Consider the following 92,531-nt stretch of genomic DNA (forward strand, 5'->3'; position numbering starts at 1 on the left):
GACAAGACCGGCAACTGGAACCTGCCTTTCACGGTTTCCATGATCCTGATGGGCGTTGGCATTGTGCTGTCGTTCACCATGCGGCCGGATCGGGTGCTGGACGACGCTGCTCCGGACGCTAAAGGAAAGGAAGGCGCAGAGGCGGCGAGGAAATTTGTCTAGAGGTGCGCTCGTGCCGGACGCTGTTATTTTTTCTCCAGGAGACAATGTGGCTGAACCATCCATCTTGATCGAACGCGAGGGGTTCATCGCGACGGTTGTCATCGACCGGCCGGCGAAGCTCAACGCGATGACCAAAACGCTGTGGCAGTCGCTCGGCGAGACTATTGATGTGCTCTCCGCCGATGACTCCATCCGCTGCATCATCCTGCGCGGCGCCGGAGAGAAGGCCTTCTCTCCGGGCAACGACATAGCCGAGTTTCAGACCGATCGCGCCGACGTGGAACAAGCCCGCGCTTATGGGGCAATCATGCATCGCACGCTGTCGTCGCTCAATGCATGCAGGCATCCGATTGTCGCAATGATTCATGGTATTTGCGTGGGCGGCGGCCTTGAGATTGCAGCCATGTGCGACCTGCGCATTTGCGGAGAATCCAGCCGCTTTGGCGTGCCGATCAAGAACCTCGGCCTGGTGATGGCGCATGCGGAACTCGATGCGCTCGTACAACTCGCGGGCCCCGCCGTCGCGCTCGAAATCTTGCTGGAAGGGCGCATTTTCGGGGCGCAGGAGGCATTTGCCAAAGGGCTGGTTACACGCGTCGTGGCGGACGATCAGGTCATCGCCGAAACGCTTGCTACGGCCCGCCGGATTGCTGACGGCGCGCCTTTGGTCGCACGCTGGCATAAGCAGTTCGTCAAGCGCGCGCTGAACCCGGCGCCGCTCACACCCGAGGAACGCGACGAAGGTTTCGCCTGCTTCGGTACGGAAGACTTTCGTACCGGCTATCAAGCCTTCCTCGACAAGGTCAAACCGGAATTCAAGGGGCGTTGAAATGCTCGAAACGGAAACACATGGCAAGGGCCCGCTTGCCGGGATGCGCGTCATCGAACTGGCTCACATCATGTCCGGCCCCATCTGCGGAATGATGCTCGCCGACATGGGTGCCGATGTCATCAAGGTCGAGAAGATTCCCGGCGGCGACGATTGCCGCCGGTTCGCGCCCATCCTGGAAGGCGGAGAGTCGGCATCGTTCATGATCGTAAACCGCAATAAACGCGGTATGGCCATCAACCTCAAGACCGACGGTGGCCGTGAAGTGCTGCGCAAGATGCTGGCTACAGCCGACGTGGTCACCGAGAACTACCGTCGCGGCACAATGGAAAAACTCGGCATGGGTTACGACGCGCTCAAAGCGGAGAATCCCGGCCTGATCTATTGCGCGATCTCGGGTTTCGGCCGCAGCGGACCCATGGCCGACAAGGGCGGCTTCGACCTGATCGCGCAGGGCATGAGCGGTCTCATGAGCATGACCGGCGAACCCGGCCAGGCGCCCATCAAGGCAGGCTCGCCGGTGACCGATATCAACGCGGGCATTCTCGCCGCGCTCGGAATCTGCGCGGCCTATGCGGGCAAGCAAAAGACCGGGCTGGGCCAGATGGTCGACACCTCGCTTTTCGAAGCGGGCCTGCAGCAGATGTACTGGGCCTTCGCCAACTACTTCGCCGACGGCACGGTGTTGCCCAAGGCAGGCTCGGCCAATCCGACCAGCGCGCCGTATCAGGCATTCCGGACCCGCGACGGCTGGGTGAATATTGGCGCGGCGAATCAGAGCAACTACGAACGGCTGGTCGGCGCGCTGGATATTCCAGGTCTCGCTGGCGATGAGCGATTCAGGACCAACGCGGGGCGCTTGAAACATCGGGGAGCGCTGGTCGAGATGCTGACCGCGCGTCTCATTGAGCGAACGACGAACGAATGGCTTGCCGCATTCGATGCAATCGGGCTGCCGTCGGGGCCAGTGCTTGGGGTGCCCGAAGCGGTGGCGCACGAACAAGCGCTGGCGCGCGGAATGATTGTCGAGACGACGCATCCGGTAGCGGGGCGCCTGCGCGGCCTGGGCTTGCCGATCCACTTTTCTGACGGGCTTGCCCAATCGCCCATGCCCGCACCGCTACTGGGTCAACATACAGCGGAGGTGCTGAGGGAATACGGTTTCTCCGATGAACGTATTCACGCGCTAAAAGAAGAGGGCGCCATTATTGCCAGCGATGTAACGGCCTAAGCGAATGCTCCGAAGTCCGGCAAAGCCAAATCGGCCAAGACCGGACTTCATCAACTTCACCCATAGTGCCAGGCACATTCCCGTTAAAGAGGAATGTCTTAAGCCGTCAGCAAGGTGATCTAATCCGTCACGACCCGAAAATGCCGCGTCGTATTTGATCAAGAGCGTGAGCAAAAGCATCATCTGATCCCCGGTCATCCGGTGATAAGCTACGCGGTGTCCAGACAGGTCGGTTCTCGTATCGTTCACGGCTACGACCACCCGCTTTATCCCAGGACACTTGCGCGGGGACGCCGCGTTGCCTTCGACTCGTGATCACTATGCCCGCAACGATTGCCCAAAGCAGAGCGGTGCCGCTACGCAGCATCACGCAAATTCTCGCCGCCATGTTTTGCTTTGCCGTGGTCGATGCGCTGGCTAAGTCGGTGAGCCTGAAATACCCCGCTAACGAGATCACGTTCTTTAGAATGATCTTCGGCCTGTTGCCCGCATTTGCGATGTGCCTGCAAGGCAAACCCTTGAGCGAGCGGCTAAGGACTTTGGACTTTCGGGCGCAGACGCTGCGTGCGATTACTTTGCTATGTGCACTCGGCTTGTTCTTTGCCGGCTTGCCTTATGTGCCGCTGAGCGAAGTGGTTGCTATTGTTTATTCGGAGACCATCTTCGTGATCGTGCTGGCACCCTTGGTTCTCAAGGAAACGCTAAGACGCCGTGATGCGGGCGCGGCTGCGATCGGGTTTATGGGCGTGCTGCTGGTTGTGCGTCCAAGCAGCGACCAGACGAGTTGGCTCGGCCCGGTGCTTCTTGTCGCAAGCGCGGTGTTCGGAGCGTTATCGATTTTGCAGATCAAGCGAATCCGCGCATCGAATGATTCGAGTGTCACCGTGCTTTACTTCACCGCGATCGGCGCACTGGTCAGCGGGCTCTCGCTCTTTTTCGTATGGCAAACGCCGACATCGGATTTTCTGGCCTTGATGGGTTTGCTCGGTATCTTGGCCGGCACGGGGCAACTGTTGTTGACCATGGCGTTCCGGCAAGCCGATGCAAGCAAACTCGCACCGTACAACTACACGAGCATTGTATGGGCGGCGATCTTTGGGTATCTGGTCTGGGGTGAGACGGTCGGTTTGCTCTCGCTGCTGGGCATCTTGTTGATTGTGGGCAGTTCAATACTGGTGGCGATCAGGAGCAAGCAGGCCGACGGCCCGCTGGTCTGATCAAGCTTATTCAATCGACAACCTCAGCGCAAACGCCAGCAACGCGGCCGAGAACGTCCAACGCTGCAAGACCTGGGCGCGCGGATGACTGCGCAGCCAGCGCGACAACCGCACGGCCGAAAACGCCAGCGTCATGTCGAACACCGCGCCAATCACAACCAGCACCACACCCAGTTCAAGAACTTGCGACCAGACCGCGCCCGCGTCGGGGTGCACGAATTGCGGCAGCAGGACCGAACAGAACAGCAGCGCTTTGGGATTGAGCAGACTGCTCAGCACGCCCTTCGACAGGGAGGCGCGCAGCGGCGGACGCGCCTGCGACGTCACGTTGTTGCCATCGAGACCGAACGCCGGCGAGCGGAAAATCTGGATCGCCACGTAGGCGAGATAAAGCGCTCCGGCAATACGTACGCCTTCATAGAGCCACGGCGCGCTGCGCAGCAGAGCCGCAACGCCCAGAGCAGACAACGTGACGTGCAGGCTACGGGCGATTGCAAGACCGGTAGCGGTCGAAAGTCCATGCTTCAGGCCATGCGATGAACTTGTCTGCAGGATGAGCGCCATGTCCGGGCCGGGGAGCGCATAAACGACCGCGAGGGCTCCGATAAAGACGAGCAGCAATTGCAGCGAGACCATGACCAACCTCCAATTTCGAAGGCTTGATGGTGCCGCGAACCGCTGAGCATTTTCTGGCGTAGTTGTGTTTGTTTTGGGGCTTGCTTAGCGGAAAACGCCAAGGCGCGGGAATCTCCGCCAGCGTGGGTCATTGCGCCGGCAGCTAAGTCGTCAATGGACCGCGTTTTCGCGAAGGGATGGTCATGGCGGCAACTCCGGCGACCACGCACACCAGGCCCAACCATGCCGACGGCGCCAGAGTTTCACCCAGGAACCCCACGCCTATGGCGACCCCGATAGGCACTCGCAAATAGGCTTGCGCGGTGGTCCCGACGGGCCCCAGGGTCTGCACCAGCCGGAAATAAATCAGGAACGCCAATGCGGTTGAAAAGACCGAGAGCGCAATCAACGCCAGCAGCGAATGGTTCGACGGATGCAGGGTCCAGGGCCTGTCAACGAACACACTGACAGGAACGAGCAGCACGGCCCCGACGAGTAGCGACCCAGCAGCGGGCGCGGCCGCGGGCAATCCTTTGAACGAACGTCCATAGAGCGCCGCGCCTGCGTAGCAGACTGTTGCAGCAACAATAGCCAACTGAGCCAGCAGTTGATTCCCGAGCCCATGGAATGCGGTCGTACCCACGACGAGGCATATTCCAACCAGCCCTGCCGTGACGCCGAACAGCTTCCGGGGCGTGACCGATTCATGGCAAGTGATGAGCCAGGTCCCGAGAAAGGCGAGAACAGGCGAAGCGGAATTCAGAATGGTGGCGAGTCCCGCTTCCACCGAGCGTTCAGCCCACGCTATCAGCGTGAAAGGCACGACGCTATTCAGCATTGCCTGCACGAAAAACCGCCGCCAGACCGCGGGGTCACGGGGCATCGAAATCCCCTGGAAGATCATCCAACCCAGCAGAATCGATCCCGCGATCAACGTCCGCGCTGCAATCAGCGTGATGGGAGGAATGGTCGCAACACCAATCCTGATCAATGCGTAAGACGCGCCCCACAGCGTTGAAAGTATCAGGAGGAGCATCAGATCAACAAAGGCGTCTGGTTCTCTCGGAAGGGTTGTTTTCATCGGTCGCCGTCGTGGGTCGGAGCAGGGAATTTGCGCGGCAGGAAGATGAGCGGCGTGCCCGGATTATGGCCGGGTGCACCGGCGTACGTTTCAGCCCGAACTGAACGATGGAATACGCGGTCCCTCGCCGTTTGCCCTGGAGAGCGGGTCTCAAGTCGATCTGTTTGATGGGATCTGAGGCGCGTTAGCGTTAGCATCAACTGTCATGTCTGGAATATCTTCAGGACTTCTATAAATTGGCAGCCCGAGTTCTTCTGCCAGGCGGACATCGGCATCGGCGCCCTGGGACGCGCCGTCAATTCGATACACCGCATGGCATTGCCGTATCAGGAGATTCGCGACCGGGTACAAGAACGTTTCGCTGATCGGATCTCCCACCGCTTTGGAGCCTGCCGCGGCCGCTAGCGGAAGCGCGACCCACTCGCCAATCATCGGCATATGCCCGAGCCGGTAGACCTGCAGTGCAGCCTCTTCAAGCCGATGAAGATTGGCGGCAATCAACGCGGCATCCCCATTGGTGCCGCTGCGGTACGGTCCCGCGACGAGTATCAGTTGAGGTCTCACGGCACACTCCTTTCGAGCACATGGTTCAAAGCGGCGAACTGCAGCAGCATGATGGTTTTCGCATCGACGATCTCGCCGCGACGCACGGCACCCAGCGCGTCGTCCAGCGTTAATTCGAGCACTTCAAGATCCTCGCCCTCGGCCGCAAGGCCGCCGCCGTGTCCCACACGCGTCGAAGCATCGTACTCGGCGATGAAGAAATGCAGCTTCTCCGTGACCGAACCGGGGCTCATGTACGCTTCAAATACCTTCTGCACGTTATTCACGCGATACCCCGTTTCCTCCTCCGCTTCGGCGCGGATTCGCTCCTCCGGCGAGGCGTTGTCGAGCAGCCCTCCAGCCGCCTCGATCATCATGCCGTCGTGGCCGTTGACGAATGCAGGCAACCTGAATTGCCGCGTCAGTACCACGGTCCGCCGGTCGCGATTGAACAGCAGGATCGTTGCACCATTGCCCCGGTCGTAGGTCTCGCGGCTTTGACGCTGCCACACCCCGTCCCGGCGCAGGAAATCGAACGTTGTCTTCTTCAGCACGTACCAGTCGTCGGACAGAACCGTCGTGTCGATAATGCGAACCCTGTCTTTTGTAGCCACCATTTCGTCAGCTCCATATCGCGCAAAAGGAGCAGCCATGGTATCGTGCATATTCGTGCAATATCAAGATATTTCGTGCAAACACCATGCTGACCTCTCAACGCAAGAAAGCCATTCTCAAGACCCTGGCGCGCGACGGGCAAGTGCTCGCCAAGCAACTCAGCGAGACCTTCGGGGTATCCGAGGACACAGTGCGGCGCGACTTGCGCGAGCTGGCCGGCGAGGGATTGCTGCAGCGTGTTCACGGCGGCGCGCTGCCCGCTTCCACGGCCGTGGCGCCGTTCGCCGAGCGAAGCGGCCTGGAGTCGTCGGCCAAGCGCGCGATTGCCACAGCGGCGGCCGCCATGATCGAAACCGGGCAGGTCGTGATCATTGACGGCGGCACAACTTCCGCCGAACTCATCCGCCAGCTTCCGCACGATTTATCCGCAACGGTGGTGACGCATAGCCCGAGTGTTGCCGTCGGGCTGGTCGATCATCCGTTGATCGAGGTGATCGTGATCGGCGGACGGCTGTTCAAGCATTCGATCGTGACAGTTGGAGCCGCGGCCGTTGAAGCGATGTCGCATATCCAGGCCGACATCTATTTCATGGGCGTGACCGGCGTGCATCCGACCGCGGGCCTGAGCACCGGAAATTTCGAGGAGGCGTTCGTCAAGCGAGCCCTTGCGGCTCGCGCAGCGGAAACGGTTGTGCTGGCTTCATCGGATAAGATCAACGCGGCTTCGCAGTACTTGATCGGTGAAATCTCGCTGGCTCAGACCATCATTGTCGAGCAGGCAACAGAGCTTGCGCTGACCAAGCCGCTGGAGGATGCGGGCATTACGATAGTCCGCGCTTAGTTAAACACAAGCGCGGTCACCCCTGAACCGACGCCACGGGGTCGATGCATGAGATGCTATTTTTCAGGGCTTGCACGAAAGGCCGGTCTTGTCGCATTGATCGTCCTCACTCATTCCATGGCCATGGCGCGGCAGCCAACGAATATAAGCGGCGATTACGCGGGAGACCTGGCTGGGCTTCCCATCAAGCTGCATTTGACCGACAGTCCTGACGGGACACTTGGCGGGACGATGGATAGTCCGAACCAGGGCGCGGCGGGGGATCCCTTGTGCCGACTTTCATCGCGACGGCGACTCGCTAATATCCGCCAAAGGCTTGAGGGCAAGCCCGCCATTTCGCTAGGCAGCTTGCGTTAACCCAGTGGCCGCTAACGGCTAGAACTGCCCGCTTGCGAGCATGGCGTCCAGGCACGCAAGCGGGCCGCCCACGACAATACGGGCGGTGCACGCCAGCATGAGATTCATGTTCAAGCCGAAGTCCTCGACCAGAAAGCCGTTTGCGCAATACGCGGCAGATTCGTCCTTCTTTACCGATACACGCTCGAGCAGCGAGCGGTCATCGTCGATATACGCCCATACCGGCCTGCCGAGCGCGGCGGCAAAACCGACTTCGAACGCGGTTCCGCTGTCCGGCTCGCCGGCCCCGCGAAAGTCGTTCAGGTTGGCGAGGACGACATCGGCTGAACGAATGGCGTCCATGTTCGCGCGGCAAATCCATTGCGCTTTGGCGCGCGGCTCGAGTTCGTCGGGAACCTGTCCGTCCAGCGGATAGAGGCCGATCAATCCGCGCGCCTGGCAGAGCGCTTTCAGATGCTGGCCGTGACTTAGCGCGTCGCTGCGGAAGACGTCGAAGCCTGCGAGGTAGACGCGCGGAGTGGCAGCTGCACGCTCGATGGGTAGAGGGGCGGGTGCAAAATGCCCCTCGCGCACTTTGCGTCGAACCCGGTTCAGTTGCTTATGAACCGACGCCACCAGTTTCCCGGTACGCGTCGCGATTTCCTCGACGCTCAAGCCCTGGTCGACTAGTTCGATTAAAGTCAGTTGCTTCTTGGTTGGGCCGCGCATTGCTCTCCTCAATTACCGCTTCCGGCAGACATTCCCCGACAGGGGCGTAAGTAGAATAGCGAACGCGGGTCAAGTCAAGAACCCCGTTGTACGCGCCCAAAATCTGGAATACGACAGTGCCGCGAAAGGGCACGAGCTCCACATAATCCGCTTTCGGTTGACGCCTTCCAGCGGGAAGCGCGGACGAGATCCGACGTGCTGCGGTATCCGCCGCGCGTGCCAAGTATAAAGATTATTGAATTGGCACCGGTAACCTTTGACATCCGCTTTTGAGTGCGCAGACCTGTAAGCTTTATGACGGACAAGCGGCTAGTCGAACAGCCGGTTTGAGACACCTGACTAGAACCGGCGTTCGAGCGCGCCATCTTTCTCATGTCCGGTGCCCGGCTCATTGGGTGCTCGCTCAATAGTAGCGATTTTAAGTCACACACATGCCATAAGCGCGTGCACAACGATGCTTCAAATTTCTCGTCCCCGCACATCGAACGCAGGACTGCGGCGGCTATACAACGGTCGCTACTCTTAAATCGCTCATCGCGGGCTTGGCACTCCGTCACCACGCGCTCGTGATCGCTGCCGCGGTCGATTAGCGAAAGCGCCCGTGGGCGGCTGACAGCGGCGTATCACGGCTTAAACCCTTTGCCGGACCCCATGCATCCCATGCAGTGAGTGCATCTAAACGATAACAACAATGCACTGGAATTATCGGGGGCTTAACGTCAAATTGCGGACGCAAGCACGGTCTATCGACAAGCCTTTGCGTGGAGATGCGGAGGGCTGTCGATCCGGGCGCTGGCCGTCAATCCGCAGAAAGCGGGATCCAGGAAGGGGAGACAGTATGAGGAAGTTGAGCAAGTGGCGTTATGCCTTGCTGCCGGTCGCGCTGGCTTGTCAGCAAGCGCATGCGCAATCGAGTGTCACGTTGTATGGCGTTGTCGATGAAAGCATCCGCTACATGACGAATGCAAACAAAGCGGGTGATTCAAGCGTGGCGCTTGGCAATGGCGGTTTGACACAAAGCCGCTGGGGCCTGAAGGGCGTTGAGAATCTGGGCGGCGGCTGGTCGACCGTCTTCAAGCTCGAAAATCGATTCGACATCAACAACGGCCAAAGCGATCCCACGTTGCCGTATTTCAACGAGGCACAGGTCGGACTGCGTTCAAGCACGTATGGCCAGGTCATCATAGGTCGTCAGTACAACGTGATGATTGAAGCGGTCACGGTTGGCGGATACGGAAGCAATCCATGGGTTCCGTACGACTTCAGCTTCCAGCCCGAGGTGACCATGACCGGCGGGATCTGGACCAGCAATCAGGTCCAGTACCAGTTCAAGGCCCACGACCTCATGGTCTCGGCGGGCTATGCGTTCGGCGGTGTTGCCGGCCACATGTCGTATGGCAGCGAGATGGGCCTGGCCGCCGCCTACGCGCCTGTAGGAGGTCCGGTCTCGCTGGGCGCGGCCTATAAGGAATCGAAAGACTCGGTCAACGGCAGCGATTCGAAGTCATGGACCTTCGGAGGATCGTACACGTGGGACAAGACGCGATTTGCGCTGGGGTACATCGTTGACCAGAACGCCGCCGGTTTCTCGAATTTCGCTAACGGGCCGTTCACGGCGGCCGCCCTGACGGCGCTCAAGTACACCGACTTTTCAAAGCGTCGCATGATCATGGGCGGTGTTACGCAGCAGGTGGGCAATGCGTGGCACTTTGCGGCGAATGTCTGGCGTACGCTGCAGGATGGCAAGACCCAGTCGAAGGACGGGTCGGCATGGCAGTATCAGCTAGTGGCCGACTACAACTTGTCCAAGCGTACTGACGTCTACCTGGAAGCGGATTACTCGCAATACCGGGGCGACCTGATCGGCGCGCAATTGCAGGGTGTCAACGGCGTCGGGCTGGCTCAGAAGGGTACGCAAGTGGGCGCGATGGCAGGTTTGCGTCACCAGTTCTAGCAGTACCGCTGGCCGGATCAAAAACGGCGGCGCGCGGCACCTGGCCGTGAACTGCACTTCAAAAGCCGGACACCGATCCAGACTTTGGGGTGCAGTTCAAAATTGAGGGGGTGGCCGCCTGCATCCTGCCCTCCGGCATGCAAAAGCCACGCTCGTGAAAGTGCTTGATACCGTCCGGAATACGCTCCGGAAACACACTCCAATCCCGCGGTTTTTCACTTTGATATCGTTGCGCAGCGCCTCGCGCCGTTCAGCTGCTATGGCCGCGAGCAGCGCTCGTCCCCTTTCAGCGCGCACATTCCCGTGACTTGAGCCGAGTATAGAATACCGGCTTATTCGGCTAAAGCGCTTGGATGAGCGCCAACGCCGTGAGCAAACATGACACGGCAGCCGCGCATAAAATGCAACGATCCATGGATACGAAAGTAGCGCCGTTCAGCTTGCCCCGCTGGCGATTCACGACCTGGTTATGCTATTCCGGGCCCGACGTACCCGACGACATCCGGGTCGCGCTGATCGGAAGCCTGTTCGGCACACTGCCTATTTTTGCCGGTGGCGTCCTTAATACCATCGCTGTCTCGGTTGCGATTGCCCTTCGCGATCCCTCGCCGGCATTTATCGCGTGGGTGGTGATCGAAGTCGTGCTGTGCAGCGCGCGCCTGATCCTGCTGGTCGCGGCGCATCGTGCAGCGAGGCGCGGACAGCCGACCTTCACCGATATCTATCTGCTCCTCGGCGTTCTTTGGGGCGCCAGCGTGGGTTACGGTGCATTTATCAGCATCCTGAGCACGGACTGGGTCGCCGCCACGCTGTCCTGCCTGTCCGCGGCCGCAATGGTGGGCGGCATCTGCTTCCGGAATTTCGGCGCGCCCCGGCTGGTCGGGATCATGATCCTGCTGTCCCTTGGCCCCTGTTGTATTGCAGCGGCCATGTCCAAAGAGCTCATCCTGAGCCTGACGCTGCTTCAGATTCCGTTCTACCTCATCGCAATGAGCATTGCCGCATTCCGCCTGAACGGACTGCTTGTCTCGACCATGAAAGCGGAACGGGAGAATGATCATCGCGCGCGCCACGACGCGCTGACCAGCCTGCCGAATCGCGCCGGGCTGATTCATGCGTCCCAGACCCGATACAAGACAGCATCGGAGAGCGCTGTAAAAACCGCTGTTCTCTATATTGACCTGGACGGCTTCAAACCCGTTAACGACCAGTACGGCCACGAGGCGGGAGACCTGTTGCTGGTGATGATCGGCGGGCGTCTCAATGCATTGAAGGGACCGGACGATATGGTGTTTCGAATTGGTGGTGACGAATTCGTGGTCACGTTCAGCACGCTGAACCATGAGGAAGCGGCTGCATTCGCGGATCGCCTGATCAGCGAAATGTCGGCATCGTTTGCGCTGACCGCGCATGTCTCGGTCAATGTGGGGGCGAGTATTGGCGTGGCATTGATTCCGGATCACGGCGCCGACGTGCTGACGGCGCTCAATGCCGCCGACAAGGCGCTCAACGTTGCGAAGGCAATGGGCAAGTCGCGCTGGAGCCTGGCGTCGTAATGCGGCGTCAAGCCTTCGCTCAGGTATTGGTCAAGGCACCTGTCTCAGTACAGACAAATCGAGCCGGCCTACCCGGACCGTCGTATTCCCCTTGTAACCGATGTTCAAAGTAAGCTACTTAATACTTAGGCATCCTTGCTTCAACCTATCTTTCTGTTGCCGCCGCCGATTCATAATCGACACCCTGGATTTATGTCCAACCGCAATCTATAACACCGTTCATCGTGCTGGTTAAGGCATCGTGCTTAAGGTTGGGCAAGGTGTGGAAAACGCCGGGCCATGTCCGTCCCTATGATGATTCTCCCTGCTTCATGACCTGTGAATCCTGACGCAGGGGGAAACCCCCGGTCATTCAAACCGAATCGCTTTAATAGACCGGCATGCGTTGTTGTCGACGCTGCCGCTGCGTTAAGGCATTGCGAGGCTGACCGTCCCGCGCCATCTTTTTACCCCAAGGAGGAATTCATGGACACGCCCATGGAAGTTGTGAAGCGGGCTTATCAGGCGTTCGGGCGCAACGACATCGAGGCCGTCCTCGAGTGCATCGCGCCGACGGTCGACTGGCGAGTCGTAGGCCCCGCCTCGCTACCTTTTCCCACGCAATGCAATACCCGCCAGGAAGTCGGGCAGTTCTTCAAAGCGGTGGCTGCGGATGGGGAGATCACGGTATTTGAACCCCGGGAGTTTATCGACGCGAACGAGCATATTGTCGTTCTGGGGTTTGTCCGGGTGATACTCAGCAAAACCGGCAAGCCATTCGAGTCGGAGTGGGTTCACGTCTGCACGGTCAAGGACGGCTTGTTGACGCGCTGGATCGAGTTCTTCGATACGGCGGCGCGCTTGACCGCATAACGGCGCCATTGATTCAGGCGAGGGTGCGGCCTGCGTTAGCGTGGTGCCGCACCGCGGATGATCCGACCCGCTCTACATGCTCACCGCTTCTTCGTGGCGGATTCTGCCGGCCCGTTGTCCGGCGCACTGCGCTAATACCGTCAATCATCGATGAATCGCAGAGCCGCTAGCCGATGGCGTTCATTCCGTCGGACCTGCGCTCGTTTTCGCCAACCGGCTTCGATCCACCGTTCAGCCACGTCATCTCCACGTGCAGGAGTTCCGACAAGCGACGGCAGTCGGCGGTGCGCGGCAGCGTGATACCGGCTCGCCACAGCGTGACATCCCCTTCGGTTACCCCCAGTGATTTCGCCACGCGCCCGGATGAAAGCCCGGAGCGCTTGATGGTCATGTCAAGCCGGGCAGCAAACGCGCGGCCGACTCGTTGGCTATCGGGGGTGTCACTGACGTGATGGTCGGAAAGGGAAGCTGTGTTCATGAATGTCGCAAGACCTGGTAGGCGGTTACGGTGGTCGAACGGGGCACTGTACGCGACGAAAGAGTCGCGTTGGTGACATTACATACCGCTCGTGAAAGCCTATGTGTCTGCGAGCGTACATAAGACGAAAGGCACGGGAAATGCTAGCCGCGCTTATGCTTTTTCAATGACGTTTTGATGGCAATCGAACATTAAATGGATGTTTGGGGACCTTCGCAGCTTCGATGGCACTTCTCGGCAGACAGCCGGTCGAACCTGCCGGCGATGGGCGCAGCGCGTGCATCGCCTCGCACACATCGATCGATTGCTGCAAGGAGGATGAATGCCGACGAAAGCGAAGTCGAATACGAAGGGTGGCCGCGAGAAGGCAAGCCGAAAACCGTCGGCCACGCGCCGCGGGGCCGCAGAAGGAAAGCACGGCGGCAAAGCGCATTCGCCGGGCGTGGCCAGCAAGAAAAACCCGCTCGGGTCCCGCGTGCTCGCGCAGCCGGTTTTTGCGCAGCCACAGGCAACCCCCGATCCAACTGTATTCCGCGTTCCCCATCCCTCCGACAACGCGGTGTACAAGGAGATCGACAAGCTCAATGCAGAACACAAGCTGTTCCCGTTGCCATTTCCTGCGCCGCGCGGCGGGGTCGAACCAACGCTGACGCTAGCCGACGTGATCGGCGGCAACGCGAATGCCGCCGACCGGATCAACGCCGCGGGCCAGATCGTCTTTCATGCAACGGGCGACTGCGGCAACACGAGCGGTCCGGCCACGCAGAACCAGGTGGCGGACAAGATGACAGCCGACTTTGTGGAGACCGCCGCGAACGAAGTGCCGCAGTTCGCGTTGCTGCTCGGCGACGTGGTCTACAACTTCGGCGAGGGTAAGTACTACTACGACCAGTTCTACGAACCATATCGCGACTACCCGGCGCCGATCCTCGCTTGTGCGGGCAACCACGACGGCATGGTTTCGCCGGAAGCTCACGCCAAGAGCCTGGCCGCCTTCCTGCGCAATTTCTGTTCCGAAAAAGTCGTGGTGACGCCGGAAGCGGGCGGGTTGTCGCGTACCGCTCAGATCCAGCCGGGTGTGTTTTTCACGTTGGAAGCACCGTTCGTTCGAGTGCTGGTGCTGTACAGCAATACGCTGGAGGATCCGGGCGTGATCGCGGATTCGCATATAGGCAAAAGCCAGCTTCAGTTCCTCGATGCCGCGCTCAAGCGGATCAGGTCGGAGAACTATCAGGGCGCGTTGATCATTGCCGATCACCATCCTCCCTACACCGTCGCGGCGCATGGATGGAGCGTCGAGTTGCTGGCGCAGATCGACAAGGTTTGCGCTGCGAACGGGATCTGGCCGCACGCATTCCTGTCGGGGCACGCGCATAACTATCAGCGCTTCACGCGCACGCGCAGCGCCGACGGTACGCATATTCCGTATCTGGTGTGCGGCAACGGCGGCCACGGCCTCGCGAAGCTCACAAAACATGGCGACCCTACGTTGCGCGCGCCGCAGGTCATCCAGGCCGGCAGCAGTTCGACAGATCAGGTCGTCCTGGAAAGTTACGACGATACCCACTACGGTTATCTGCGCATCGTGGTGACGCAAGCGCAGCTTCGCATTGAGTACCACGCAACATCGGCCGGGAGTTCCGCGAAGTCGCCCAGCGACTACGTCACGGTCGATCTCGCCACCCGCCAGATCGCACACTTTTCGGCGCCCGATCTCGGCCGTCCCGCGGCAGCGGTGGCGGCGCGCGCAAGGTTCGAGCAAGCGCCGCAGGAGTAAGGTGAACGACGGAAGCAGGATTACGCAGGGGCAGCGGCTGCTGCCGGTTTTAATACAAGGTTTTACTACGAGGAGGATGCATGGCAGTGAACTACGGGGTGCTCAAGGGCACCGTGACCGGTCATCTTCGCAACGCTGATGACGACCACTATCAAATCCTGGTCCACGCAGGAACGACTATTTTCCGGATTGCATCGAACGTGAAGTCGTCGGCGCCGCACGCGCCTTCAACGGTTCTGTTCGAAGAGCGGGACACGTTGCCTGAGACCTTGACGAGCGGTCTCGCCGCATTGACGCCTGGTTTCACCAAGCTGCCTTCTACCCCGGGTGGTCTCGCGATTGACTATGTGCGCAGCGGCCTTGTCGATACGAAGGCGATGACACCCGTTCCCGCCGACGCGCCCGGCTCGACCAACGACCTGAAAGACAAACTGGAAAGCGCGGTCGTGGCGGCGATGGCCATGGAAGGGTCGCTCATTTACGCGTTTGGATCGAGATGGGGTCCTGAAGAAAACAAACCGGACCAGTATTTCAAATTCGTGCCGGGCAATGGCGTTCACGACATCCATATGAACCAGGGCAACGGCGCACCGTACGAGCAGGATAACGGCGTGTATCAGGACGGGGCGCTGATGATCGCGTATGCGGACAACACATGGCGCGCATTTTTCTTTGCGTTCCAGTCGCAGACCTTCGATACTGACGATCAAGGCGATCCCATAGCGGGAGGTTGAACGCGAGCGATGGAGCATGGAAGGCCATCGCGGTTCGATGGCCTTCGGAACTAGCGTTAAACCTTCTTCAAATAGCAGGCTTTCAGCATGAAGCTGCCGGCGTCCATCTTGCAGTCGACCTCGTGGTCGCCGCCGACCAGCCGGATGCTCTTCACCTTCGAGCCCACCTTCAGCGTGATCGACGAGCCCTTTACCTTCAGGTCCTTGATCAGCACCACGGAGTCGCCGTTCGCCAGCACGTTGCCATTGGCATCTTTCACGACGGCATTCGTTTCGTCGTCGGCGGGCGCGGCTTCTGATGCCGGCCATTCATGACCGCAATCCGCGCAAATGATGCGATCGGCGTCCGCGTAGGTATTTTCCATCGCGCATAGTGGGCAGGCTGGGAATGGTGACATGGTTCCTTCAAATAATCGTAACAGTCGAGGAGGCGTGAGCGCGCTCCGGCGGCCGGGATTATACGGGGCGGCCTGATGCCCTTGTTAAACCAGATCCGCTCCATGTGAACCATCGCGCGCGACACACGCCGGACCCAGATCGCCGATTCCCTGGCATCCCAGCAAGCGCAGCGAAATCAGCATCTCCTCCATCATCAGCGCGAGCACTTCGCTGGCCCCGGCGGCTCCCCGAGAAGCCAGGCCATACAGCGGCGCCCGCCCGAGCAACACGCCGCGCGCGCCTAGCGCGACGGCCTTCAGCGTCGCTGCCGCGCCGCACGCCGCCATCGATAAAGACTTCCGTCTTGCCACGTACTGCATCCACTATTCCAGGCAGCAGCTCCAACGGCGCAAACGTGCTCCCCAACTGCCGGCCGCCATGATTCGATATCACCACGCCATCCGCGCCATGCGCGACGGCCAGCAGCGCGTCCTGCACCCCCATGACGCCCTTGACGATCACCTTGCCGCTCCAGTGCCGCCGTATCCACTCCAGATCGGTCCAGCCCAGCGTCAGGTCCATCTGCCGGCTCAGCATGGCAGCATGACGCGACAGATCCGCATGCTCGCCTACGCTCTTCGCAATGTTCTTCAATTGCGGGGAACCGGCGCGCGCCATCTGCCAGGTCCAACGCGGATGCGTCAGGCAATCGGCGAGAAGCCTGGGCGACAGTCGCAACGGCAAGCGGAAACCATTGCGCGTGTCGTGATCGCGCTTGCCGTGCACGGGGACATCGACAGTGAGAACCAGCGTCGAATAACCCGCGGCGCTTGCGCGCCGCATCAAGTCCTCGGCAATGCCGCGATCCTGTTGCACATAGAGTTGCATCCACAGGTCGCCTTGCGGCGCGGCGGCGCGCACGTCTTCCAGCAGCGACGTCGATGCTGTCGACAGCACGAACGGCAAGTTCGCGCGGCTCGCGGCTTGCGCGAGCAGTTCGTCGGCGCGTGGCCAGAAGAGCCCGTTCAGTCCCGTCGGTCCCACGATCAGCGGCGCGGCTGCTTCGCGTCCAAAAAAATGCATGGCGCTTGAACAGCGCGACACATCCGTGAGCACGCGCGGTTTGAACAGCCACTGCCCGTACGCGCCGCTATTGCGCCGCAATGCGTCCCCGTCTTCGGCGCCGCCATCCAGGTAGTCAAACGCAAGCCGCGGCAGGCGCCGCCGTGCAGCGATCCGGTATTCAGCGACAGAGGCAAGCATCAATGCTCCACGAAGTGGCAATCGGTCATAAATCCGCGATTCGATTGCACTACAATTGAGGTAATCACAATCCGATATTTTCAAAGCCCACACAAGCATGTCAAAAAGCGCCGCTGGCACGCCGGAAAAGCCCGACGAGAAAGCTCTTCAGCGCTCGTCGCTGTTCGTCGGATCGACTGAAAAAGCCTTCCAGGTGATGCACGCCTTCGACGGCCCGAGCCGTCACATGACACTCGTCGATATCGCGCGCGCGTCCGGCCTCGACCGCAGCGCGACACAGCGCCTTGTGCACACGCTTGAAGTGCTCGGCTACCTTTACCGCGTGCCCGAAACGCGCAACTACGGCCTGACCACGAAGGTGCTGCAGTTTTCGTATAACTACGTGCGGGCCAACGAACTCATCGACAAAGCTTCTCCGTATCTGCTCGACATCAGTCGGCGGCTGGGCGAAACGACCAACTTGCTGGAACTCGATGGCCACGAGATCGTGTTCGTTGCGCGCTTCCCGGGGCAGCATCTGGTGAACATCGACATTGTTGTCGGCGCTCGTTTGCCGGCCATGTTCACCGCTGCGGGCATAGCAATCCTTTCGCGTCTGTCGGACGAGCGTGGGCGCGAAATCCTGGCGCAAACGCGACTTGAGCCGCTGACGCACCACACCGAAACCAATCCCGACAAACTGCTTGAACGCGTGCGCAAGGTCGCGCGCCGGGGTTACGCGGTGATCGAGAACGAGACGGTGCTCGGCGATATCTCGGTCGCCGCACCGGTCACGGATCACGGCGGCATGGCCGTAGCGGCGATCAACATTTCGGTGCCCACTTCACGGTGGTCGATCGAGCGTGTTGAAGCTGAACTTGCGCAGCACGTGCAAGTCGCCGCGACCTCGATCTCGAAGGCGCGGCTCTCGACTTACAAGCGTTGAGGGTTTAGCAACGCTTCAAAGCCCGCGTTCGAACAAGTCGAGCTGCTTCTCCAGTTCCACACGCAAGCGTGCCGACAGCCCCGGCTCCGCCTGAACCAGGGGCGCCAGCATGGCGGGCGCGTGAACATCGATCAGGTCCATCACGGACTTCATCGGACCGGGATTGGTCTCGGCGAACGCCATGTTCATCAGCGGAATGAGCGAGCGATGCAAGGTCAGCGCTTCCTGCGTCTTCCCCTCTGAAGCCAGTTGATAGATCTTTCGCCACGCGCTCGGCAGTAACGTTGCCGTCACCACGATCCCACCGCGCGCACCAGCCGCCACGTGCAACGGGAACAACGTGTCCTCGCCGCTCAGCACAGCGAACGATTCGTCCACGCCAGCAACGGTGCGCAGGAAATGCCACATGTCCGTGTTGCACGCCTTCATGCCAATGATCCGCTCATGCTTCGACAACTCGTGCAGCACTTCGGGCGCGATCGCAATCCGCGTGCGATACGGGATTTCATAGATGAGAATAGGCAGCGGCGATTCATCGGCGTAACGCATGAAGTAATCGCGAATGCCGCCCTGCGTCGGGTTCGTGTAGTAGGGCGTCAGCACGAGCAGGCCATCGGCGCCCGCCGCTGCGAAGTCCTTTCCCGCTTGCATCGCATCGTGATACCCGGGGTCGAGCACGCCCGCGACAACGGGGATCTTGCCCGCTGCCTGCTCCGCCGTGATCTCGGCCATGCGGATGCGCTCGGCGCGCGAGAGCGCGCCATATTCACCGGTGCCGCCAAGCGGCACGACCCCGTCCACGCCCTGCTTCAGCAGATAGCGCATGAGCGCCCGGGCGGCGTCGGCGTTGATGGTGTCGTCGGGATTGACGGGAGTCGGAATGGCCGGGAAGACGCCACGCAGTTGGTGTGCTGAAAGCATGAGTTAGTCCTGGAAAACAAGGTTATTCAAGAAGCGAGGCTGCGTCGGCGCAGTCGGTCCGCCACCCAGATCAAAGCTGCAATAAAGACGAACAGGCATGTGGAAACGGCGGCAATGACCGGTGAAATCTGCATCGTGATTTCGTCCCAGAACTGCTTGGGCAAGGTCGTGCTCAATCCGCCGGACGAGAACAGCGCGATGGTCAGTTCATCGAACGAGGTAGCGAAAGCGAACAGGAACGACGACATCAACCCGGCGCCGAGAATAGGGAACGTGACGCGGCGCAGCGTGGCCCACGGGCGCGCGCCCATGCTGTGCGCGGCGAGATCGAGTCGCGTGTCGTAGTTGCGCAGCACGGCCATCATGGTGATCACCACGTAAGGCACGGCCACTACGGTGTGACCGAGCACGAGGCCGAACGACGATCCGATCAGGCCGATCTTCGCGAAGAAATAGAACACCCCTACGGCGATGATCATGCGCGGCACCACGATTGGCGCGAGGATGAAAGCGAGCATGGCCGCCTTGCCTTTCATGCCGCCGCGGACCAGCAGGAACGCCGCGGGCGTGCCGATCAACATCGAGAGAATGCCGGTGCCGATACCCACCAGCATGGAGCGCGTGATGGCCTGCATCCACAAAGGCGAATCAGTGATCTGCCGATACCACTGCAACGAGAAGCCATGCGGGGGCCAAGCAAGACCGGACGCGGAATCGAACGAGAGCGGTATCATCAGGAACGCAGGCGCGCTCAGGAACACAAGCAGCAGGATCACGATCACGCGCAACGTCAGGGTCTCGCCTTTGGCAGCGCGCTTGCTGCGTTTGGGGAGGATGCTGATCACTGCATCGGTCGCGTTGCCCAGCGCGGTCAGAATCACGTCGCCGAGCTTTCGGCTCCAGCCGCCGCCGTGCTTCGGGCCACGTGCCGCCGAACTGCCGCCGGCCATGGTGGAGAGGCCAACCATGCGGTCATAGATCAGGAACACGAGCAGCACGACCGCCAGCAGCAGCACCGAGATGGCTCCCGCGAAACCCCAGTTCAACGCCTGCATCACCTGGTCGATGATCAGTTGCGTGATCATGGTCTGATGGCGTCCGCCGAGCAGCGTGGGCGTGATGAAGAAGCCGATAGCCGTGACAAACACCATCAGCGCGCCGGCGGCGACGCCCGGCAGCGACAGCGGAAAATACACCTTCCAGAACACCGTGCCCGGACGCGCGCCGAGCGTGGCGGCAGCGCTTGGCAAGCGGCGGTCGATGTTCTCCATCACCGAGAGCATGGTCAGCACTGCGAGCGGCATCAGCGCGTGGACCATGCCCACGATCACGGCGGAAAAGTTATAGAGAAGACTCAACGGCCGGTCGATGATGCCAAGTCCCAGCAGCACCTGGTTGATCACGCCGTTGCGCCCGAGCAGCACGACCCACGCGAACGTGCGCACGAGAAAGCTGGTCCAGAAGGAGAGCAGCACCCAGAACAGCAGGCGGTTCTTGCGTTCGCGCGTCAACGAGGAAATCAGGTAAGCGATCGGATACCCGGTGAGCACGGAGAAGAAGGTCGTCCATAACGATACCTTCAGCGTGATCAGCAACACATCCACGTACACGGACGACGCAAAGAGCCGCTTGTATTCAACCAGCGTAAAGCCGCTGTCGTTATGCACGCTCAGCAGCAACAACTGGCCGACGGGGTACACGAGCATGACCAGCAGCAACACGATGATCGGCGCGCTCATCGCGCCGGGCCGCAGCCATGCGCGCCATCGGGCAGGCCGTGGCGGCGGCGCGTCGGGATGCATTTGCTCAGCGGTGAGGGCGGAACGATTCATCTCTCACCCCGCAATAGCGACAGCGTCCGCGGTCAGCCACGAAAGCCCGAGCGTCTGCCCGATCTCGTACTGGCGGCCGAGCCGGTTGGTGGGAAAGGCCGCAACGAGCGGCGGGGCATCGCTGATATGCGACTGCAGATAAAGCTTCGTCATGCTGCCCGTGACCATGATGTCGGTGAGCTTCGCCGACAACGTGCCGCCGTTGATCGACGCAGCCGGCGGTCCATCGTGGATCTGCAGGTTCTGCGGACGCAGCATCAGCTTCACCGGCTTGCCGTCGCGGATCACGGAGTCATACGCCATCGCGTTGACGTTCGCACCACCCTGCACGCTGATCTGTACCTGATCGCCGCTGCGTCCTGTGACGACCGCATCGAGCAGGTTCGATTCGCCGAGGAAGTCCGCGACAAACACGCTCTTCGGGCGGAAATACAGATCCGCCGGCGTGCCGAGCTGCGCAATCGACCCGGCGTTCATCAGGCAGATGCGGTCGGACATGGTCATCGCTTCTTCCTGGTCGTGCGTGACGTAGACAATCGTCGTGCCCAGGTCCCGATGAATCCGCTTGATTTCCAGTTGCATCTGGTCGCGCAATTTCTTGTCCAGCGCGCCAAGCGGTTCGTCCATCAGGATGATCGACGGCCGGTAGACCATGCAGCGCGCGAGTGCGATGCGCTGCTGCTGACCACCCGACAATTCACGCGGATAACGTCCCGCCACGTGCGGCAGATGCACCATCTCCAGCGCCTGCATGACCTTGTCGCGTGTCGCCTTGGCGTCTGTCTTGCGCATCTGCAGCGGGAACGCAATGTTCTCGGCGACGGTCATGTGCGGGAACAGCGCGTAGTTCTGGAACACCATGCCGATGTCCCGCTCATACGGCGCGCCGTACGTCACGTCGACACCATTGATCCGCACCTGGCCATCGTCCGGTTGCGCGAGCCCCGCGATCAGGCTGAGCAGCGTCGTCTTGCCCGAGCCGCTGGGTCCGAGCAGGGTCAGGAATTCGCCCTGGGCGACATCGAGATCGGTCGGCGCGAGGGCGACAAAGTCGCCATAACGCTTGCAGAGTCCCGCGATTTGAAGGTTCGAGGCAGGCATGGAATCGGCATCCGTGGCGGTGAAAACACAAAAGAAGCGATGAAAACAGCGCTCAGGTCAGGATCCAGCTATTGAACTTCTCGAGCGCGACGCTTTGGTTTTCCTGCCAGAACTTCGCATCGATATGCAGGCCGTTCTTCATGTTCTCCGGGAACGTCGGGCAGTTCTTCGCAATCTCCGGCTTGATGTAGTTAAACGCTTCGGGCTGCGTGACACCAGCCGGGAAATACTCGACCAGCGAGGCCTGACGTTTCGGATCGGAGGCAAACTTGATGAACTCGCGGCAGGCGGCGCCATTCGGCGTGCCCTTGAGAATCGACCAGTTGTCGACACCCCAGATGTTCTGGTTCCAGACGATCGCCACTGGGGCGCCATTAGCAATAGCCGATTGCGCCCGCGATACCCACGTGCTGATCATGTCCACTTCACCGGAGCCCAGCATCTGTTCGACTTGCGAGCCCGTGGTCCACCATACGTCGATGTGCTTGGAAATCTTGTCGAGACTGGCAATGCCCTTGTCGAAATTGACCGGATAGACCTGCGAGGGCGGCGCGCCTGCGGCCATCGTCGCTTCTTCGAAGGTGTCGAAGGGATACTTGCGCAGCCCGCGACGGCCTGGGTAGTCCTTGACGTTCCACATATCGGCCCATGAATTGGGGGCCTTGCGGCCCTTGAAGGCGTCGGTGCGATACGCGAGCACGGTCGTATAGATGTTGGTGGCAACACCGTACGGCGACATGTATTGCGACGGGATCTTCGCAATCACCGGGTCGGCCTCAAGCCCGTGCTTCTCCAGGTATTCCTTGGCGCCGCCCGTCAACAGCAGGATGGCCGGCTGGCTGATCTTGGCCATGTCCCACGTGTAGCTGCCGGTCTCGACCATGCTCTTGATCTGCGCGGTCGGCTCGGCGTTGGCCTGCACGCCGATCACTTCAATGCCGGTCTTCTCCGTGAACGGCTTGTAGAAAACGGCGCCGTACGCCTTGGTGTAGATGCCGCCATCGTCACGAATGACGATCCGTTTGTTCGCCGCGCGCGACGGCGTCCAGACGAACGGGAACGCCACGGCGGCAGCGCCGGCAACAGCAGTCTTGATGACCGTGCGGCGGCCGGGTTGTTCAAGCACTTGAATCTCATCGCGTACGGACTGCTTTTTCATGTCGGCTCCAAGGGTGTGGATAGAAACAGAAACGCTAGTGACGAATGCCCGGGCTTCTTCTTGGCCCGGATCAGGCAATCGGGAATTCAGCGCGAACTCACGGCAGCAATCGTCCCGGATTGAACAGGTTGTCCGGATCGAGCGCGCGCTTCACCGCGCGCATCAAGCCGAGTTCGGCCGCGGATTTGTAGTGCGCCATTTCCGCCAGCCCGGTTTGGCCGACGCCGTGCTCCGCGCTGAACGTGCCGTGCAATTCATGCGCGACGTCGTTCACGCAGCGGCGCATGGTGTTGGCCATCGCGGAGCGATCGGCAAGCTGGCGCCAGTCCTCGAACGGGAAAAAGGGGATGAAATGCACGTTGCCGTCGCCAAGGTGGCCGACCACGACGAGGTCGAGCCCGGGAACAATGGCATGCACCGCCTGCGTGGCGCGCTCAATGAACAGCGGCACCGCCGATACCGGCACGGCACAGTCGGTCGTCAGGCCCACGCCGCCTTTCTTGTTGGCTTCGGACACGCTATGGCGAATTTCCCAAAGGGCGGCGCGCTGGGTCTCGTTGCTGGCGAGGACGGCGTCGTGGATCAACCCGGCTTCGGCGGCATGTTCAAGCGTTTGCTGCAGCAACGCAGCCATTTCCTCGCCGCCGTGGGTGTCTGCGAGTTCGACCAGCACGTGCCATTCATGCAGTTCCGAGAGCGGATTGCGGCGGCCGGGAATATGTTCGATGACGAGTTCGAGCTGGCGGCGGTTGATCATCTCGAAGGCGTTGAGCCGCGATCCGCACGCGGCCTGGAACAGCCCGAGGATAGTCAGCGCGGCCGCGGGATCGACGGGGGCGAACCACGCGAGCGCGTGTTGCGCCGGCAGGGGATGCAGCTTCAGCGTAGCCGCCGTGATGATGCCGAGCGTGCCTTCCGTCCCGATGAACAGATGCTTCAGGTCGAGCCCCGTATTGTCCTTGCGCAAGGTGCGCAGGCCGTTCCAGATGGTGCCGTCGGCGAGCACGACCTCGAGTCCCAGCACGTTGTCGCGCGTGTTGCCGTAGCGCAGGACGGCGGTGCCGCCCGCATTCGTCGATAAATTCCCGCCGATCTGGCACGAACCCTCCGCGCCCAGGCTCACCGCGTACAGGCGGTGTTCGGCCGCGGCTGCGTCCTGGATGGTTTTCAGCACGCAGCCGGCTTCGACTTCCATCGAGCCATTGGCGGCATCCATATGACGAACGCGCCGCATGCGCGTCAGATTGACGATGACCGGCGGCACACCCGTGTTCGCCGGCACCGCGCCCGCGCACAGGCTGGTGTTGCCGCCTTGCGGCAGGACCGGTACGCCGTACGCCGCGCAGAGGCGCACGACGGCCGATACCTGCGAGGTGTTCGAGGGCTGGACGAGCGCTGTCGCCGGACCCTTGTAGCGGCCTCGCCAGTCTTCCGTGAAAGGCGCGAGGCCGGATTCGGCTGTCAAAACCGCGTCGGCTCCGAGTTCCGCTTCCAGGGCTGCGATCAACGCCGTGACGTTTTTCATGTCGAATTCCTCGATAGGCACGGGCGGCCACCCGGATCAGCAGATCATCCAAAGCGCCGCGTCTGGAAAAGAGAATAGGGAGAAAAAAATCGCATTGAAATGCGTTTGATCGCAATACGATTAAAGTAGGCGTTATCGCCAATAAGGTAGTAAGCGGGGGTTGGTCGAGCTGGCCGGGAAAAATGTGCTACCTGAAAAAATCGCCCCAGCAGAGCCAAAGTCGTCGAAAATCGTCCGGTCAATGAGCAAAGGCATTAATCGGGGTCGGATTAATGCCGCATTTTTCAGGCTCGATGAGATGTCTCAAGTGGCTTTTGCAGCCTTGATTCGGGCTGATTCGTCCGCAAATGAGTGCTTGTCCGAGCTAAATGTTGTAGTTTTGCTGCGCTCGGCTACTAGATACGCCTGATATTGGCGTTTACCTCACTAGTCGCAACCAAGTTGCTATAAACTGTACGACCCGCGCGAATACTGCGCTCGTTAGCGCGCCCCGCCTCCAAACTGATTCAGTTTTGCTCGAATCAACGCATCGAAGTTGCTGAATAGCTGAACCCGAGGTGATGATCCCGTCGGTCGTCACGGTAGTGCTCGTGTCTAACCGCTTGTGCACTGGTTTGTTATTACAGAGCAAAGCTGTCGAGGAAATGTATGACAAGTTTTGATCCAACCGAATCTACCGCCGGCAACGGCGTTCCTGCAAAAAAATCGAAAGCCCGCCGTGGGTCTGCGGACAAGTTGTCGCGGCCAATAGACGAAAGCGTCTGCTCGCCCGAGCAGGCCGATGAGCGTCAACGCCAGATGCGCGCGTTGATTCAACTGGGAAAACAGCAAGGGTTCCTGACCCACGCAGAGATCAACGATCACCTGCCGGGTAACTTTGCTCAGACGTCGGCTATCGAAACCATTGTCAGCACCTTCCGCGACATGGGCGTGGCCGTCTACGAAGAAGCGCCGGACTCCGAGACGCTGCTGCTGAACGATTCCGCTCCCGCTGCGGTATCGGACGAGCAATCGGACGAAGAAGCGGAAGTCACGCTGGCGACCGTCGACTCGGAATTTGGCCGGACGACCGATCCCGTGCGTATGTATATGCGCGAAATGGGCAGCACCGAACTGCTGACCCGTGCGGGCGAGATCGAGATCGCGAAGCGCATTGAAGACGGCCTCGGCGAGATGATCAAGGCGGCGTTCACGTGCCCGTCGACCGTGATCACGCTGCTTACGACCGTGGACAAGATTGTCGCGGGCGAGTTGCGCATCGACGAGCTGGTCGACGGCTTCAAGGACAACACGCTGGACGAAGACGCCGTTGTAGCAGATTCCGACGACGCCGAAATCGACGAGGCTGAGCTCGCGTCGGAAAGCGACGACGAAGACGGCGAGAGCGAAGACGAGCAAGCCACGCGTGCGAACGCAACGCGGCTCAAGCATTTGCTGCGTGACTGCTTGCCCATTTTCGCGAATGTGCGCGACCATTTCGACGCATTCCACACGGCTTATATCGCAGACGATTCGCGCACCGGCGACTGGCCGAGCGTGCAGGAGCATATCCGGCAAGAACTGGCGACGATCCGCTTTACGGCTCGTACCATCGACCGCTTGTGCGCCGAGGTCCACGAGCAGGTCGAACAGGTTCGCGCTATCGAGCGTCGTATCCTGAAGATCGCCGTCGACGTGGCGGGCATGCCGCGTGAGAAGTTCGTGGAAGTGTTCCCGGGCCACGAGACGGATCTGGAGTGGACCACGCGTCATGCGGCGACCTCGAGCGCTTATGGCAAGGCGCTGGAACGTAGCCTGCCGGCAATTCAGGCCGAACAGGAGAAGCTGATCCAGATCGAGTCGAACCTGATGTTGCCGCTGTTGCAACTGAAGGCGCTGAACAAGCAGATGACGTCCGCCGAGCACAAGATGCGTCAGGCGAAGCGCGAAATGACGGAAGCGAACCTGCGTCTGGTGATCTCGATCGCGAAGAAGTACGTGAATCGCGGCATGCATTTCCTGGATCTGATCCAGGAAGGCAACATCGGCTTGATGAAGGCCGTGGACAAGTTCGAATATCGCCGTGGCTGGAAGTTTTCGACGTACGCCACGTGGTGGGTCCGTCAGGCTGTGACGCGTTCGCTCGCTGATCAGGGCCGGACCATTCGCGTGCCGGTTCACATGATCGAGACGATCAACAAGCTGAACCGCGTGTCGCGGGAGATCTTGCAGCAGACGGGGCAGGAAGCGCATCCGTCGGTGCTGGCGGTTCGCCTCGATTTGTCGGAAGAGAAGGTTCGCAGCATCCTGAAGATCGCGCGGCAGCCGGTTTCGCTCGAAACGCCTTTGGGCGAAGACGGCGACACGACGCTGGGCGACATGGTCGAAGATTCGAACACGGAATCCCCGGCCGACGCCGCCATGCACGCCGACATGCGTCTGGCGATCAAGGACGCGCTGGACTCCTTGTCACCGCGTGAGGCGAAGGTGCTGCGCATGCGCTTTGGTATCGACACCGTGTCGGACCATACGCTGGAAGAAGTCGGCAAGCAGTTCGATGTGACGCGCGAGCGGATTCGCCAGATTGAAAGCAAGGCGATGCGCAAGCTTGTGCATCCCAGCCGGTCGGAGAAGTTGCGCTCGTTCCTGGCACATTAAGACTTGCTGAGTGGCTTGCCGTAAGCACAAACGCCGTTGAACCCGAGAGGGTCCAACGGCGTTTTTTATGGGGATCCACCGTTTGTCGCGACGCTTGCCCTCTCCCGGTGCGCATTGTTACGCGCGTGGCGATCCCGCACCGGCGGCCTTGCTTTTGTAGAACCCCGGCAGTACCAGCGCGTCCGGACTTCTGGCAAGATGCACCCCCTGCTGCACGGCGGCGCTGAACTGAAACGATGTGCTCCACAAACGGACGCGAGTCCTGAAGAAATCCGCCCACTGGAATTCTGCAAACGGTTCCGGCGTTTTAATATAGCCACCGGCGTTGCGCACAAACGCTGCCAGGCTTCGGTACGGGTCGTCTATCAGCCCCGAGACATTAGGCGGAATCGCGGCAATGCCATGCAGGATGCCGTGCTCGTCATAGGGATGCACCCAGCGCCGGTTCGCCATTTCCAGCCAGAAGGCATCGCCTTTCAGCTTCGACAGGTCCGCCATGACCTCAACGTAAGCATAATTAATCTGGGCGTCGAACAGCGCCCGTGCAAGGTGATGATGATCGGTCGCGAAGTGAGTTCCATCCCGGCCCAACACGGCCGGAATAGGCAGGGCCTTGAGCGCCTGCTTCAATGCTTCCGCGGACAGGGACGCGAAGTGTTTGCGTTTCTCATCGACTTCCAGCATTCCGGCGGTCATCTGCGTCGGATGGATCTGCTGCAATTCCAGCCTGACTAGTTTTTTCATGGTGTGTCCGCAGGGTCTTGAGGCAGGGTCTTTAATAAGCGGCAAGCGTACCCGACGAAGCGCAAGCCAACAAGTTTGCGCGGCGCGTGCGTGCTGGCCAATTCTGGTCCGGGTCACATTATTCAAACGCGCGTGCTTCGCATTTTGGCTTTTACATGACTCACCGTCATTTTTCGCGGTTATGGTTATGGGGTTGTAATAAGAATGTTGAAGCGCGCTTGGTGTAAATGCTGAGGTCCGTGCCGATGAAACCGGTTAGCCTGTGGGCGATCCCGGATAGCGGTGATGATTAACAAAACGAGCGAAAGGCATATGTCAGCATCTGTCGCAAATACTTCGACCAAAGTTGAACAAGCTGCACCTGTTTTAATGCTCGGCGCTGTAGGCGTTGTTTTTGGCGATATCGGCACAAGTCCGCTTTACACCCTTAGAGAATGTCTCAAGGCCGCGGGTGGAGTCAGTCAGCCTAATGTGTTCGGCATCGTGTCGCTGATCCTGTGGTCAATCCTGCTTGTCGTCACGCTCAAGTACGTCAGCTTCGTGATGCGGGCCGGCAATGACGGCGAAGGCGGTATTCTCGCGCTGACGGCACTCGCATCGGGTGTCGCACCCGAGCGCTTGCGCAACGTCCTGCTGACGCTCGGTGTGTTCGGCGCCGCCATGTTCTACGGCGACTCCATGATTACGCCGGCCATTTCCGTCATTTCGGCGGTTGAAGGCGTGACACTGGTCGACACCCAGCTCACTGCCTGGATCGTGCCCATTTCGGTGGTTATCCTAACGGTTTTATTCGCCATCCAGAAGCATGGTACGAGTGTGGTGGGGAAGGTCTTCGGGCCGGTCATGGTGGTCTGGTTCGTGACATTGGCCGCACTGGGGTTGCTGCACATCGTCGAGCACCCGCTCATTCTCGAGGCGGCGTCGCCCACTTTCGCGATATCGTTCCTGGCGCATAACCCGGGCACCGCGTTTATTGTGCTGGGTTCGGTTTTTCTCGCGCTGACCGGCGGTGAAGCCCTGTATGCGGACATGGGCCACTTCGGTAAAAAGCCGATTCGTCTGGCGTGGATGTTCCTCGTCTGGCCGAGCCTGGTCATGAACTATTTCGGCCAGGGCGCGCTCGTCATGATGCATCCTGGCACGCTCAAGCAACCGTTTTTTGAGTCGGCTCCGGGCTGGGGACTTGTCCCGCTCGTCATCCTGGCGACGGCGGCAACCATCATTGCGTCGCAAGCGGTGATCTCGGGCGCGTTCTCCATGACGAAGCAAGCCGTGCAACTGGGTTTCCTGCCGCGCATTCCGATTGTTCATACGTCGACGCATGAGATCGGGCAGGTCTATGTGCCGTTTATCAACCTCACGTTGTATGCGGCTGTCGTGTTCCTGGTGGTGTACTTCAAATCATCTGATAACCTCGCGTCCGCGTACGGCATTGCGGTGGCTTCCACCATGCTGCTTACCACGCTGCTGATGTATTTCATCACGCATTGCCTCTGGCACTGGAAGCCGCTGACAACGGCGCTTGTCATTGGACCGCTCGCGGTTGTCGACGCGGTGTTTGTATCGAGTAACGTCAGCAAGGTGCTCGACGGCGGCTGGTTTCCGCTGCTCGCCGGCGCTACGTTATTTACCGTCATGACGACGTGGCACAAGGGACGCGAAACGCTGATCGACCGGATGAAATCGGAGAACCTGCCGCTCAAGGACATCATTCATTCGCTGTGCCGGAGCAGCCACCCGCCTTCGCGTGTTGAAGGCACGGCGGTATTTCCGGGCGGCGTGGCCGGCATGACCCCGACGGCGTTCATGCACAACCTCAAGCACAACCGCGTGCTGCACAAGACGAATATTTTTCTCGCCGGGACGACCTCTAACGTGCCCCATGTCAGGGACGCCGACAAGGCCGTGGTCGAGGATCTTGGCGATGGTTGTTATGCGGTCAGGGTGCGTCACGGCTTCATGGAGATTCCCGACGTGCCGGTGCTTCTGACGCTGATCCAGAAGCAGATTCCCGGCTGGACCTACGACGCCGCCGACACCTCGTTCTTCCTCGCCCGCGACACGATTCGTGCGACTGGCGAAAGCAAGGCGATGGCGCTTTGGCGCGAGAAGCTGTTCGCGTTCCTCGGCCGCAATGCGGCGCAAGCGGCGGAGTACTACAGCTTGCCGCCTAATCGCGTGGTTGAACTGGGCGGACAGATCAACATGTAAGGGCGGTGCTGGAAGCGGCGTGGCAGTTCCGTTTCTGCCTCCGCGGCCACCAACACGGCGAGTTGCGTGAAGAGAGGGGCGTTATCGCGAACGCCGTTGAGGTATTTACTGCGGTCGATGCGATCAGCGCGAATCGGGATTCCGCCGATGCTTGCCATTTCGTACTGCTAGCGGTTCTTTGCGAGTGGGTATCCGGTGAACCGCTTGCAGATGATGACGCGCCGGAAGCACGTTGGTTCGATATGGAAACCTTGCTCTCCGATGAAACCGTCAAGAGCCTTGCGGTAGATACGGTCGCGAAGAAGGCCCTGGCGCTTGCCGGGCAGCGCATGCAAGCGTCCCTGTAGGACGGGATCCTGGGCCGGTAACGCACGCTCTAAAAAAACGCGATGGGTCGACAACCCCATCGCGCTTCAATCAGCACGGCGGCTAGCAAGCCGCCATCTAAAACCTCAGCGTCAGAACTGCAGCGCAGCTGTCAGATCGCCCATTGGCTTGCCGCCTGCCGCGACCATGGCGGCATCGCGTGCCGTCAGGCCCGGCAGCTTCGGCAACGAGTACCGGGTGGTGATCAGGCCCACGGCCGTGTTCTTCCTAACCCGCGTGTTCGTTCAAGTTGCCCTGCGGTTTATAGAACGACACTGCCGGCAGGGTGCCAGCATCGATCGCAGCGATGAACCCCGCACCGTCCGTGCCGCCATCCAGCAAGTGCTGCGTCCGGCTCGTCGTGCCCGGCGCCAGATCGGCGAAATAGTTGAACGGCTGGTGATGCGTCTGTAAGGGCGCAAGCGCTTAGCGTTTGGTTGAGCGCTCCGGCTTTAGGGCATCTATAAATGCCCTTAGCTTTGCCTGCGATTGCGTGCGGACCGGGAAATATAAATACAGGCCGTCGCCGGGAGGAGTAAAGGGCAGCAATACTTGCTCGAGTTCTCCTATGGCCAGCTCACGCCCGGCTTCGAAATCCGCGACGTACGCAAGCCCAAGCCCCATGCGGGAAAATTTAATCAAGGCTGCTCGATCATTGACCGTCAAGCGGCTGCCGATGTCGATCATGACCTTGCGGCCGTCGACCTGAAAATCCCATCGGTGGACCACACCCGATTTGACGAAGCGATACTGAATGCCTTCGTGATTCATCAGGTCCTGCGGCGTTCGGGGACGTCCCGCCCTGGCGAAATACGCAGGGCTGCCGACCACCGACCAGACCGCGTCCGGCGTGAGCCGCAAAGCCACCATGTCCTTCGCGAGCGATTCGCCCAGGCGAATGCCGGCATCGAAGCCACTTTCCACCAGATCCGCGGCGCCCTCATCGAGCGTCAGGTCCAGATGCACGTCGGGATGCGCCACGCGAAACTGTTCGATCATTGGCTCGATCAGCAGCGTGCAGGCAGAACGGGTCATCGTGATGCGCAGCGTGCCGGAAGCATTGTCACGAAAACTGTTGAGCGCTTCAAACGCACCGTCGATGTCTTCCACAGCCGGACGCAAGCGCTCGAACAGCGATACCCCTGCGTCGGTCAACGCGACTTTCCGGGTGGTGCGCTGAAACAGCGTCACGCCGTGACGCCGCTCGAGCAGCCGGATCGATTTACTGACCGCCGTGGGCGAAACCTGCAGGCGAGCGGCCGCGGTCGTGAAGCTCTTGTGCTCGGCCACCGCCAGGAACATGGCCACGCCGTCCAGAAGATCCTTGTCCATGCACTGCTCCATTATGAACTCTTGGTTCATGGCGAATGTACCTCGATACGCTTTTTCAAGCTGAATCGGATGCGTAGGATGTGCGTCATGGCAACCGGATTCCCGGTGGCCGTTCCGACCGGAGAGGTTCGACATGACCCCGCAAACAAGCTTCAAACGCGTTTGGATGATCACCGGCGCATCGCGTGGAATAGGCGCTGAGATCACCGCTGCGGCGCTTGCTCAAGGTGACGCCGTGGTTGCCACGGCGCGCAAGTCGAGTGCCGTCACCCATGCACTCGGCTTGCAGCCGGGCCTCCTGGCTGTAGACCTCGATGTCACCAGCGAGTCCGCGGCGCATCACGCCGTCAAGCTGGCGGTGGAGCATTTCGGCCGCATCGATGTGCTGGTCAACAATGCCGGTTATGGTTTGGCAGGGGCGGTTGAAGAGACCAGCGCCGAGGAGGTCCGCAGTATTTTCGACACCAACGTGATGGGTTTGCTCAACGTCACGCGCGCCGTGCTGCCGCAAATGCGCAGCCAGCGTTCGGGGCATGTGATCAATATGTCGTCGCTTGGCGGGTATAGGGTCGGTGCGGGTTTCGGTGTGTACGGTTCGACCAAGTTCGCAGTGGAAGGGCTTTCAGAAGCGCTCCACGCAGAACTTGCGCCGCTCGGCATTCATGTCACGGTGGTCGAGCCCGGTTATTTTCGAACGGACTTTTCTCGATTCATCGTCTGCAATGGAAGCGAAGAATGTGATCGCGGATTATGCTGAAACCGCCGGCAAGGTCCGGGTGTCGGCGAACGCATACAACCATCGCCAGCCGGGCGACCCCAAGCGGCTCGCGCAAGCACTGTTGACGTTGGTCTCCGCCACGAATCCGCCCTCGCGGCTTCAATTGGGCACGGACGCTCTGGCCCGGATTCGCGAGAAGCATGCGTTTGTCGAGCAGGAGCTTCAGACCTGGGAGGCGCTGTCGCGCTCGACAGACTTTCCTGTTTGAGGAGGACGTGGTGTTGCGCTGGGTTTCATGCTCGCGAACCGCCCGCCAAGTGGCATATCATTGCACCAACCACAGCCCCTTGCAGCATCAGGGAGGGGACGTCGACAGCTTGGCCTTGCGCGTCTCACCGGCGCCGGAGAGGACGGAACATGACTGTATCGAACGAGGTAGGGCACGCCGCCACGAGGGACGTCATCGAGCGCTTTTATCGCGCCATCGAGCATGCGGATATAGAGCTTCTGCGCACGGCCGTCACTTCCGACTGGCAGTATATTCCGGGCGCATCCGGAGAATCGATCGGCGTGGAGCAGATAATACCCATGCTTGCAAATTTCTTGCATGCGTTGCCTGACATGAAAGTCATCCTGCTCGATGTCCTGATCCACGACGCCATGGTCGGCGTGCGTGCAAAGGTCACGGGCACGCAGTCAGGACCGCTCATGGGCATTCCGGCCACGTCCAAGGTGGTCGATTTCGCGATTCATTCTTTTCATGAACTTCGCGACGACCGCATTGCCAAGACGTGGCATCTCGAAGACTGGCTAGGTTTGTTCCGGCAAATCGGCGAGTTGCCGCCGGGCCTGGCGAACCGTCCCGCCTAGGAAAGGGCGCAGCTTCATTACATCAGACCCTATCCGCCGGTTAGGTATTTCCCGTCGGAAGACCGCGACCTCTAGCGGAATGCACTAACATTCGTATCCTCCATGGAGGATGACGGATGGACCGTATGGAACTTGACAAGATAGATCGCGCAATCCTGATAGCGATCCAGGCCGATGGCCGCGCCACCAACGCAAGCCTCGCCGAAGCCGTGGGCTTGAGCGAAACGCCTTGCGCTCGCCGCCTCAAGCGGCTGGAAGCGGAAGGTTATATTGAAGGGTATCGTGCGGTCCTGTCCAAATCCGCATTGAAACTGGGTCTGGTCGCATTTACGCTGGTGCGTTTTGGCGTGCATGAGCGGCAACTGGCCGACCGGTTCGAACGCGAAATACAAGCCATACCGCGCATTGTTTCGTGTCACAACATTTCCGGCAGCGCCGACTATCTGCTGGAAGTTGTCGCGCGGGATCTGGAGGACTATGGGACGTTCCTGCGGGATGTATTGCGGACATTGCCCGGCGTCACGGCAGTCGAGTCCACGCTGTCGCTGCGCGAGGTCAAGCGCGATGCAGGGTTACCATTGCTCTGAGCAATCCACCGCTTATTCATCAGGAATCCGAACAGGCTCTTATTGCCTATCCTTATTGCCCGTTCATTGTGAGCCGGCATTGGGCGTTTGCGCCGTACCGGCACTATAAAAACGCACGAGATCGCCCTTGAGCGAATGGAGGGCTGCATCGTCGAGATAGATCATGTGGCCCGTCGGATAATACGTGCGCTGCACATTCGCCCGCAGCGTCGGGTCCAGTCCCATATGCGCCAGATCGTATTCGGTCTGGAAGAACGGTGTTGCCAGATCGAAATAGCCGTTGAGCGACAGCACGCGCAAGCGGGGATTCTGCCGCATCGCCTCAGCCAGGTCAGCTGCCGCATAGGGCAGCATAAGCTGCTCCCCCCACCACTCGCGATGTTTCCAGTTCCATTGCTTTAGCGCTTCGTCGTTGAATACACGATACGTATCCTTCGCGTCGAAGTGCAGGTCTTGCGCCAGATGCTCGTGCAACGCTGCATCGAAGGCGCTCGACACGCTGGTCACCGACGGATCGTAGTCGGGGCGTCCGTCGGCGTCATCGAAGTCAATACCCTCGAAGCGCGCATCGTAGCGGCCCACGGTGCGCGATTCGTCTCTCAGCAGTTGCTTGCGAAACCGCGACGGCCAGATTTGCAGCCGCGTCTGCTTGACGTAATTCACATCAAGGCCGGTGTAATGCGCCACACGTGCGGCGATTGCGTCGCGCTCCGAATCGGGCAGTGAGTCCCCCGCCGCTAACGCTTGCGCGTAGGGGCCGGAAGCGAACGCGCGGACCTCATCGAGGAACGCCGGCAAGCTTGGCGGTTTGGGCGTGATCTTGTCGTGATACCAGGCAATAGCTGCATAGGTCGGCAAGTAGCTCTCCGCCTCCAGATCCGTTCCCTCCGCGTGCGCGCCCGAGTTGAGGACGGAGGACATCAACACGACCCCGTTCAATGCAATATTGCTCTGGCTCAGACGATACGCAAGCATGGCGGCGCGCGCCGTTCCATACGATTCCCCAAGCAGGTACTTCGGCGAATTCCAGCGCTGGTTCACGCTCAGGTAGCGCTCGATAAAGTGTTCGAACGCATCCAGGTCTTCATCTACGCCCCAGAAGCGCTTCCCGGTTGCGTGGCCCACGATTCTCGAGAAGCCTGCACCGGGTGCATCGATGAAGACCAGGTCGGTGGTGTCGAGCAGGCTGTCCGGATTGTCCGCAAGCACATAGGGCGCCGGCGCCGTGATGGCCGGACTCGACGTATGGGCACGCTTGGGTCCGAACGATCCCATCAACAGAAAGACGCTGCCCGCGCCCGGGCCGCCGTTAAAAAGAAACGTGATGGGACGCGTGGCGGTGTTTTTCGTATTCGCGGTGTAGGCGACATAAAAGACGCTGGCCTCGGCCTGGTCCGCGTTGTTGCGCAAAAGCAGATTGCCGGCCGTTGCCGTGTAGTCGATCTTGCGGCCGTCGAGCCGGATCGAATGTTGCGTGACCGACTTGGTTTCCGGCGGGACCGGTATCAGGGTGTCGGCTTTCGTTTCGCTGGCGGCGTCGCTGGCCGCTGCCGCCGTTCGCGCGGCGTTTGCGCGGTTGCGGCGAGCAGGGTTGACGTTCGCGTCGGACGCGGCGACGGCGTTCGCTTGGGTGACGGGGTTTGTCTCGTCCGGGCGCACGCGTGTGCCGCCAGGCGATGAGGCGGGCGGTTCCTGCATGTCGACGGGCGCAGCTGGGGTGTCAGCGGGTGCCGCGCTGGTTTCCTGAGCCATGACGGCGGCCGGACCGCCGGCGAGGCCAAGCACGATCAGACTGCTCATCAGACCGCTTATCAGGCTGCTGACTACTGGGTAGAAACAAGCGCGCATCTGGGTCCCGGCTGTTTTTGTTTTCTGTAGGTGCTGGCTGGATTCTCGATAAGCCAACCCGTCCAGTCAATAACATTGTTGTCATCGGAGTGACGACGCGGGATCCGTCGGCGCGCATGTAAGTATTTCGAAGCCGTAGTGTCAGCCAAGGTGCTTGGCGGTCACAAACACGACATGAAGCCGTCAGCATTTGAGTTAACCCTTAGCGCGTTACCTCGATGCAGCGGGACGCGAGATCGATTCGCCGATCCGCTTACGCTTTCCTATACTTGGAACACCAGAGATAACAAACCGCTTTTCGCCTGACAATTAAGCCGGCTTCGGATCGCGCCAACAAGCAGACGGACGATCCGTACCGCGGGAGCCAAAGGCTCCCGGCGGCGGCCATCTGGAGGAGACATGGGACTACATGCACCCGCTGCAACCGGCGCTGAGAACGTCGGCGAGCCCCAGCCGCACCGGCCGGCAGTATATGGCCTGGCGCTGGCTGCCCTTGGCGTGGTTTATGGCGACATAGGCACGAGTCCGCTGTACACCCTGCAGACAGTCTTCGATCCCGCCAACGGGTTGAAGCTGGAACCGGCCAATGTGATCGGCATTGTCTCGCTGATCTTCTGGTCGCTGACGGTGGTCGTTTCGCTCAAGTACGTGACGCTCATCCTGCGTGCGAACAACCACGGCGAGGGCGGGATCATGGCGCTGCTGGCGCTTGCCGCGTCGTCGGTGGCGAGTCGTCCGCGACTCCGTCATGTCCTGCTGGCCGTCGGTGTGATGGGCGCGGCGCTGTTTTACGGCGATGGCGTGATTACGCCCGCCATCTCGGTGCTGAGTGCCGTTGAAGGGTTGCAGGTCGCAACGCCGCTGCTCAAGCCCTATGTCATCCCCATTACGCTGGCCGCGCTGATCACGTTGTTCATGATGCAAAAGCACGGGACGTCCGGCATTGGCGCGGTGTTCGGGCCGATCATGGTGGTGTGGTTCATTGTGCTGGCCGGGGCGGGGCTCATTCAGATCATGAATGCGCCGCATATCCTGGTCTCGCTCAATCCGCTCGCGGGGCTGGCATTCTGCCTGCATCACCGGTGGTTGGCGTTCGTTGCGCTGGGGGCCGTCGTGCTCTCGCTGACCGGGGCGGAGGCGCTATATGCCGACATGGGGCATTTCGGCACGCAGCCGATCCGGCTCACGTGGTTCGGCCTGGTATTCCCGGCGCTCGCATTGAATTACCTGGGTCAGGGCGCGCTGTTGCTGGCCGATCCGTCCGCCGTGCAAAATCCGTTTTATCGATTGTTCCCGGTATGGTCGCTTTATCCCATGGTGGTGTTGTCGACGATAGCCACGGTGATCGCCTCGCAAGCCGTGATTTCAGGCACCTATTCGATGACCAAGCAGGCCATGCAACTAGGCTTCCTGCCGCGTATGAACGTGGTGTACACGTCGGCGAAGGAGATAGGGCAGATCTACGTTCCGGGCATCAACTGGACCTTGCTGGTCGCCGTGGTGGCGGCGGTGATCGGCTTCGGTTCATCGACTGCACTGGGGTCGGCCTACGGTATTGCCGTTACCGGCACCATGCTCATCACGACCATGCTCACGTTTTTCGTGGTGCGTTATGCGTGGCATTACAACTGGTTTCTGTGCGTGGGTGCCACGGTATTTTTCTTTGTGATCGACGCTACATTCTTCTCGGCCAATCTGCTCAAGATCACGCAGGGCGGCTGGTTCCCGCTCGCTATCGGGTTGCTCATGTTTGCCGTCATGACCACCTGGGGACGTGGATGGGAAATCATGCTGGGGGAAGCCAAGGTACGGGCCGGGACTACACCGCTGAAGCCGTTCCTTGAAGGGCTGCTGGCGCGCTCGCCGGTGCGGGTCAGCGGGACGGCGATTTTCCTCTCGCCCGATCCCAATGGCGTGCCGCATGCGCTCCTGAACAACCTCATGCATAACCAGGTACTGCACCGGCGAGTGGTGTTCCTGACGGTGGCGAACAAGGAGGTTCCGTGGGTTCCGGAGCGCCAGCGGGTGTCGGTGCGATTGCTGTGCAGCGACTGCTATCACATCACGATCTCATACGGCTTCAAGGACGAGGTCAACTTGCCGCGCGCCCTTGAAGCATGCAAGGCACACGGCCTTGTGTTCGAGCAGTCGGAGACGTCCTACTTCCTGAGCCGAGCGACCGTGATACCCAAGCAAGAGAGGGAACGGTGCATGGCGCTGTGGCGAGAGCGATTGTTCGGCGTGATGCTCCACAACGTCGGCAACGTTTCTGCGTATCTCAAGTTGCCGACTAACCGCGTGGTTGAATTCGGATCAAAGGTGGAGATTTAAGGTTCGGATGCTTAATTATCTGCTGGCCGCCTCGCAAACAGCGAGGCGGCCAGCAGACTTCACCGCTCTTCGCCGTAGCCACCACCACCTGGCGTCTGGATGACAAAGACATCGTCGGGATTCATCTGCGCCTGATGGTGCGCGCCGAAGGTTTCATGCCCGGTCCCGCCCGCTCGTTCGACCCAGTTCACCCCGAGCGCACCCGGCTTGCCGCCCGCGAGTCCGAACGGTGCGACACGACGCCGGTTGGACAGGATCACGGCGGTCATGGGCGCGAGGAAACGTACCCGCCGTTCGGTGCCGTCGCCGCCCGCATGCAGCCCCGCACCACCGCTGCCGCGCCGGATGCGGAAGTCGTCCAGACGTACCGGAAAGCGCCACTCGAGCACCTCCGGGTCGGTCAGGCGCGAGTTCGTCATGTGCGTCTGGACCGCGCTGCAACCATCAAATACGGGGCCGGCGCCTGCGCCGCCGCAGATGGTCTCGTAGTACTGGAACTGCTCGTTGCCGAAGGTGAAGTTGTTCATCGTGCCCTGTGCCCCGGCCATTACGCCGAGCGCACCGTAGAGGGCGTCGGTGACGACCTGCGAGGTCTCGACATTGCCCGCCACCACCGCTGCCGGATAGTGCGGGTTGAGCATCGATCCCGCCGGAATGCGGATCTCCAGCGGCTTCAGGCAGCCGGCATTAAGCGGGATATCGTCGTCTACCAGCGTGCGGAACACATACAGCACCGCTGCCTTGCAGATCGCCGATGGCGCGTTGTAGTTGTTCGGCTGCTGCGCGCTCGTGCCCTCGAAGTCGATCACGGCCGATCGCGTTTCGTGGTTGATCGATACCGCCACCACGATCTTCGCGCCGTCGTCGAGCGCATATTCGAAGCGGCCGTCCTTCAATACCGAAAGCGTCCGCCGCACGACTTCTTCCGCGTTGTCCTGCACGTGCCGCATATAAGCGCGCACGACATCCAGGCCGAACTGCCCGCACATGCGTTCAAGCTCCTGCGCGCCCTTCGTGCAGGCGGCGACTTGCGCGCGCAGGTCGGCCAGGTTCTGCTCGACGTTGCGCACCGGATACGGGCCGGAGGTCAGCAGGCCGCGTATTTCATGGTCGAGAAAACGCCCTTGCGCCACGAGTTGAATGTTGTCGAGCAACACGCCTTCCTGGTCCACGTGCGTGGAGTCGGGCGGCATGGAGCCGGGCGTGATGCCGCCGATATCCGCATGATGTCCGCGCGCCGCCACATAGAATGTCGGCGTGGGACTGGCATCGACGAACACCGGCATGATGACGGTCACGTCCGGCAGATGCGTGCCGCCCGCGTACGGCGCATTGAGGACGTAGACATCGCCGGCTTGCATGGTGCCCGCACGCCGGTCGATGATCGTTTGCACGCTTTCGCCCATCGATCCAAGATGCACCGGCATATGCGGCGCGTTGGCGATCAGGTTGCCGCCGGTGTCGAAGAGCGCGCACGAAAAGTCGAGACGTTCCTTGATATTCACCGAGTACGACGTGTTCGCCAGCGTCACGCCCATCTGTTCGGCAATCGACATGAACAGGTTGTTGAACACCTCAAGCAGCACAGGGTCCGCTTGCGTACCGGCAGCATGACGATTGACGAGCGCGGTCGTGCGTTCAACCACGAGATGGTTGTGCCTGCTCACCACGACTTGCCAGCCCGGTTCGACCACCGTTGTCCCGGTGCGCTCGTTGACGATCGCCGGGCCGTCGATACGCGCGCCGGGCGCCAGTGCATCGCGATCGAAGACAGGGGTATCGCGCCACTCGCCGCCCGAGAAAATGCGCGTGGTCGCAAGCGCTTCCGGATTCACCGATGCCTGCTCGGCCAGCGGCCATTGTTCGTCTTCAGCGTCCTGCGTGCGGCCGATAGCTTCGACCGCGACGGCTTCGATGATCAGCGTCTTGTTTGGCATGAGAAAGCCATAACGCGCGCGATACAAGCGCTCGAACGTGTCCGTGATCTTCGCCGCTTCCGTCGAGAAGTCGATTTCGAGCGCAGTGTCCGTGCCGTCGTATTTGATATGCAGCGTGCGCCGCAACGCGATGTTGCCGACAGGAATGCGTTGCTCGGCGACTTCGTTTCGCGCTGCCGTTTCAAGCGGTTCGAACGTGTGATCGCAAGCGGTGAGCGCTGCGCGGTCGAGCGGCGTTTCAAGCGCCTGTTGCCGCAGTGCGCGGACATCGGCGAGACCCATGCCGTACGCCGACAGCACGCCCGCCAGCGGATGGATGAACACACGGGTCATGCCAAGTGCGTCCGCGACCAGGCACGCATGCTGACCGCCCGCGCCGCCAAAACACGCGAGCGTGTAGTGGGTCACATCGTAGCCGCGCTGTACGGAGATCTGCTTGATCGCGTTCGCCATGTTTTCCACCGCGATCTTCAGGAACCCTTCCGCAATTTCTTCGGGCGTTCGCGCGACGCCGGTTGCGTCTTCCATTGCCGCCGCCACTTCGGCGAACTTGCGTTGCACGACGTCGGCGTCGAGCGGCAGGTCGCCGTTCGGCCCGAATACGCGCGGGAACCAGCGCGCGCTGATCTTGCCGGTCATCACGTTGCAGTCCGTCACCGTCAGCGGGCCGCCGCGCCGGTACGAAGCCGGTCCGGGATTCGCCCCCGCGCTCTGCGGGCCGACGCGAAAACGCGCACCGTCGAAGCTGCAGATCGAACCGCCGCCCGCTGCGACCGTGTGGATCTTCATCATCGGTGCACGGATGCGAACGCCTGCCACTTCGGTGGCGAACTCGCGCTCGTATTCACCGGCGTAGTGCGTCACGTCGGTCGATGTACCGCCCATGTCAAAGCCGATGATCTTGTCAAAACCTGCGAGCTTGGACACCTGTGCCGCCCCCACGATGCCGCTGGCCGGTCCCGACAGGATCGCGTCCTTGCCCTGGAAACGGTGGGCGTCGGTGAGGCCGCCATTGCTCTGCATGAACTGCAGCGGCACCGCGCCGAGGTCGGCTTCAACCTGCCCTACGTAACGGCGCAGGATGGGGGAGAGGTATGCATCGACCACCGTGGTGTCGCCGCGCGATACCAGCTTCATCAGCGGGCTGACTTCGTGACTGACCGAGATCTGCGCAAAACCAATTTGTTCCGCAAGCTCCTTGAGCTTTTGTTCATGCGCGGTGTAACGGTAGCCATGCATCAGCACGATTGCGCAGGAACGGATGCCGTTATCGAAGGCGCATTGCAACGCCTGGCGGGCCTGTTCGACGTCGAGTTCCCGCACGACTTCGCCACGCGCGCCAATCCGTTCATCGATCTCGACAACTTGCTCGTACAGCAGCGTGGGCAATTCGATCTGCCGCACGAACAGCTTCGGCCGGCTTTGATAGGCGATGCGCAGTGCATCGGCGAAGCCTTTCGTGATCGCGAGCACCGTTGGCGCCCCCTTGCGTTCAAGCAGCGCGTTGGTCGCGACCGTGGTGCCCATGCGCACGCTGTCGATCAGTTCGGCCGGCACGGCTTCATGGCTTGCGATACCCAGTAACTCGCGGATGCCATGCACGGCGGCGTCGCGATATCGCTCGGGGTTCTCCGACAATACCTTGTGCGTGACGATACGGCCGTCGGGGCGGCGCGCGACGATGTCGGTGAAGGTGCCTCCGCGGTCGATCCAGAATTGCCAGCGGCGGTCGTGAGGGACGGGGGTGGAAACAGCCTGCGTCATGAGAGTGGTCCGATTACAAAGGATAACTTAGGAGGTAAGCCTGGCGCCGCGCGTTTCCGGCAGCGTCAGCGCCGCAAGAATCACTACGCCGTAAGCCGCTGCCGCGAAGGTCCCAATCGCGATGCCCAGGGACATTTTCTGCGCGACAAAACCGATCAGAAATGGAAACGTGGCGCCGACCGCACGACCGAAGTTGTAGCAAAAGCCCTGACCGGAACCGCGTATGCGGGTGGGGAACAGTTCGGTCATGAATGCGCCCATGCCGGCAAAGATACCCGATGCAAAAAAGCCGAGCGGAAAGCCGAGGATCAGAAGCATGGTGTTGCTCATCGGCACACGGGTATAGACCAGCGCGATGACCATGGAAGCCAGCGAGAACACGATGAAGTTTAGCCGCCTGCCGAAGCGGTCGCTGAGAAATGCACCGCACAGGTACCCCGCATACGATCCGGCGATCACCACGGCGAGATAACCGCCTGTGCCGACCACGCTAAGGTGCTGCTCGGTCTTCAGGTAGGTCGGCAGCCACGTGGTGATGGCGTAATAGCCGCCTTGCGTGCCGGTCGCGAGAATTGCTGTGCGCAGCGTGGTGAACCAGATGCCGGGGCCGAAGATTTCGAGGAACGAGCTGCGGTCGTTGCTTTCAAGCTCGCGTTGTTTCTGCTGCTTGTGGACTTCAGGTTCATCGACCAGACGGCGGATCAGGATCACGAATGGCGCGGGCAAGATGCCGAGCGCGAACAGTGCCCGCCACGCAATGTCGCCGGGGAGGAACGAAAACACCAGCGTATAGAGACCGGCGGCGACGGCCCAGCCGATTGCCCAGCCTGCCTGCACCATGCCCACGGCCTTGCCGCGATCGCGCGGCCGGATGACCTCGCCGATCAGCACCGCACCTGCGGTCCACTCGCCGCCGAAGCCGAAGCCCATCAAGCCACGAGCGACCAGCAACTGCGTGTAGTTCTGGGCGAACGCGCAGACGAGCGTGAAAAACGCAAACCAGAGGATGGTGATCTGCAGCGTTTTCACGCGGCCGATGCGATCCGACAGAATGCCCGCCACCCAACCGCCCAGTGCTGAGGTCAGCAGCGTTACTGTGCCGATCAATCCGGCCTCGCCCTTGCTCAAGCCCCAGGTTGCTATCAGCGTAGGGATTACGAAGCTCAGGAACTGCGTGTCCATGGCGTCGAGTCCATAGCCTATCTTGCAGCTCCAGAACGCGCGCTTCTCGCTTGGGGTGGTGTGTTTGTACCAGCCGAACATGCCGCTGCTGGCGGGTTCGTCGGGCAGCGCTTCAACCTGCGTGCTCGCATAGCGTGCTTCAGTAGTCATGTTCTCTCCAGGGTTCGTGAGCGTGCGCTCAGAGCACAGCGAGCGATGAGTTGGGGATGTCGGTCATGAGCATGTGACCCGGCCGATGCGCAATCGCGAACGGCAACCGGGCGCTTTCGATCGCGCTTTGCGGCGTCACGCCGCACGCCCAGAACACGGGTATCTCATGTTCGTGAATGGAAACCGGTTGACCGTAGTCGGGCTGCATCAGATCTTCAATACCCAGCACTGCCGGGCTGCCCAGATGCACTGGCGCACCGTGCACGGAAGGGAACCGGCTCGTGATCTGGACAGCGCGCACCGCATGCGCACCGCTCATGGGACGCATGGAGACGACCAGCCTGCCGCCAAACGGCCCAGCCGCCTGATTCGTAATATTCGTGCGGAACATCGGCACATTGACGCCTTCATCCACATGCCGCAACGGGATGCGTTCGCGCGCCAGCATCTGTTCGAATGAAAACGAGCACCCTATGGCGAACACCACCAGATCATCGCGCCAGAGTTCGACGATATCGTCGGGTTGCTCGCACAGCACGCCGTCGCGATACACGTTGTAGCCGGGAACGTCGGTGCGGATATCGAGGTCGCGGCCCAGCGCCGGCACGTTCCACTGGCCCGGTTCGCCTACGCCCAGCAGCGGGCACGCCTTGGGGTTTCGCACGCAAAAACGCAGGAAATCCTCTGCATAAACGCTTGGGATGATGGCGAGATTGGCTTGCGCGAACTCGCCGCAGTGACCGGCCGTGGGACCGGTAAAACGCTTGCTGCGGACTTGCTGGCGGAAAAGGTGCGGCATGGTTCAGGTCCCTCACGAATGCAATGAAATGGCGACGAAACAAGTGACGAGATGCAGGTTAGGGCCGCAAAAAAAGTGGCGCCAGCGAGTTATTCCGCTCGCATGCGTTAAGATTTTCTTAACGGTTTCGTGCGGGTTTTCACGTAGCGGACTTGGCGCCCGCAGTCGAATGAACGGGTGCCGAGCGAGGCTGCAGGCCTTTGTGCACGGTGTTTTAACGCGCGGACGCAGGCGCGCCGAAGCACATGGGCTGCTCAGGAACATCCTGGAAAAAACATCGATTACGCAGGCGCACTTTTTTGGCGGAGTTAATAATTCCTCCGGGCTGCCGTTAAGCGAAAGAGCGGGCTCGTTCTCCCGCGCCTCTCCTGACCGCAGTTCCTTTCAACTGGAAAACAAAAATGAACCGTCTGTCCTTGCGCCAGAAGTTATGGATGCCGCTGATTCTTTCGTGGTTCGGCCTTCTTACGCTGACTGTCTGGCACGCATACCAGACGCGTGACCTGCAATTGTCCGAGCGTCACCGCGACCTGGGCGACATTGTCTCGATGTCGTATTCAATCGCCGCCGGCCTCGACAAGCTCGCGCAGAGCGGCAAGATGTCCGTCGATGCCGCGAAGCAGGAAGCTATCGCGCGAATCGGCGACCTGCGGTACGACGGCGGCGGTTACGTGACGATTGTCGGGTCGAACTCGGTCATGATCATGCATCCGATCAGCCCGAAACTGGACGGCAAGGACATGTCGGACTGGAAGGACGCCAAGGGCAATTCGCTCTACAAGGCTATTGCCGCGGCCGGCAGTTCCGCGGAAGGCGGAGGGTTCCTCGAATACTGGTGGCCGAAGCCGGGCGAGACCGAACCGAGCTCAAAGCTGGGTTATACGAAACGCTATAAACCTTGGGACTGGGACATGATCGCCGGTACGTACCAGGACGATATCCAGGCCGCGTTCTATCGCACGCTCCTGCATTCGCTCCTGATGCTGTTCGTGCTCGGCGCGGCCATTTCGCTGTTTGCGTCGCTGGCAATCAAGAGCGTGAGCCGCTCGCTTGGCGGTGAACCCGCTGCTGCTGCACACCTTGCGCGGCAGATTGCATCGGGCGACCTGACGGGGCGCATCGACGTAACGGCCGGCGACACGCAGAGCGTCTTCTCGGCGATTGCCCATACGCGCGACAGCCTGGCGGGCACGGTGTCGCGCGTGAAGGACGCCGCCGACGCCATCAAGCTTGCCGCAGCGGAAATTGCCAGCGGCAACGCGGACCTGTCGAGCCGCACCGAGCAGCAGGCAGCGGCGCTGCAGGAGACCGCGGCGGCCATGGACGAGATCACGTCCACGGTCCGCGCGAACGCCGACAATGCGTCGCAAGCAAGTCAGGTGGCGGCCAGCGCGTCGGCGCAAGCGCTGCGAGGCGGTAGCGTGGTGGACGATGTGGTCGAGAACGTGCGCGCGATTGCCACCAGTTCGAAGCAGGTCGCCGAGATCACGGCGGTGATCGACGGCATTGCGTTCCAGACAAATATTCTCGCGCTGAACGCGGCGGTTGAAGCCGCGCGCGCCGGTGAAAACGGCCGCGGTTTTGCGGTGGTGGCGGGCGAAGTGCGCAGCCTCGCGCAACGCAGCGCGGCGGCGGCAAAGGAGATCCGCGTGCTGGTCGACACGTCGCTGACGCAGATCGAAAGCGGTGCGGGGCTCGCCGAAAACGCGGGCAAGGCCATGGCCGATATCGTCACGGCAGTCAAACGCGTGACAACCATTGTGGAAGACATTGCTACTGCGTCGAACCAGCAAAGCGTGGGGATTGAAGAGGTCAACCGGGCGATCGCACAGATGGACGGCACCACGCAGCAGAACGCGGCGCTGGTCGAGCAGGCCGCGGCTGCGGCGAGTTCGATGAACGACCAGGCGCTGCGCCTGGGTGACGCCATGCAGTCGTTCCGGCTGACGCCTGCATGAATACACGCTTCCTCGAGACCTTCGTGACGCTGGCGGAACTGGAAAGTTTCCGGGCGACCGCGCGTGTCCAGCACGCCACGCCCGCGACCATCTCGCTACGCATCAAGTCGCTCGAGGACGAGTTGAAGACCCAACTGGTCGACCGGTCCTCAACGGCATTTCGTTTGACGACCGCGGGACAGAGCCTGCTCGGGCTCGCGCGAAACGTGGTGGATGCCGCGCGTGCGTTGCGCGAGGCAGCGGGTCAGGAGGTGGTGGTCGGCGGCAAGCTGCGGCTCGGGGTGATCGAAACGGTGGTGCATAGCTGGCTGTCCCACTACATCACCTATCTCAACGCGAACTATCCGAAGCTCGATGTCGATCTCACCGTCGATTCGAGTTCCGTGTTGCAGCGCCGCTTGCTGAGCGGCGAGCTTGATCTCGTCATACGGGTGGAAGGGATCGACAGTACCAAGATTGCATCGAGTGCGATTGCGAGTTACCCGGTGCGCTGGATCGCGAGACGCGGGCTGCTGTCGCGGCGCGCTGCCGGGCTTGCGCTACGCGTATTGCAACGGCCGATAGTCACGTTCGGCCGAGGGACGGCACCGCAGGTAGCGCTGGAAAGCATCGTGCATACGCTTGCCCGGCAAGAAAACATGCGGCCCGAACAAACGCGTATTACGTGCTCGCCATCGGTGGCCGCGATCGTTCAACTGGTGCGCGACGGATATGGCGTCGCCGGTATTCCCAGTCTTTTCGTCGCCAAGGAATTGCAAAGCGGTGAGTTCGTCGAGCTGCCGCTGAAGCCGGTTCCGCCGCCGATTGTCGTGTCGCTATGCAAGCCCGTCGATGCCAGCGTGATGGTCAATGCAGCGGCCAACGCCGCGCACGTTGCGTGTTCCGCCTACTCGAAATCGATTAAAAAAGACTTCCTGGAAGGGCTTTAATCTTTGGGCGACAGCGCTTCGCGCTGGAACACGACGGTTGGCTTGCCCTTGTAGGTTGTCGTGCGGCTTGGCGCGAATGCACATTTCCTGGCGAGTGCAAGCGAGGGTGCGTTTTCCGGCGAGATGATGCAGACGATTTCATCGTCGGGCCAGCGTGTATCCGCCCACTGCAACGCGGCACGCACGGCTTCGGTCCCGTAGCCTTGTCCTTGCGACCCGGACGTCAACATCCATCCGATCTCCGGCGCTTGATCGAATGCCGGGTCGATACCGCGCTTGTATTGCCCGAAGCCGACCTCGCCGATGAACTTGCCGCTGTGCTTCTCACTGACTACCCAATAGCCGAATCCCATCAATGCCCAATGCCCCGCGCTTCGAAGAAGGCGCGCCCATGCTTCCTCCTTTGTGAACGCAACACCGGTGACATGGCGCACGACCGCGAGGTCCGACCACATGGCGTAGATGTCGTCGAAATCAGCGCGTTGCGGGGCACGCAGGATAAGACGATCGGTTTCCAGGGCAGCGGTGGAGTGGGGCATGGGGAAACATGTGCGCGTGGATGGAGCAGGGAATATAACCGTTCAGGCCGAGACGGCGAACGCGAAGAGAGACGCAGCCCCACAACCGCGTCAAGCCATCGCGCCGCTATGCTCCGACACCAGCATCTCGATCAACGCGCTCAGGTCGCGCGTTGCTTCGTTACGCATGGTCGGTGCAACATGAAGCTCCAGTTCCGCGGGCGGCAGCGCCGGCAGGCCGTCCGATTCATCGAACGCGCGCCAGCACGCGGGCAGCGTCCGGCGATCGATGATCGTCACCGCCGCGCCGTGATTTACCGCAATGCGGATTCCGGTCGGACTCTGGCTCGTGTACACGAGTTGATAATCCCGCCCGATTGCGGTCAGCGCCTGCAATCCCCGTTGCCGGTAAGTACAGCTTTCGTCGAAGAGAGCGAGCGGCACCGGCGCATCCGCGCACAACTCGAAATCGTGATGCGCTGCCCACACCAGTTCCTGGCGGGCTAGGGGTTTTCCCCCGGCACGCTCACCGTGCCGCACGACCAGCGCCAGGTCGAGTTCACCCGCACTCAGCCGTTCCAGCAATTCCAGCGATGTCCGGCAATGAATATGCGGCCGCGCACCGGGGCGCACCGCATAAAACACCCGCAGCAGTTCCGGCAGCCATAGCTCCGCATAGTCTTCCGGCAGCCCGAAACGAATCACATTGCCGCGGCTGCCGCGCGTGAGCGAAGCAATTGCCTCGTTTTGCACCTGCAATATCCGCCGGGCGTGGATCAGGAAATTCTCGCCGTCGCTCGACAGCGCGAAATGACGGCTGTTGCGCATGAACAGGTGCGCGCCAAGCCGCTCCTCGAGCGTCCGGATCCGCAGGCTGATGGTCGATTGCGTGCGATGAAGCTGGCGCGCCGCCGCCGTAAAACCGCCGCTTTCAGCCACCACGACAAACGCACGCACGAGTTCCGCATCGAGTGAAGCGATCTTCGACCAATCGGGTTCGCTAATGGAATCCATCGGAAATACTCGCTTTCCAAAAGAAATTGGCCGCCAAAAGATCGGGCCGTCGTTCGCAGATTGTTGTTGAAGTCGATCCGTAAATCCACTCGCCAAAATATCGATTTGGAGCCTGCCGTGGTTCTCTCCGTTTCACTTGCCGATGCTGAATGCCTTGATCTCAGCGATATCGTCAACACTGACCGCTACCCCCTGCACGACCCGGACAGCCCGCGCCTGACCGAACTGGTGGCCGCCTGCCGCGCCGAGCTGGCTGCCAGCGGCAGCGCCGTGCTGCACGATTTCCTGCGCCCGGAGGCGCTGGAGCGGGCACGCAACGAGGGTCGCGCGCTGGCCGCCAAAACCTACTTTTCAACTCGTAAGGTCAACGCTTACTTTACCGCCGACGACCCTACGCTGTCCGACGCCGATCCCCGCCGCATCTTCATGGACCGCACCAGCGGTTTCGTGACACGCGACCTGATTCCGGCGGACGCGATTGTGCATCGCATCTATGTCGCCCAGGCGATGAAACGTTTCGTGGCGGACTGCCTGGGCGAAACGCGGGTGTGGGAATACGCCGATCCGTATGCGGGTCTCGTGCAAAACGTGATGCCGCCCGGCACCGAGCAGCCGTGGCATTACGACACGAACGAATTCATTGTTTCGATGATGACCCAGCAGCCCACCGCGGGCGGCGACTTCGAATACTGCCCGAACATTCGCACGCCGCAAGGCGAAAACTACGAAGGCGTCGGCCGCGTGGTACGCGGGGAAACCCGCGAAGCGATCAACGTCATCACGCTGCGTCCGGGCGACCTGCAATTGTTCAAGGGCCGCTTTTCGCTGCACCGCGTCACCCAGGTAGCGGGCGAAATCGAGCGCCACACGGCCATCTTTGCGTACTCGCAAAAGCCTGGCGTAATCGGACGGCTTGAACGGACACGCCAGTTATACGGCCGGGTTTCGGAAGCTCATCTGGAAGCCGAGCAACGGCTCGTTCGCGCCGACAGCCTGGTTGATTAACCCGTCGATTAACGCTTATAAAACCCCCACATGTCGATTATTCGCCCTACCCATCTCCCTGAAGATTGCGAACCCACGGCCGCGGAAATTGCGCAGATTCAACGTGACCGGCTGGCTGCCGTGCGCCGTGAATTGAAGAAGCGCGACCTGACCGCCGCTGTGTTGTTCGATCCCACGCACATGCGCTACGCCACCGGCTCGCGCAACATGCAGGTCTATTCAATGCGCAACCCCGCCCGCTATGTGTTCGTGCCGGCGGAAGGCAAGGTCGTGCTGTTCGAATACGCGGGCTGCGACTTCCTGGCCGAAGGCCTGGACACGGTGGATGAAGTCCGCCCCGCCACCGCGATCTCCTACTACTTTTGCGACGACATGCTCGGCCAGGTCACCGAGCGCTGGGCAGCCGAGATTGACGAGCTGATGACGCAAAGCGGCGGCGGCAAGCGCATTGCGATCGAAAGCGCGACATCCGCTGCAGCGTTCGCGTTGCAGGCACGCGGCTACCAGGTCTTCGACGCACAGGAGCCGCTTGAACGCGCGCGCGCCATCAAGGTGCCCAACGAGATCAAGATGATCCGCGCGTCGCTGCGCGCGGCTGAAGAAGGCGTGCGCAAGCTGGAAGCGGCGCTTGTGCCGGGCATCAGCGAGAACGAGCTGTGGTCGCATCTGCATCAGCACATCATTGCAACCGACGGCGACTACATTGAAACGCGCCTGATCAGTTCGGGACCGCGTACCAATCCGTGGTTCCAGGAAAGCAGCCCGCGCAAGATCCAGTCGGGCGAACTCGTCGGGCTCGACACGGACGTGGTCGGACGCTTCGGCTATTACGCGGATTTTTCGCGCACGTTCCTGTGCGGCGATGTGCAGGCCACCGCCGCGCAAAAGAATCTTTACCAGCTGGCGTACGAGCAGATTCATTCGAACATGGAGAATGTGCGCGCGGGCACGACTTTCCAGGAGTTCATTGCCCGGGCGTGGAAGATTCCCGAGCCATACCGTGCGCGCCGCTATTTCGCGCTCGCGCATGGCGTTGGCATGACGGGCGAGTATCCGTATATCGTGCATAGAGAGGACAACGAGGCCAAGGGGTATGACGGCGTGATCGAGCCGGGCATGACCCTCTGCATTGAAAGCTATATTGGACACGAGGCAGGCGGCGAGGGCGTGAAGCTGGAAGAGCAGGTCTATGTTCGCGACGACGGCCGCGTCGAACTGCTCTCGGACTACCCGTTCGAGGCGAGGTTGCTGGCCTGATCCCCGCAGACGGCGCGTCATTAAAAAACCGATAGCAAACCAACCCCATAGGTGCAAGACGATGCTCAAACGATTCTTCAAGGCAGGCATTTCGGCTCTGGTCGTGGTAACGGCGACCGCGGGCACTGCGCACGCCGCAGGGACTTTCTGCAGCTCGGGCAAGACCGTGCACTTTGCGGGCATTACGTGGGAAAGCGGCGCGTTTGCGACTGAAGTGCTGCGTCAGATTCTTGAAAAGGGCTACGGCTGCGCGACGGACGTCGTGCCCGGCAGCACGGCCGCCACCGAGACCGCGCTGGCGAGCAACGACGTGCAGGTCTGGGCCGAGCAATGGACCGGCCGCAGCGAAATCACGTCGAAAGCGGTCGCTGCCGGCAAGGTCAAGCTGGTCGGCGACACCCTCCCGGGCGGTACGAAGGAGGGCTGGTTCGTGCCTGAATACGTGATCAAGGGCGATCCGTCCCGCAACATCAAGGCCAGCGCGCCGGGCCTGGTTTCCGTCACGGACCTGCCGAAATACAAGGACCTGTTCGCCGATGACGAAGAACCGGAGAAGGGGCGTTTCCTGAATTGCCCGACGGGCTGGGACTGTGAGCGCGTGAATACGCGTTTGCTCAAGGTGCTGGGCCTCGATGCGTCATACACGAATTTCCATCCGGGGACGGGGGCGGCGCTCGATGCGTCGATTGAGTCGGCGTATCAGCGCGGCAAGCCGCTGGTGTTTTATTACTGGGGCCCCGCTGCGTTGATGGCGAAATACAAGTTCGTCGAACTCAAGATGCCGCCGTATAACGACGCCTGCTGGAAGACCCTGCGCGATGAAAGCAGCACGAAGCAATGTGCTTCGTCGTATATGGTTTCGCACGTGACGGTGGGGGTCTCGACGCCCTTCAGCGAAGCGGAACCGCAAGCCATTGACCTGTTCTCGAAAGTCAGCTTTCCGATGGACTTCCTGAACAGCACGATTCTTGAGATGACATCGAAGAAGATCGACGGCTCGGCCATGGCCACCACGTTCCTGCGCACGCACCCCGAGATGTGGAAGACCTGGGTGCCGGCTGATGTAGCGGCCAAGGTGCAGGCCAAGCTGGGCACTTGAAACGGGCCCCTTCCCTTCACCGCGATCCTTCTCAAGACGAGTGAACCATGACGTCCATCTTTCCGCATCTGTCGCTTGCCGACCCGATCAACGACAAGGTCGCCTTGCTGGTCCAGAACTATGGCGATGCCTTCCACTCGTTCAGCCTGGTCGTGCTGAAGTACCTGCTGGTGCCGCTGGAAAGCGGCTTGCGGATCATGCCGCCGTGGCTGTTGCTACTCCTCGCGGGTCTGCTCGCCTGGCACGCCACACGCAAGCTCTCGCTGGCCGCGTTGTTCGTGTTGCTGCTTTACGCAATCGGCGCGTTCGGGCTGTGGGACAAGCTGATGCAGACGCTTGCGCTGATGCTCGTCGCAACCGTGTTGTCGATCGTGCTGGGCATCCCGCTTGGCATCCTGTGCTCGCAGAACCGCTGGGTGCGCCGGGGCCTGTTGCCCGTGCTAGACGTGATGCAGACGCTGCCCAGCTTCGTGTACCTGATCCCGGTGCTGATGCTCTTCGGGCTGGGCAAGGTGCCGGCCATCTTTGCCACGGTGATCTATTCGCTGCCGCCGCTGATCCGGCTCACGGACCTGGGCATCCGGCAGGTGGATGGCGACGTGGTGGAAGCCGCGCGCTCCTTTGGCACTACACGCTGGCAGATGCTGATAGGCGTGCAGTTGCCGCTCGCGCGACCGAGCATCATGGCCGGTATCAACCAGACCACCATGATGTCGCTATCCATGGTCGTGATTGCATCCATGATCGGTTCGCGGGGCCTCGGCGAGGACGTGCTGGCCGGCATTCAGACACTCGATGTCGGCAAGGGCATGCAGGCGGGTATCGCCATTGTTATCCTGGCGATAGTAATCGATCGGATCTCGCAGGGTTACGGTCAGGAGCGGCGTGCACGGTTGGCGCTGAGCGCGAACAGAAGGGCTCGCGTGCAGGCTCGCCAGAGCGCGCGCAGCGCCGGTCTTGGCGAGCCGGAGGCGGCGGGCGACGTCGCGTCGCGTCGCGTCTGACACTCATCCATTCCTCTTGCGGAGCGCGAACATGACAGCTATCCGAGTCAGCAACGTCTACAAGATCTTCGGGCCGACGATGACCCATGCACGTGTTATCGACATGCTGCGGCACGGCGCGTCGAAGGCGGACGTGCTCGCCGACAACGGCTGTAACGTCGGCCTCAACAACATCAACCTGAATATCGAGGCCGGCCAGATCTTCGTGATCATGGGCTTGTCCGGGTCAGGCAAGTCCACGCTCGTGCGCCACTTCAACCGGCTGATCGATCCGAGCGCGGGCGAGATCGTGATCGACGGGGAGAACATCCTCTCGCTCAACGCGGCAGGGCTGCGCGAGTTCCGCCGGCATCGCGTGAGCATGGTGTTCCAGAACTTCGGCCTCTTGCCTCATGCAACGGTGCTGGAGAACGCGGCGTACGCATTGCGGGTAAGAGGTGAGCGCCATGATGTAGCGAACCAGAAGGCCAGGACCTGGCTCGGCAAAGTGGGCCTGGATGGTTACGGCGATAAATTCCCCGACGAGCTTTCGGGCGGGATGCGCCAGCGCGTGGGGCTTGCCCGTGCGTTGGCGGCGGACACGGAAGTGCTGCTGATGGACGAAGCATTCTCGGCATTGGATCCGTTGATCCGCACCGAGATGCAGGATCAGTTGCTCGAGCTGCAGAGGACGTTGAACAAGACCATTGTCTTCATCACGCACGACCTGGATGAAGCATTGCGGCTGGGCACGCAGATCGCGATCCTGCGCGACGGCGAACTCGTGCAGCAAGGCACGCCTGAAGATATCGTGCGTTTCCCCGCGAACGACTATGTCCGCCGGTTCGTCGAGCGGCGCGCCGAACGCGTCTCGTAACCCAATCAGTTAAGACGATTGACTGAGCGCAGGACAGGGCTCGTAACAAGGGTCCTGGATACACACGCCCGTACCGGGCGATCAATAAAAGAAGCGTCATAAAAAAGCAGGTCCACACCGGCGACACGCCGGGTCTATGGTTTTGGAGCCATCAATGAAAAAGCAAGCAATCTGCATGACTTTGTCATGCCTGTTCGTCGCGGGCGCGCATGCCCAAAACAGTGTGACGCTATATGGCGTCATCGACGAAGGGTTCGACTATACGAATAACGTCAACGGCAATAAAGCCTATGAAATGCAGAGCGGTTACGCACAAGGAAGCCGCTGGGGATTGAAGGGCAATGAAGACCTGGGCGGGGGCGTCAAGGCGATCTTCACCCTTGAAAATGGGTTTAACCTGAACAACGGACGGCTGGGTCAGGGCGGCCTGGAATTCGGCCGGCAGGCTTTCGTGGGCATTAGCGATGCCACATACGGAACGGTCACGTTGGGCCGGCAATACGATTCGGTGGTGGATTTTCTCGCGCAGACAACGGCCAATGGAAACTGGGCGGGTTATCTGTTTGCGCACCCGTACGATAACGACAATACCGACAATTCATTCCGCGTGAATAACACGGTGAAATACACGAGCCCGGCATGGGCCGGTTTTCAGTTCGGCGGCATGTATGGGTTCAGTAACGTCGCTGGGGGTTTTGCCAACAACCGGCTGATGAGCGTGGGTGCGCAGTACACCTACGGGGGACTGCTGATCGCGGCAGCCTATTTGAACTCGGACAACCCATCGGGCACGACGGGCGGCGCCATTTCCACGACCGACCAGAACTTCCTCGCGCAGCGCCTGCGGGTTTTCGGCGCGGGTATCAACTACACCATGGGTAACGCTACGGTGGGCTTTGCGTACACCAACTCGAACCTGTCCGATCCGACTTCCACCACCTATATCTCGGGATCGATCGTGCCGGCAGGCGGATCGATATCGTCGCTCAAGTTCAACAACTTCGAGATCAACGGCAAGTATCAATTTACTCCGGCGTTTTTTGTCGGCGCGCAGTACGTCTATACACGCGCTACCGATAACGCCAGCACCGGCACGGCTCACCCGAACTATCAGTCGGTGGGATTGATGGCGGACTACCTGCTGTCCAAGCGTACCGATGTCTACGCCCAGGCTGCCTTCCAGTCGGTCGGCGGCGACACCACCGGGACTGCGCTTGATAATGCCTACGTGCCGGGTGCGGCGGACGCTTCGTCCACGTCGAAGCAGGTTGTGGTGCGGCTCGCGATACGGCACGCGTTCTGAGTGCCGCGTGTTCGCGGGCGGCAGCGGAGGTCCGCGAACACACCCGCGGCAAGCTTCACATCTTGATGACATCCATCACGGTCTTCTTCTTGTCCTTGAACTCATAGATCGTGATGGCTGCATCCTTGAGATCGCCATGCGGATCGAACGCAATGCGGCCGATCACGCCGTCATACTGAGTCGATGGCATCGCGGCGAGCACTTTAGGGCGGTCCGTCGAGTCCGCGCGTTTCATCGCGTTGTAGATGACGTAGACGGCGTCATAGGTGAACGGCGCATACGCGTCGATCGGCGTATTGAAACGCGCCATGTAGCGCTTTTCGAAGTCCTGTCCCTTGGGCATCTTCGAGAGCGCGAGGCCCGCCTCCGAGCACGTTACGTTGCCAATAGCGTCACCCGCCAGATCGATCATCTTCTCCGTGCATGCGCCGTCGCCGCCCAGCACCTTCGCTGTTATCCCGAGATTGGCCGCCTGCTTGGCCAACGGTCCGGCGGTGGCGTCCGAGCCGCCGTACATGATGACGTCGGGACGCAAGCCTTTTATCTTCGTCAGGATTGCGCGGAAATCGGTTGCCTTGTCGTTGGTCTGTTCGCGCGTGACGATCGTGCTGCCTTTCGCTTTCGCAGCCTTTTCGAATTCATCGGCGAGTCCCTGGCCGTAGGCGGTGGAGTCGTCAATGATCGCAATCCGCTTCGCGTGCAGCGAGTCGAGCGCGTAATGGGCGAGTGCCGGTCCCTGAAGCGCGTCGGTAGCGACTACACGAAACGTGGTCTTGTAACCCTGCAGCGTGTACGTGGGGTTGGTCGAACCTTGCGAGATCTGCACAATGCCTGCTTCGCTGTAGATCTTCGACGCGGGGATCGAGACGCCCGAGTTGATGTCGCCCACGACAGCCACCACGCCGTCATCCACCAGCTTCTGGGCGACCTGCGTGCCGGTGCGCGGATCGGCGGCATCGTCCTGGGAGTCGAGCTGGAACCTGACCGGCTTGCCGCCGATCACCGGGTGCTGGCTGTTGATCTCGTCGATCGCCAGCCGGGCGGCATTTTCGCTGTCCTTGCCCATGTGGGAAAGCTGCCCGGTCAGCGGCGCGGCATGGCCGATCAGGACGACGGCCGGGTCCGCCGCGTAGCTTTGTCCACTGACAATCAGAAGAACCGCTACGGCGAGGGCAGAGCAAGCGGGACGCGAAAAACGAAGCGGGGCGGAGGAGGTCACGAGCGGATCCTTGGGGCTTGGAGAGTGAGCGGGGGGCCATCGAATGCGATTCAGCAACACGGACGGCGAATGAGGCTCAGTATTCAAACGCCAATTTGCGCCGTCCAACGACTAATTGTGTTGGACAGCAATAAACAAATCTAATGCCTCGCCGTCATTCAACATGGGCCAGTGCGTCGACCATGTAGCGGTGCCGAAGGCTGCGTCCAAGTACCGGATCATGCAGTTCGAGCTCGTAGCCCGCTCCTGCGCCTAGTTTGCCGAGCACGGCTTGCGTGCCGCAGAACATCGCCGACCCGGGCGGCATGGCGGCCGCACCGAAACCTCGTTTAATCAGCTCGTCCGGATGCAGCAAGCGGGCGAGCGTGCCCTCCTGGTACAGCGCGGGGGCGGCATCGCTTTCGATCCGCCAACTGCGCGCGACCAGCGAATCCCAGTGCGGGGCGACATCGGCATAACGCCAGAGCGCGGCGCCTACCGGCTTCGCGCACATCTGCTTCGACACGGCGACGTCGTAGCTTTCCACCCGGCGGTCCGTATGATCGGACCCTATGCCGACAAGCAAACCGTCGCTCGCGCTCTGGATCAGCACGACTTCGACCTCGCCGGATGAATGTGAGCCCACAACATGGATTGCGCCGTCGGTCGTCAGCAAGGCGGGCGAGACTATGTAGAAAGTGGGCACCGACGCCGGGCGTTTCACGCCGAGCGCTTCCAGTTCGCGGATATGGTGCTCGACGTCGTGCGCGTCGCGCCCCGCCCAGCCGGCGATGACCAGGCGGCTCACCAAAACCTCGATATCGACGCCGCCATCTATCCTGCATTCAAGTGTCTTCATCAGAACCTTTCACCGGGTGAATTCAATGAATGACAGTCTTGAAGAAGGGTGTGCCGATGTCCAACAAGTAAATGTGAGCCCACGTGCTCACTTTTTCTTGTCACGGGGGAATTCTTCCGGCGATAAACTGACGCAATGATTCGGTCGATGCCCGCCGCATCGTCAGTTTCCTCAGCTTTGTCACGCAACGCATCAGCCGGGGTGCGCCATGAATGTCCGCTTTCTCGAAACGTTTGTATGGCTCGCCAAGCTGCGCAACTTCCGGATGACGGCCGAGCACCTGCACGCCACCCAAGCCGCCATTTCCAGCCGGATTTCCGCTCTCGAGCAGGAGTTTGGCGTGCGTCTGTTCGACCGTGGACCCCGTGATGTGACGCTGACGCAGGAAGGCACCAAGGCGCTTGCTTTCGCGGAGCAGATCCTGAAGCTGAACCGCGACATGCTCGCGAGCGTCAGCGACCGTTCCAAAGTTGCGGGGCTGCTGCGGCTGGGTGCGATCGAATCGGTCGTGCATACATGGCTGCCGGATCTGCTGAAGCGGGTAAGGGAGGAGTACCCGAACCTGACGATCGAACTCACGTCGGATACCACGGCTAATCTTTCCGGGCATCTCGTCAACGGCAACGTCGACGTCGCGTTGCTGACCACGAACGTGACCGGCAGCGACGCAGTCAACATTCCGCTTGGGACGCTCCCCATGCGATGGGTGGCGAGCCCCTCACTCAACCTGTCAGCTGAAGCGCTCTCGGAGGCGGAACTGGCCGCGTTTCCCATCGTCAGTTTTGCGCGGCACTCGGCGCCGCATGGCTTCCTCACCGAGTTGTTCGCGGCCAGCGGCGAGACCACCGTTCAGATCAACTGCGTCTCGTCCGTGGCCGCGATCATTCGCCTTGTCGTCGACGGGTTCGGCATAGCCGTGCTGCCGAGCGCATTTGTCATGCACGAGTTGCAGTCGGGACGGCTGCAATTGCTGCAGGTGACGCACCGCGTTCCCGCGCTCCCGCTCGTCGCCGCGTTCAGGCGCAGCCCGGACAGCCTGCTGTGCGAATCCATCACGCGCCTGGCGTTGCAGGTCGTACGCGATTTCAGCCTCGCCAACGGCCCCGAGTTCGCGCTGTTTCCCAACGCGGCTGATACGCCGGTTTCATCGTCAACCCCTCCCGCCTCGCCAAAAAATGCCGACTGATTCTTACCCCTCCCTCACGATTGAACCGCTCAGCGCCGAGGCTTTCAACGCCTATGGCTGGATGCTGGGCAAACCGCTTAAAAGCGATGGCCACGCTCCCGCGTACACCAGTCCGGCTTCGGATTTCTGGCGCGAACATCTCTTCGATACCGGCGTGGCGGGGGAAACCGAAGTCCTGTGGGTCAAGTACAGAAACGCTGACGAAACGGTCGCAAGCCTCGAAACCCATTGGCTGACGCAGCAAGCCATCGTGCCGTTGACCGGGCCTGTCATCCAGATCGTCGCAACAAGCACGGAGGGCGGCCAACCCGATATGGAATCGCTGCGCGCGTTCTGGGTGCCGCAAGGCGAAGGGGTCTGCATGCGGCCACACTGCTGGCACGCAACGCGGGTACTTCAACGCAACGGCGAGTCGACATGCCTGATGCTTACCCGACGCTCGACGACCTACGACCTGGTGGTGCATCTGGAGACCGGAGCGCCCGCGTGCGAGAGCGCAATCAAGCCGATTCCGACCCATCGGTTAGCGGGTCTGCCGAATAGCCGCTAGCCAGGACCCATACAGGTCTGCGTCAGCCCCTCAAGCCCGCTTCAACCTCTCGGGCTTTTCCACTGCCGCCAATTGTTCGTCATGGGTTTTGCGCAGCACCTCAACGAACTCCAGCGTCAAACGCGCCCGCGGCTGATGCGGCGGAAATAGCAGATAAGTCGGAAACACGACCGCCGGCGTGAACGGCCGGATCACGATACTGGGACCTGCAAAATCCTGCGCAACAATGGGATGCGCCAGCGTCACGCCCATGCCGCAGCGGACCATCTCGCAACAGATCGCGGAGTACTGCGCTTCGATCGCGAGCACCCGTTCGACTCCCGCGCGTTCGAACGCCTCGTCCATCTGCGCGCGCGTGCCGTCGCCGTGGCACAAGGAGACAAACCTCTCGCCCTCGAGATCCTTGGGCTTGAGCGTCGCTTTCTTCGCCAGCCGATGACCTGCCGGCAATACACATACCGCAGCCACCTTCGATAACAACTCGATCTCGCAATTGGACGCTTCGCTGGTATAAACCGCGACCCCGAGATCGCAGAACTGCGAACTCGTCCAATGATTGACGGTGCCTGAGGTGTTCACGTGCAACGAGATGGTGACTTCAGGGTGCAAGGCCTGGAAGCGCTGGATTGCATGCGGCACGAGGGTCAATCCCGCTGACGGCATTGCTGCAATGCGCAATCGCCCGGTCCCCAGGTTCTTGATCTGCGCCGCCGCATTCGTCAGCCCCTGCAGGCCCACATACGCACGCTCCACCTCGCGAAAAAACGCATTGCCTTCGCTCGTGGGAATCAGCCGGACGCCGCTGCGCAGGAACAGCAGCAACCCGGTCTCGCGTTCCAGTTGCGTGATCAGGCGGCTGATATTAGGTTGCGATGTGAACAATTCCTTGGCCGCAGCGGTCATGGAACCCGCCAGCATGACCGCCCGGAACGCCTCTATGTGCTTAAGATTCATTGAATGAAACCCATATCAGCCTTGTATAGCTAGTTATTTTATTCGTATTGGACGATATGCCTTGCGACGAACAGAATAATTTCGCTTGGAAGCCCCCTTCCGCAACCGTCCGACCCTGCACAGTCTGGAGACACTGATGAAACAACTGCAGCAAAGCCATTGCTCGTCGTCTTCTCGTTCGTATCTGCGGCCCCTGCTGGCCGCGCTCGGCTGCGCCGGGGCGTTGTCAGGGTCGCTGCCGGCGCACGCTGAAATCACGCTGTATGTGGCGAACGTCGGCGGGTCGAACGAGACCATGTACCGCGAGAAGATCATCCCGCCGTTCGAGAAGGCGCACGACGTCAAGATCGTCTACGTTGCGGGTAATTCCAGCGACACGCTCGCGAAATTGCAGGCACAGAAAGGGCATCAGCAAATCAATGTCGCGGTGATGGATGACGGCCCGATGTACCAGGCGATGCAGATGGGCTTGTGCGCGAAGGTCGAGGAAGCACCGGTGATGAAGGATCTGTATCCGCTCGCGCGGCTCGGTCCCACGGCGGTGGGTGTCGGTATGGTCGCAACAGGGATTGGTTATAACGCCGATGCCTTCAAGAAGATGGGCCTGCCCGCGCCGGATTCCTGGAGCGTGCTGTACGACAAGCGCCTGAAGGGCAAGCTCGGCATGCCGCCTATCACCAACACTTATGGCCTGCATACGCTGGTGATGCTGGCGCGTTTGAACGGCGGCGGCGAGAAGAATATCGACCCGGGGTTTACCGCCATGTCCAAGCAGGTTGCGCCGGATGTGCTGTCGTGGGCGCCCACGCCGGGTGAGATGGACGGGCTGATGCAAAGCGGCGATGTGATCCTCGCGCCGTATGGCAGCGGCCGTGCCGTTGCGCTGCAAAATACGGGTTTCCCGCTGAAGTTCTTCTATCCGAAAGAAGGCGGTGTCGCGTTGCAGGTCGGCGCTTGCGCGATGGCCGAAAACGCCCAGCCCGCGTTGTCGCAACAGTTCATCCAGTACCTGTTGAGCCCGCAAGTGCAGATGATCCAGGCGCAGGCGATCGGCCTCGGCCCGGTCAACAAGACCGTGCAACTGACGCCGGAAGTGGCGGCGCGCGTGCCGTATGGTCCTGATCAGATTTCGAAGCTCGTTGCAGTGGACTGGACGACGATCAACCAGCACCGGACCGAGTGGACCGAACGCTGGAATCGCAGCGTGGAGCGGTGAGCTGCACAGACCGGATAGACCGACTGCCGACTTCGACCCACGGACGCACATGAGCTTTCTGACTCTCAAAGGCATCTCGAAGCGCTACGGCGACTTCACCGCTATCGAACAGATCGACCTTGACGTTGAGCGTGGTGAGTTCCTGTCGCTGCTCGGTCCGTCCGGTTGCGGCAAGACCACGACCCTGCAGATGATCGCGGGTTTTGTCACGCCAAGCACCGGCACCATCCTGCTCGACGGCCGCGACATCACGCATGAGCGGCCAGAGAAACGCGGCATGGGCGTTGTGTTCCAGAGCTACGCGTTGTTCCCGCATATGACGGTGAACGGCAACGTCGGTTTCGGCCTCGAGATGCGCAACATGAAACGCGCGGCACGCGCCGAACGTGTGGCCGAAGCCCTCGACCTGGTGCGCCTGAGCGGACTGGGTGGGCGCTATCCGAAAGAGCTGTCCGGTGGCCAGCGGCAACGCGTCGCCATTGCCCGCGCGCTTGCGATGCGTCCCGAACTGCTGCTGCTCGACGAACCGATGTCCAATCTCGACGCGAAGTTGCGCGAGGAAATGCACATCGAATTACGATCGATTCAAAAGCGCCTGGGCATCACGACTATTCTTGTCACGCACGATCAGGTCGAAGCCATGACCATGAGCGATCGCATTGCGGTGATGCATCGCGGCGTGATCGCTCAACTGAGCACGCCGTTCGAAGCGTACGAACGGCCGGAGACACCGTTTGCGTCGGCATTTCTTGGCAAGACCAACCTGCTGCCCGGCGCGGTATTGCGCCTCAACGCACGCTGCGCCGAAGTCGATGTAGCGGGCACCACGCTCAAGGTGCCGCATGAAGGCCGCGATGTGCAGGGCGAGGTGAATGTGTATATCCGCCCGGAGAAGGTTCATCTCGCGACTGTGGATACAGCAGGGGTTCGCGCCACTGGCCGCATTACCACGCGCGTATTCACCGGCAACCAGTGGCTTCTGCTGATCGATACCGGTCTTGGGCAACTGAGCGTGGCCCAGCCGAACAACGGCGCACCGCCGCCGGATGAGGGCGCGCAGGTTGGCGTGGCGTGGTCGGACGATGACTTGCGTGTGCTTCAGCGGGAGGGACTTCATGGCCACGCTTGATAACGAGCGCGCGGGCGTGACGCCGTGGCTCCTGTCCGCCCCCGCGTTGCTGTTGTTCGGCAGCCTGCTGCTGGTGCCGCTGCTGTTGACGCTCGTGTTGTCCTTCCACGTCTTCAGCGACAGCCAGGGCACACTCGCCACCTACACGCTGCGCAACTACCTTGAAGTCATCACGGATCCGTACTACGGCGCAATCTTCGCCCGCACCGCAGGACTCGCGTTCGCCGTGACTCTCCTGTGCATCCTGCTTGGCGTGCCCGAGACCATCGTCCTCGCGCGGATGAAACGGCCGTGGCAGTCCGTCTGCCTGCTCGTCGTGCTTGGTCCGCTGCTGATATCGGTCGTCGTGCGCACGCTCGGCTGGCAGATCCTGCTTGGCAACAACGGCGTGCTCAACAATGCGTTGCAGGCGCTTCACATCACGTCGGAACCGATCCGCCTCGTGTTCACCATGACCGGAGTTGTGATCGCGCTGACGCACGTGCTGGTGCCCTTCATGGTGATGTCGGTGTGGGCGACACTGCAGAAGCTCGACCCGCAGGTGGAATGGGCCGGCCGGTCGATGGGCGCATCGCCGTTCCGCGTATTCCGGCGTGTGGTGCTGCCGCAGATCCTGCCGGGCATCCTGTCTGGATCGATCATTGTGTTTGCGCTGTCCGCATCGGCATTTGCTACGCCGTCGTTGATCGGCGGGCGGCGTCTCAAAGTGGTCGCGACCGCCGCGTACGACGAGTTCCTCGGTACGCTGAACTGGCCTTTGGGGGCGACAATCGCTGTCCTGCTGCTGATCGCCAACGTGGCAATCGTACTGGGCTGCAGTCGTTTGGCTGAGCGCCGTTTCAAGCACATCTTCGACTGAACCGGGAGACGCCATGAAACAAAACGGATTCCTGGGCCTGCTGTTCAACGCACTATTTCTCACGTTCATCGCCGCGCCTTTGGTCGTCGTGATAGCGGTCTCGTTCACCAACAAGGGCTTCATCTCGCTGCCGTTCGACGGCGCGTCGCTGCGCTGGTTCAGGGCGATCCTGGACAACGACCAGATCGTGGATGCCTTCTGGCTCTCGGTGCGCCTCGCGCTGGTGGCGGCGACAGTCGGGGTGGCGCTCGCGTTGCCGGCGGCGCTGGCCATCGCCCGTTATCGTTTCCCGGGCCGCGCCGCGCTGACCGGCTTCTTCCTCTCGCCCATGATGATCCCCGCTGTTGTGCTCGGCATCGCGTTCCTGCGATTCCTGAGCTTGCTCGGGCTTGGCGGTTCGTTCTGGGCGCTGTGCGCGACGCACGTGATCATTGTGTTGCCGTATGCGTTGAGGCTCGCGTTGTCATCGGCTATTGGTCTTGATCGCGATGCCGAACGCGCGGCGCTGTCGTGCGGCGCCAGCCGCTTCACCGCCTTTCGCCGCGTCGTGCTGCCGATGATCCGCACCGGCGTGGCCGGCGGCTGGGTGCTGTCGTTCATCCAGAGCTTCGACGAACTCACGATGACCATTTTTGTCGCGACTCCCGGCACGACCACGCTGCCCGTCGCGATGTACAACCAGATCGCGCAGACGATCGATCCACTGGTGGCGTCCGTGTCGACCGTGTTGATCGTCGGCACAATAGTTCTGATGCTGGTGCTCGACCGGATGGTGGGTCTGGACCGCGTCCTGATTGGAGAAACACGATGAGAGGTCATTCAGTCGACAGTCCCGACGTGCTGGTGGTCGGGGGTGGGCTGGTGGGAACCGCGGTGGCCTACGGGCTCTCGCGCGAGGGAGCGAAGGTCACGGTGCTGGACCAGGGCGATGGCGGTTTTCGTGCGTCGCGTGGCAATTTCGGACTGGTATGGGTGCAGGGTAAAGGCTACGGTTTGACACCCTATGCACGCTGGTCGCGCAGTTCGTCCAGGTTATGGCCGGGACTCGCTGCAGCGTTGCTGGAAGACACCGGGATTGATGTATCGCTGAAGCAGCCGGGCGGTTTCCACCTGTGTTTCTCCGACGAAGAGATGGCCGAGCGCGAGAAGCGCCTGTCCACGCTGCAGGCAGAACTTGGCGGCGAGTATCCCTATCAACTGCTCGACGCGCAGGAGTTGCGCGAACGCCTGCCTGCCGTCGGACCTGAAGTGATCGGCGCAAGTTATACGCCCATGGACGGTCATGTGAATCCGCTCAAGCTGCTGCGTGCGCTGCACGACGCCATCCAGCGGCGGGGCGTGAAACTCATCAACGGCCAGGACATCGGGCGCATTGTTCCCGAGACCAACGGTTTCGCCGTGCATGGCAAGAACGCTGTGTGGCGTGCGCCTAAGGTCGTGCTGTCAGCAGGCCTTGGCAACCGTGCGCTCAGCGCCCAGGTGGGTCTGCATGCGCCGGTTGCGCCGAATCGCGGACAAGTGCTGGTCAGTGAACGGGTCGCGCCGTTCCTGCATTACCCGACCATCAATGTGCGTCAGACCGATGAAGGCTCGGTCCAGTTCGGCGACTCAATGGAGGAGGTCGGCTACAACGACTTCACCACAGCCGATGTGCTGTCGACCATCGCGCGGCGCGGCGTGCGTGCGTTTCCGTTGTTGAAGAACGTGCGGCTGGTACGCACATGGGCCGCCCTACGTGTCTACAGTCCGGACGGTTTCCCGATCTACGAGCAGTCGCTGCAGTATCCCGGCGCGTTCGTCGTCACGTGTCACAGCGGCGTCACGCTCGCGGCGGCGCATGCCATGCGCATCGCTCCGTGGATCACGGGCGGACCGATCCCCGATGAACTCGCCGCATTCCGGGGCGGCCGTTTTCTCGCCGCCGATCACGCGACCAGCCATGCTCATTAGCCGTTTCAACGTCCCGCTTGCATCGACTCCGGCATCAGAGGCGGCCTGCCGCTGCCCTTGCCGTTTCTCCGCGATGCGTCCTGAACGCCGACATTCCGCTTTGCTTCGACCTGTCCGACTATGACTTCAAAACCGCTATTCAGAGTGCTCTCGCCAGCCGCCGGCACCGATGCTCAGGCCGAGGCCACCATTCTCCAGATCTGGTTCAACGACCAGCCGCTCAGCGTGCCGGGCGGACGCTCGGTTGCCGCCGCATTGTTGGCCGCGGGCGTCCAGCGGTTTCGCGCGACGCCGGTGTCCGGTGCGCCACGTGCGCCGTATTGCATGATGGGCGCGTGTTTCGAATGCCTGGTCGAGATCGACGGCATGCCGAGCCGCCAGAGTTGCCTCGTCACGGTGCAGGACGGCATGCGTATTCATTCGCAAGAGGGGGCGCGCGATTTGCCGCCGTTTTCGGATGTGAACCCCCTGGAGAACGCTCATGGCCGTTGAAATTGTCGATGTCGCCGTGATCGGCGCCGGACCTGCCGGGCTCGCTGCCGCAACCCAGGCTGCGAGAGCGGGCCTGTCCGTGGTCCTGCTCGATGAGCAGGAAGCGGTGGGCGGCCAGATCTATCGCGCGATCGAACGAAGCGACGCGCAACGCCGCACCATCCTCGGCCCGGACTATGCCGCCGGCGCTGCGCTGGCAAGCGAGTTTGCACGCTCAGGTGCGCGTTATGTGCCGAACGCATCGGTCTGGCAAGTCACGCGTGAGCGCTCGGTGCACTATCTCAAGGACGGCAAGGTAAGCAGCTTCGAGGCCCGGCGCGTGGTGCTCGCGACCGGCGCGCTGGAGCGGCCCTTCCCGATTCCCGGCTGGACCCTGCCCGGCGTGATGACCGCGGGCGCCGCGCAGATCCTGCTGAAAAGTGCGGGCGAAGTGCCGGCCGAACCGCCCATACTCGTCGGTGGCGGACCGCTGCTTTACCTGCTCGGATGGCAGTACGTCCGCGCGGGTGTACCCATTCGCGCGCTGGTGGATACCACGCGTCACGAGGACCGCTGGCGCGCCAAGCGGCACATGTTGTCCGCTTTGCGTGCGTGGCCGTATCTGAGCAAGGGCCTGCAGTTGATGCGGACCTTGCGCGAGGCGGGCGTGCCGATGCATGAAGCCGCCGACGACCTTCGGGTGGAAAGCGGTATAGATGAAGACGGTTCCGAGCGGGCACGGGCATTAAATTTCTCGGTGCGTGGTGTGTCGCATCGGATCGAGGCCAACGTGATCCTGCTGCATCAGGGCGTGGTGCCGAATACGCAATTCACGCTTTCGCTCAGGGCGGCGCATAAGTGGGACGAAGCGCAGTTATGCTTCGCGCCCGTCACCGATCAGTGGGGCGAGCTTGATGTCCCGGGCATCTTCGTCGCGGGCGACGGCGGCGGCATTGGCGGCGCGCAGGCGGCAGAGACGCAAGGCGATGTGACTGCGCTGGCGATTGCCGCGCAGCTTGGCGCGATTGATACCGCCGCGCGCGATCGCCGCGCCGCGCCGCTGCTTCGCCGCCTGGCGGAGGTCATGCGCATTCGTCCTTTCCTCGACAGTCTTTATCGTCCACGCGATGAAAACCGCGTGCCGAAGGACGAGGTCATTGTGTGCCGCTGCGAGGAAGTGACTGCCGGTGAACTCCGGAATTTCGTGAAGCTCGGCTGTCTCGGACCGAACCAGGCAAAGTCCTTCGGCCGGTGCGGCATGGGTCCATGTCAAGGTCGCCTGTGCGGATTGACCGTCACAGAAATTATCGCTGATGCGCGCAGCGTGGCTCCCGAGACTGTGGGCTACTACCGCATCCGTCCGCCGATCAAACCGCTCACGCTCGGAGAACTGGCCGGTGAATAAGCCCGTAGCCAATGAGTCGGACGTGCTGATTATTGGCGGTGGGCTGCACGGATCGAGCAGCGCATTCCATATCGCGCGCTGCGGCGCGAGCGTGACCGTGCTGGAAGCCGATTACGTCGGTCGCCATGCATCGGGCGTTAATGCAGGCGGCGTGCGCACGCTCGGCCGGCCATTGCCCGAGATTCCCCTGGCGCTGATGTCGCGGGAAATCTGGCACAACATTGTCGATACGATCGGTGACGATTGCGGTTTCGTGGCGTCGGGCCAGTTGAAGATTGCGGAGACCGAAGCCGAACTCGATGAATGCCGCGAACGTGTCGCGCTGCTCGAGGCGCATGGTTTCACGCATGAGAAAATCATCGACCGCGAGACCTTGCTTGAACTGGAGCCGGCGCTTACGCCGCATGTAACCGGTGGCATCTGGGTCGAACGCGATGGTTATGCGTTGCCGTTCAGGACGACCACCGCGTTCCGGCTGGCAGCAGAGCGTCATGGGGCGGTGTTCCATGAAGGCACACCGGTCACGCGCATTGAACAGAAGGGCGGGCGCTGGTTCGCGCATACACCGTCCGGAGTTTTCTCGGCTGCGAAGCTGGTGGTCACGGCCGGGGCATGGGCGGGTGAACTTTCGCAGCAAGTGGGCGAGCCCGTGCCGGTGTATCCGGAAGGGCTGATGCTGATGGTCACGCATCGGGCCGCCCCGTTCTGCCGCGCGACGCTGGGCGCAACGGGACGGCCTCTCTCGTTCAAGCAATTCGATAACGGCACGGTGGTGATTGGCGGCAAGCTGATCGGGATCGCGGACCTGCCCGGACGGCATGGTGAAGTCGATTTCGCGCGGCTGGTCAAGAGCGCGAACACGGTTGTCGATCTGTTCCCGCATTTGCGTAATCTCGGGATCAACCGGGCATGGGCGGGCGTGGAAGCCTTTACCGATGACTCGCTGCCCGTGATCTCGCCCAGCCGGCGTGCGTCCAACCTGACCTATTCGTTCGGGTATTGCGGCAGCGGGTTTCAGCTTGGGCCGGCATGCGGGAAGCTGGTCTCCGAGCTGGTGCTGGACGGCGTAGCGTCGTTGCCGCTGGATGCGTTTGCCATCGACCGGTTCAAGGATGTTGCGGCGGCATAGAGATGACACATGGTTGTGCCATGCTGATTGATGGTTATTTTAAATAAACAAGGAATACTTATGAACGATATCGTCAGGTTCGAAACCAATCAGCGGATGAGCCGCGTGGTGAAGGCTGCAGGGCTGGTGTTCGTCGGCGGACAAACGTCGAATGACCGCACGCTTGATGTGAAGGGACAGACGCAGCAGGTTCTTGCGAAGATCGATGGTTATCTCGCGCAGGCGGGTATTGATAAAACGCGGCTAGTGTCTGCGCAAGTCTGGCTGGCAGACATTGGGCGCGACTTCGCGGGCATGAACGAAGTGTGGGATGCATGGGTCGCGCCGGGTTGCGCGCCGACACGCGCGACGGTGGAGTCGAAGCTGGCCGCGCCGGATCTGCTGGTTGAGATCACGGTGACTGCGCTGGCGTGATTTTGCGGGGTGAAGGTCGGCGCGTGAGCCGATGCTGAATTCAGCGGCGATCGCTCCGTCCGTTTAAACCGTCACTCATGTTGTTCACGGTCCCATAGCCGAACGCATGGCCGCGGCGATATCGCTCGCCACCGACGCAAGAGCCCGGCTATGCGCCTTCACCAGCGCATCATAGCCGGGCCCATCCGCAGCCTCATGGACGACCGAGCGTCCGCTCACCCGCTCTCCTCGGTTGGGCGGACGCGCCGACCAGATCACAGCCAGCGTCACTGCGCCGCTCATCGAAGTGTCGAATCTCTGCACGTCAACCGAGACACGGTAGGCGTTATCGTCCACACGTTGCGGGTAAGTGGACACTATCGCACCCGGTATGAACTGCTCAAGGTCCGCCGCTAATACTCGGGGGATCTGGCTTTTCAGCAGTTCGGCCCAACGAGCGAACTCATCGATAGACACGCGGTTCGCATCCACCCTGGTGACTATTTGCGATCGGTCGATCAGTTCGGGGACCGTAACCGGATCAATAGCAATTGCCACCCGCGCGACCTTTGGCGACTGTTCGACCACCGGAACAGCGTTCAGCGTATAGAACTTCGATTCAGGCGACGTCGCGCATCCCGACAAAGAACCCAACCCAATCACGCTCAAAGACAGCAAGAAAAATCGCATTACTTGTCCCCGGTCTTGCCACGGATCAGCGCTTCCGGATGGCGTTCGAGATACTCCGCAAGCGAGCGGAACGAGGCTGCGGTCCGTGACAACTCGCGCATGGTGTCGGTAGTGCTTTGCTGCATTGGCGAGTCGCTTTGCAACGCGCGATTGGCCGACGTGAGCGCTTCGCGAGCCGCGGCCAACGTCGCTTTTGCTTCAGGTGCCAGATCGGTATTGATCGTATTCACCAGCACGTCCGCGTCACTCAGCGTCTTGCGCAGGTCACTGCTGATTCCTTCGAACGGAATCTTGTTGAGCTTGGCGACAAGACTCGTGATGGAGTCCTGCAAACCCTGCAGATTGCCCGGCACCGTTGGCAATTGGGGCGTCTTTTTAGTCCAGTCCACGGTCGCCTTGGGCGCGGCGGGGAAGAAATCGATAGCCACATACAGTTGTCCGGTAAGCAGGCTCGCGGTCCTCAATTGCGCCCTCAGCCCTTTCGATACCAGGAAGTCGGCGAACTCTTTTCGTTCCGCCGGAATACGCGTGCTGCGGTTCTCCGAGTCGTCGCTCTCGATCAAACGCTCGGGAAAAATGCTCACCTCGACGGGGATATTGAATTCCTTGTTCACCATATCGAAGTGCGTTTTGATCGCGGAAACCTCGCCAATCACGATCCCCCGGAAGTCGATGGGCGCACCGACGGCCAACCCGCGCACAGACTCCTTGAAGTTCAGCACGTATTTATCGACGATTGCGTCATGCCGCTTCATGGCCTCGGCCCGATCGGAGAACAACGTGTACTGGTGCCGTGCATCGGCTTCAAGCTTGTTGGTCGTCTCGGGCGGGTCCTCGAAGGCGAGGCCGCCTATCAGGATGGAAACCAGTGACTCGGTGTTGATCTTCACGCCGGTCGTGTCCAACGACACGTCAACGCCGCTCGCATGCCAGAAACGGGTGTCGTTCGTCACGTACTTGTCGTAAGGCGCATTGACGAACACGTGCAAGGTCATTCCCTTGCCATCGGGATCGAGCGCGTACGAAACAATCTGACCCACCTGAAGCCGCCTGAAGAAGACCGGCGAACCTATGTCGAGCGATCCCAGGTTTTCGCTCTTAAGCACGAACTCGCGTCCCGGCGCACCGGATGCGAGGACGGGCGGCGTCTCGAGTCCGACAAAGTCGCTACGGGACTCTTTCGCCGTGCCAACGTCCATGCCAATGTGCGAGCCGGATAGCAACGTCCCTATGCCCGACACGGTGCCGCCCGAGATGCGCGGTCGAACGACCCAGAAGCGGGTATCGTCAACCAGCATGCTGGACGCGTTGCGGGACATCTCGGCACTCGCCACGACCGTCTTGTGATCGTCCGAGAGCGCCACGCTTTTGATCGTTCCAATCTCCACGTTCTTGAACTTGATCTTCGTCTTGCCCGCCTCGATTCCTTCGCCGGTCGAAAAGCTGATGGTGATGGTGGGGCCTTTTTGCATGATGGATTGCACCGCCAGCCAGCCGGCAATCAGCACGGCGACAAGCGGCACCAACCACACAAGCTGCATGCGCCACTTCGACCGTGCGGCCGCCGCCGCTGTGGGGAAAACGGGCGCGTCCTCTCGATCCTCCTCTCCCGGCACCTTATTCACGTTCCAGCTCCACTGCGTCCCAGATAAGCCGTGGATCGAATGACAACGCGGCGAACATGGTCAGCACGACCACCGCGCCAAAAGCGATGGCGCCAGGCCCGGCTTCAATACTTGCAACCGAACCGAATTGCACGAGGGCGACCAGGATGGTGATGACGTAGATATCGAGCATCGACCAACGGCCGACAAACTCGACGATCCGGTAAATGCGGGTTCTTTCACGCGGGATCAACGCGGAGCGCAACTGCGTGCTCCACGCGAGATAGGTGAGCGACAAGATCTTGATCATGGGTACCACGACACTTGCAATGAAAACGATAACGGCAAGCGACCACGATCCTGTCGTCCAGAGATAAACAACACCACTGAGGATCGTGTCGGATTGCGCGCCGAAGAGGGTACTGGTGACCATGACCGGCAAAAGGACGGCAGGGATATAGAGGATCATGGCGGCGAAGATGAATGCCCAGGTGCGTTTGAGACTGTCCGGCTTGCGCAGATGCAAGCTTGCGCTACAGCTTGGGCAACTCGCGCCGTGCGCGTGAGCGGACGGCTTCGAAAGCAGGTCGCAGTGGTGGCAAGTGAATAGACCGGCACGCGCGCCGGTAGCCGTCGTGGAGGAGCTTGCGGCGACCCCGTATGACACATCACCGTCGTTTCGCACACCGCCGATCCGCGCCCAACTATCGCGTGGATTAAACGTCACGGCCGCAGCCGCAAGCAGCACCATCACCGCGCCGAATGCCCAGATCGCAACGCCGGGAACGACGGATGCGATGTGCTGGAGTTTGACGAGTGCGACCAGCAAGCCGAGCATGAGCACTTCAATCATTCCCCAGGGCGCGATGTGCCGCAGCACCCGAAGAACAATCTCGGGCTTTTGAGGAAAGCCGCCTAGCTGCAAGGGTAATAGCAGATAAATCACCGCCGCCATATTCAGTGACGGCATCAGGATAGTGGTCACAAAGACAAGGCCTGCTATGGCCCACATGCCGTCTGCATACAACGATGAAGCCGCACCGAACAGCGTGGTGTTGACAAGCGTGCCATTGACCCAAAGCCCGACGACCGGAAAGCAGTTGGCAACCACGAACAGGATGGCCGCAGCCACGGTGAGCGCCAGTGCGCGATCGAATGTGGCCGGCAGGCTGCGGTAGAGGGTAGCGCCGCATCGTTGACAACGTGCAGTACCACCGTCCGTTAGTTCCGTCTCCCACTGGAGCAGATCACATTCGTGACATGCGATTAACTTGGCTTCATTCATCTTCGACATCCGCTGGCGGGCGCTTGATCCGTAGCGCATACCTTTTATCCGACTGGCGCGGCTATATTCGTGCGGGCGCGGCAGAGATCGGCTGACTTGACGAGAAGCGGCATGGCTGGCCGCGTTCCAGGAGGTTCCGCGCCTACAGGCGATACCGGATCGGCCGTTGCTCGAACCCGACCTGGTTGTTCCCTATCCGGCTTCACTTAAGCTGCGCGACCAGCGCGTCAGCCCCTTTTTCGATACCGGTCTTCGACGCGTTCAGCTTCCCGACGCTTGCCCCAATGTTGTACGGGTTCGGGTACTGTTTTGTCACGTAGGCACTGAGCAAGCGGTTGGTCGAAGCGTCATGGATTTCGACGGCGTAGATGACGGAACCTGTAAGGGCGCCTTCCTTGCCTCGGGCCGCTTGCACGCCGTTGTATAAGCCGCCGGCAATGTCGAACCGCGAAAGGGTGCCGATAACCGGAGTGGTAGTCGCCGCGCCCGTCAGTGTCAGCTTGACGCGCAGCGTGTCCGGACCTGGGTTGTTCGCCAGTTCGAAGCGGGTTCCCAGTTTTTCCGCAAACTTCGTTTGCATATAGCTGGCGAGGGACGCTTTGTCCGCATCAGTCATGTCGCCAAACTGGTTGTCAGCGCCCCGATAAACCACCACCGGATCAATGATCAACCGGCGGTATTGCCGCCAATCCACCTGGGTCGAGAAGCGATAAGGCACTCGTCCGGTCGCATCCTGCGGATCGGGTTTTAAATAGGATGACGATTCAATCCCTGAATACGCAACAGGATTCACGGTTGTGCAACCCACCAAGGCTGCGCAAATCACTGTTAGCAGCAAGTGCCGCGAATTGATCGTCTTGACCATTCACATCTCCGGTTCGGTTTCTGCATCAGACATGACAGCTCATGTGTGGCGCCAGCCTAACATCGCTTAATATGAATGTAAACCGACCAGGCGGTTTGTTTGTAAAATAAACTGCCGGATGTGTCAGACATCAACGTCATGGCAGTTTTGTTACGGACGCACGCAAATGGGGCAAATGCGCTGCGTCGCGGATTCAGGGATACCTCGAGACGGTCGGAGGGGAGGCTTGGCCATTAGATGAGTTCGACCTGCGGTTCAATAAGCCAAACTCGGCCCAGCTCAGCGGACTAGCAAGGCCTGTCAACCACTCCTGGCGGGTTTTTCTCTGTTGAACGCCCCGCTTGGCTTTGGCACAACAATCCAAGGTGCTATTGCGAACAGTCGGCACCGAGAGCGACGAGATGGGACTGCATTTCGATTAAAAGGCTCCGGAAACGCCAATGCGTCCGGGGCCGAACTCTGTGAAAAAACTGATCAGACGATGGATACTTCCAACCGTTTGCCGAGCTTCTTGAACGCCGCTTCAATGGCATCCAACTTGGACGAATGACGCGGATCGAGTAGCCGATCGACCTGTGGCATATGTACGTCCAGACGACGCGCGAGTTCCGACTTCTTAATACCCTGACGGATCATTTCGTTGGCGAGCAGAACCTTCGAAACGACGAGTGCCGGCAACGTCACGACAGGCTGTCCTTTCTTTGATTTTGAAGGAGGGGGAACCTCCCGCTTCTCGTCAAAATAGATCTCGATGGCGCTCTCCAATGCGTCCAGCGCGTTAAGTAGTGCCTCGTCTTCATCGTCTCCGACAGATACGGCTTCGGGGATATCCGGGAAGGTCACCAGATACGTGTTGTTCGTATCTAGCTCCAATTTCACAGGATAAGACAACATGGCTATGTGATTCTCCGATAATTTTCACACTTCAAAACCGAAGTGCGATGTCCTGCATTGCAACGATCTTGCGACCTGCTATCTACAGCGAATGTGTGAAGATAGCCCCTCTCGGGGCCACTAACTCACTTCAATCCAAGCTGTTTCTTAATCTGCTCAACCAACCCCGTTCCTATTTCTTTGCTGCCGTGATCCGGGAAAATTGTTGTCTTGCCATTAAGAGTTACTCGGAAGTGGCTACCTTTGGCTGGTTTGAATTCTGCGCCTTGGTTTTTAAGCCACTTTCTGAACTCGCTGTATTTCATAGGCCTCCTGCTATCGTTAAGCGAAGCCATGATACAACATATGTGTTGTCAAATGCAACGACTAAATGCAACAAATGTGTTGTGTTTATTTGTGGGGAAGCGCGCTGACCTGGACATCGGGGGGATTGATCTCGGAGTTTGACATCCGTTCGGACCTGGCTTGTCACCCAGCGGATAAGCTCTTTTCAGGCGCTTTGATCGCGCGCGCTTGCGCTGCGCGACGCGCGCACCGAGCGCGTTTTTTTGGGCGCTTCAGCAGAAGACGGCCACTGGCGCTCGTCCAGCAGACGATCGAACAAACGGCCCCGCTCCTTGTCGGAAAGCGGACAGAGCCCGAGCAGGGCGCTCAACGCGAGACCTCTTGCCGCTTCCAGACGCAGCAAGGCCAGATCCGGGTCCGTCGCTTCGGCCTTGATGCGTTTGATCCTTTTCGCATCTGCTTCCCGAATGGAGGTCATCAGTGAGGGATCTTCCACCAGAGCCGCCAGAATGGCATGGCCGACCGGGTTCTGCTGGGCCATGGATTCGCGGGTTGTGGCGATCTGCGACAGCAGCGTGGGGCTGGGTTCTTCGGGATCGATCTTCGCCAGGTAGTCTCGGGAGAAGTTCTCGAAATACTCGGTCCGGTGTTCGAGCAACGCTTTCAGCACGTTTCCTTTTGTCTGGAACTGATGCATCAGGCCGCCCTTGCTGATACCGCTTTCGCGCGAGATGGCGTCGAACGTGAGCTGGCCCGGACCATCGCGGCAAACGATGGTGAGCGCTGCCTGGATGGCCGCTGCACGGGAGCGTTCCGAGCGGGTTGGATTGTCCATAAATTCTCTCAAGAGCAGATACGAGTTCACGCAACTGCATAAAAAATCGCCAGAACATGAGTAGTTGCTCAAGCGTTGTTGTTCTTTATCCCGGGAGGGGATACCTGCCTGACGGCTAGCGTATAGCTTCGCATACTTTTAAAGCGACCTCTGGACCTGAACTTTACATGGGTCATCAGCCGGCTACTGCGCGCGGGCCGTCATCATGCCCCCGTCAGTGGTGATTCAACGCGATCAGTCAAGGCGGTCCCATGGCGGTTCGTCGCGAAACGCGTTGGCGAGGTAATCGATGAACTGTCGAACCTTCGACGGCACATAGCGCGCAGTCGGATAAACCGCGTTGATGGTCAGCTCCGCCGTCCTGTAGTCAGGCAGCAGCCTGATCAGGTTCCCGGCCTTGATATCCTGCCCAAAAACGAAGGTAGGGCCATACGCAATTCCGACTCCCGCGAGCACTGAGGAGCGCAGCATCTGCATGTTGTTGGCCTGCATCCGAAGCGGTCCGTCGATCACATGCTCGCGATTCCGTTTATCCGTCAGCGTCCACTCGGGAACCGATACCGCCTCGCTGAACGCAAGACGAGGTGCACGCCGCAAGTCTTCGGGATTCTTTGGCGCACCCTCGCGCGCGAGGTACGCCGGTGACGCGCAGATCGCCATGCGGCAGGGTGCGAGACGCCGGGCGACGAGATTGGAGTCGGGCAGTTTGCCAATGCGGATAGCGACGTCAATACCCGCGCTTTGCAGGTCGATATAACGATCGTCGAGCGAGACTTCAATGCTGACGTGAGGATGATCGTCCAGGTAGCGCGCGACCACCTCGCCCATATGCATTGCACCGAACGTGACAGGCGCGGCGACCCGCAAGGTGCCGCGTACCGTGCTGTGCGCGTCGCTGGCTTCCCGGTTGGCATCGTCGAATTCTTCGAGGATGCGTTGGCACCGGACGTAGTACGTGCGCCCGGCGTCGGTGAGGCTCAGGCTCCGGGTGCTGCGATGAAGCAGGCGCACGTTCAACTCGGCTTCGAGCGCGCTGACATATTTGCCGGCCATGGAAGCGGACAGGCCAAAACGTTTGCCGGCGGCCACCAGACTGCCCTCGTCAATGGCGGCGACAAACACGGCGATGCTTGCGAAACGGTCCATTTTATTCGATAGCCGGATGACTAGGTGATGATACAGAAGAAGGGATTATCGCCTTTCATTCGCTAATCTAACATCGCCTTGTGAGTTTGGCCGACCGCGGTCAAGCCGCCGATATCAAGGAGTTTGAGATGAAAGTAGCGTCCAACGGCATACAGATTCACGTGAAAGACCAGGGCGTCGGCGCACTGCCGGTCGTTTTTCTACATTACTGGGGAGGGTCGTCGCGCACGTGGGATGACGTGATCGCGGCGCTTCCGGCGGGATACAGGACCATCGCGCCGGACCTGCGGGGCTGGGGCGATTCGGACGCGCCGGCCGCCGGATACGCGCTCGCCGACTTCGCCGACGACGCGCAGCACATGATTGCCGTAATGAACCTGAACCGGTTCGTATTGGCGGGCCACTCGATGGGCGGCAAGATTGCGCAGTTGCTCGCGTCGCGTCGCCCTCAGGGGCTCGCCGGGCTCGTGCTGGTTGCGCCGTCTCCGCCCGTGCCGCAGGTCCTGCCTGCTGAAGTGCGCGCGGCAATGGAAGGCGCTTACCTCTCGCGGGAGTCCGTCGGCATGGCGATAGACCAGATGCTGACCGCCAGACCGCTCAGCCCGAAGCACCGGGAACAGGTGATTGAAGACAGCCTGCGTGGTGCGTCTCAGGCGAAGCTGGCGTGGCCCCAAGCCACAAGCCTGGAAGACATCACGCTCGATGTCGCTGCGATCAATGTCCCGACTATCGTGATTGCCGGCGAGCTTGACCGTATCGACGGCACCGCAATACTCGAAGCGGAATTGCTCACGCGTGTTCCGCACGCGGTCATGCATGTGCTGCCCGGTACCGGGCACTTGTCACCGCTGGAATCGCCGGTGGAAGTGGCCGGGATCATTCGCGAGTTTGTCGATGGGCTTGAGCGCGCCGGCGGCGATGCAATCACAGACCCTGCTGATGAACGTGAAGGACGACTTTGAGGCGGATTTTGTTGGCGGACTGCCTGCGCTGATGCGCGAAACGTCTTCTTCGCCGGGCGCGCGATCGGTTCGCGCGTTCCGCAATGCCGAGAGCGCCAACGCGATCCTGTTTGTCGAAGAGTGGGAAAGCGAAGCGGCATTCAAGACGTACATTGCATGGCGGACCGAGCGCGGCGATATGGCAAGGCTGGCTCAGATGCTGTCGAAACCGGCTGAGATAACGACGTGGTCCACGGCAACGCAGGCCGTGAGCGGTAACGCCAGGTCGCCTTGAGCCTCCTGGCGTTTTTCATTGCGCGTGCCGCTGCTTCCTTGCCTTATCGAAACAAGAAACAAGAAACAATCCCGCCGTTTGTCTACTGCAACATAGCGATGCTACTGTTCGACTGGCGCCCGTTGAGCGCTCCATCCCCGTGTACGGTCGTGCTCTTTCCAAAGGAAAGCCATCATGCGATACACCCTGTTCGAGCAACGTAAAGACGAATTGATTCTGGTTGCACGCGTACTGCTGATGGTCCTGTTCGTGATCTTCGGCTGGAGCAAATTGACGGGTTTCTCGGGCACGATCGGTTTCATGGCCACGAAAGGCGCGCCGTTTCCAATGGTCTCGGCCATCATCGCGGTCATCATGGAGTTTTTTGCCGGTATTGCAATCCTGATCGGGTTCTACACCCGGCCGCTCGCGCTGATCCTCGCGCTGTACACGCTGGGCACGGCGCTCATAGGACACCACTTCTGGACCATGACCGGTGACGCGTATATGGCCAATCTGATCAACTTCTACAAGAACATCAGCATCATGGGCGGCCTGCTGCTGTTGTGCGTGACAGGCGCAGGCAAATATTCGATCGACCGAAGGTAAGCCGATCCATAAGCCCATCCATAAGGACGTCCATAAGCCCATCCATAAGCCCATCCATAAGCCCATCCATAAGCGCATCGATCACCGTGTATTCTCGGGACCGGGGAGGGCGGATATCATACTGGTCTTCACAGGGCTGGTTAAGCGCCTATAGACATCCGCCGCCCGGCTCTCGCCCGGCCCGACACCCGTATCTGCACCCAGCGACGTCAAGCATGAATTCCACTCCCGCTGCTCCCTCACGCCCGCCCATGCGCACCCTGACGCCGCTTGAGGCGCGCGTGCTGGCCGTACTTGTCGAAAAACAGCACACGGTCCCGGATGCGTATCCGCTCTCGGTCAACGCGCTGACCTCCGGCTGCAACCAGAAGACCGCGCGCTCGCCGGTGATGAACGTCACCGAGGCCGAGGTTCTCACGACCGTCGACGACCTGAAGCGCCTGAGCCTGGTTTTTGAAGGCAGCAGCAGCCGCGTGCCGCGCTTCGAGCACAACATGAACCGCGTATTGGGCATCCCGAGCCAGGCCGCTGCGCTGCTCACCACATTGATGTTGCGCGGGCCTCAGACTGCGGCGGAGCTTCGCCTGAATGCCGCACGCCTGCATGGTTTCGCCGATGTCTCGTCGGTCGAGGCATTCCTCGATGAACTCGCCGCCAGCGATTCGCCCCGCGTCGTGAAACTGCCGCGCACTCCGGGCGAACGCGAAAGCCGCTGGGCACATCTGTTATGCGGCGAAGTGAGCGTGAGTGTCAGTGTCAGTGAAGCTTCAGCCGGCGGCGCTTTGGACGACTCCGTTTCATACAGCGAGTTCGAGACGCTCAAAGCGGAGCACAAACGGCTTGGCGAGGAGTTCATCCGGCTGCGGACCATGATCGAGCAGATGGCGGCCGAATTGGGTATCACCCTCGATAAAACGGGTGAGCAATCCTAAGTATTTCATTGAACGCTGTCTGGATCGCACTTTCATAGTCGGCAATCCCGATATTCTTTTCGATTTTCGCAACGTCCAGCGACACCTTTTTGCTGCCGTAATAGAAGATCGGCAGGGATGACATGAGCTTGACGAGCAGCGCCTTGCGCTGGCTTAGTCACTGATTACACAATGCAACTCTGCTGAAGGCGGGCGTACCTGCATACGCCGCAACAGTGTCAGGTGCGCACGCGCATGGGGAAGTCGAGTACGACGGCGAGGCCGCCGCCGTCAGCATTGCGCATGGCCAGGTCCCCGCCGTAGCGGCGCGTGAGACGCCGCACGATCGTCAGGCCCAAACCGCAATGCGCGTCGCCTCCGCGGGCGGGATCGATCCGCACGAAAGGTCTTAGTGCGCGCGTGAAATGGGCTTCGGGCATGCCCTTGCCATGATCCCGCACGCTCAGGCGGTCACGCCCGTTGCTCCGCGACGTCGCGATGCACAACGGCGGCGCGCCATAGGTGAACGCGTTTTCGACGAGGTTTGACAGGATCCGGTCCAGTTCCACGGCGGGCAGGCGAAAGTCGTCGCCCGCTTGCAGGTCGAGCATGAACAGCGGGTCTCGTGCGAGCACGCCGTGGCCGTCGACATTCGCTTCAGCTTCAGCTTCCGCGTAGTGCGAACGGCAGAACGCATCGACTGAGATCCACGGCGCGTGCGCATCTGTTTCGGTATCGCGGGCGAAGTCGAGGAATTGCGTGACGATCTGCGCAAGCGATTCAGTGTCACGGAAAAAGCCATCGCGCGCGCCGGTGTCCGCCACAAGGTTCGCGCGGACCTGGATGCGCGTGATCGGCGCGCGCAGGTCATGCGCCACGCCAGCCAGCATGATCGCGCGTTCCTGTTCGGCGTCGCTCAGTTCGCGGGCCATTTCGTTGAAGTCGCCGATCAGGCTCTTGACCTCCGATGGACCGTTGGCAAGGACCATCGGCGGACGATGCCCCGATCTGAATTCGCGTGCTGCCCGTGCCAACCTCGATATGGGTTTCTGTATCTGCCACGCGCCGAGCAGTGCGATAACAATGGCGAGGAACAGCATGAGCGCACTGGCGCTCAGAAAACGGCTCAGCGGGGGCACCACGGCTGGAATCACAAGCCATCGCGACGACGTGCCATAGCGCACCCACATGAGCGTCTCGGTATGGTCGAGCACCACGCGGCTCTGCGGCGGCAGGTCCGCGCGCACGGAGGCTTCGAACGGGCCGTGTGTATCCGAGCAGGGCGGGGGACAACCGAGCGGTGCGGACCGCGTCCCGGCATCGACAAAACGCAGGCCGAGCGCGGCGGCGAGACGCTCACTCGAGCCGTCGGCAGCGCTCGCCGTTGGTTCCAGCACCAGCCGTACCAGCCGGCTGACGTGATTTGCCTCGATGACTCCGCGCTCGCGATCGACGATCACGAGCCACGTCAGTTGCATCATGACGAGCAGACCCACGGACAGCAACGCAAGCCGGCCGAAGATAGTGTTGAGAGGGCGCAGCAGCTTATGCATCGGCTTATGCATCCGGGGTATCGCCGGGGGCTCGCGGCGGCACGAACATATAGCCAATCCCGCGCATGGTCTGGATGATGCGCGGCTGCGAGGGGTCGTCTTCAATCAGTTGACGCAGCCGCCAGATTGGCACGTCGATGCCGCGTTCTGTCACATCCGCGTGCGTGCCGTACCAGAGCGTAAGCAGCCGCGAACGCGATAGCGTTTCCATTGGATGGCGCACGAGCACGTTGAGCAGACGCAACTCGCTGTTGGTGAGACGCTGCGGTTCGCCGTCGCGCGTGAGCGTGCGCCCGTCGAAGTCGAGTTCGAAGCGCCCGAAACGCACCGGTTCCGAGCGCGGAGTGGTCGGGCCGGGCGACCGGGCCACGCCCTGACGACGCAGCACCGCGCTGATTCGCGCAAGCAGCTCGCGGGGCATGAACGGCTTGCCGAGGTAGTCGTCCGCACCCATCTCCAGGCCGACCACGCGGTCGATGTCGTCCGCACGCGCCGTCAGCATGATGACCGGCGTGTCGTCATTGTCCGCGCGCAGCCGGGTGAGCGCCGTCAGGCCGTCGATGCCCGGCATCATGAGGTCGAGCACGATGATGGACGGGCGTTCGCGCATCACCACCTGATTCAGGTCATGTGCGTCTTGCCGGAATGTGACCGCGAGGCCGCGTTCATCGAAAAAAGCCTGCAGCAGGTCGCGCAGCGCGGCGTCGTCGTCGACCAGGAGGATTCGGGTTTCGCTGTTGGACATGGCGTGAACCTGGATGAGCCTTGACGGCTTTGTAAGCTGCAATCGAAGCGACTATAAACGATGCACACCGGAGGCGTGTTACGGCGTCTTAGCGATTATTTCAGTGTTTTTTTTTGCGAGTGGTGCCGGCGCTCGACGTATTCCCCGTGGTGCTCCGGATTGTCGGCTCAGACCCTCTAAGGCGCCGTAAGACAAGGGTAACCAACAAAAATCCGCTGCGTCTTATAGTGCCGGCGGCGCGACTGAATCGCAACGATCAGGACGCGTCATTCATGTCAATCAAAAGTGAGCCAGATGGTTAGCAAGACCCGCATTGCCCGTCGTCAATTCATTTCCACCACCCTCGCGCTCGGAGCCGCACTAAGATTTCCGGCTAGCGCGCAAGCGGCCGAAAACACAAGCAACAGCGCCTTATGCCGGCTAAGTGCAGAGCAGGAGGTCGGCCCCTACTACATTGAAGACGCCTTGCTAAGGTCCGACATTACCGAGGGGCGCCCGGGCATTCCTCTTCTTCTGAACATAGCAATTGTTGATGAGCGCCGTTGTTCGCCGCTTGCGAACGCGATCATCGATGTCTGGCAGTGCGATGCACTTGGCATCTATTCGGGATTCACCAAGCAGAGTGCGTTACCGCAGGGTCTACCTCCGGGCGCCCCGAATTTCGAGCCTCCTCCCGGGGCCGGCGACCGTCATGGCGAACCGCCGCCTCCGCCGCCAGGCCGACCGAGTGATCGGCTGACTTTCCTGAGAGGCGTGCAACGTGCGGACGCTCAAGGGAACGTCGTTTTCCAAACGATTTTCCCCGGCTTTTATCCAGGGCGGACCAATCACATTCACTTCAAGGTGCGGGTTGCGGGGAATGCCGGCGACAAGTCGCTCAGTGGCGAGCATGTCTCGCATATCGGGCAGATTTTCTTCCCCGAGGAGCTGACTGTCGAGCTGATGCGGAACCGGCCTTATCGCGATCATCGGATTCAGCGTACAACCCTGTCCGATGACGGCGTATTCGTCGATCAGCAAGGCGCCAAATCAATCGCACGCGTGCGGGCATTCGATCACTCCGCAGTGGCGAACGGCTTGCGTGCTCAGATTGTCGCGGTTGTCGATCCGGACGCCAAGCCGTCCCCGGCGCGGCGCTCGCCCGGTGCGTTTCGTGGGTGACCTGCCTACGGAGCCAGGTTCTCTTTAAAGTCATCTACGGCTAAGGGTGTGTTCGCTTGCGGCGATGCCACCGTAGGCGCCAAAAGCGTACCTGTTGCCGTGGGCGATGGTTACCTCGCGGGGACTCCACGCATTGGTCCCTGGTCTTCGTATAAGTGGCTAGCGGCGGGAAAGCGGTACGTCCTTGCCCTTCAGTCACCGTCGATAAGACGAACCGCGAGTTCCGGGCTGAACGCTCCGGCGGGTGTTGCGGGCGCTGACCCGCAGGGTCCGTCGGAATTGCCCGGGACCTTGATCCATACCGGCAACATGGCGCCCGTCGCGCCGGTCGTGCGCGCGCCAATCATCCTGCCGGGCGGATTGCACCACTGGCCATCTGAACCTTTGCCGTTACGGCTTGCATCGACAACGAATGGTTTGCTATAGCCGAATTGCCCCGCCAGAGCGGCATTCACGGAGTTTGCATAATCCGCGGATTCCTGCGTCGTATAGAAATTGGATACGTTCAGCGCAAAACCTTTTGCCTCGCTCAAACCGGCCGCATTGAGCCTGGCGGCCATTACAGCCGCGGGAATCCAGTGTGCGTTGCCGCCGTCGAGATACACGTCTGCGGCCGGTGCGTTCTGGCGAAAGCGCGACACGGCATAACGCAGCAGGCCGAGCCGCTCTTCGCGCTCGGCGTCGGTCTTGAAGCAGTCCAGTTGAGCGGTCGAATCCGGTTCTACGATGACGACCGCATGGCGGTTCCCCAGGCCGCGCGAGAACGAATCTGTCCAGGCGCGATAAACGGAGGCGTCGGCCAGACCTCCCGCCGACGCCCCTCCGCAGTCGCGATTGGGGATGTTGTAGGCGACCAGAATGGGTTCCTGGTGCGCGGCATCCGCCCGGTCGACGAAGCGTTTGACCGCCCTGTGAACGTCGCCGCTCCAATTGCCGAACCAGCGCGCCATTGGCACGCTGGCAATTGATTCCGCAATGCGAGGCGCACGCGGATCCGCTTGATGGGTTCGCACCCACAATGCGGGACTCGAGTCGGGATCGACATAAAACCCGGCACCGGCATACGCTTGCGTAACACCCAGAAAGACCGGGGCGGCGATAACAAGAGCGTGTTTGATGCGCATATTTCGGTTCGGCTCCCAAGGAGGATCCAGCCGCGTATGTCTTTGCTTGACGGAAGCTTACCGCTAAGGAGTTGAAGAGACCTTACACGTCGATAATGACAAGCGTGCCATAACTGCCGGGCAATACCGCGTCTCCGTGAAAATCCCATTATCTTGGGTGAAGCCATGCCCTGTCCCGAAACAGTAACCCGGTCGCGTGGCAGTACAGTGGCGTATGAAAGCAACCTCTGGCGGCGATCGGCCGCAAGGCCCTACACCGGCGACGTCCGCGGTTACGACCCGCTGGTTTTTACCGCTCTGGCAGGAGTGTATTGCGACGAGCGGCTGTTGACTGACGGCTTACGCGGCTCTGAAGCATTCGGCCTAGGCCGCGCTTTAACCAGACGTTGTCTCAGCATGTCGTACGCCCAGTAAAAACAGAACGTGTACGGAAGGAAAACGAGCAGCAGCCCGAGATCCATGAGGAGCGCCTGAACCAACGTCATTTGCAGCCACCATGCGGACAAGGGAACCGCTACCAGGACCAGACCCGTTTCGAAACCCAGGGCGTGAATCACACGCTGCCATTTCTGAACCCCGCTCGATGCACAAGAAATAAGGACGCCGAAGAAAGAGTTGAATGCGAGACCCCACAGCATGGCGGTGATCGAAATTGCAACGGTCAGGGCCGTGGCGTCGCCCAATGGCTTGTCGACGACCCATGACAGGACGGGGGCAAAAATACTGATGGCAAGTCCTTCGAAGAGAAGTACCTGGAAAATGCGTTCATATAAGCTGCGTGGCGTGGCCATCTCGACCTCACTTGTGAATGGATGGTTGCCATTTTCAGGGGTCGCGCCTACTATTTCAAATTGCTTACTATCGGAAAATCAGATAGATCATGGTTGCTTCTATCGACGCATTGATTGTGTTTTCGGAGGCCGCTGCTGCGGGTTCCTTCTCGGCGGCCGCGAGAAAGCTGGGACGCAGTCAATCAACCGTCAGCACGATCATCGCGGACATGGAGATTGACCTGGCCGTCGAACTCTTTGACCGGTCTACCCGAAAACCTCGTCTTACAGCGCACGGGGAGGCGTTGCTTGCCAATGCTCGAGAGACGCTTGAAGCACATGATCGTCTGGTACAGGCCGCGGCGCGGCTAAGCGCGGGGTTGGAGCCGAGCCTGAGCCTGGCGATCTCCAACACGTATCAGCCCCCTCATTACGAGAAGTTGCTCGTTGCATTCGAAAAGCGCTTTCCCACGGTCGAACTCGAGTGCCTGGTCAAGGAGGACGAAGACGTGGTCTCGCTGGTGCAGGAGCGCCGCGCGGAACTGGGGGTAGTGGCGGCCCAAGCCGTCTATCCTCCGGATGTCCGCTCGATCAGGCTGGCGGAGTCGTCGGAGCTGGCGCTGTTCGTCGCCAAGGGACATCCTTTAAGCGGCCTTCCGGACCTGACGATGGAGAAGCTCGCCAAGCACCGTGAATTGCGGATCAACACAGGAGTGAAGCCGGGCGAGCATCGGAGAAGCGTGCGAGTCTGGTCTGCCGACAGTTATCTGCTCCTGCTGGAAATGGCGGAGCTGGGCTTTGGATGGACCGAGTTGCCTCGCTGGGTCGCGGATCGTTTTGGCGCGAAAACGCTGAAGGAATTATCGGCGCGCGGGTGGCCCCGGTTGGTCGCTGTCGACGCCCTGTGTTTAAAGGGGGCTTCGCTAGGCCTCGCGGGGAACTGGCTGCTGGATGCCCTGACAACGCTCGGTGCAAAAGCCGATTCGAACTAACCCCCCAATGATCCGCTAAGCGCTGCTGCCGTTTAGTCGCTTAGCCGCTCGATCATCGCAATACCCGCCGCCGGATTGTGTGTCTTGAAGCCGCTGATCACATACAAATAGACGTCTCGGGACGTGGTCGCCGGCGCTGGTTTGCCAAGCGTTTCAAGTCCCTTCGGTGTGCCGCCGGACGCCCAGTCGCGGGCGCGCCTGGTCCATAGATCCAGCGTGTCGTCGTCATAGCCATGCGCGAACTGTTCGGTCGTCCCCATGATCCGCGCATAGACAAACTTCGCCGTTACATCCGCGATCTGTGGATATTTCGAGTCACCCGCCATCACGATGGCAACACCATGCTTGCGGGCGAGGGCAACAAACGCCTCGTCGCGAAAACTCTCATGTCGAACTTCGAGCGCATGCCTGATTTCGCAGCCATCGACCTTATGTGGCAGAAGATTAAGGAAGGCTTCGACGTCGTCTGCGTCGAATTGTTTGGTCGGAGGGAATTGCCAATTGATCGGGCCGAGCTTGTTCTTCAATTCGAGCACGCCGCTGGCGAGGAAGCGTTCGACGGATTCGCCGGCCTCTGCAAGCACCCGCCTGTGCGTTGAGAACCGCGGCGCCTTTAGGGAGAAGACAAAGTCATCCGGCGTTTCGTCGTGCCACTTCGCAAACGTGGCCGGTTTCTGCGAGCCGTAGAACGTGCCGTTGATCTCGATGGTGGTCAGCTTGCGGCTCGCGTATTCGAGCTCGCGCTTTTGCACGAGCCCTTGCGGATAGAACATGCCGCGCCACGGCTCGAAGGTCCAGCCGCCGATGCCGATCCTGATCTGCCCAGCCTTGCCCGCCGTCTTTCGGGTTGCCATGAATGAGATTCCTCCCGGTGCACTCGATGCGCTCAAGTGTAGCGAATTGGAACCAGGCGTGCGATGCCGGGCGTGAGGCTCAGCTATCGGAAGAAGATTGAAGGTCGGTGGCGGGGGCATGCTGCGTGGCAGAAAATGGCTGCCTGCTAGCGCGGTCGTTAGCCAACGCAGACTGTCCGGTACGCGTGAACGCCACGAGCGCGAGCGAAACCAGCGCCGCAAAGACCACATAGAAAGCGGGCACATAGTGGCTGCCGGTCGCCTGCGTCAGTGTTGAGACAGTCAACGGCGCCATGCCGCCAAACAAGGTCACCGCGAGGTTATACGACAGCGCCACGCCAGTCGAACGCGCCTTCGCCGGGAAGATCGCCGACAGCATGCCGGGATGCGGACCCGCTATCGCAACCTGGAAAAGGGACGCAATAATCTGCGCGATCAAAAGACGCGTGAGCGATGGCGCAGAGACGATGAACCAGAATAAAGGGAACGTGCACAGCAACCAGGTGATCACCAGCGGATAGAAAAGCCGGTAGGCGCCGAATTTATCGGCGAGTTTCCCTGACAAGGGAAACAGCAGGAAGTTGATGACCCCGCCAATGAACGTTCCAAGCAAAGCCGACTTGAGCGGGAGATGCAGTTGATGTTCCACATACACGGGCAAATACGCGTTCCACAAATAATTGGACGCGGTGCCTATGATCATCACGCCCATCGCACATAAGGCCGCATCGCCTTGTTCACGCACGAAGTCGCGCAGCCGGAAAGCGCGCGTAGCACCAGCGCGGACTTGCTTGCGCAACGCCTCGAACTCCGGCGACTCGGCAATGTTATGCCGGATGTAAAACCCCAGCGGTCCGATGAGTGCGCCAATCAGGAACGGCACGCGCCAGCCCCAGCTCGTCAGCGAGTTCGTCGAGAGATTATTGATCAGCAGATAGCTGCATCCTGACGCCAGCAAGATGGCAAGCGCCTGCGAGGACATGTTGAAGCTGCCGTAGAACATCTTCTTGCCGGGCGGCGCGCTTTCCACTACAACCACCGACGAAAGGCTGAACTGCCCGCCGATCGCCAGTCCCTGGATCAGCCGTGCCAGCAGAACGAGCAGCGGAGCCGCGACGCCCAGGGTCGCGTACCCGGGAGCGAGGCCCAGTATCAGCGTGCCGGCGCACATCATCAGCATAACCAACGAAAGTGCGCGAGTACGGCCAACGCGATCCGCATAGATGCCGAGCAGAACCCCGCCAAGCGGCCGGACCAGAAAGCCAACGGCGAACGTGGCGAGAGCGAGCGACATGGACACTACGCTGCTTCCGACGGAGAAGAACACCTCTGCGATGATCTTCGAGAAATACACATACGCCGTGAAGTCGAACCACTCGAAGCCACTGCCGATCACCGAGGCGACCAGTGTGCGGCGGACCTGCCGCCGGTCAGGCGCAGTGGGCGTTGATGCGCCTTCGTGTTCTGCCGGATTCATATGTCATCTCCTCCTGCGCGTTGCCGCTGAAGAGCGGGCAAATAAGCGCGATATGCACCGCCGGCCCGGGACGCGAACGCGCGCCGGGCGAGAGAGCCTCGCGGATTCGCGAGCTTATGCTTTTGAACTAGCTGGAGCGGCGCTCGCGCAGCACGCCGGCAAGGAAATGCTGAACCGCGCTCACGGCCATCATGCCGTTGTGTGGAACGTTATCCAGTTCATCCAGCTCGACGCTGACCCCCGCTGCTTCGAACGTCGCCTTGAGCGTCCTGAGACGTTCCGGACGGGTAGCGCCGGCGTCGTTCGCGCCCGGCATGTTGTGACGGCCACCTTCCCGATGCGTGATCTCCCACGTTTCCAGATCCGCTTTGCCGACCACCATGTGAACCGGCACGCGGCGCAACACGTCGAGGTCGAACGCCTTGCCGAACTGTTGCTCGAAACCCCGCAAGCCGATCCACCAGTCGCGGTTGACATCGAGCAGGGTCACCGAGCCGGGTGCACCAATCGACACGGCCCAGAGCTTTTCCGGGTGCAGGTAGGCGAAACGGTTAGCAAACTGTCCGCCGCCGGAAAAGCCGAACAATGCGAACTGGTCGAAACGCTTGCCATAGCGCTCGCTGATCTCGTCGACCATATCGAGCAGCACACGGTCATAGCGAATGTCGCCTTCCATCAGATGTTTGAAACCGTCCCGGTTGCCGTCACCGCGCACGCCGACCGGAAATAGCGGGCATAGGACAATGCAGTTGTTCCAGCGGCCGAACTCCGAGAACGCATCGCGGTAGTGAGCGAACTGACGCCCCGTCCCGTGCATGACCACCACGAGCTCAACGTTATTGCCCGACTCGCGGATGGTTTCCGGCACGTACAACGTGTAAGCGAAACGTGGGTCGTTGCGACTGGAAAACACGGTTGTCGAACCAAGTTCGTAATACGCCTGTCCGCGCTCGGCGGTTTCGTCCATGGACGGAGAGGGGGTTGCCCGAGACATGTCTGCAGCCTTGTAGTGGAATGGTTCACCGTACAATTGTGCAGTTGGTCATTCAAAAAAACTAACTGATTTATATTTACGCAAACTAAACTAAATCTTTAGTCTCGCAACCTCGGCACGCTATTCCCATGAGCACTATCCGGTTTTTGCGCACGTTCCTTGCGGTTGAAAAATACGGCTCGTTCGCCGCCGCCGCGGGTCGCGTTGCATTGACCCAGGCAGCGGTCGGACAGCAGATGCGCGCGTTGGAGGAGGAGTTCCGAAGGCCGCTGTTCTCCCGATCGGGGCGAGTCATTACGCTGACCCCCGCTGCTCGGGCGCTTATCCCCCAGGCGCGCAAACTGGTCGCGGCGTATGAGGCAATGCTGGCTGACGCGGATACCGGACACGACATTGCAGGCAGCATCACCGTGGGCGCGATAGTCTCGGCAATGGGCTTTCTGTCGGAGAATGTGGTTAGCCTGAAAGCGCAGTATCCGGCGCTTGATGTCCGGCTGGTTCTCGGTCATAGCGGAGAGCTGGCGGAGCAGGTCACGGCGTCCAGGATAGACGCCGCGCTTACCGTGCAGATACCGTACGAGATGCCGGTCAATCTTCAATGGACGCCACTTTACGAAGAGCCCTTGATGCTGATCGCAAGCACGCGGGTTGCGACGGCACAGGCAGACGTCGGGTCCTTGCTCAAGAGTCATCCGTTCATTCGCTTCGACCGGACGTCGCCAACAGGGGCGAAGGTCGAGCAGACCTTGCGGCGCATGCGGATAAAACCCAAGGAGGTTCTCGAGGTCAATTCGGTAGCCGCAATCATCGACCTGGTCCGGCAAAACGTGGGAATTTCCATCGTGCCTTTGCTTAAGCATGTGGCATGGACACGCGACCATTCGCTGATTGCACTACAACTTCCCTACGGTTCGCTCAAGCGGGTAATCGGCATGCTTGAAAATGGCCGCCAGCTCGAGATTACGGCGGTAGTGCGGCAGAAGCTGCTGCAGACATTGGCTTAAGCCACCCTGGATTTCGTCGATGCATTGCCCCGGTCTTACCTATCCTTACCGGCGCTAAAGATCCGGCCGCTTCAGTCGATAAGCTGGAGAGGCCGACCAAGACCGGCAAGAGGATGAGGGAAGTTGCCATGCAGATAAGCAGTGCTGCGTCGTCGCCAGCTTCGGAGCGGACTATGTCGACTTCGAGTGCCGGGGCTGACCAACGGTCTGTATCGAAAGACAACGCCGACCCGGCGCAGGCAACACAAACGACACAAACGATCGCAACAACCCCAGCAACGCAAGCGACCAAACCGGCGGATGCCGCGACACAGGATTCAGCCGTGACGATTTCGCCCGAAGGTGCTGCAATGGCCAGTCAGGATGCAAGCAGTGGCGAGGGTTCGGCAGCGAATGTATCGGCGGTGAAGTCGCTTGCGTATGGGACGCTTGGACTCGAGCGTCCCGACCTGCCGCAACAGGACCGTAACGAGTTCTACACGGCGGGCAGATGGATTGCTGCGGGACTCACCATTGGAGGAATCATTTCGCTATTGGTTTGAGGTTCACAGGCGTCTACAGATCAAAGCCAAGTTGTGACTTGCCTAGCGCAGTCAAATCGTCCGATGTGGCTCGTCCGGCGAAGTCGACTTCGAAATGGTCAGCCGGAAAGTCGGGCGGACTTCTGCCTTCCAGAAAACTCGGCAACTGGCGTTTCAGGTAGTCGTCGTTCTTGGCACATGCCGGTGCCGACGAGATGTACATCACGTTGCTGTAGCCCTGACCGCGATGCGTGTCCTCGACTGCGTGAATCACGTCGCTGTGCCAGAACACGGTGTCGCCGGCTTGCATCTTCGGGATTGACGAGAGCGCGTCGAACAAGGGCGCGTGATATTCCGGCTTGATCGACAATGCGCGTCCTGGCATGGCGCCGCAGAGGTCGTCGTCGGCTACATCGTCCTGAAGCGCGCGCAACAGGATGTACGCCATTGCGTTTGCGATTGGCACGAGTTGCAGGGTGCCGTCGCCCGGGCCCTGAGGCGTCAGCGCCGTCCAGCCCTGGAAAGTGCGGAACATCGAGCATACCGCCGGCGATGCAATCTCCCGGACATCCGGCCGGAACGCAGCGTCGAACGGATCATATTGACGCCAGTCGCCATCGAAGACATGCCGGTACACCTTGCGGAAATTACTCTCTATCCAGCGCTCAACCGAGCCCCCGTCGCAATGAGCGGAGAGGCCGAGCGACTCGGACCCCGGCGGCCTGCGGCGCAGACGGTCGGCATAGGCAGGAACGCGTTCAGGATCGAAGTGCACACGTCCTTCGCTCTCGCTGCGCCACAAGCGGTTCAGGAAAATCCGCGCGGCGGTGAGAGAGGGCGCCTGGCGGGCAAGCACCTGCGGCTTTGACCAATAGATTCCATAGATCTGCGGCTTGCTGGATGCCAGCTGACCAAAGTATTTGTCTTCCGCGCGGTTTTGCAGGCGTGTGCCCAGGTCATTGCGTTCGACGTAGTTCGCAATGTCCCGGTCCCAGCTTCCCACCAGCGCGGGGTCGAACACCTGGCGAATCACGCACGCTCCTCGCGCCTTGATGAGTTCGACTTGTGCGGCCGTGACGCGATGTTCCGCGATGTCGGAAAACTGAATCTCGGGGATGACGGCTTCGCCGCGATTGCGTTGCCTGGTAATGAGTTTTGCCTCGGCAATGATCGCTTGTTCGACGTCGGCGAATACCTCTCGATAATTGGGCAATTGCTCGCGCAGCTCCCGTTTGGCCTGGCGAATCGCAGCGGGTAGATCGTCAATGATCAGTGCAGCCATGCTTGTCTCCATCCGAGTGTTGGCATGCCCGGAGCATATGCCGCGCACGTTCTTCGTGGTGATACTATTCAGACAACTACTTTGCTTGTTCAGCCATGAATCCGTAGCCATGAATCCGTAGCCATGAATCTTCAGCCATGAAGCCAGCATACGAACACGTCGAGTTCGGCGGCAATTGTTCCGTCCGGGTCTATCACCGGCGGCTTCCCCGCATTCCTTTCGAGTGGCATCACCACCCGGAATACGAACTGACGCTGACAATGAACAGTCACGGGAAGCGCTACATTGGCGATTCAGTCGCCAGCTACGGGTCTGATGACCTCGTGCTGGTGCCGCCGGATCTTCCCCATACGTGGGCGTCGAACCGCTCTATTGAACCGTCGTTGCCGCAGGTGGCGATCGTGATCTGGTTCGAGGGCGAGTGGGCTCGGCGGCTCGCCGATTGTTGCCCTGAATATGAACCGCTGCGCAAGTTGCTGCGCAGGGCGGCTTGCGGACTGGCGTTCGAACCCGAGGCGGGAGGCGCGATGCGCGAGCGGATCGGTGAACTGCTGTCGATTGCGGCGCGCGAACGCCTCGCCGCCACGCTGGACATCCTGTGCACGCTCGCCGAGACACCGGGCGAACCGCTCGCGTCCCCCGGCGCTTTCAACGACCGCGATGGCGGACCTTCCGGCCATGAGCCCGAACGCATCAACCGGGTGCTTTCGCTTATCGAAGCACGTTTCGCAGAGCCTTTGCGGCTATCGGAACTGTGTGAGGCGGCGAGCCTTTCGGAACGTTCGCTTGCGCGCTACTTCGCCCAGCACATTGGCGAAAGCGTAGGCCAGTACATGACGCGTGTGAGGATCGGCCATGCTTGCCGGATGCTGCGTGACACGTCGTTGCCTGTTTCCGTCATTGCGGCAAAGTCCGGGTTTGCCAATGTTTCCAACTTCAACCGGCAGTTCAAGACCGTGAAGGAAACGACGCCCGCGGCTTATCGCCGGGAGTTTGCCGAGGCCGGCGTTCCTGATGACGACGATACTGCGCGGCTAACCGAGCGCTCTCCATCGCTGCAACGGAAAGGGGTACGTCCGTAGGATCAAGTGCTCAAGTACCAAGTGCTCAAGTACCAAGTGCTCAAGTACCAAGTGCTCAAGTACCAAGTGCTCAAGTACCAAGTGCTCAAGTACCAAGTGCTCAAGTACCAAGTGCTCAAGTACCAAGTGCTCAAGTACCAAGTGCCTAAGTACCTAAGTACCTAAGTACCTAAGTACCTAAGTACCTAAGTACCTAAGTACCTAAGTACCTAAGTACCTAAGTACCTAAGTACCTAAGTACCTAAGTACCTAAGTACCTAA

Annotated in this window: 84 protein-coding genes and 3 pseudogenes; 45 read left to right on the forward strand and 42 right to left on the reverse strand. The window is 60.7% G+C overall.

The features are described from left to right. The first annotated feature begins 208 nt into the window (after positions 1-208). The 3 genes from AWB69_RS22800 (at position 209) to AWB69_RS22810 (ending at position 3,439) form a co-directional block, all read left to right on the forward strand. Complete coding sequence (locus AWB69_RS22800; protein WP_062089004.1) at positions 209-991, forward strand: enoyl-CoA hydratase/isomerase family protein; 783 nt, start codon at positions 209-211, stop codon at positions 989-991. Between the two features lies 1 nt (position 992). Then, positions 993-2,222, forward strand: a complete 1,230-nt coding sequence (locus tag AWB69_RS22805; protein ID WP_231937203.1) for a CaiB/BaiF CoA transferase family protein — start codon at positions 993-995, stop codon at positions 2,220-2,222. 320 nt (positions 2,223-2,542) lie between these two features. Further along, the gene (locus tag AWB69_RS22810) at positions 2,543-3,439 is read left to right on the forward strand and encodes a DMT family transporter (RefSeq protein ID WP_062089146.1); all 897 of its coding nucleotides are present in this window, start codon (positions 2,543-2,545) and stop codon (positions 3,437-3,439) included. 6 nt (positions 3,440-3,445) lie between these two features. On the opposite strand, the gene AWB69_RS22815 is transcribed toward AWB69_RS22810, so the two are convergent. From AWB69_RS22815 to AWB69_RS22830, 4 genes are all read right to left on the reverse strand, one after another. Beyond that, the gene (locus AWB69_RS22815; protein ID WP_062089006.1) at positions 3,446-4,075 is read right to left on the reverse strand and encodes a LysE family translocator; all 630 of its coding nucleotides are present in this window, start codon (positions 4,073-4,075) and stop codon (positions 3,446-3,448) included. Positions 4,076-4,217: 142 nt separating this feature from the next. Beyond that, positions 4,218-5,135: a DMT family transporter gene (locus tag AWB69_RS22820; RefSeq protein ID WP_062089008.1), complete on the reverse strand. Its 918-nt coding sequence runs from the start codon at positions 5,133-5,135 to the stop codon at positions 4,218-4,220. 150 nt (positions 5,136-5,285) lie between these two features. After that, positions 5,286-5,699, reverse strand: coding sequence for a hypothetical protein (locus AWB69_RS22825; RefSeq protein ID WP_062089010.1), 414 nt, complete (start codon positions 5,697-5,699; stop codon positions 5,286-5,288). Then, a complete protein-coding gene (locus tag AWB69_RS22830) occupies positions 5,696-6,295 on the reverse strand; it encodes an NUDIX domain-containing protein (RefSeq protein WP_062089012.1) in 600 nt (199 codons plus the stop codon). Before AWB69_RS22830 ends, AWB69_RS22825 begins: the two co-directional genes overlap by 4 nt. An 83-nt stretch (positions 6,296-6,378) precedes the next feature. Between AWB69_RS22830 and AWB69_RS22835 the strand changes: the two genes are divergently transcribed. Further along, positions 6,379-7,134: a DeoR/GlpR family DNA-binding transcription regulator gene (locus tag AWB69_RS22835; protein ID WP_062089014.1), complete on the forward strand. Its 756-nt coding sequence runs from the start codon at positions 6,379-6,381 to the stop codon at positions 7,132-7,134. A 375-nt stretch (positions 7,135-7,509) separates the two neighbouring features. Here the strand turns inward: AWB69_RS22835 and AWB69_RS22840 are convergent, their stop codons facing one another. After that, positions 7,510-8,199 (reverse strand): nucleoside 2-deoxyribosyltransferase, encoded by a 690-nt coding sequence (locus AWB69_RS22840; protein WP_082913534.1) that lies wholly within the window; start codon positions 8,197-8,199, stop codon positions 7,510-7,512. 838 nt (positions 8,200-9,037) lie between these two features. Here AWB69_RS22840 and AWB69_RS22845 point away from each other — a divergent pair. The 3 genes from AWB69_RS22845 (at position 9,038) to AWB69_RS22855 (ending at position 12,561) form a co-directional block, all read left to right on the forward strand. After that, positions 9,038-10,153, forward strand: coding sequence for a porin (locus tag AWB69_RS22845; protein ID WP_062089016.1), 1,116 nt, complete (start codon positions 9,038-9,040; stop codon positions 10,151-10,153). A 413-nt stretch (positions 10,154-10,566) separates the two neighbouring features. Next, positions 10,567-11,709 (forward strand): GGDEF domain-containing protein, encoded by a 1,143-nt coding sequence (locus tag AWB69_RS22850; protein ID WP_062089154.1) that lies wholly within the window; start codon positions 10,567-10,569, stop codon positions 11,707-11,709. 465 nt (positions 11,710-12,174) lie between these two features. Next, on the forward strand, positions 12,175-12,561 hold the full coding sequence (locus tag AWB69_RS22855; RefSeq protein WP_062089018.1) for a nuclear transport factor 2 family protein: 387 nt from the start codon (positions 12,175-12,177) through the stop codon (positions 12,559-12,561). Between the two features lie 166 nt (positions 12,562-12,727). Here the strand turns inward: AWB69_RS22855 and AWB69_RS22860 are convergent, their stop codons facing one another. Continuing rightward, the gene (locus AWB69_RS22860) at positions 12,728-13,039 is read right to left on the reverse strand and encodes a hypothetical protein (RefSeq protein WP_156528941.1); all 312 of its coding nucleotides are present in this window, start codon (positions 13,037-13,039) and stop codon (positions 12,728-12,730) included. A gap of 322 nt (positions 13,040-13,361) precedes the next feature. Here AWB69_RS22860 and AWB69_RS22865 point away from each other — a divergent pair, with 322 nt between their 5' ends. Further along, positions 13,362-14,816 carry a metallophosphoesterase family protein gene (locus AWB69_RS22865; RefSeq protein WP_082913535.1) on the forward strand — a complete coding sequence of 485 codons (1,455 nt, stop codon included), beginning with the start codon at positions 13,362-13,364 and terminating at the stop codon, positions 14,814-14,816. Positions 14,817-14,896: 80 nt separating this feature from the next. After that, positions 14,897-15,550, forward strand: coding sequence for a YukJ family protein (locus tag AWB69_RS22870; protein WP_062089022.1), 654 nt, complete (start codon positions 14,897-14,899; stop codon positions 15,548-15,550). Between the two features lie 56 nt (positions 15,551-15,606). Here AWB69_RS22870 and AWB69_RS22875 read toward each other — a convergent pair whose 3' ends face one another. Then, the gene (locus AWB69_RS22875) at positions 15,607-15,948 is read right to left on the reverse strand and encodes a zinc ribbon domain-containing protein YjdM (RefSeq protein WP_062089024.1); all 342 of its coding nucleotides are present in this window, start codon (positions 15,946-15,948) and stop codon (positions 15,607-15,609) included. An 84-nt stretch (positions 15,949-16,032) separates the two neighbouring features. Beyond that, positions 16,033-17,191, reverse strand: a pseudogene (locus tag AWB69_RS22880) (alpha-hydroxy acid oxidase). Positions 17,192-17,288: 97 nt separating this feature from the next. Here AWB69_RS22880 and AWB69_RS22885 point away from each other — a divergent pair. Then, entirely contained in the window at positions 17,289-18,116 is an 828-nt protein-coding gene (locus tag AWB69_RS22885) for an IclR family transcriptional regulator (RefSeq protein WP_062089026.1), read from the forward strand. 15 nt (positions 18,117-18,131) lie between these two features. On the opposite strand, the gene dapA is transcribed toward AWB69_RS22885, so the two are convergent. The 5 genes from dapA to AWB69_RS22910 all read right to left on the reverse strand — a co-directional run bounded on the left by dapA (position 18,132) and on the right by AWB69_RS22910 (position 24,654). Then, on the reverse strand, positions 18,132-19,037 hold the full coding sequence (gene dapA / locus AWB69_RS22890; protein ID WP_062089028.1) for a 4-hydroxy-tetrahydrodipicolinate synthase: 906 nt from the start codon (positions 19,035-19,037) through the stop codon (positions 18,132-18,134). Between the two features lie 26 nt (positions 19,038-19,063). After that, on the reverse strand, positions 19,064-20,776 hold the full coding sequence (locus AWB69_RS22895) for an ABC transporter permease subunit (RefSeq protein WP_156528943.1): 1,713 nt from the start codon (positions 20,774-20,776) through the stop codon (positions 19,064-19,066). Between the two features lie 96 nt (positions 20,777-20,872). Continuing rightward, complete coding sequence (locus AWB69_RS22900; RefSeq protein ID WP_062089030.1) at positions 20,873-21,970, reverse strand: ABC transporter ATP-binding protein; 1,098 nt, start codon at positions 21,968-21,970, stop codon at positions 20,873-20,875. 52 nt (positions 21,971-22,022) lie between these two features. Then, complete coding sequence (locus tag AWB69_RS22905) at positions 22,023-23,129, reverse strand: ABC transporter substrate-binding protein (protein WP_062089032.1); 1,107 nt, start codon at positions 23,127-23,129, stop codon at positions 22,023-22,025. A gap of 97 nt (positions 23,130-23,226) precedes the next feature. Beyond that, complete coding sequence (locus tag AWB69_RS22910) at positions 23,227-24,654, reverse strand: FAD-binding oxidoreductase (protein ID WP_062089034.1); 1,428 nt, start codon at positions 24,652-24,654, stop codon at positions 23,227-23,229. 648 nt (positions 24,655-25,302) lie between these two features. On the opposite strand from AWB69_RS22910, the gene rpoD reads away from it, so the two are divergent. Next, complete coding sequence (rpoD, locus tag AWB69_RS22915) at positions 25,303-27,291, forward strand: RNA polymerase sigma factor RpoD (protein ID WP_062089036.1); 1,989 nt, start codon at positions 25,303-25,305, stop codon at positions 27,289-27,291. Positions 27,292-27,408: 117 nt separating this feature from the next. On the opposite strand, the gene AWB69_RS22920 is transcribed toward rpoD, so the two are convergent. Then, entirely contained in the window at positions 27,409-28,035 is a 627-nt protein-coding gene (locus AWB69_RS22920; RefSeq protein ID WP_062089037.1) for a ParB-like protein, read from the reverse strand. A 312-nt stretch (positions 28,036-28,347) separates the two neighbouring features. Between AWB69_RS22920 and AWB69_RS22925 the strand changes: the two genes are divergently transcribed. Continuing rightward, positions 28,348-30,246 (forward strand): potassium transporter Kup, encoded by a 1,899-nt coding sequence (locus tag AWB69_RS22925; RefSeq protein WP_062089039.1) that lies wholly within the window; start codon positions 28,348-28,350, stop codon positions 30,244-30,246. A gap of 5 nt (positions 30,247-30,251) precedes the next feature. After that, entirely contained in the window at positions 30,252-30,593 is a 342-nt protein-coding gene (locus tag AWB69_RS22930; protein ID WP_062089041.1) for an NUDIX domain-containing protein, read from the forward strand. A gap of 111 nt (positions 30,594-30,704) precedes the next feature. Here the strand turns inward: AWB69_RS22930 and AWB69_RS50825 are convergent, their stop codons facing one another. The 3 genes and pseudogenes from AWB69_RS50825 to AWB69_RS22935 form a co-directional block, all read right to left on the reverse strand. Further along, on the reverse strand, positions 30,705-30,827 hold the full coding sequence (locus AWB69_RS50825; protein ID WP_407923051.1) for a hypothetical protein: 123 nt from the start codon (positions 30,825-30,827) through the stop codon (positions 30,705-30,707). Positions 30,828-30,843: 16 nt separating this feature from the next. Continuing rightward, positions 30,844-31,023: pseudogene (locus AWB69_RS50830) on the reverse strand (alkaline phosphatase family protein); the annotation flags it as partial. A 15-nt stretch (positions 31,024-31,038) separates the two neighbouring features. Then, positions 31,039-31,944 (reverse strand): LysR family transcriptional regulator, encoded by a 906-nt coding sequence (locus AWB69_RS22935; RefSeq protein WP_062089043.1) that lies wholly within the window; start codon positions 31,942-31,944, stop codon positions 31,039-31,041. Between the two features lie 133 nt (positions 31,945-32,077). On the opposite strand from AWB69_RS22935, the pseudogene AWB69_RS22940 reads away from it, so the two are divergent. The 3 genes and pseudogenes from AWB69_RS22940 to AWB69_RS22950 all read left to right on the forward strand — a co-directional run bounded on the left by AWB69_RS22940 (position 32,078) and on the right by AWB69_RS22950 (position 34,119). After that, positions 32,078-32,930, forward strand: a pseudogene (locus AWB69_RS22940) (oxidoreductase). A gap of 149 nt (positions 32,931-33,079) precedes the next feature. Next, a complete protein-coding gene (locus AWB69_RS22945; RefSeq protein ID WP_062089045.1) occupies positions 33,080-33,532 on the forward strand; it encodes an ester cyclase in 453 nt (150 codons plus the stop codon). Between the two features lie 125 nt (positions 33,533-33,657). Continuing rightward, positions 33,658-34,119: an Lrp/AsnC family transcriptional regulator gene (locus tag AWB69_RS22950; RefSeq protein WP_062089159.1), complete on the forward strand. Its 462-nt coding sequence runs from the start codon at positions 33,658-33,660 to the stop codon at positions 34,117-34,119. Positions 34,120-34,182: 63 nt separating this feature from the next. Here AWB69_RS22950 and AWB69_RS22955 read toward each other — a convergent pair whose 3' ends face one another. Next, on the reverse strand, positions 34,183-35,919 hold the full coding sequence (locus AWB69_RS22955; protein ID WP_231937204.1) for a S10 family peptidase: 1,737 nt from the start codon (positions 35,917-35,919) through the stop codon (positions 34,183-34,185). Between the two features lie 447 nt (positions 35,920-36,366). Between AWB69_RS22955 and AWB69_RS22960 the strand changes: the two genes are divergently transcribed. Beyond that, positions 36,367-38,298, forward strand: a complete 1,932-nt coding sequence (locus AWB69_RS22960) for a potassium transporter Kup (RefSeq protein ID WP_062089049.1) — start codon at positions 36,367-36,369, stop codon at positions 38,296-38,298. 59 nt (positions 38,299-38,357) lie between these two features. On the opposite strand, the gene AWB69_RS22965 is transcribed toward AWB69_RS22960, so the two are convergent. From AWB69_RS22965 to AWB69_RS22975, 3 genes are read right to left on the reverse strand one after another with little or no spacing between them, the layout of a single operon-like run. After that, positions 38,358-41,999: a hydantoinase B/oxoprolinase family protein gene (locus AWB69_RS22965; RefSeq protein WP_062089051.1), complete on the reverse strand. Its 3,642-nt coding sequence runs from the start codon at positions 41,997-41,999 to the stop codon at positions 38,358-38,360. A 27-nt stretch (positions 42,000-42,026) separates the two neighbouring features. Continuing rightward, positions 42,027-43,331, reverse strand: a complete 1,305-nt coding sequence (locus AWB69_RS22970; RefSeq protein ID WP_062089053.1) for an MFS transporter — start codon at positions 43,329-43,331, stop codon at positions 42,027-42,029. Between the two features lie 28 nt (positions 43,332-43,359). Then, positions 43,360-44,130 carry a putative hydro-lyase gene (locus AWB69_RS22975; protein ID WP_062089055.1) on the reverse strand — a complete coding sequence of 257 codons (771 nt, stop codon included), beginning with the start codon at positions 44,128-44,130 and terminating at the stop codon, positions 43,360-43,362. 401 nt (positions 44,131-44,531) lie between these two features. On the opposite strand from AWB69_RS22975, the gene AWB69_RS22980 reads away from it, so the two are divergent. Together AWB69_RS22980 and AWB69_RS22985 are read left to right on the forward strand one after the other, a co-directional pair. Continuing rightward, entirely contained in the window at positions 44,532-46,088 is a 1,557-nt protein-coding gene (locus tag AWB69_RS22980; protein WP_062089056.1) for a methyl-accepting chemotaxis protein, read from the forward strand. Continuing rightward, complete coding sequence (locus AWB69_RS22985; RefSeq protein ID WP_062089058.1) at positions 46,085-47,017, forward strand: LysR family transcriptional regulator; 933 nt, start codon at positions 46,085-46,087, stop codon at positions 47,015-47,017. The genes AWB69_RS22980 and AWB69_RS22985 overlap by 4 nt, the downstream gene beginning before the upstream one ends. Here the strand turns inward: AWB69_RS22985 and AWB69_RS22990 are convergent. Beyond that, complete coding sequence (locus AWB69_RS22990) at positions 47,014-47,556, reverse strand: GNAT family N-acetyltransferase (RefSeq protein ID WP_062089060.1); 543 nt, start codon at positions 47,554-47,556, stop codon at positions 47,014-47,016. The two genes, AWB69_RS22985 and AWB69_RS22990, sit on opposite strands and share 4 nt — an antisense overlap. A gap of 90 nt (positions 47,557-47,646) precedes the next feature. After that, entirely contained in the window at positions 47,647-48,549 is a 903-nt protein-coding gene (locus AWB69_RS22995; RefSeq protein WP_062089062.1) for a LysR substrate-binding domain-containing protein, read from the reverse strand. 117 nt (positions 48,550-48,666) lie between these two features. Between AWB69_RS22995 and AWB69_RS23000 the strand changes: the two genes are divergently transcribed. The 6 genes from AWB69_RS23000 to AWB69_RS23025 all read left to right on the forward strand — a co-directional run bounded on the left by AWB69_RS23000 (position 48,667) and on the right by AWB69_RS23025 (position 55,073). Next, entirely contained in the window at positions 48,667-49,554 is an 888-nt protein-coding gene (locus AWB69_RS23000) for a HalD/BesD family halogenase (RefSeq protein ID WP_062089064.1), read from the forward strand. 30 nt (positions 49,555-49,584) lie between these two features. Next, positions 49,585-50,811: a M24 family metallopeptidase gene (locus AWB69_RS23005; protein ID WP_062089066.1), complete on the forward strand. Its 1,227-nt coding sequence runs from the start codon at positions 49,585-49,587 to the stop codon at positions 50,809-50,811. Between the two features lie 61 nt (positions 50,812-50,872). Beyond that, positions 50,873-51,910, forward strand: coding sequence for an ABC transporter substrate-binding protein (locus AWB69_RS23010; RefSeq protein ID WP_063977882.1), 1,038 nt, complete (start codon positions 50,873-50,875; stop codon positions 51,908-51,910). A 47-nt stretch (positions 51,911-51,957) separates the two neighbouring features. Further along, positions 51,958-52,914: an ABC transporter permease gene (locus tag AWB69_RS23015; RefSeq protein WP_062089068.1), complete on the forward strand. Its 957-nt coding sequence runs from the start codon at positions 51,958-51,960 to the stop codon at positions 52,912-52,914. 31 nt (positions 52,915-52,945) lie between these two features. Next, positions 52,946-53,770, forward strand: coding sequence for a quaternary amine ABC transporter ATP-binding protein (locus tag AWB69_RS23020; RefSeq protein ID WP_062089069.1), 825 nt, complete (start codon positions 52,946-52,948; stop codon positions 53,768-53,770). 154 nt (positions 53,771-53,924) lie between these two features. Then, positions 53,925-55,073 (forward strand): porin, encoded by a 1,149-nt coding sequence (locus AWB69_RS23025; protein WP_062089072.1) that lies wholly within the window; start codon positions 53,925-53,927, stop codon positions 55,071-55,073. Positions 55,074-55,128: 55 nt separating this feature from the next. On the opposite strand, the gene AWB69_RS23030 is transcribed toward AWB69_RS23025, so the two are convergent. Together AWB69_RS23030 and AWB69_RS23035 are read right to left on the reverse strand one after the other, a co-directional pair. Next, the gene (locus AWB69_RS23030; RefSeq protein ID WP_062089162.1) at positions 55,129-56,226 is read right to left on the reverse strand and encodes a branched-chain amino acid ABC transporter substrate-binding protein; all 1,098 of its coding nucleotides are present in this window, start codon (positions 56,224-56,226) and stop codon (positions 55,129-55,131) included. A gap of 220 nt (positions 56,227-56,446) precedes the next feature. After that, positions 56,447-57,130 carry a DUF2848 domain-containing protein gene (locus AWB69_RS23035; RefSeq protein WP_062089074.1) on the reverse strand — a complete coding sequence of 228 codons (684 nt, stop codon included), beginning with the start codon at positions 57,128-57,130 and terminating at the stop codon, positions 56,447-56,449. Between the two features lie 208 nt (positions 57,131-57,338). On the opposite strand from AWB69_RS23035, the gene AWB69_RS23040 reads away from it, so the two are divergent. Continuing rightward, on the forward strand, positions 57,339-58,316 hold the full coding sequence (locus AWB69_RS23040) for a LysR family transcriptional regulator (protein WP_062089075.1): 978 nt from the start codon (positions 57,339-57,341) through the stop codon (positions 58,314-58,316). Then, positions 58,306-58,866: an ureidoglycolate lyase gene (locus AWB69_RS23045; RefSeq protein WP_062089077.1), complete on the forward strand. Its 561-nt coding sequence runs from the start codon at positions 58,306-58,308 to the stop codon at positions 58,864-58,866. The genes AWB69_RS23040 and AWB69_RS23045 overlap by 11 nt, the downstream gene beginning before the upstream one ends. Positions 58,867-58,896: 30 nt before the next feature. Here AWB69_RS23045 and AWB69_RS23050 read toward each other — a convergent pair whose 3' ends face one another. After that, positions 58,897-59,820 carry a LysR substrate-binding domain-containing protein gene (locus AWB69_RS23050; RefSeq protein WP_062089079.1) on the reverse strand — a complete coding sequence of 308 codons (924 nt, stop codon included), beginning with the start codon at positions 59,818-59,820 and terminating at the stop codon, positions 58,897-58,899. 136 nt (positions 59,821-59,956) lie between these two features. Between AWB69_RS23050 and AWB69_RS23055 the strand changes: the two genes are divergently transcribed. From AWB69_RS23055 to AWB69_RS23095, 9 genes are all read left to right on the forward strand, one after another. Further along, a complete protein-coding gene (locus tag AWB69_RS23055) occupies positions 59,957-61,036 on the forward strand; it encodes an ABC transporter substrate-binding protein (protein ID WP_062089081.1) in 1,080 nt (359 codons plus the stop codon). A 49-nt stretch (positions 61,037-61,085) separates the two neighbouring features. After that, complete coding sequence (locus AWB69_RS23060) at positions 61,086-62,165, forward strand: ABC transporter ATP-binding protein (RefSeq protein ID WP_062089083.1); 1,080 nt, start codon at positions 61,086-61,088, stop codon at positions 62,163-62,165. Then, positions 62,152-63,024, forward strand: coding sequence for an ABC transporter permease (locus tag AWB69_RS23065; RefSeq protein ID WP_062089090.1), 873 nt, complete (start codon positions 62,152-62,154; stop codon positions 63,022-63,024). Before AWB69_RS23060 ends, AWB69_RS23065 begins: the two co-directional genes overlap by 14 nt. A gap of 13 nt (positions 63,025-63,037) precedes the next feature. Further along, positions 63,038-63,835: an ABC transporter permease gene (locus AWB69_RS23070; protein ID WP_062089092.1), complete on the forward strand. Its 798-nt coding sequence runs from the start codon at positions 63,038-63,040 to the stop codon at positions 63,833-63,835. Next, positions 63,832-64,974 carry an NAD(P)/FAD-dependent oxidoreductase gene (locus tag AWB69_RS23075; protein ID WP_062089094.1) on the forward strand — a complete coding sequence of 381 codons (1,143 nt, stop codon included), beginning with the start codon at positions 63,832-63,834 and terminating at the stop codon, positions 64,972-64,974. Before AWB69_RS23070 ends, AWB69_RS23075 begins: the two co-directional genes overlap by 4 nt. A gap of 120 nt (positions 64,975-65,094) precedes the next feature. Further along, positions 65,095-65,466, forward strand: coding sequence for a (2Fe-2S)-binding protein (locus AWB69_RS23080; protein WP_062089096.1), 372 nt, complete (start codon positions 65,095-65,097; stop codon positions 65,464-65,466). Then, positions 65,456-66,850, forward strand: coding sequence for an FAD/NAD(P)-dependent oxidoreductase (locus AWB69_RS23085; protein ID WP_062089098.1), 1,395 nt, complete (start codon positions 65,456-65,458; stop codon positions 66,848-66,850). The genes AWB69_RS23080 and AWB69_RS23085 overlap by 11 nt, the downstream gene beginning before the upstream one ends. Beyond that, positions 66,843-67,979 (forward strand): NAD(P)/FAD-dependent oxidoreductase, encoded by a 1,137-nt coding sequence (locus AWB69_RS23090; protein WP_062089099.1) that lies wholly within the window; start codon positions 66,843-66,845, stop codon positions 67,977-67,979. Before AWB69_RS23085 ends, AWB69_RS23090 begins: the two co-directional genes overlap by 8 nt. 60 nt (positions 67,980-68,039) lie before the next feature. Further along, complete coding sequence (locus AWB69_RS23095; RefSeq protein ID WP_062089101.1) at positions 68,040-68,393, forward strand: RidA family protein; 354 nt, start codon at positions 68,040-68,042, stop codon at positions 68,391-68,393. Positions 68,394-68,477: 84 nt separating this feature from the next. On the opposite strand, the gene AWB69_RS23100 is transcribed toward AWB69_RS23095, so the two are convergent. The 8 genes from AWB69_RS23100 to AWB69_RS23135 form a co-directional block, all read right to left on the reverse strand. Next, positions 68,478-69,062, reverse strand: a complete 585-nt coding sequence (locus AWB69_RS23100) for a PqiC family protein (RefSeq protein ID WP_062089103.1) — start codon at positions 69,060-69,062, stop codon at positions 68,478-68,480. After that, a complete protein-coding gene (locus AWB69_RS23105; RefSeq protein WP_062089105.1) occupies positions 69,062-70,603 on the reverse strand; it encodes a PqiB family protein in 1,542 nt (513 codons plus the stop codon). The genes AWB69_RS23100 and AWB69_RS23105 overlap by 1 nt, the downstream gene beginning before the upstream one ends. Before the next feature lie 76 nt (positions 70,604-70,679). Further along, positions 70,680-71,951 (reverse strand): paraquat-inducible protein A, encoded by a 1,272-nt coding sequence (locus tag AWB69_RS23110; RefSeq protein WP_062089164.1) that lies wholly within the window; start codon positions 71,949-71,951, stop codon positions 70,680-70,682. Positions 71,952-72,153: 202 nt separating this feature from the next. Then, positions 72,154-72,816, reverse strand: a complete 663-nt coding sequence (locus tag AWB69_RS23115) for a DUF3313 domain-containing protein (protein WP_062089107.1) — start codon at positions 72,814-72,816, stop codon at positions 72,154-72,156. A gap of 474 nt (positions 72,817-73,290) precedes the next feature. After that, positions 73,291-73,710, reverse strand: coding sequence for a type II toxin-antitoxin system HicB family antitoxin (locus AWB69_RS23120; RefSeq protein ID WP_062089109.1), 420 nt, complete (start codon positions 73,708-73,710; stop codon positions 73,291-73,293). Positions 73,711-73,835: 125 nt separating this feature from the next. Then, complete coding sequence (locus tag AWB69_RS23125) at positions 73,836-74,015, reverse strand: type II toxin-antitoxin system HicA family toxin (RefSeq protein ID WP_062089111.1); 180 nt, start codon at positions 74,013-74,015, stop codon at positions 73,836-73,838. Between the two features lie 185 nt (positions 74,016-74,200). Further along, on the reverse strand, positions 74,201-74,830 hold the full coding sequence (locus AWB69_RS23130) for a TetR/AcrR family transcriptional regulator (RefSeq protein WP_062089113.1): 630 nt from the start codon (positions 74,828-74,830) through the stop codon (positions 74,201-74,203). 234 nt (positions 74,831-75,064) lie between these two features. Further along, complete coding sequence (locus tag AWB69_RS23135; RefSeq protein WP_062089115.1) at positions 75,065-75,976, reverse strand: LysR family transcriptional regulator; 912 nt, start codon at positions 75,974-75,976, stop codon at positions 75,065-75,067. 128 nt (positions 75,977-76,104) lie between these two features. On the opposite strand from AWB69_RS23135, the gene AWB69_RS23140 reads away from it, so the two are divergent. The 4 genes from AWB69_RS23140 (at position 76,105) to AWB69_RS23155 (ending at position 78,732) form a co-directional block, all read left to right on the forward strand. Continuing rightward, positions 76,105-76,938: an alpha/beta fold hydrolase gene (locus tag AWB69_RS23140; RefSeq protein ID WP_062089117.1), complete on the forward strand. Its 834-nt coding sequence runs from the start codon at positions 76,105-76,107 to the stop codon at positions 76,936-76,938. Beyond that, positions 76,895-77,212, forward strand: a complete 318-nt coding sequence (locus tag AWB69_RS47890; protein WP_197500300.1) for a putative quinol monooxygenase — start codon at positions 76,895-76,897, stop codon at positions 77,210-77,212. The genes AWB69_RS23140 and AWB69_RS47890 overlap by 44 nt, the downstream gene beginning before the upstream one ends. A 174-nt stretch (positions 77,213-77,386) precedes the next feature. Continuing rightward, on the forward strand, positions 77,387-77,800 hold the full coding sequence (locus AWB69_RS23150; protein WP_062089121.1) for a DoxX family protein: 414 nt from the start codon (positions 77,387-77,389) through the stop codon (positions 77,798-77,800). 215 nt (positions 77,801-78,015) lie between these two features. After that, positions 78,016-78,732 (forward strand): YceH family protein, encoded by a 717-nt coding sequence (locus AWB69_RS23155; protein WP_062089123.1) that lies wholly within the window; start codon positions 78,016-78,018, stop codon positions 78,730-78,732. A gap of 218 nt (positions 78,733-78,950) precedes the next feature. Here the strand turns inward: AWB69_RS23155 and AWB69_RS23160 are convergent, their stop codons facing one another. Then, complete coding sequence (locus tag AWB69_RS23160; protein ID WP_156528945.1) at positions 78,951-80,255, reverse strand: ATP-binding protein; 1,305 nt, start codon at positions 80,253-80,255, stop codon at positions 78,951-78,953. Positions 80,256-80,268: 13 nt separating this feature from the next. After that, positions 80,269-81,009 (reverse strand): response regulator, encoded by a 741-nt coding sequence (locus AWB69_RS23165; RefSeq protein ID WP_062089125.1) that lies wholly within the window; start codon positions 81,007-81,009, stop codon positions 80,269-80,271. Positions 81,010-81,303: 294 nt separating this feature from the next. Here AWB69_RS23165 and AWB69_RS23170 point away from each other — a divergent pair, with 294 nt between their 5' ends. Next, positions 81,304-82,170, forward strand: a complete 867-nt coding sequence (locus tag AWB69_RS23170; protein ID WP_062089127.1) for an intradiol ring-cleavage dioxygenase — start codon at positions 81,304-81,306, stop codon at positions 82,168-82,170. 191 nt (positions 82,171-82,361) lie between these two features. Here the strand turns inward: AWB69_RS23170 and AWB69_RS23175 are convergent, their stop codons facing one another. After that, the gene (locus AWB69_RS23175) at positions 82,362-83,294 is read right to left on the reverse strand and encodes a glycoside hydrolase family 6 protein (protein WP_062089129.1); all 933 of its coding nucleotides are present in this window, start codon (positions 83,292-83,294) and stop codon (positions 82,362-82,364) included. 272 nt (positions 83,295-83,566) lie between these two features. After that, a complete protein-coding gene (locus AWB69_RS23180) occupies positions 83,567-84,085 on the reverse strand; it encodes a PACE efflux transporter (RefSeq protein ID WP_062089131.1) in 519 nt (172 codons plus the stop codon). Positions 84,086-84,174: 89 nt separating this feature from the next. On the opposite strand from AWB69_RS23180, the gene AWB69_RS23185 reads away from it, so the two are divergent. Continuing rightward, a complete protein-coding gene (locus tag AWB69_RS23185) occupies positions 84,175-85,056 on the forward strand; it encodes a LysR family transcriptional regulator (protein WP_062089133.1) in 882 nt (293 codons plus the stop codon). Between the two features lie 32 nt (positions 85,057-85,088). On the opposite strand, the gene AWB69_RS23190 is transcribed toward AWB69_RS23185, so the two are convergent. From AWB69_RS23190 to AWB69_RS23200, 3 genes are all read right to left on the reverse strand, one after another. Further along, a complete protein-coding gene (locus tag AWB69_RS23190) occupies positions 85,089-85,910 on the reverse strand; it encodes a DUF72 domain-containing protein (RefSeq protein WP_062089135.1) in 822 nt (273 codons plus the stop codon). 79 nt (positions 85,911-85,989) lie between these two features. Then, positions 85,990-87,387 (reverse strand): MFS transporter, encoded by a 1,398-nt coding sequence (locus tag AWB69_RS23195; protein WP_063977883.1) that lies wholly within the window; start codon positions 87,385-87,387, stop codon positions 85,990-85,992. A gap of 127 nt (positions 87,388-87,514) precedes the next feature. Continuing rightward, the gene (locus AWB69_RS23200; RefSeq protein WP_062089137.1) at positions 87,515-88,381 is read right to left on the reverse strand and encodes an alpha/beta hydrolase; all 867 of its coding nucleotides are present in this window, start codon (positions 88,379-88,381) and stop codon (positions 87,515-87,517) included. A 128-nt stretch (positions 88,382-88,509) separates the two neighbouring features. On the opposite strand from AWB69_RS23200, the gene AWB69_RS23205 reads away from it, so the two are divergent. Both AWB69_RS23205 and AWB69_RS49535 read left to right on the forward strand, forming a co-directional pair. Then, positions 88,510-89,385 (forward strand): LysR family transcriptional regulator, encoded by an 876-nt coding sequence (locus AWB69_RS23205; protein ID WP_062089139.1) that lies wholly within the window; start codon positions 88,510-88,512, stop codon positions 89,383-89,385. Positions 89,386-89,708: 323 nt separating this feature from the next. Continuing rightward, entirely contained in the window at positions 89,709-89,927 is a 219-nt protein-coding gene (locus tag AWB69_RS49535; protein WP_231937206.1) for a hypothetical protein, read from the forward strand. 13 nt (positions 89,928-89,940) lie between these two features. On the opposite strand, the gene AWB69_RS23215 is transcribed toward AWB69_RS49535, so the two are convergent. Continuing rightward, positions 89,941-91,188 carry a DUF1479 domain-containing protein gene (locus tag AWB69_RS23215; RefSeq protein ID WP_062089168.1) on the reverse strand — a complete coding sequence of 416 codons (1,248 nt, stop codon included), beginning with the start codon at positions 91,186-91,188 and terminating at the stop codon, positions 89,941-89,943. Positions 91,189-91,325: 137 nt separating this feature from the next. Between AWB69_RS23215 and AWB69_RS23220 the strand changes: the two genes are divergently transcribed. Continuing rightward, entirely contained in the window at positions 91,326-92,270 is a 945-nt protein-coding gene (locus AWB69_RS23220; RefSeq protein WP_062089142.1) for a helix-turn-helix domain-containing protein, read from the forward strand. The last annotated feature ends 261 nt before the right edge of the window (positions 92,271-92,531 follow it).

It is taken from the genome of Caballeronia udeis (assembly GCF_001544555.2).
GTDB lineage: Bacteria > Pseudomonadota > Gammaproteobacteria > Burkholderiales > Burkholderiaceae > Caballeronia > Caballeronia udeis.

Coding starts and splice junctions, on each gene's coding strand:
- AWB69_RS23125 (WP_062089111.1), bottom strand. CDS start 74,015: ATGAAATACAGCGAGTTCAGAAAGTGGCTTAAAAACCAAGGCGCAGAA.
- AWB69_RS22980 (WP_062089056.1), top strand. CDS start 44,532: ATGAACCGTCTGTCCTTGCGCCAGAAGTTATGGATGCCGCTGATTCTT.
- AWB69_RS23080 (WP_062089096.1), top strand. CDS start 65,095: ATGACTTCAAAACCGCTATTCAGAGTGCTCTCGCCAGCCGCCGGCACC.
- AWB69_RS22985 (WP_062089058.1), top strand. CDS start 46,085: ATGAATACACGCTTCCTCGAGACCTTCGTGACGCTGGCGGAACTGGAA.
- AWB69_RS23185 (WP_062089133.1), top strand. CDS start 84,175: ATGGTTGCTTCTATCGACGCATTGATTGTGTTTTCGGAGGCCGCTGCT.
- AWB69_RS23095 (WP_062089101.1), top strand. CDS start 68,040: ATGAACGATATCGTCAGGTTCGAAACCAATCAGCGGATGAGCCGCGTG.
- AWB69_RS22960 (WP_062089049.1), top strand. CDS start 36,367: ATGGGACTACATGCACCCGCTGCAACCGGCGCTGAGAACGTCGGCGAG.
- AWB69_RS23155 (WP_062089123.1), top strand. CDS start 78,016: ATGAATTCCACTCCCGCTGCTCCCTCACGCCCGCCCATGCGCACCCTG.
- AWB69_RS23020 (WP_062089069.1), top strand. CDS start 52,946: ATGACAGCTATCCGAGTCAGCAACGTCTACAAGATCTTCGGGCCGACG.
- AWB69_RS23130 (WP_062089113.1), bottom strand. CDS start 74,830: ATGGACAATCCAACCCGCTCGGAACGCTCCCGTGCAGCGGCCATCCAG.
- AWB69_RS23195 (WP_063977883.1), bottom strand. CDS start 87,387: ATGAATCCGGCAGAACACGAAGGCGCATCAACGCCCACTGCGCCTGAC.
- AWB69_RS22970 (WP_062089053.1), bottom strand. CDS start 43,331: ATGACTACTGAAGCACGCTATGCGAGCACGCAGGTTGAAGCGCTGCCC.
- AWB69_RS22850 (WP_062089154.1), top strand. CDS start 10,567: ATGGATACGAAAGTAGCGCCGTTCAGCTTGCCCCGCTGGCGATTCACG.
- AWB69_RS22905 (WP_062089032.1), bottom strand. CDS start 23,129: ATGAAAAAGCAGTCCGTACGCGATGAGATTCAAGTGCTTGAACAACCC.
- AWB69_RS23015 (WP_062089068.1), top strand. CDS start 51,958: ATGACGTCCATCTTTCCGCATCTGTCGCTTGCCGACCCGATCAACGAC.
- AWB69_RS23055 (WP_062089081.1), top strand. CDS start 59,957: ATGAAACAACTGCAGCAAAGCCATTGCTCGTCGTCTTCTCGTTCGTAT.
- AWB69_RS22900 (WP_062089030.1), bottom strand. CDS start 21,970: ATGCCTGCCTCGAACCTTCAAATCGCGGGACTCTGCAAGCGTTATGGC.
- AWB69_RS23140 (WP_062089117.1), top strand. CDS start 76,105: ATGAAAGTAGCGTCCAACGGCATACAGATTCACGTGAAAGACCAGGGC.
- AWB69_RS22990 (WP_062089060.1), bottom strand. CDS start 47,556: ATGCCCCACTCCACCGCTGCCCTGGAAACCGATCGTCTTATCCTGCGT.
- AWB69_RS22925 (WP_062089039.1), top strand. CDS start 28,348: ATGTCAGCATCTGTCGCAAATACTTCGACCAAAGTTGAACAAGCTGCA.
- AWB69_RS23220 (WP_062089142.1), top strand. CDS start 91,326: ATGAAGCCAGCATACGAACACGTCGAGTTCGGCGGCAATTGTTCCGTC.
- AWB69_RS22885 (WP_062089026.1), top strand. CDS start 17,289: ATGTCAAAAAGCGCCGCTGGCACGCCGGAAAAGCCCGACGAGAAAGCT.
- AWB69_RS23170 (WP_062089127.1), top strand. CDS start 81,304: ATGGTTAGCAAGACCCGCATTGCCCGTCGTCAATTCATTTCCACCACC.
- AWB69_RS23190 (WP_062089135.1), bottom strand. CDS start 85,910: ATGGCAACCCGAAAGACGGCGGGCAAGGCTGGGCAGATCAGGATCGGC.
- AWB69_RS23115 (WP_062089107.1), bottom strand. CDS start 72,816: ATGGTCAAGACGATCAATTCGCGGCACTTGCTGCTAACAGTGATTTGC.
- AWB69_RS23060 (WP_062089083.1), top strand. CDS start 61,086: ATGAGCTTTCTGACTCTCAAAGGCATCTCGAAGCGCTACGGCGACTTC.
- AWB69_RS23085 (WP_062089098.1), top strand. CDS start 65,456: ATGGCCGTTGAAATTGTCGATGTCGCCGTGATCGGCGCCGGACCTGCC.
- AWB69_RS22965 (WP_062089051.1), bottom strand. CDS start 41,999: ATGACGCAGGCTGTTTCCACCCCCGTCCCTCACGACCGCCGCTGGCAA.
- dapA (WP_062089028.1), bottom strand. CDS start 19,037: ATGCTTTCAGCACACCAACTGCGTGGCGTCTTCCCGGCCATTCCGACT.
- AWB69_RS23150 (WP_062089121.1), top strand. CDS start 77,387: ATGCGATACACCCTGTTCGAGCAACGTAAAGACGAATTGATTCTGGTT.
- AWB69_RS23010 (WP_063977882.1), top strand. CDS start 50,873: ATGCTCAAACGATTCTTCAAGGCAGGCATTTCGGCTCTGGTCGTGGTA.
- AWB69_RS23135 (WP_062089115.1), bottom strand. CDS start 75,976: ATGGACCGTTTCGCAAGCATCGCCGTGTTTGTCGCCGCCATTGACGAG.
- AWB69_RS22820 (WP_062089008.1), bottom strand. CDS start 5,135: ATGAAAACAACCCTTCCGAGAGAACCAGACGCCTTTGTTGATCTGATG.
- AWB69_RS22845 (WP_062089016.1), top strand. CDS start 9,038: ATGAGGAAGTTGAGCAAGTGGCGTTATGCCTTGCTGCCGGTCGCGCTG.
- AWB69_RS23120 (WP_062089109.1), bottom strand. CDS start 73,710: ATGTTGTCTTATCCTGTGAAATTGGAGCTAGATACGAACAACACGTAT.
- AWB69_RS23075 (WP_062089094.1), top strand. CDS start 63,832: ATGAGAGGTCATTCAGTCGACAGTCCCGACGTGCTGGTGGTCGGGGGT.
- AWB69_RS22855 (WP_062089018.1), top strand. CDS start 12,175: ATGGACACGCCCATGGAAGTTGTGAAGCGGGCTTATCAGGCGTTCGGG.
- AWB69_RS23005 (WP_062089066.1), top strand. CDS start 49,585: ATGTCGATTATTCGCCCTACCCATCTCCCTGAAGATTGCGAACCCACG.
- AWB69_RS22995 (WP_062089062.1), bottom strand. CDS start 48,549: ATGGATTCCATTAGCGAACCCGATTGGTCGAAGATCGCTTCACTCGAT.
- AWB69_RS23205 (WP_062089139.1), top strand. CDS start 88,510: ATGAGCACTATCCGGTTTTTGCGCACGTTCCTTGCGGTTGAAAAATAC.
- AWB69_RS22860 (WP_156528941.1), bottom strand. CDS start 13,039: ATGAACACAGCTTCCCTTTCCGACCATCACGTCAGTGACACCCCCGAT.
- AWB69_RS22910 (WP_062089034.1), bottom strand. CDS start 24,654: ATGAAAAACGTCACGGCGTTGATCGCAGCCCTGGAAGCGGAACTCGGA.
- AWB69_RS23215 (WP_062089168.1), bottom strand. CDS start 91,188: ATGGCTGCACTGATCATTGACGATCTACCCGCTGCGATTCGCCAGGCC.
- rpoD (WP_062089036.1), top strand. CDS start 25,303: ATGACAAGTTTTGATCCAACCGAATCTACCGCCGGCAACGGCGTTCCT.
- AWB69_RS23175 (WP_062089129.1), bottom strand. CDS start 83,294: ATGCGCATCAAACACGCTCTTGTTATCGCCGCCCCGGTCTTTCTGGGT.
- AWB69_RS22975 (WP_062089055.1), bottom strand. CDS start 44,130: ATGCCGCACCTTTTCCGCCAGCAAGTCCGCAGCAAGCGTTTTACCGGT.
- AWB69_RS22895 (WP_156528943.1), bottom strand. CDS start 20,776: ATGAGCGCGCCGATCATCGTGTTGCTGCTGGTCATGCTCGTGTACCCC.
- AWB69_RS23035 (WP_062089074.1), bottom strand. CDS start 57,130: ATGAAGACACTTGAATGCAGGATAGATGGCGGCGTCGATATCGAGGTT.
- AWB69_RS22805 (WP_231937203.1), top strand. CDS start 993: ATGCTCGAAACGGAAACACATGGCAAGGGCCCGCTTGCCGGGATGCGC.
- AWB69_RS23105 (WP_062089105.1), bottom strand. CDS start 70,603: ATGCAGCTTGTGTGGTTGGTGCCGCTTGTCGCCGTGCTGATTGCCGGC.
- AWB69_RS22945 (WP_062089045.1), top strand. CDS start 33,080: ATGACTGTATCGAACGAGGTAGGGCACGCCGCCACGAGGGACGTCATC.
- AWB69_RS22840 (WP_082913534.1), bottom strand. CDS start 8,199: ATGCGCGGCCCAACCAAGAAGCAACTGACTTTAATCGAACTAGTCGAC.
- AWB69_RS23025 (WP_062089072.1), top strand. CDS start 53,925: ATGAAAAAGCAAGCAATCTGCATGACTTTGTCATGCCTGTTCGTCGCG.
- AWB69_RS22810 (WP_062089146.1), top strand. CDS start 2,543: ATGCCCGCAACGATTGCCCAAAGCAGAGCGGTGCCGCTACGCAGCATC.
- AWB69_RS23070 (WP_062089092.1), top strand. CDS start 63,038: ATGAAACAAAACGGATTCCTGGGCCTGCTGTTCAACGCACTATTTCTC.
- AWB69_RS22870 (WP_062089022.1), top strand. CDS start 14,897: ATGGCAGTGAACTACGGGGTGCTCAAGGGCACCGTGACCGGTCATCTT.
- AWB69_RS23110 (WP_062089164.1), bottom strand. CDS start 71,951: ATGAATGAAGCCAAGTTAATCGCATGTCACGAATGTGATCTGCTCCAG.
- AWB69_RS22815 (WP_062089006.1), bottom strand. CDS start 4,075: ATGGTCTCGCTGCAATTGCTGCTCGTCTTTATCGGAGCCCTCGCGGTC.
- AWB69_RS22875 (WP_062089024.1), bottom strand. CDS start 15,948: ATGTCACCATTCCCAGCCTGCCCACTATGCGCGATGGAAAATACCTAC.
- AWB69_RS23180 (WP_062089131.1), bottom strand. CDS start 84,085: ATGGCCACGCCACGCAGCTTATATGAACGCATTTTCCAGGTACTTCTC.
- AWB69_RS22920 (WP_062089037.1), bottom strand. CDS start 28,035: ATGAAAAAACTAGTCAGGCTGGAATTGCAGCAGATCCATCCGACGCAG.
- AWB69_RS23050 (WP_062089079.1), bottom strand. CDS start 59,820: ATGAATCTTAAGCACATAGAGGCGTTCCGGGCGGTCATGCTGGCGGGT.
- AWB69_RS23100 (WP_062089103.1), bottom strand. CDS start 69,062: ATGCGATTTTTCTTGCTGTCTTTGAGCGTGATTGGGTTGGGTTCTTTG.
- AWB69_RS22835 (WP_062089014.1), top strand. CDS start 6,379: ATGCTGACCTCTCAACGCAAGAAAGCCATTCTCAAGACCCTGGCGCGC.
- AWB69_RS23165 (WP_062089125.1), bottom strand. CDS start 81,009: ATGTCCAACAGCGAAACCCGAATCCTCCTGGTCGACGACGACGCCGCG.
- AWB69_RS22865 (WP_082913535.1), top strand. CDS start 13,362: ATGCCGACGAAAGCGAAGTCGAATACGAAGGGTGGCCGCGAGAAGGCA.
- AWB69_RS23200 (WP_062089137.1), bottom strand. CDS start 88,381: ATGTCTCGGGCAACCCCCTCTCCGTCCATGGACGAAACCGCCGAGCGC.
- AWB69_RS47890 (WP_197500300.1), top strand. CDS start 76,895: ATGCAATCACAGACCCTGCTGATGAACGTGAAGGACGACTTTGAGGCG.
- AWB69_RS23065 (WP_062089090.1), top strand. CDS start 62,152: ATGGCCACGCTTGATAACGAGCGCGCGGGCGTGACGCCGTGGCTCCTG.
- AWB69_RS22955 (WP_231937204.1), bottom strand. CDS start 35,919: ATGAGCAGTCTGATCGTGCTTGGCCTCGCCGGCGGTCCGGCCGCCGTC.
- AWB69_RS22830 (WP_062089012.1), bottom strand. CDS start 6,295: ATGGTGGCTACAAAAGACAGGGTTCGCATTATCGACACGACGGTTCTG.
- AWB69_RS22950 (WP_062089159.1), top strand. CDS start 33,658: ATGGAACTTGACAAGATAGATCGCGCAATCCTGATAGCGATCCAGGCC.
- AWB69_RS23040 (WP_062089075.1), top strand. CDS start 57,339: ATGAATGTCCGCTTTCTCGAAACGTTTGTATGGCTCGCCAAGCTGCGC.
- AWB69_RS23045 (WP_062089077.1), top strand. CDS start 58,306: ATGCCGACTGATTCTTACCCCTCCCTCACGATTGAACCGCTCAGCGCC.
- AWB69_RS22935 (WP_062089043.1), bottom strand. CDS start 31,944: ATGGACAAGGATCTTCTGGACGGCGTGGCCATGTTCCTGGCGGTGGCC.